The sequence below is a fragment of the Polaribacter sargassicola genome (assembly GCF_021991835.1).
GTDB lineage: Bacteria > Bacteroidota > Bacteroidia > Flavobacteriales > Flavobacteriaceae > Polaribacter > Polaribacter sargassicola.
In genome coordinates this window covers 461370-576712 of record NZ_JAHDAU010000001.1, presented here as the reverse complement: position 1 = coordinate 576712, position 115343 = coordinate 461370, and the positions used below count along the sequence as shown (strand labels likewise).

Below are 115343 nucleotides of genomic sequence, written 5' to 3'. Positions count from 1 at the left end.
CTAAATATACAATGAAACGTGTGGTAATTTCTACTTACCAATCTGTGTCTGGTACTGGTGTAAAAGCAGTACAACAATTAGATAACGAAGAAGCCGGTATTGATGGTGAAATGGCATATCCTCACAAAATTGGTAGAAATGCTTTACCTCATTGTGATATTTTTTTAGACAATGGTTACACAAAAGAAGAAATGAAATTAGTAAAAGAGCCTAAGAAAATTTTACGTGATGATTCTTTTTCTGTAACTGCAACTGCAGTTCGTATACCTACTGCTGGTGGGCATTCTGAAGCGGTTAACGTACAATTCGAAAATGATTTTGATTTAGCAGAAGTTCGTCAAATATTAAGCGAAACTCCTGGAGTTATTGTAGAAGATGATCTAGCAAACAACGTTTACCCGATGCCAATTAACGCTCATAATAAAGATGAGGTATTTGTTGGACGTATTAGAAGAGATGAATCTCAAGAAAATACCTTAAATTTGTGGATTGTTGCAGATAACCTACGTAAAGGAGCAGCTACAAACACAATTCAAATTGCCGAATATTTAATAGCAAATAATTTGGTGTAAAATATATGTAATGTCAACATTTTACAAAGTAAACATACAAGAAGTACAACAAGAAACCGCTAATGCGGTTTCTGTTTTGTTTAAGATACCCGAAAATTTAAAATCAGATTTTAACTTTATACCTGGTCAATATATTACTTTACAAAAAGTAATTAATGGAGAAGAAGTTAGAAGGGCTTATTCTATTTGCTCAACTCCTAAAAGTGGAGAAATTAGAGTTGCTATAAAAGCAGTTGAAAATGGTGTATTTTCTACATATGCTACTTCAAAACTAAAAGCGGGTGATGAAATTGAAATTTCAGCTCCAGAAGGCCGTTTTATTTTAAATGCAGAAGATAACAAAAACTATATTGGTTTTGCTGCTGGCTCTGGTATTACACCAATTTTATCGATGATAAAAACTGTTTTAGAAACAGAAACCTCATCAACTTTTACGTTGGTTTACGGTAACAAATCTGTTGTTGATACAATTTTCTACGAACAATTAAATACTTTAAAAGAAACTTTTTTAGATAGATTTAAACTACACTATATTTTTAGTAGAGAAGACGTTAAAAATCAATTAAAAGGTAGAATTAGCAGTAATGTTACCAATTACTTTGTAAAAAACATGTACAAAGAAACTTCTTTTGATGCAGCCTTTTTATGTGGCCCAGAAGAAATGATTGAAGAAGTTTCTAAAACTTTAGAAAGCAACAAAATAAGTAAAGAAAATATTCATTTTGAATTATTTACAACATCTGTTGATGAAGATGCTGCTGCAGAAGTTAAAGAAGGAATAACAGAAGTTACTGTTTTGTTAGATGATGAAGAAACTACTTTTACCATGCAACAAACAGACGATCTTTTAGCTGCAAGTTTGCGCAATAATTTAGATGCACCTTATTCTTGCCAAGGTGGAGTTTGTAGTTCTTGTATGTGTAAAGTTACAGAAGGAAAAGCTGTAATGGTTAAAAACTCTATTTTAACAGATAGTGAAATAGAAGAAGGTCTTGTATTAGCATGCCAAGCTTACCCAACAACATCAAAAATTGTTATTGATTTTGATGATGTATAACATATAGAGAAAATTGAATAATTTAATATTTTTAAGCAGAAAAGGATGGGTACTCCATCCTTTCTTTTTTCTAAAAAAATAGTATTTTAAAGTAATGGATATTTATAATTTTAAAAATGCTTTCTTAATTGGCTTTTTTATGGCTTTTATGATTGGACCTGTTTTTTTTATGCTAATACAAACTAGCATTTTAAAAGGAGCAAGAGCTGCCATTGCTTTTGATATTGGTGTTCTTTTAGGAGATATTTCTTTTATTTTAATTGCGTATTACGGAAGTAGATCTTTATTAGAAAAAATAAAGGATGATCCTAGATTGTTTTTTATTGGTGGTTTAGTGTTAATAATATATGGCCTGATAACTTATTTTGATAAACAAAACAAAAAAGAAGCTATAGAAACTACTAAGACAATAGAAATACCTGTGGTTAAAAGCAGTTATATAAAACTACTTATTAAAGGGTATTTTCTAAATTTTATAAACATTGGTGTTTTGGCATTTTGGTTGGGTACTGTTTTGGTTATTGGACCAACTTTAAACATGAATCCTACAAGTATTTTTTGGTACTTTGCAACAATTATTCTTGGCTATGCCGTTACAGATTTAGGCAAAATATTATTAGCTAAACAATTAAAAAGTAAAATGACTCCGTTAGTAATTTACAGAGTAAAACGTGTTATGGGCATTATTTTAATAATCTGTGGAGTTTTTTTAATATTAAAAGGATTTATACCTAATGATAAAATTGACGAATTAATTCTTTAATACAAAAAAAGCGAGGTAAAAACCTCGCTTTTTTTATGTTGTAATTATTCTTAAAGCTTATTTTACTTCAAAAACATTATTTTTTAAGTTAACATCTGCCATTAATCCGCTTTTATCAATAGTAATCGATTTTACAGATTTAGAAACATCAAAAGAGTATGTTGGGTAAGCCCAACCCCAATCTTTTAAAACAGTAGCTTTAGTTGGTTTACTTCCTCTCATCATTTCTAAAGGAATATTAAATTCTTCTTTAGATCCATCAACATAAGTTACCTCAACATCCATTGGCATTGGCATTTTACCAATTCTTTCTAAAGTAATTGTTTTATTATCTACAGATTTTACACCATAATCTATTGTGTGTGTAGTTTGTGTCCATTCGTTTAAATACCAACCTAAATCTAAATCAGATACTTTTTCCATAGTACGCTTAATATCATTTGGCGTTGGATGTTTAAAACTAAAATCTGTAAAATATTTCTTTAATCCTTTAGCAACATTATCTGCCCCAATAACATATTCTAATTGAGATAAAAATAAATTACCTTTAGAATAACTTGCTGTACTATATGCTCTGTTTGTGTTAAATCTATCTGCATGAGTACTTAAAGATTCTTCCATATTTTTATCAACAATACTTCTATAACTTCTATAAGAACCCGCATGAGGATTTGCTTTTGGTTTTTTAGATATTTCACTTACTGCTTTATTAGAAATATAAGATGTAAACCCTTCATCCATCCATGGATGTAAACTTTCATTAGAAGCTAACAAAAATTGAAACCAAGTATGTGCCATTTCATGAGCTGTTACACCAAATAAACTACCATAACTTCTTTTACCAGTTACTAATGTAGACATTGCATACTCCATACCACCATCTCCTCCTTGTATTACAGAGTATTGCTTATAAGGATATTGCCCAACATTTTCGCTGTAATATTTCATCAACTCTGCTGTTTGTGGCTGAAGTTCTTTCCAACTTTTTAAATATTTTTCTTCTAAATTTTTCTTATATAAAAAGTGTAAATCAATACCATTGTCCATCTTAAAAGTATCGTGAATATATTCTGGGTCTGCTGCCCACATAAAATCATGAACTTCTGGTGCTTTAAAATGCCAAGTTAATTTATCGCCTTCTGGCAAATTTAATTCTTTAGTAGCATCTTCATAACCATGACCTACTTCTTGTGGATTTTGAATATAACCAGAACCACCAATTGTGTAATTTTTGTCGATATGGATAGTTACATCAAAATCTCCCCATACTCCTTGAAATTCTCTTGCAATATAAGGTGGTGTATGCCAACCTTGAAAATCATATTCTGCTAATTTAGGATACCATTGTGCCATTGACAAAGCAATACCCTCTTTACTGTTTCTACCAGAACGACGAATTTGAACAGGCACTTGCGCATCAAAATCCATTTCTAAAGTAACAGATTCTCCAGATTTTATAGGCTCATTTAACTTTACCTCTAAAATAGTACCAACTGTTTCATGAGAAACTGCAACTCCGTTTTGTTTTAAAGTATTTACTTTTATATATCCTATTTCATCTGGACTTAATTTACTTATTCTATCTCTAACTCTTCTATCTGGATCTTGAATATTTAAAGACCTAACATCCATTTGAGATCCTGGTTGAAAAGCATTAAAATATAAATGATAAAAAACCTTGTTTAAATTATCTGGTGAGTTATTTGTATAAACTAAAGTTTGTTTTCCTTTATATTGATATTTGTTTACATCAACATCTATATCCATTGTATAGTCTACATGTTGTTGCCAATACGTTTCTTTTGTAACTACATTATTAGCTACATCTTTTGTACTATTACAAGCCGTTAGTGTAGCCAGCAATAATCCTAAAAAGTAAAATTTTTTCATATATATTGATTAAGGTTTATAAAAAAAGCAGCATCTTAAAGAATACTGCTTTTTTTGAGGTAATTATTTTTTTCCGTTTACAATTTCATCTGCCATTTTTAAGGCATTATACGCATTTACAATTCTACCAGAAACTGATAAATCTGCAAAAGGCACCATTTCTCCATTTGGGTTTATTCTAGATTGAGATCCTGGTTTAATAACATTAAAATTAATTTTTGTACCAGAATTCATTATAATATGCTTAACCTGACTTGCAGATAATTTTGGATAATAAGAACGTATTAATGCTGCAACACCAGCTGTAGATGGAGCTGCCATAGAAGTTCCATTAAATTTTTGATATTCGTTTTCTGGTGTTGTAGAATAAATTTGAACTCCTGGCGCAAAAATATCTACATTTATTTTACCATAATTAGAAAATGTTGCTGGTAATTTCTCGTTATAATTTAAACTCATTGCACCTATTGTTATTACATTATCTGTAATTTCTGTTTTTAAATCTTTAGAATCATTAGGATACGTTTTTTCTACATCTATATTTTTACCATCGTTACCTGCTGCATTTACAATTAAAACATCTTTTTCTGCTGCATATTTAATAGCTTCGTAAACCCATTCTTTTTTAGGAGAATAACCTTTACCAAAACTTGTATTAATTATTTTAGCACCATTATCTACTGCATAACGAATCCCTAGAGCTATATCTTTATCGTATTCATCTCCTCCAGGAGGAACAACTCTAACTGCCATAATCTTTACATTATTTGCAACTCCATTCATTCCTAAACCATTATTTCTACTTGCAGCAATAATACCAGAAACATGTGTTCCATGAGATTCAGATTTTTCATATGGTCCTGTTTTATTATCACCATAAACTGTAATATCCATAGTGTATGCATCATCACCAAGAACAGATCTATAATCTGTCTTTAAAGCATCTCCGTTTAATAAATTAGTTGCATCTGTAACTAACTTTGTTAATTCTTTTTTAGCTTCACTTAAAGAAGGGATTCCAAAACTATACATCTGTTTAGCTATTGTAACACTTTGCAATAAAGTAGGATCTTCTGTTTTTATAGCTAAAACTTCTTCTTGCGTATAATCTTTTTTGTTTAATTCTTCTGAAATAGCGTCATCTGCATTTGTTATACCTTGTAACATTTGCTCGTACCTTAACTTAGTACTTTTTGAACTTTCTAATTTTTCTTCGTAAAATTCTTTTGCTGCTTTAGCTTCTTCTTCATTAGTTATAGAAGGATTTTTTATGATTCTTTCGTATTCTAAATTTTCATTATGAATACTTCCTAAAAAATTCCATCCGTTAATATCATCAATAAATCCATTTTTATCATCATCTATTCCGTTTCCAGAAATTTCTTTGGTATTAACCCAAGCAACATCTTTTAAATCTTCGTGCTCTAAATCTGTACCAGAATCGGTAACAGCAACAACAACTTGTTCTCCTTTTTTACCTTCTAAAAACAAATATGCTTTTTCTACACTCATTCCAGGAATAGTGTCTGTTGCCAAATCTGCATGCCCCCAACTATTTATCTCTTCTTCTGATAAAACTCCTTTTTTGGCTGGTAGATTTATTACAGTTTCTGATCCTTGTGGAACCGGAATGCTAGAAATTGATTTACAACTTGTAAAAACAAGTCCAGCGAAAGCTGTATATAAAACTGGTTTTAAAACTCTCATCTTCTCTTTTATATTAATTAAATATATCTATAAATTTATGTGTACTCTTTAATCTAACTCCTTTTTCTGTATGTTTTACTGTACAAACTTCATTATAAGCATCATGCTCTAAAAAAAGGAAATATTCTTTATCTGCAGCCTCTTTTAAAAAAGCTGCTTTTTCGTTTATTGTTAATAATGGTCTAGTATCATAACCCATTACATATGGCAGTGGAATATGCCCAATTGTTGGTAATAAATCTGCCATAAAAACAATTGTTTTATCTTGATATGTTAATTTTGGTAACATTTGTTTTTCTGTATGACCGTCCATAAATAAAACATCAAAACCTATTTGATCTTTGTAATTATCATTTATAAAATTTAATTGACCGCTTTCTTTTATTGGGTTAATATTTTCTTTTAAGAATGATGCTTTTTCTCTTGGATTAGGTTCTGTTGCCCATTGCCAATGCTCTTTGTTAGACCAAAATTTAGCATTTTTAAAAGCGGGTTGCAATATCGTTTTATCTGCATTCCATTCTATAGCTCCTCCACAATGATCAAAATGTAAATGGGTTAAAAAAACATCGGTAATATCATCTCTATGAAAACCATGTTTTTTTAATGAAAGATCTAAAGAAAAATCTCCAAAAAGATAATAATAACTAAAAAACTTATTTGATTGTTTTGCACCCAAACCGGTGTCTACAAGAATTAAACGATCTCCATCTTCTATAAGTATGCTTCGCATACTCATATCAATTAAATTATTAGAATCTGCAGGGTTGGTTTTTTGCCAAATAGTTTTGGGTACAACACCAAACATGGCTCCTCCATCTAATTTAAAATTACCTGTTTCTATTGAATATATTTTCATTCAGAATCAATTAAAATTATCTATAAAATAACAAATATAACTCAATACCTTAACAATACTTTTTATATAGGATACAGAAAACAAATATGAAAAAATTAAGATGATTTTTTGTTAAGAAAAAACTAAAGGTTTTAGTAAAACTATAAAAACATTTAATAAATAAGCACTAATTTTTTAAATTTTTACAAAAGTGAAAATTATCTTCTGCTATCATTTTTCATAGAATTTACTTGATTTTTCCATTACATATAAGTTTACAATTTTATTTATTTGTTCCGTTTTAATTTTTAATTAAACAGAATTAAAAACACTCTGTAAAATTTACTTACATGCTCTTTTAAAAAATATAAAGGTTTACTTTTATTGTAATTAAATTATAAGAAAACAAAAAACCTCAATCTTTTAAGATTGAGGTTTTTTATTGAGGTGTCTAGCGGATTCGAACCGCTGTACATGGTTTTGCAAACCATTGCCTAGCCACTCGGCCAAGACACCTTTTATTATTTCGGACTGCAAATTTACGTAAATTTATACTTTCTGCAAGTCTTTTTTTAATTTTTGATTTTCCAAGGTGGATTTACTCTGTTTTTGCCACCAAAAAAAAGAATTAATTGATTTCCGTCTATATCTTTTAACCTTGCTTCTCTCCACAACCAACTTTTATCAGAAGGCATTTCATCAAAATAAATTCCTTTTTGTTTTAACTCTTTTACCTTATTATCTAAATCTTCACATTCAAAATACACATAAACACCTTCTCCTTTTGGCAATTTTTCTACTTTATGAATAGAAAATGTTGAGTTACCATCTGGGCAAACAAATCTTGCATAATTAGGCAAAGCATTTACAATTAACTCTAATCCTAATTTTTGATAAAACAACACAGATTTACTTAAATCTAAAGAAGGAACCGTTATTTGATTCAGATTCATAAGAATAAAACTACCTTTTTTTTGTAAGAATTATTGCAACTTCTGCTACGTTACCACCAATTGGTGGATTTATTTTTGCAACAGAAACAGTAGCTCTTCTTATCATTCTTATTTCTCTAAAAAAACGATCTAAAATACGTTGTGCTACTTCTTCTAACAATTCTGATCTAATTGCCATTTCTTCTTTAACTATATGATTTAAATGCACATAATCTACCGTGTCTGCTAATTTATCTGTTCTAGAAGATCTTTTTAAGTCTGCCTTTACTTCTACATCTACTCTGTATTCAGATCCTATTTTTGCTTCTTCTTCTAAGCATCCATGGTTTGCAAAGAGTTTTATATTGTTTACTTGTATGATTCCCATTATTTCTTTTAAAAAAAACAAATATAGTTTTATTAACGGATTTTCTGTTTACTTTCTAAATGTTGTGTTAGTGATTGCAACGGCATCCTTTTTATGAGGTACGAAGAAAAAGATATAGTGTAAAGCACGACTTTAATCTAGAATGCCTTCTAGATAAAGTAACACCCAAAAAAATTAATTGGTAAAAAAGTCGAAAACGTTACTTATTGCACTTGTTTTGGTTTTGTAAAACTCTGTATAGGTACAACGATTGCAGGTTACACTTGTAAATTTTTTGTTTTGAATATCAAAAATCTTGGAAAAAGTTCCTCCTGTAGCTCTCATTTGATCTACTGTATAGCTTCTATTATTGCATTTAGGACATTTATAATTTTGTATTTGGCTGCTCATAGTTTATAGTATTTATAGATTAGAAGCTATTTTATCGATTTTGTTACAAAGATTTAAGTGCTATAAAGTATTTTATGTAATTTTGTTGCTTAAATTTTTCGTATAAACTTATGTCTGAAGAAAAGAAATCGCTCAATTTTTTAGAGCAAATTATTGAAGAAGATTTGGCTAATGGAATGCCAAAAGAAAATTTACGTTTTCGTTTTCCGCCAGAACCTAATGGTTATTTACACATTGGGCACACCAAAGCAATAGGTATTAGTTTTGGTTTAGGGTTACATTACAACGCGCCTGTTAATTTACGTTTTGATGATACAAACCCTGCTAAAGAAGAGCAGGAATATGTAGATGCAATTAAAGAAGATATTTCTTGGTTGGGTTACCAATGGGCAAACGAATGTTATTCTTCAGATTATTTTCAGCAATTATATGATTGGGCTGTTTTGTTGATAAAAGACGGAAAAGCATATGTAGATTCTCAAACATCTGAAGAAATGCGTGTACAAAAAGGTACACCAACAGAAGCTGGTACTAATAGCCCTTATAGGGATAGATCTGTAGAAGAAAACTTGGAGTTATTTCAAGGAATGAAAGACGGAAAATTTAAAGAAGGAGAACATACTTTACGTGCTAAAATAGACATGACATCTCCAAATATGTTAATGAGAGATCCTTTAATGTACAGAATTATGTACAAATCGCATCACAGAACTGGTACAGATTGGTGTATTTACCCAATGTATGATTGGACGCATGGTGAGAGTGATTATATTGAACAAATTTCGCATTCTTTATGTTCTTTAGAGTTTAAACCTCATAGAGAATTGTACAATTGGTTTCGTGATAATGTGTATGATTTTAGTAAATCTGATTATCCTCTTCCTCCTAAACAACGTGAGTTTTCTCGTTTAAACTTAAGTTATACCATAATGAGTAAACGTAAGTTGCTTAAATTGGTAGAAGAAAAAATTGTTGCTGGCTGGGATGATCCAAGAATGCCTACAATTTCTGGTTTAAGAAGACGTGGTTATACACCTGCTGCTATTAGAAGTTTTGTAGAAACTGTTGGAGTTTCTAAACGTGAAAATATTATTGATGTTGCTCTTTTAGAATTTAAAATTCGTGAAGATTTAAATAACACAGCTAAAAGAGTTATGGCTGTTTTAGATCCGGTAAAAGTAGTAATTACCAACTATCCAGAAGGAGAAGAAGAAATGTTAGACGCTAGTTATAACGATTATGAAGAAGGTTTTGGTAGCAGACAAGTTCCTTTTTCTAGAGAAATTTATATAGAAAGAGAAGACTTTAGAGAAGAAGCAAATAAGAAATTTTTCCGTTTAAAATTAGGTAAAGAAGTTCGTTTAAAAAACGCATATTTTATTACTGCAAATAGCTGTACAAAAGATGCAGATGGAAATATCACTGAAATTCAGTGTACTTACGATCCGTTAACAAAATCTGGTAGCGGAACAGAAGAAAGCAAACGTAAAGTAAAAGGTACTTTGCATTGGGTTTCTGTAAAACATGCTGTAAAAGCAGAGGTAAGAGCTTATGATAGATTGTTTTTAGATGAAGCGCCAGACGCACATAAAGACAAAGATTATATGGATTTTATAAACCCTAATTCTTTAGAAATTATAGAAGCTTATTTAGAGCCAAGTTTACAAACCGCAGAAATTGGAGAGCGTTTTCAGTTTCAACGTTTAGGGTATTTTAATGTTGATGATGATTCTACTGCAGAACATTTAGTTTTTAACAAAACTGTTGGATTAAGAGATTCTTGGTCTAACAAATAAAAATATTATTCTAAAAAAGAATGAGAAAATTAATTGTTTTAAGTTTATTAATATTTGCTTCTTGCAGCAACAAAAAAGAAATAAACCAAGTTACTGATATTTCTTGCGGTCAATGTCAGTTTGGTTTAGATTCTGAAAAAGGCTGTAGCTTGGCTATTCGTGTTGATGAAAAAGCTTATTTTGTAGACGGATTTGGCATAGATGATTTTGGAGATGCACACAACAAACACACAGGTTTTTGTGAGGTAGTTAGAAAAGCAGAAATTGCTGGTGCTATAGAAAATGGAAGATTTAAAGCGAATACAATTAAATTAATTGAATAAAACTTATTATTTCTACTCAATTATAAATCATAAAAAAAATCCGAAGTAAATTATTACTTCGGATTTTTTTTTATCTTTTTATTATCTATTATGATTATGGTGCAGGGTTTGGTATTGCTGCATGAATTGCTTCTATTTCTTGCAAAATTTCATCAGACAAATCAATATTAATAGAATTGATATTTTCTTTTAATTGATTCATTTTTGTTGCTCCAATAATATTACTAGTTACAAATGGCAATTGATTGATAAATGCTAAAGACATTTCTGCCAATGTTAATCCGTGCTTTTTTGCAATTTCATTATATTTTTTTACTGCTTTTACAGATCCATCACCAGTATAACGCGCTATAAAACGCGGAAACAAAGTTCCTCTAGCTCCTTCTGGTAAATTACCACCTAAATACTTACCAGACAAAACACCTTGTGCTAAAGGAGAATATGCTAACAAACCAATATCTTCTCTTAAAGAAACTTCACTCATTCCGTATTCATAAGATCTATGAATCATAGAAAATGAATTTTGAACAGTAACAGGTCTTGGTAAATTATTTTTTTCGGAAGTTTCTAAGTACTTCATCGTTCCCCACGGAGTTTCATTAGACAAACCTATTTGTCTAATTACACCTGACTTTACAAATTCATTTAAAGTTTCTAAAATTTCTAAATGATTCTCTGCTTCTTTTGTTGCTGTTTTAAAAGGATACTCTCTTGTACCAAAACAATTTACCCCACGAGATGGCCAATGTAATTGATACAAATCTATATAATCTGTTTGCAATCTGTTTAAACTACCTTCAATAGCTTCTTTAATAGCTCTTTTGCTAAAACCATCTTTTCTAATATGAGCAGTATAATCTCCGCCTCCTGCTATTTTTGATGCTAAAACAACCTTTTCTCTATTTCCTGTTTTTTTAAACCAATTACCTATTATTTTTTCTGTTGCACCATACGTTTCTGCATTTGCTGGTACAGGATATAATTCTGCCGCATCAAAAAAATTAACACCTTGTTCTAAAGCATAATCCATTTGTTCAAAAGCTTCCTCTTGAGTATTTTGGTTTCCCCATGTCATGGTTCCTAAACAAATTTTACTAACTTTTATATCTGTATTTGGTAATGTTGTGTATTTCATTTATTGTATTTGTTTGTACCTTTATTTAATCGTAAAACTTTAAAAAACTAACAACTAAAATATAGTTTATTATTCTAAAAGACAACAAGCGTGTAATTTTATAAAATTACACGCTTGTTAAAAAAATTATTAAGAATTTTATTTTAATATAGCATCAATACCTGGCAACGTTTTACCTTCTAACATTTCTAACATTGCTCCACCACCTGTAGAAACATAACTTACTTTGTCTGCAAAACCAAATTGTTTAACTGCAGCAACAGAATCTCCACCACCAACTAAAGAAAATGCTCCGTTTTTAGTTGCAGTATCAATAGAGTTTCCTAATGCAATTGTACCTTCTGCAAAAGTTTCCATTTCAAAAACACCTAAAGGTCCGTTCCATAAAATAGTTTTACATTTATTTACTACATCATCAAAAATCTCTCTAGATTTATGTCCAGCATCTAAACCTTGCCATCCATCAGGAATTTTAGTAATATCTAAAACCTGTGTGTTTGCTGTGTTAGAAAAATCATCCGCAGCAATTACATCAACTGGTATATGAACCTCTACACCTTTTTCTTTTGCTTGTTTTAAAATATCTAAAGCTAAATCCATTTTATCATCTTCGCAAATAGAATCACCAACATCTCCTCCTTTTGCTTTAACAAAAGTAAAACTCATTCCACCACCAATAATTAAATGATCTACTTTGTCTAAAATATTTTCTATAACTGTAATTTTAGAAGAAACTTTAGCACCTCCTAAAATTGCCAAAACTGGTTTTTCAGAATTATTTAAAACTTTATCTATGCTTTCTATTTCTCTTGCTAATAAGTTTCCAAAACATTTATTGTCTTCAAAAAACTGAGCAATAATTGTTGTTGATGCATGTGCTCTATGTGCTGTACCAAAAGCATCATTTACATAAACATCACCAAATTTTGATAATTTTTCTGCAAAAGCAACATCTCCTTTTTTCTCTTCTTCGTAAAAACGTAAGTTTTCTAATAATAAGATTTCTCCAGATTCTAAATTTGCAACAGCTTCCTCTACTTTATCACCAATACAATCTGCAACAAATTTTACTTTAACACCTAATATTTCTGTTGCTTTTTCTACAATATGACCTAAAGAAAACTCATCTTGAAACCCTTTTGGTCTACCTAAATGAGACATTAAAATACAGCTACCTTCTTGCTCTAAAATATCTATAATTGTAGATTTTGCCGCTTGAATTCTTGTAGCATCAGTTACTTCAAACTTATCATTTAAAGGCACATTAAAATCTACACGAATTAATGCTTTCTTATTCTTAAAGTTAAAATCTTTTAGTGTTTTCATCTTTTATTAAATCTATTTTTAACAAAAATACCGATTTATTTACTCTTTTTAAGCCTATAATTATTAAATCTAATACAACGTTTTCGAAGATAAAAACTACTATTTAAATGATTTACGTAACCTTAAAGATTGATTTGCTAAATTGATGCATTAATGACAAACAAATTTTATATTTGCCTATGCTTTTCAACCAAATTATCGGTCAAGAACATATTAAAAAACACCTAAAAATATCTGCGGAAAACGGCAGGATACCGCACGCACAATTATTTGTAGGTAAAGAAGGTAGCGGAACCTTACCAATGGCTATTGCTTATGCTCAATTTTTGTTGTGTAATTTTTCTGATAATGCAGATGTTTGTAACATAAAATGCGATAAACTTCAACATCCAGATTTACATTTTGCTTTTCCTGTTACTACTAATGATAACGTTAAAAAGCACCCTATTAGTAGTTTATTTTTAGAAGATTGGCGAAAATTTATTGCAACACAACCCTACGGAAGTCTGTTTAATTGGCTACAACACATTGGCGTAGAAAATAAACAGGGAATTATTGGTGTTGATGAAGCAGAAGATGTTGTAAAAAAGCTACAACTTAAAAGTTATGAAGGTGGTTTTAAAGTGATGATTATTTGGATGGCAGAAAAAATGAATATTTCTGCTGCCAATAAATTACTAAAACTGATTGAAGAACCACCGGAAAAAACAGTTTTTATTCTAGTTACAGAAAACGAAGAGCAAATTATTAACACAATAAAATCTCGTTGTCAGGCCTTACATTTTCCTAATTTAAGCGAACAAGATATTAGCAATACATTAATAGTAGACCATCAAGTTTCGGATAATGATGCAGCAAAAATTGCGCATCAAGCAGAAGGTAATTTTAATAAAGCCTTGCATTTATTGCATAATGATTCTTCTGATTTGGTTTTTGAAGAATGGTTTGTTGCTTGGGTAAGAACCGCTTTTAAAGCCAGAGGAAATGCAGCTGTTGTACAGCAATTGATAGAATGGTCTGATACGATTGCTAAAACAGGCCGAGAAACGCAAAAACGTTTTTTAGATTATTGTTTGCAATTTTTTAGACAAGCAATGTTGCTAAATTACAAATCTGAGAATTTGGTTTTTATGGAAACTAAAACCGGATTTCAACTTTCTAAATTTGCCCCTTTTGTACATGCTGGTAATATTTTAGAAATAGAAAAAGAGTTAAATGATGCCATATATCATATTGAAAGAAACGGAAACGCAAAAATTATTTTGTTAGATCTTTCTATGAAATTAACTCGTTTTTTACATAAAAAAGAAGATAAGGTTTAACCTCTGTAACTTATTCCTCTTAAAAAACACTTTTAGATATTAAACCAGTGTTTATTAATTTATTTTAAGACTTAGTACTTTTTGCAACTCTTTTAGCAACATATAAATCTGCAATTGTAGGATTTTCTGGACAAGATTTAATTTGTTCAAAAACATCACCGGCTTTTACCAATCCGGTTTTTATCACTTTAAAATAGACGCCACAAAAAGTAGTATTCCAAAATTGTTTTACAATTTTCATATCATTAAAACGAATTCCTAATTTCATACACGGATTTCTTTGCACTGTTGCTTCTATAATTGTTTCTCCTACTTTAAAAGTATCTCCTTGATGAATTTTAGTTTCGTCTAAATCATCAATAGTTAAATTTTCACCAAAAATTCCGTTTTCGAATTCTAAATCCGGATATAATTTTTGCCAATAATCATAATGTTTTAAAGAATATCCGTAAACTGCTTGTAAAATTCCTCCGTGATGTTTTCTATCACAAACAGCATCATCTTTTACATCTTCTTTATCTAAAAAAATAGGTTTATCTACAGAATATTTAAAAATACCTGTAGTTACTAGTTTTCCTTTCCAATTAATTTCTTGACGTTCTCCGATATTTGTAGAAACAATTTTCATTGATTTATTTTTTAAATTTTGATAAAGCTTTTTTTGTAAAATCAGACAACACCAACTCTCCAGAAATAGCAGCTCTTTCGGCTAATAAATCTTTCCAATTTTCGGTTCCTTTCCATAAAACTTTTTTCATTTCTGATAAAGCAGCTGGATTGTAACTTGCCAATTTTTCTGATAAGATTTCTACTTCTTTATCCAATTCATTTATGTTTTCAAAAACACGTGCATACAAACCTTTTTCTTTTGCCCAATAAGCATTTTTCCAACTTGTTGCATCTAAAGTTAATTCTGATGTTGCTGCAATTCCTATTTTACGAGTTACGGCAGGTTCTATAACAAAAGGACCAATACCAATGGTAAATTCAGATAATTTAATGGCTGCATTTTCTGTTGCCAAAACATAATCACAAGCAGCAGATAAACCAACGCCACCACCAACAGTTTTACCTTGTACTCTACCAATTATTAATTTTCCGCAAGTTCTCATTGCATTAATTACATTTGCAAAACCAGAAAAAAATTGTTTGCCATCTTCTAGATTTGTAATTGCAACTAATTCATCAAAAGAAGCACCTGCACAAAATGCTTTTTCTCCTTCAGATTTTAAAATAATTACAGAAACTTCATTGTTTTTACCAACAGAAATAAATTCTTTAGCCAATCTTTCTAACAATTGACCAGGAAAAGAATTACTTGCCAGATGACCGAACTCTATTGTTGCAATTTTGTTTTGAATTTTGGTATATAAACTTCCGTTTTGTCTATCTGTGGTCATAAAAAATGAATTTTTAGTAAAAATACGGTTTAATTATAATTTACAAGTGGCAAAAATTTCTTTCTAAACTTAATAATTAAAGGCAAACCTCTTGCAATCATCCAAAATGCAAAAGCAATCCAAATTGCTGTTAGTTTTAAATTATAATAATCAAATACTAATAAAGTTGGTATAAAAACCAAACCTGTAGAAAGAATTAAAAGGTTTCTTAAATATTTCATTTCTCCCATTCCTTTAAACATTCCATCAAAAATAAAGGTAATAGCATTTATAGGTTGCGTTATTAAAACAATCCAAAAAACATGATAAAATTGCTCTAAAACAGCTGTATCTTTTGTAAAAATCTGTCCTATAAAATTATAAAAAATTGCTCCAAAAATTGCAATAATTATTCCTGTTATTAATCCATATTTAAACAGTTTATTACTTAATTCTACTAGAGATTTATAGTCTTTTGCACCTAAAAATCTGCCGGATAAAATATTACCAGCGCTAGAGTAACCATCAATCATAAAAGCACCTAACAACCAAAGATTAATACCTATTGTATATGCGGCAATATATTCTTTTCCGTAATCTGTAGCATATGATGTTGCAAAGTACAAGGCTGTATTTAAAGCTATTGTTCTTAAAAAAAGATTACCAATCATACCTAATAAACGCGGAATTTCTTCATGAAAAGGAAATTTTACTTTTAAAGAAATCGTAGTTTTTTTCATTAATAGAATTACAGAAATAATAGCCATTGTAATTTGTGCAATTACACTTGCGTAAGCTGCCCCTTTTATATTCATTGCAGGTATAAAACCATCTACGCCGTAAACTAGAGCAAGGTCTAAAACAACATTTAACAAAGCACCAATTATAGCAATTACCATAGGATAATAAGTGTTTTGTAAGCCTCTAAAAGTACCAAAAATAGCAAATACAAAAAGTGAAAATGGAAAACCAAAAATTCTTATTTTAAAATAAGTAATACAATATTCTAAAACTACACCTGATGCATTATAAAACTGAAAAATCTGTTTAGAAAATGGATATGAAATTGTTAAGACTACCAAACTTGCTAAAACTACAATAGCAATAGATTGTGCTGGTAAAGATTTAACTTTATCTAATTTATCGGCTCCTACATATTGTGATATAATTGAAGAAATTGCGCTTCTAACTTGGCCAAACACCCAAATTAACATAGATATAAATGCACCAACAATACCAACAGCAGCTAAACTTTCTGTTGCATTTACATCAATATTACCAATAATTGCTGTGTCTGTTATAGACAATAATGGTTCTGCAATACCTGCAATTAAAGCCGGTATCGCCAGTTTATTTATCTTTTTAAAACTAATATCTTTACTCAAAAAAATGTTTTTTTACAAAGGTACTTTACTAAAATAATAAAACCTTTAATATTTTAAATCTGCAGGTTCTACAAAGTCTTCTTCTAGATTATAAATTTCTTTAATGTAAGTTTTAATTTCTGTTATAAATTCTTCTAACTTTTCTTCTGTAATCTCTACATCTGGTTTTCTATAATTTGATGAAAAATTGACTGATAAAAAACCACCATTTAAATTTTTAAAAGAATAGATTCCGCCTTGTAATGGTTTAGAAAAATTAAACTTTTTGCTTTTTGTATACAAATACGCATACAATAAAACCTGTATAGCTTTGTGATGTTTTTCTTCTCTTAAGCTTATAAAATCTGGTACTTTTAAATTAGCACTGCTAACCATTCCGGTTTTATAATCTATAATTCTTAAAACACCATTTAATTCATCAACTCTATCTACTTGTCCGTGAATTTTAATAGGAAAATCCATTCCTTCAATTTCTATCTGAGTTGCCAAATTTTCTTCTGTAGAAATTATTTTTAGTTGATTTTTTTTATCCTTTAGTAAGTCTTTTTCTTGACTCAAAAAATTATTTATAAATCTATTTGCTACTTCAAAAATTAAACGATTTCTACCACTAGAAATATCTCCGTTTTTAAACTCTTCTTTAAAATGATAAACAACCAAGTCTTTAGATAACTTTTGCATTGTTTCTACATTTTTTACAGTTAAAAACTTACCTTCAAAAGGTTTGTACAACTTATCTAAAGTTTCGTGCACAACAGTACCCAAAGTATTATAGGCAACTGTTTCTTCTACATCTTCAAACTCTTTTAATTTTAATATTTTTTGTTTGTAAAAAGCAATAGGGTTGTATAAATAATTTGTTAGAGCAGAAGGAGAAATCCCTTTTTGTGCCAATTCTTTTAATAAATTAAAAACAGAATCATTTTTCTTAATTTTTTTTAATTCATTGTTATGAGATACTATTTTTGGAGCCACAATTTTTTGAACAATATCGGTTCGCATCATTTCTAATTGTGTAACAAACCTACTTTTTTCTCCTCTACCAAATACATCATGCTCTGTATTGTAAATTATAAATACATTTTTAGCTCTTTGCATCAACCTAAAAAAGTGATACGAAAAAATAGCATCTTTTTCTCTATAAGTTGGTAATCCAAACTCTACCTTAACATCAAAAGGAATAAAGGAGTTTTGCTGACTACTTGCGGGTAAAATCCCTTCGTTTGTAGACACTAAAACTATGTTTTCAAAATCTAAAACACGTGTTTCTAACATACCCATTAACTGCAAACCTTTTAATGGTTCTCCTTGAAATGATAAATTTTCTGCAGCAACTAATTGTCTAAAAAAAAGTGATAATGTTTTTAAATCAGAAAAGTATTTAAACTCAATTTGTAATGTTTTAAGCTGTGTAAATGTAGTATAATAACGGAAAAGATATTCTTTTTCTAAATCTGCTACATCTTCTTTTAAAAGATCTATAAGATTTAAAATTCTATCTATAAACTGATCTATAGACACATAATTATCAAAAATTGAAATAACAATACTTTTTAACTCTGGTGCAATATTTTTTGAAAAAGCATCTATATAACTTTGACTGATAAATGTTAAGTTCTGCTTAGCTACCTCATCTGAAAAAGCATCTATTTCTGGTATTAATTTATAAATAGATTGATGTTTTAAAAACCGAATAACATCTTTATGATAAAATTCGTTTACTGTTGTTTTTTGTAATTTTTCTTGAGAAATAAACAATTGAAATATTGAAAACAATAAACTTGTGGTAGGTACATCTTTTAACGGATAACCCATTGTAATATTTATTGCATTAATATTAGATGGTAAAGAATTTAAAGTTATTGGCAATAAAGTTTCATCTGCCAACACCAATGCTGTATTTTTAAAATCTGTAAAATTCTCTAAAATTTCTCCCGCATATTTTATCTGTGTTGTATTTTTAGAGGCTCCGATTACTTCTATTTTTTTGGGCTGACTAAAAGAGTTTCCTATTATTTTTATGTCATTTTTCTCATAGTATTTCCATTCCGATTTATACTTTCTGATAAATTTACCTGCTTGATGATTGCCTTCAAAAAAAGCTTCATCAATATCCCAATATATTTCTGAATTGCCTGTTTCTAAAACTTTTTGAAACAAATACTCTTCTGCAGAATTTAAAGCGTTAAAACCGATAAAAAAGATTTTCTTATTAGAGTTTTCTTCTAAAAAAGCATCAATTTTCTTACAAGACTCTCTGTAAATTAAACCTTGATAACCAATATTCTTTTCTAATAAAAATTGATAAAAGGCATTGTAAAAAATGTTTAATTTTTCTAGAAATGAATGATGATCTTTCATTAATTCAGTTTCTTTGAACTCACCTTTTACAGACCATTTTTTTAATCGCTGAATATCTCTTAAATACACAAAAATTTGTTGCGTATCTATTAAGTGTTGATCTATTTCATTAAAATCTTGAATTACCGTAAACGCCCAAGAAGCAAAAACATCAAAAGTAACTGGGTCTTTTTCTAAATTTTTATAAATAGTATAAAAATGAAATAATAACTGAATACTATCTACTTTTTCTACTTTAGAAACTTGATTTATAAATTGTTCTACATTTAAAATTTCTGGTAAAAAACCTGCAGTAATTTTATCTTTAAAAGATTGTTTTACAAACACTTTAGATCTTTGAGAAGGTAAAATAAAAATTACATTTTCAAAAGTTTTGGTATTTTTTAAAATATCATCTAAAGTTTCTGAAATAAAAGATTGCATGGCATTTTTTTGGTTTTCTAAATTACAAAAACTTACTTTTATACGTCTTTTAATTTTAAAATTATTTTAATGTCTGATGCTTTGCAAGTTGTAGGAATTCAAGCAGATTTAATTTGGGAAAACCCAGATAAAAATCTTTCTTTTTTTGAAGAAAAAATCAAATCTATACCCAAAAAGACTAATTTGGTTGTATTACCAGAAATGTTTACAAGTGGTTTTTCTATGAATCCTAAAACAGTTGCTGAAAATATGGATGGGAAATCGGTTTCTTGGATGCGAAAAAAGGCAATAGAAAATGACTTTGCTATTTGTGGTAGTTTGGTTATTTCTGAAAATGAAAAATATTACAATCGTTTGGTTTTTGTACATCCAACTGGCAAGATTGAAACTTATAACAAAAAACATCCGTTTACCTTAGCAGGAGAAGATAAAGTATACACTTCTGGAAATGAAAAACTAATTGTAAATTACAAAGGATGGAAAATTTGCCCGTTAATTTGTTATGATTTACGTTTTCCTGTTTGGGCAAGAAATGCAGAAAATTATGATCTTTTAATTTTTGTTGCTAATTGGCCTTTAAAAAGGATTAAAGCTTGGGAAATACTTCTTAAATCGCGTGCAATAGAAAATATGAGTTACGTTATTGGCGTAAACAGAACTGGTAAAGATATAAACGATTATGAATATTCTGGAAACTCTTTAATTATAGATTATTTGGGTGATGAAATTTCTAAAATAGAAGATAATTCTGTTGGTACAATTACAAACATTTTGCAAAAACCCAAGCAAGAATTAGCGAGAAAAAAGTTAGGTTTTTTAAACGATAAAGATGCTTTTACTTTAGAATAACTGAAATTTTAAATACAAAAAAACCTTCAAAATATAAACTTTGAAGGTTTTTTACGTTTTCTAAAAGCTCGTAAATAAGTTTATTCTTATTTAACTCCGTTTTAATATTTTTGTTGAAATGCTGAATACGCTATACTTTAAATAAAATCCTTTTTTTTTACAAAAAGACATAGCAGAAAGTAAGAAACACCTTATAATACTAACTTGGTATCATCCATTTAAACTCAAACTTTGTATCTGGCACTACAATTCTTTCTGTAATTCTATACATTCTGTCTGGTAATTTCATTAGATAATCTCTAGCTTTTTCAGCTTCAGGAGTTAGATTTGTAATTTTATCAATTTCCCAAGCAGTATTTAATTTCTTTAAAATATCTACATAATCGAAACCTGTGTAAACACCTATTCTTTGGGCAACCGCAGAAAAATCGTCAAATAAGGTTCCTTTTTCATTAAAAGATTCTCTTAAATGCATTGCAGGCATTACAATTTTATATTTCATCATGTGTTGGAAAGCCAACATCATTTCACTAGGATCTATTTTAAATATTTCTCTTACAAATTCTGTATATGCTTGGTGATGACGCATTTCATCACCTGCAATAATTTTAGACATTTTAGCCAATGCTTTATGTCCTTTTTTACGTGCAATTTTTGCTACATTGTTATGAGAAATGTATGTTGCTAATTCTTGAAAACTTGTATAAACAAAGTTTTTATACGGATCTGTTGATGTACCAATATCAAACCCATCTGCAATTAAATGTTGTGTAGATATTTCTACTTCGCGCATGTTAACACGCCCAGATAAATATAAGTATTTGTTTAAAACATCACCATGTCTATTTTCTTCTGCTGTCCAAGTTCTTACCCATTTTGCCCAGCTATTATCTGGATCTTGAGAAACACCGTCTAAATCTAACAACCAAGATTCATAAGTTGGCAAAGCTTCTTCTGTAATGGTATCTCCTACTAAAACCACCCAAAAATCATCGTGTAATTCTTTAGATAACTCTCTTATTTCTTCTACTTCTGTAATAAAAGAATCTTTTTGCGAGTTTGGTAAAAAGTCTGTAGGCTGCCATATTTTTTCTGCTGGAATTAAGTACTTTTCCATAAAACGGTCCATACTTTTTTCTAGCGTTAACATTACTTCTTTTCTTACGTTATATATAGACATAATTATCCTATTTTATGTGTTCTTTAATTACTTTTTCTGTTTGCTCTAGCAATTCGTTAAAAGGTAAAGAGTTAATTTTTATTGGTTTATGAGTTTCAATTGTTATAGGACTACCTATACCTAATGGAAATTTACCATATTTAAAAACTTTCCACGAATTATTAATTGTTAAAGGTACAACATATCCTTCTTTATTAAACTTGGTCAAAACTTTTAACCCATTTATCGCAAAACTTTTAGGTTTACCTGTTTTGCTTCTTGTTCCTTCAGGAAAAATAGTTGCAGACCACTTGTTTTTATTTATATTTTTAGAAAAGTTCATCAATTCTGAAATTGCTTGTTTTGGGTCTTTTCTATCTATTAGTGCCGCACCACCGTGCCTTAAATTAAAAGATATACTTGGTATACCTTTACCTAACTCTTTTTTAGAAACAAATTTTGGTATGTGTTTTCTAAAATACCATATAATTGGTGGTATATCAAACATTGATTGATGGTTAGAAACAAATATTATTGATACATTTTTAGGGATATTTTGTTCATTTTTTACACGCACAGTAACTCCCAAAATCAATAAACTTTTAACCAAAAAAAAGTTCATAATATTCACTACTTTTTGATGACCTTTTACTCCTCCTAATTTTAATCCAATCCATTGTATGGGATGAAAAATAATTAAAAGCAAATAAAAAACTAATGCAAAAATTGGTGATAATATGTAGCTTAAAATTTTCATTATATAAACCAGTTACTCCAAGGAATCTTAGAAAGAATTAATAACAAAGCAATACCATAAAAGATTGCAAATGTTTTAAACTTATTAATAGCTTCTGTTTTCTTTTTATGTTTAGACCAACCTATTGTTATTAAAACAATGGCAATAAGCATCATTATTGGGTGTTCTACAGATAATAATCTTGCTGCTTTGTTTGCCATTACTTCTCCTGCATCACTTTTTAAAGCTTTAAACCAAGGCGACATAAAATACCAACCTAAACCTAACAATAGTTGAATATGTGATACAATTAAAGCAAATAAACCTATTCTTAAATCTTTATCTGTAAATGATTTTTTTTTAACAACTCCTGTAATAGCATTAAAAACTGCAAAGATTAAAATAGCTAATACTAAATACGCCCAATACGAATGTATATCTTTCATGATACTAATTTGATTTATAAAAACGTAAAGTTACTAATTTTATATAAAAAAAAACCACCTCTATCGAGGTGGTTTTATGAATTTTATAAATTAGAGAGTTTATTCGTTTCTTACGTAAACTCCTTCTTCTTTAATGTAATTAATAGTTATGTTATGAGAAGACCCATCGTAAACATAAATAGTAATTGCAAATTTTTGTCCTTCTTCTAAACCTGGGTAACGAGCCTCGATAACAGTATTTATTGCTGCATCAATTTGATCCTCATCCCAGTTAAAAGTACTAATGTTACCATAGTTTTCTAAGTTACCAACTGCACCAGAATAACCAGCTACATCTCTATAAGTATCTGCTATTAAAGTATAATCTGCACCTGTTAACTCATATTTAATAGTATTATCTGGCACCCAAGTTGTACCGTCATGTCCTAATTGTAAAGTAGTTTCTATAGTAGATTCATAACCTGTCCAAACACCAGAAGTAAAAGTATAAAGGTTTCCTCTTAATTGAGCTCCAGATGAACTAGAGTAATACTTGTAGATTACATCTAAAGCATCTCCTTCTTGTGCATAAGGATATTTTATACTTAAGAAAGTTGGTAAATAATCATCTGGTGAAATAGAACTACCAAAGTTATTGTATTCACCTGGTTGATCATCTCCTTCTCCCATAGAATCGAAATCTGCATCACTTAAATAGTATACATCTTCAGATAACTCCCAAGCAGAACCATCAAAAGTATAGAATTCTGCTACATCCATAGTTTCACCTTCAACACCAGAAGCTTTTAAAGAAACATCTACAATTTCATAAGTTCCTGCATCATCTACAGTAGAAATATATTTAAAGGCTATATTAATAGTTTCTCCATTATATGCTGCTAGGCTATACTCTTCAGATAAAAATTCATCCCAGCTAGTTCCATCAGGTACATTAGTTAACTCTATAACATCCCAAGTAGCTGTAGTAACATCGTCTGTATAGTCAGTTGAAATTAAAACACTAAAACCTGAAGGGTCTCCATAGTTAAAAATCTGTGTAGTTTGAAAAGTAGCGTTAGGAAAGCTAGATAAATCGATATCTGGTGATATTAACCAGTCTTCGTTTTCAAAGGTACCACCATCATAACCTGTTACTTTTGCACCATAGTTTGTACCGTACCATGTTTGGTCTCCACTAACACTAATAGCTTCATAATCTAATAAAGTACCTGCACCTGCAAAATCTGCTGAGTGAAACTCAGTAATTCCGTTTTCTGTTTCTCCAACATATTGGCTATATTTAGCTAAAACTACATCTCCTTCTTCAGCAGTTGTAAAGTTATCTTCTAAAGTAGCTGGTATATAATCTGCTGAATTTTCGTCTTGATAAAATGCTACTGCATTTTCTAAGCTTCCAGGGTAATCTGTAACTGCTAAAGAATATTCATCTGCATAAGTATAATCACTAATACCTGGTGCATTACCAATATATAATTTATATTCTATTAAAGCAGAAGAACCTTTACCCCATACAGGATATTTTTCTGTTAAAAAACCAGGAAATATTTCTTTTGCCTCATCTTCTGAGTTAAAGCTACCATATGTTAATCCAAACTCTTCATAATCTTCATCAGTAACCGTATAAGTTACGTCACCTACGATTGCTGAAGGATTTGCATCGATTTCTTCATAAATGTCTTCCATTGGGTTTTCACAAGCTGTGAATAACAATGAAAATATTGCTAATGAATAAAATATTTTTTTCATTTTGTTAATTTTTTAAAAATTAATTTTTAATCCTAAATTGTAAGTTCTTCCAAATCCAAAGTATACTAATGGATCATCAGCATCTGTAGCATCTGCAATATATTCTGTATCAAATATATTGTTAACACGAGCTGTAACAGTAGCGTCGAATTGACCTAAACTAAATCCGTGACGTAAACTTGCGTCAAAAGTACTATAGTTAGGTGCTTTCCAAGTATTATCAATCCTTTCGCTTTCTTCTTTATCCTCTCCTGTTTCAGTAAAGTTAGCACTTCCTAAGATGTTAAAGTCTGCATAAAGATTAGCAAAGTAGTTATAATCTACAGTAATACTTGTTTTATCCCAAAATTTGTATAATAAACCTAATGCAGCTGTTGTTTGTGCAGCATCGGCAACTTTTAAGTCTTTAATTAATAAATCTACTGTAGCTACTTGGTTTTGATCACCATCAAAGATTGGTGTATCTAAAATATCATTATCCCATTTCCAGTCTCCTAAAGATAACATACCTGTAACTGTTAATTTATCTGAAGGTTTGTAAGTAAAATCAAACTCTGCACCTTGATGTATTGCATCAACTCCTAAAATATTTGCTGTAAAATCATCTTGTCCTGCTACAAAACTAGGTAATGTTTCTGTAAATGTTCTATCGCTCCATTTAGTTCTGTATAAGTTTATGTTAGCTGCAAATTTTTCGCTTCTTAAACCATAACCTAATTCAATACTAAAAATCTTTTGATTTTCTGCATTCTCATTAATATCTACGTTGTTAAAGTTTGTAAAAACTGCATCAAAATCTGCTGGTCTTTCAAAGTAACCAATATTTGCGAAGATATTGTTATGGCTATCTAAATTATAGTTAGCCCCTCCTTTAATACTATATCCTTGAAAACTATATTTATCTGATGTTCTATTTTCATCTTCTGGAGTATATTGAAAATAATCTACTCTTTGGTAAGAAGTATTTTGGAAAGACGTAGAAACAAATGCATTAAAGCTATCTGCATCATATTCTAATTGACCGAAGAAACCTAACCAACCTACATTACCGTCATTATAGTAAGAATATTTATCACCTACTTGTAAAGCTGCATTTGGATTGTTAATATCAGAATCATCTAAGAAGAATTGACCTCCTAATAAATCTGTTACTTCTCTATAGTGTTTACCTGTATAAGATCTCCAGTCTACACCAGCAACTAAATTAAAGTTGTCTGAAATTTCAGTATTAAACGTAGATAAAACACCATACCATACGTGATCGTTAAAAGATGCTCTTAAAATTGCTTCAGAACCATCTGCACCGTTTGCTTGATTAATTTCAACAATATTATCTAAGTCTACTGGTTGATCATCTCCACCAATTCTAACATTAAATAAAGCTGTATTATCACCAGCGGTACCACCTCCACCACCAGAACCCCAAGAAACGTAGGCTGCAGTAGACAATGAAGATTTATCACTTATTGTCCAATAGTGGTTTAAAGAAGTTTGAGATTTGTGATAGAAGTTATCTTCTATATGAACAACTTGTCCGTTTTTATAACCCCAATCTGGGTTAAATTTATTTCCAGACTCTGCGTTTCTATAAGTTTCTATTGTACTTCTGTTTTGTCTTTGACCATGTCTTTGTGGTGCTCCAAAAGAAGTAAGAGATAATTTATGGCTTTCGTTTAATACTTTAGATAAATTTACAAAGTAATTGTAACCTTTAAATTCTGTACCATCTATATAACCTTCACCTTCAATCTTAGCAAAAGATACAGTAGCAGCAAAACCATTATCCATTAAACCTGTAGATAAAGTAAAACCAGCTTTTTGGTAACCATCGTTACCAGTAGAAGCAATAACGCTACCACCTTTTTCAATTTCAGAAGTTTTAGATAAAATATTAATTGTACCACCAATAGAAGGCACGGCAACTTTAGAAGCTCCTAAACCTCTTTGAACTTGCATTGCTGCTGTTACATCAGATAAACCAGCCCAGTTAGACCAATAAACTGCTCCGTTTTCCATATCGTTTACAGGTACACCATTAATCATTACCGCAACGTTTACAGAGTTAAACCCACGTAAGTTAATACGACCATCACCAAAACCACCACCAGATTTAGTAGCATATACCCCTGGAGTAGATTTTAAAACCTCTGGAAATTCTTGAGATCCTAATTTTCTTTCAATATCTGCAGCTTTAACAGTAGAAACTGCAACTGGAGTTTTTCTATCAATAGCAAATGATGTAGCAGTAACTACAATTTCATCTAAAGCTCCTGCATCTTCAATTAAAACAATTGTTCCTACATTAGATTTAGATGATGAAAAAGAAACTTCTTTAGCTTTAAACCCAACAAAAGAAACTACAAGGCTACCTGAGTCTGTTTTAGCATTTAAAGTGAATTTTCCATCAAAGTCTGTTGATGTTCCGTTTGTTGTACCTTTTACAACAACACTTGCGCCTGGTAATGGTTGGTTTGTATCATCTACAACCGTACCAGTAATTTTAGTTTGTCCTAAAACTGTAGCTGTTATAAAAAACAGTGCTACAAATAATAAGTTTTTAAAATTTTTCATTGTTTAATTTTATATTATTAAATGTTCTGCAAAATTGTCTCTTTTGCATTTTACGCGTGTTAACTTAATGTTAAGCTTTAACAAAAATTTAAGACGCTCAAAAATAATAAATATTTACCTAAACACTGAAAGTAAGCAATAAAAAAACCGATATAGTTATCAACAAAACACAACAAAATTAATAAAACAGTGATTTATTTTTACTAAAATAGATTTTTTACTGATTATTTAATAATTTCTTAGCTAATTCCTTTCCTAACTCAACTCCAAATTGATCGTAGCTATAAATATTCCATAAAACCCCTTGAGTAAAGATTTTATGCTCATATAAAGCAATTAACTTACCTAATGATTTTGGTGTTAATTTATCGAAAAGAATTGCATTACTTGGTCTATTCCCTTCAAAAACCTTAAAAGGTAATAGTGTATTTATTTTATCTTGATCACCAGAAAACTTTAATTCTAAATGAACTTCTTCTTTGGTTTTACCAAAAGCCAAAGCTTCCATTTGACCATAATAATTAGACATCAATTTTTTATGATGATCTGTTAAGCCATATAATGACTCTTTATAACCTATAAAATCTGTAGGTATCAATTTTGTACCTTGATGCACTAATTGCATAAATGCGTGTTGCATATTTGTACCCGTGCTTCCCCAAACAATAGTACCTGTTTGATAATCTATTTTATCTCCATTTCTATCTACTCCTTTACCATTACTTTCCATAATAGCTTGCTGTAAATAATCTGGTAATTTCTTTAAATACTGAGAGTAAGGTAAAACAGCTTCTGTTTCTGCTAAGTAAAAATTATTATACCAAACACTTATTAAGGCTAAAACAACTGGAATATTTTTATTAAATTCTGTATTTCTGTAATGAATATCCATTTCTTCTGCCCCATCTAAAAGCAACCTGTAATTATCATAACCTACAGATAAACTAATTGATAAACCAACTGCAGACCACAATGAAAAACGACCTCCAACCCAATTCCACATAGGGAAAACATTCTTTTTATCGATACCAAAACTATCTACAGCTTCTAAATTTGTAGAAACCGCCACAAAGTGTTTAGGAATATCAAAAATAGTTGCAGATTTTAAGAACCAATTTTTAAGTGTTTCTGCATTAGAAATAGTTTCTTGTGTTGTAAATGTTTTTGATACAATTACAAAAAGTGTTGTTTCTGGGTTTAATTTTTTTATTATTTCAGAAACGTGGTCTCCGTCTACATTAGACACAAAGTGTGTTGTTAATTGATTTTTATAAAATTGTAAAGATTCTACAACCATATCTGGTCCTAAATCAGAACCACCAATACCTACATTTACAATATCTGTAATAGACTTACCTGTATATCCTTTCCATTTACCAGAAATTACTTTATTAGAAAAACTTTTAATTTTTCTTAAAGCGGTTTGTATTTGTGGCTTAATATTTTTTCCATTTACTAAAACTGGCTCTTCAGATGTACTTCTTAAAGCTGTATGTAAAACAGCTCTTCCTTCTGTAGCATTAATTATTTCACCAGAAAACTGACTTTCAATAGCTTCTTTTAAACCGACTTCTTCTGCTAATTCTACCAACAAACTTAAAGTCTCTTGAGTAATTCTATTTTTAGAAAAATCCACAAGTAAATCATCTAACTCTATAGAAAAATCATCTTTTCTATTTTCATCTTTCATTAAATCTTTAATGTTGATGTTTTTATTCTCAGCAAAATGATTTGTTATTTTTTGCCATGCACTCGTAGTTGTTGGATTAATGTTTTTTAAAGCCATTTTTTTAGTTTTTTGCAATTATTTCTCTAACTTCTTCTGGTTCTTGAACAGGGATACTTTTTTTATCTAACTGATATTTTAGTGTTTTTATAAAATCAAAATACCTAGGTTTTACACTTTCTTCTAAAGGCTCTGCAGAAGGTAAATTTAATTTAGGATCTAAAGGATCTACTTGTTTTCCATTTTTCCAAAAACGATAACAAACGTGTGGTCCACCGGTATTACCTGTCATACCTACCCAACCTATAACGTCTCCTTGTTTTACATAATCTCCTTTTTTAACATTACGATTTTGCATATGTAAATATTGTGTAGAAAAAGTACTATTATGTTTTATTTTTACATACTTACCATTACCACCTCTTCTTGTAGATTCTGTTACCGTTCCGTTTGCTGTAGCAATAATGGGTGTACCAATTTTTGCTGCAAAATCGGTTCCTAAATGTGGTTTTACTTTATAGCCATAATAAGCAATTCTTCTGTTTAAATTATATCTAGAAGAAACCCTATACTGAAATTTAATAGGAGCTTTTAAAAAGAAACTACGTAACATATTTCCTTTTTCATCATAATATTCAGGAATTCCTTTTATAGTATCTGCTAAAAATTTAAAGGCATACAAATCTTCTCCTTTATGTGTAAATACTGCCGATTTAACCTCTCCATATCCTGCAAATAACGAATCGTTTATATATTTTTCTTCAAATATAATTTTAAAAGAATCTCCTTTTTGCAACTTGTAAAAATCTAAAGTCCACGCATAAATATCTGCAATTGTATTTGTTAAACTAGCAGATAAATGCAAACTATCCATTGTTACAGATAAATTAGAATCTATTACTCCTTCTACAGTTTTTACAACTTTTTTAACAGGAGTTTTATGAGTTTTTGCAATAATAACAGAGTCTTTAAAATCTATAATTGTAGAGTTTATTTTATCATGTTTATATATAAATACTTTAGCTTTTTCTGTAGAATCTTTACTCGCTAAAATAGTATAAGGTTTACCAGCTCTAACCCTTCTTACATCAAAAGTGTCTTTTATAACCTCTGCAATTTCATTAATTTTTGGATAAAAAACATGATGCCTGTCTAATATAATACCAAAACTTTCACCATTTTTAATGGTATCTTGTATAACATTAAATTCATCTAAATTATAACCAAATTTAAATACTGGCTCGGGCTTTACTATAACCGGAGGTAAAACTGTTTTTTTTACTTCTTTTTTACAAGATAAAAATGAGACAATTAAGACTAAAAGGAGAATTATTTTTTTCAAAAAATGGGCGATATTTTAATTTAGTTCTCAAAAGTACAAATAAAAATGATTTATAAGTAAGCTACAACTGTGAAGTTCCTAAAACGGTTTCGTTAAAAATTTCCTAATATTTAACAAGAGGCCCAACCAAACCTTTATAAGATTCTAATTCTGCTCTTAAAGAGCCTACTGCAAGATCTGCTTTTATTTTAACAGGCACTTTATTTTTATCATCAGTAATCCAAAGAGTAACACTTTCTTCTGCTTTAAAAACTCTACCAGATTGCACAAATGGCCTAAAAATTAGTGTTTTAATTTTTCCGAATTTTGTTCTTATAACTTCTCTACCCAAAAAACGTAATTTAAAAGGATAAATCTCAGAATCCATAAACATATCAATTGCTATTTCATCTCCTTTTTTCATATTTTCTACATCTTCGTTTCTAAGATAGTAAAAAGACGATAACATATCTTGCACATCTAAAAATGAAACAGTAGTATCTTTTTGATTGGTAAAATCTTGAATGTATGCATTATTAGATTGATAATTAAACGAAGTTATTCTATGTTTTTTATATCCACCTTCATCAATTTTTCTTTTAAAAAGGTAAGGCTTAATGGTGTCTTTATCAAAATAAGATTCGTACCTATCATCCACCTCAAAAAACCACTTTATCATACCAGATGTCCAACCAGTACCTATTGTATGAAAAACTTTTTTACCTTGATATTCTTTTTCTTCAATTTTTAAAACAGCTGTACCTGCTCTTAAAAAACCACTATAACTCATCTTATAACGCAACTCTTCTCCTCCTTTAAATGCAGATATTTTTTCTTGACAAAAAACTGTATTTAATAAAAATAAGGCAAAAAACAATAGAACACTTTTTCTCATAAAATCAAACATATAAAAAAGGATTGACAATTACTGTTCCAAAACATAAAAAAGCAAAACACTAACTATTTGTAAATGAATTTTTAACGATTTATTTAGATTTATACTCTTAAAATGTTCCCCAATTTTTTAATTCATCTTCGCTCCATAAATATGGATAAAATATTCTACGTTGATACTTTGGATGCATATATTTACGCCAACTACTTCCACCTGTAGCTTCTAAGTCTTTATCTTTTCCTCCCAAATACTTACCAGCTGCATTATAATGCGCCATTACCCATTTTACATTTACGGTATAATCATAATGCCTCATCGCTTTTATTAAATCTTCATTTTCCTGAACCTTCTTTGGCAACTGCTTAAACTTTTTAGAAAGATTTATATCATTATAATCTTCCATAAAATCTATAAAATCTCCCAAATATTTTTTCTCGAAAAGATTTAATAATGTAGATTTCTGCCCTGTAGTATAATTTTTACCTGCTGCTTGCCAATACAAATGGTTGTATGCATTTTTAAAAGAAGAATTTCTATCAATAGTATCTCTATAACGCACATCTATTAAATTAATTAGCTCTGTAGATGCAAATTCTATTTTACGATATTGTGCAGATTGAAAACCACTTGCCGGAGTTAAAGTATTTCTAAATTTTAAATATTGTTCTTTTTCCATTCCGTCTGCCATTACAGAAAAAGAACTGCATAACATATCAAAATAACGACTGATTCTATTTAAATGCATAGAAAACTTATCTGCAGAAATTTTTATTGATTTTGCTACCTGATCAATTTCCCATAAAACCATTTTAAACAACAATTCGTTTATTTGATGATACATAATAAAAACCATTTCATCTGGCTGTGTTGTTCTTGGTGTTTGTAAACCTAGCAAAGCATCTGTCTGTATATAATCCCAATAAGTTATTGGTGTACTCCACAGCAAACCCTCTAACATAGAATCTACAGGAACACCCAATTTATCATACTTTTCTTCTATTGCTTTTAAAATTTCTTCTCTATTCATAAATTGAAATTAACAAAAAAAGAACAAAGAGACACTATTATTCTCTTTGTTCTTTTCCGAAAAACTGGTTTATAAAGTTTAAAAAAACTATTTTTTTATAATTTTTATAACTTTTATTGATTCATTTACAGCAACTTTCATCACATAAATACCTTTTACGAATCACTATTCTCAATAAAAAAAGCCGAAACAATTACATTTCGGCTTTTAAATTTATCAAAGTGTTGGTTGGTTTAATCTTTCGGTAACCTTTCGTCAATCATTTTTAAAGGCATATCTCCCATCAAATCGAAAATATCTAAAATACTTCTAAATTTATCTTCTTCTTCAGATTGCTCTGTAATAAACCACTGTAAAAATATTTCCGTTGTAAAATCGTCTTCTTTTCTAGCTTGTTTAAAGATTTTAAAAATAGATTCTGTTACACTTATTTCTTGCTCTAATGAAGTTTCATAAATATCTCTTAGGCTTTCAAAATCATTATTTACATTCTGAATTTCTGGAGATATAGAAGCACCACCATTATCATTTATAAATGCAAAAATTTTCATTGCATGCTCTCTTTCTTCTTCTGCCTGCTTATAAAAAAATTCTTTACTATTTAAAAGTTCTCTTTGGTCGCACCAAGATGCCATAGCTAAATACGAAGCAGATGCATGCATTTCCATAGAGATTTGATTGTTTAGAGAATCCATCACTTCTGGATGAATAGTCATTTGTTTTCTTATAGCTGTCTTCATAATTTTCTATTTTAACTTCAAAAGTAATTGAAATTATAATCACTTCTAAATTTTAAATAAAATTTAAAGGCAATCTAAATAAGAATATGATATAAAAATGCTTAATAATTATAGAAACAGAAAGAAATTTCTTCTTTTAAATCTAATAATTTAGGGATTTCTAAAAAAAGTAAATGTTTTTTATCTGCAACAAAAAGCAAAACGTAATTTTCATTTTCAATAATTTTTTCTAAACTTTCTGGCTTAGTTAAAGAATTGATTTTATTTCTAAGTTGCAGTAATTGCGGAAAACTAAGAACCATTAACTTATCATCAACACATAATTGGTATTGACAAAAGGTAATTTTCTTTATTTGAATGTTAAATTTTACGTCGCTCAAAAAATTCATGCGGCTAAAGTAGTTATTATTTAGAATAAATAAAAATTACTTTAGAAAAAAGTATTAGTAATGTTTCATTTTAAAGAGAAACATTACTAATTAAATAAAAATTAGGTAACATTTATTACTTCATCAATTTGTGGCGCATATTTTTTTATTGTTGCCTCAACTCCATTTTTTAATGTCATTTGATTTACAGAACACCCCATACAAGCTCCTTCTAACTGAACTTTTACTACTGCATCTTCTATTGATATAAGTTTGATATTACCCCCATCACTCACCAAAAAAGGACGAATTTCTTCTAATGCTTTTTCTACATTAATAAGTGTTTCTTCTGCTGTCATAATTTAATTATTTTGTACTACATCCACTCATTGTTGTAATTCTAACAACTTCTGTTGGAGGTAAATTTTTATTTCTTTTTAATAATTGCGCAACCATTTCTTTAGTAATATTATTAAATGAACTTTCTAATAAAGTACCTTTTTGTAATGCTACCGGATGCCCAACGTCTCCTGACTCTCTTATACTTTGCACTAATGGAACTTCACCTAAAAATTTAGTATCAATATCTTCTGCTAAATTTTTTGCACCATCTTTACCAAAAATATAATACTTATTATCTGGTAATTCTTCTGGTGTAAAGTAAGCCATATTTTCTATAATCCCTAAAACTGGTACCTTAATACTATCTTGCTGAAACATTGCAACTCCTTTTTTAGCATCTGCTAAAGCTATATTTTGAGGTGTGCTAACTACAACCGCTCCATTAATAGGTAAAGCTTGCACTATAGATAAATGTACATCACCAGTTCCTGGAGGTAAATCAATCAATAAAAAGTCTAATTCTCCCCAATCAGCATCAAAAATTAATTGATTTAAAGCTTTAGAAGCCATTGGCCCTCTCCAAATTACTGCCTGATCTGGATTTGTAAAAAAACCTAAAGACAATAATTTTACTCCGTAATTTTCTATAGGTTTCATTTTAGAGCGCCCTTCTACATTTACAGAAAGCGGCTTTTGTTTTTCTACATCAAACATGATATGTTGTGATGGACCATAAACATCTGCATCTAAAACACCAACATTAAAACCCATTTTAGTTAGAGAAATTGCAGTATTAGCTGTAATTGTAGATTTACCAACACCTCCTTTACCAGAAGCTATTGCAATAATATTTTTAATATTTGGTATTTCTTTTCCTCTAATTAAGTTAGGGTTTGCCTTATTTGCTACAGGCTTTTCTACTTTAACATTGATTTTTACATCAATATTTGTATCAACTTTATTTTTTATAGCTTTAGTTATTTCTGTTTCTAACTTTTTTTTAGCTTGTAAAGTTGGGTTACTAATTGTTACATCAACTATTACTTCATCACCAAAAGCTACTACATTTGTAATATTTTTATTTTCTATTAAACTCTTACCCTCTCCTGGAGCTGTAATTGTTTCTAAAACATTATATATATCTTGTTTCTTAAAACTCATTTAAAGGTTCTAATTTTGGATTAATTCTAAGAAACAAATATACGTCTTACTTATAACATAATAAATACATTGTTACTATCTATTAAAAAACTATTTATAAAGAACAATGTAATCTTAATGTAAATTAAAAACGCAATAAATGTTAAAAACAAACTTTTTTTGATTTTTTCGACGAATGGTAGTGATTGGTTGTTAAAAAGTACTATCTTTACTATGAATTTATACATAAACATAAAACCCCCCACATTATGAAAAATTTTATTACACCTTTAGCTACGCTATTAATTACTTTAACTTTAACAATTAATTCTTACGCGCAAGACATAGCAATGGTTGAAATTGAAGAAACTGAAACTGAAATCTTTGATTCAGAATCTTCTTACACTGCACTTCAAAACGGTACTTATAGCTACAAACTAGGATCTGAAGAGATTAAAGTATCTATCGAAGGAGGTTATTACACTGAGCACCACCCAAACAATGAGTTTATAAAAGCTAAAATTAACTGGGTTGCTGCAGATGAGTATACACTTACAATTGTTGACTTGAAAAAAGACAATTTACCTTTTAAAGCTGGTACTAAATTAAGTACTAAAATTACTAAAGTAAAAGGAGATAAATATTATTATGAATCAGATTTACTTGGTTCTAATCAATCTACTTGGACTGGTAAATTTAAAAAATTAGACTAATTTTTTATCAGACTATAAAAAACTTTAATAAAAAAACACCATCAATATAATATTGATGGTGTTTTTTTATTAATACATTAAAAAAGCATAAAGCTTTAAGATAATTCTTCTATAGGATTCCACAAAACCTTTTCTAAATTTTGTATTTGATTATCGACAATAACTATCCCTTCATTTTCAAGTAATTGTTGCATTAAATTTACACCATCAAAATGATGCTTACCTGTAAGTAAACCTTTTTTATTTACAACTCTATGAGCCGGTACATCTTCTAAATCGCCAACATTATTCATGGCCCAACCAACTACTCTTGCAGATTTAGCAGCACCTAAATAAGTGGCAATTAAACCATAACTTGTAACTTTACCCGAAGGCACCAACCTTACAACCTCGTAAACCTTATCAAAAAAACTATCTGATTTTTTCATTAAACACACATTTAATCTATTATTTCAAAAAAATCAGCAGCAAATTAATACGTTTTAAAAAACTTTTAGAACTAGTAATTTAATTTAAATTTAATGTAAGTTATTGGCTTACCTATTTCTAAGTATTGATTTTCATAGAAAGTTTGTGTTTCTGTTACTTCTTTAGGTGCACCTTCATTTTTATACACTGTATGGTTTGCATATAAAATTTCATGTCCTTCTCCGTGTAACAATCCCAAAGTATAGCCATGCATAAATTCTGAATCAGTTTTTAAATTTATAACACCGTTTTCATTTAAAACACGATGATATTTCTTTAAAAAACTAGAATTTGTCATTCTGTGTTTTGTTCTTTGATATTTTATTTGTGGATCTGGAAAAGTAATCCATATCTCAGAAACCTCATTATTTGCAAAAATGAAGTCTACCAATTCTATTTGAGTTCTTACAAACGCAACGTTTGGTAAGTTTTCTTCAATTGCTGTTTTAGCTCCTCTCCAAAAACGGGCTCCTTTAATATCAATTCCTATAAAGTTTTTATCAGGGTTTTTTCTAGCAAGAGCAATCGTATACTCACCCTTACCACAACCTAACTCAACAACTATAGGATTATTATTATCAAAAAAAGAATGCCATTTACCTTTATAAGAAAAACCTGTTACAACTTCTTCTCTAGTTGGCTGAATGACATTTTTAAACGTTTCATTTTCTTTGAAACGTTTTAGTTTATTTTTGCTTCCCAATTATTTTTAAGCTTTATCTTCTGTTCCTTCTCTTTTAAAAGTAAGAGATTCTTTCATCCAATATCCTAATAAGCATAATAAAACTAGTAGAAAAAACCAGTTTACTGCATTAGAAACCCACCAACCTAAATCACCTAAGGCAACATCTAAACGTAACCACTTAAAAGGGACAAATAAAAAATCAGTAAATAAACTACCAATCCATCTAAAAATATTGCTTGCTGTCATAACTTAATTATCTTTACACTGCAAAAATAACAAAAGAAACAATGCTAGCCAATTTTTTAGAGAAATCTAAACCAATCAATTTTACTGTTTATTTATTAAGTTTTTATTGCGTCTTTTTTACATATTTTTTTAGCAACAATTTTACTTGGGCTACTGCATTAGAAAATGCATTGTGCTTTTTTCTTTTTCTATTTATTTTTTTCTTCTATAATTTTATTGTCACTAAAAATAAATTAACATTTGACCATTCTTATGCTTTTTTTCTTTTTACATTAACGTCAATATCTTTTTTACCTAAAATACTAGAAGTAAAAACCTTAGTATTACTATTAATTTACTTACTTTTTTTAAGAAAAATATATAGTTTACGTACAGATAAAAAAGTAATTCAAAAATTATTTGATAGCGGTTTTTGGCTAGGAATTTTATTTATTATTCAGCCTTATTCAATTTTATTTGTAACATTAATTTACAGTTCTAACTTGTTACAAAAAAAGGTTACAATAAACACTTTTTTAACACCAATTATTGGATTCGTTTCTCCTCTAATTATCTATTTTGCATATTTATTATGGAGTGATTCTTCACAAAGTTTTGTTCAATTGTTTTATTTCGATAACATTAACAACATCTCTTTTTATACAGAAGACAAAATTATTTGGCTTTTATCAGGAATAATATCTCTTACAATAATTGCTGTTTTCTTAAAATCTCCTAAAGCTTTATCTGTAAACAACTCTTTTAGAAAAAGTTGGATCCTTTTGATTATAAATACAATAATTGCTGTTTTTTTTGCTTTAATTATTGATGAAAAGAAAGGCTCTGATATTATTTTTTTACTAATTCCGTCATCTATAATAATTGCAAATGGTTTTGAAGTTATAGAAAAGAATATGATAAAAAATATTTTATCGGGCACGTTAATAATAGCAACTATAATTGTTTTTATACTACAATTTAGCACCGTAAGCTAAATCACCAGCATCTCCTAAACCAGGTACAATATAGCCTTTATTATTTAGCTCGTTATCTAGTGCTGCTATCCATAAATGTGTGTTTTTTGGAAAATTATTCTTAACATACTCTATTCCATCTGTAGAACCAATTACAGAAATAACATGAATCTCTTTAGGAGAACCATACTTTTTTATAGCCTCTAACACAGCAACTAAAGATTGACCAGTGGCTAACATAGGATCTGCTAACAACAAAATTTTATCATCTATAGAAGGGGAAGCAAAATACTCTACAACAATTTTAAAATCTGCATCATTATTAGGGTGATGTCTGTAAGCTGAAATAAAGGCATTTTCTGCATCATCAAAATAATTTAATAAACCTTGGTGTAATGGCAAACCTGCTCTTAAAATAGAACACAATACAATATTATTATCTGGTAATTGTTCTTCTTTGTTACCTAAAGGAGTTTCAATTTCTTTACTATAATACGTAAGTTTTTTACTTAATTCGTAGCCAAGAATTTCACCAATTCTTTCTATATTTCTCCTAAATCTAAGTGAATCTTTTTGAATATTTACATCTCTAATTTCTGAAATAAATTTATTTAGAATAGAATTCTTTTCTTGTAAGTGATGAATAGTCATATTTTATATTTTGTAATAACAAATGTAAAGTAATTGAATTAAAGTTAAATTATATCTAAAAAATTAAACTAATAAATCTTAGTTATTTCGTCTAATTAAAATTTATCCTCAAATTTGCAATAACATTTCGTAAAAATATTTTGAAAATCAATCAAAGAACATTAGCTCTTATTGCAGTTTCTATTGCTACTTTAATTTACGGTATAACTTTTACAGTTGCCAAAGACATAATGCCAAATTATGTAAAACCTTTTGGCTTAATTCTCTTAAGAGTTAGTGGTGCTGTTTTTGTATTTTGGTCTGCAGGATTTTTTGTAAAAGCAAAAAAAATAGAAAAAAAAGACTATAAAAGCTTAGCCATTGCTTCTTTCTTTGGGGTAGCTTTAAACATGCTTTGTTATTTTAAAGGATTAAATTTAACAACCCCAATTAGTGCTTCTGTAATGATGGTAACAACACCAATTATTGTACTAATTGTATCTAGTTTTTTGTATAAAGAAAAAATTATACCAAGAAAAATATTGGGTATTATTATCGGTTTAATAGGTACAGTTATTTTAATTGTTTACGGTAATAAAGACAACGGAAATGCTAATAATAGAGTTTTAGGTAATTTTTTAGTCTTTATAAATGCTGCTTCTTATGGTATTTACCTAATTTTAGCAAAAAAATTAATACATAAATACCATCCTATTGTTTTTGTAAAATGGTTTTATTTATTTGGTTTAGCATATGTTTTACCTTTTGGTTTTTTAGACTTAATGGAAGTAAGTTGGCAAGAAATGCCTACAGATATTATACTAAAAGTAGGTTTTATAATTTTATTTACAACATGTATAACTTATCTTTTTAATCTTTTTGGTTTAAAAAAATTAAAACCTACAACTGTTAGTGTTTTTATATACCTACAACCTGTAGTTGCAACAATTTATGCTTTAATAGTTGGTAGTGATGAGCTAAACCCTATAAAAATTGGTTCTACAATACTCATCTTTGCTGGTGTCTATTTAGTAACTAAACAAGTAGAAAATTCTACTAAATAAAACTATATTTGCTCTTCATCTAAAATTTTTATTTTATGATTCAATCCATGACTGGTTATGGTAAATCTGTATTACAATTACCTACTAAAAAAATTACTATAGAAATTAAATCTTTAAATAGTAAAAATCTCGATCTAAACGTTAGAATTCCTACTTATTATAAAGAAAAAGAATTAGCTGTACGTAAAAAATTGGCAAGCTCTTTAGTAAGAGGTAAAGTAGATTTTTCTATTTATATAGAAATGACTGCAGATGAAACTTCTACAACCGTAAACCATGGCGTAGTAAAAGATTACATGCAACAACTTAGAAACATCGTTCAAACCGGTACTTCTAATGATGTAGAGTTGTTAAAAATGGCAATAAAAATGCCAGACGCATTAAAAACTGAACGCGAAGAATTAGATGAAAATGAGTGGAATCTTATCAACAAAAATATTGATATTGCAATTAAAGAGATTGTAAAATATAGAATTGATGAAGCTGCTAGTTTAGAAATAGATTTTAGACAAAGAATAACTAATATTAAAAAATATTTAGAAGAAGTAAAAGCTTTAGATGCAGATAGAGTAAAAAATGTAAAAATACGTTTAAAAAAAGCTATTGATGATTTAAAGGTTGATACTGATGAAAATCGTTTTGAACAAGAACTGATTTATTATTTAGAAAAATTAGATATTAATGAAGAAAAAGTTCGATTAGCAAATCATTTAGATTACTTTTTAGAAACTCTTGACACACCGGATTCTAACGGAAAAAAATTAGGATTTGTTATTCAAGAAATGGGTAGAGAAATAAACACTACCGGTTCTAAAGCTAATTTTGCACCAATGCAAAAAGCAGTTATTCAAATGAAAAATGAATTAGAACAAATTAAAGAACAAATTTTAAATATACTTTAAGTTATACTTAAAGTAGCTAAATAATTTTAGCTTCTTATTAATTATATAAAATATTCTGAAACGAATTCAGAATGACAAAAATTAAAAATTTATGTCAGATTTTAAAGGAAAATTATTCGTCTTTTCTGCACCTTCTGGGTCAGGTAAAACCACAATTGTTCGTCATTTACTAAAACAAGAAAAATTTAATTTAGAATTTTCTATTTCTGCAACTTCTAGAAAACCTAGAGGTGAAGAAAAAGACGGAGAAGATTATTATTTTATATCTCTTAAAGAGTTTAAAAATAAAATTAAAACTGACGAGTTTTTAGAATGGGAAGAAGTTTATAGAGACAACTTTTACGGAACACTAAAAAGTGAAATTGAACGTATTTGGGCTCTAAAAAAACACGTTATTTTTGATATTGATGTTGTTGGTGGATTAAGAATTAAAAAGAAATTTCCTAAAGAAACCTTATCTGTTTTTGTAAAACCACCAAGTGTAGATGAGTTAAAAATTCGTTTAAAAAAACGTTCTACAGAAAGTGAAGATAAAATAAATATGCGCATTGCAAAAGCATCTGTAGAGTTGGCAACAGCACCACAATTTGATAAAATTATAAAAAATTACGAACTAGAAGTTGCTTTAAAAGAAGCAGAAGAATTGGTTAGTAAATTTTTAGAGAAATAAAATGAAAATAGGTTTATATTTTGGCACTTTTAACCCAATACATGTTGGGCATTTAATAATTGCCAACCATATGGTAGAATATTCAGATTTAGATGAAATATGGATGGTAGTAACACCTCATAGTCCATTTAAAAAGAAAAATTCTCTGCTTGATAATCATCATCGTTTTGAGATGGTTTATAAAGCTACAGAGAAATATTTTAAAATTAAACCATCTAATATAGAGTTTAATTTACCTCAACCAAACTACACAGCACACACATTAGCACATATCTCTGAAAAATATCCTAATAAAGAGTTTTGTTTAATTATGGGAGAGGATAATCTTAAAACTTTACATAAATGGAAAAATTATGAAACTATTTTAAAACACCATCATATTTATGTATATCCAAGAATTACAGAAGGCAATATAGACCATCAATTTAAAGATAATTCAAAAATCCATAAAATAGACGCGCCAATTATTCAGGTTTCTTCAACAATGATTAGAAAAGGAATAAAAGAACAAAAAAACATTAAACCTCTTTTAACCGAAGAAGTATGGACTTACATAGATGAAATGAATTTTTATAGAAAATAATTTCAGATAAATTTCGTTGTATATTTGTTAAACATCAAATAAAATTTTGTGGCTCAGAACATTAAAAAAAAGGGAAAACTTAAACATAAACTAACTAATAAATTTAGATTAGTTGTTTTAAATGAAGACACTTTTCAAGAACGTTTTTCTTTAAAATTATCTAGATTAAATGTATTTGTTTTAAGCGGTTTTTTCTCTATTTTGCTTATTTCTGGTACAATTTTATTAATTGCCTTTACTCCTTTAAAAGAATATATACCTGGTTATTCTTCTACCGAATTAAAAAGAAAAGCTGCAGATTTAACTTTCGAAGCAGATTCTTTAAAGCTTAAATTAGCTATTTTAGAAAACTACACAAAAGCATTAAAACCCGTTTTAACTGGAGATATAGAGCCAGAAAGTATTGATTCTATTCAAAATGAAGCTATGGCAAATCAACTTATTGATGAAAGCCAGTTAAATGCAACAAAAGAAGACTCTATTTTTAGAGAAAAAATAGAAAGTGAAACTCGTTTCTCTTTACTTAACAGCTCAAAAAGCAATGTTAAAATTGTTTTCTTCGCGCCTTTAAACGGAGAAATTTCTCAAAGTTTTGAGTCTACATCAAAACATTTTGCAGTAGATATTACAGCAAAAACTGGCGAACCTATTAAAGCCACAGCAGACGGAACTGTTATTTTTTCTGGTTGGACTACAGAAACAGGTTACGTTATAATTTTAAGACACGCAAATGAATATATTTCTGTTTACAAACACAATGGTAACTTACTAAAACAACAAGGAGATTTTGTAAAATCTGGTGAAGTTATTGCCACAGTAGGATCTACTGGAGAATTAACAACAGGACCTCATTTGCATTTTGAACTTTGGAACGGCGGATATGCTGTTAACCCAACAAACTTTATAGATTTTAAATAATGAGTATTAAATCACTTTTTGCAATTCCTTTTGCTAATGTAGCAACCAAAAAAGTTTTTAAGTGGGCTAATAAACCTTTTAAAACCCAAGAAAAAGTTTTTAAAAACTTAATATTAGAAGGCGGTAAAACTGCATTTGGTAAAGACCATAATTTTTCTGCAATTACTAATTATGATGATTTTAAAAAACAAGTAAAAGTTACAGATTACGAAGGATTAAGAAAATACATAGACAGAGTTGTTGCAGGAGAACCAGACATTCTTTGGCCAGGAAAACCCTTGTATTTTGCAAAAACTTCTGGCACAACTTCTGGTGCTAAATACATACCAATTACAAAAGATTCTATGCCAACACACATTAAAGCAGCTAGAAATGCTTTATTGTTTTATATTAAAGAAAAAAAAGACGCCAGTTTTGTTGATGGTAAAATGATTTTTTTACAAGGAAGTCCTGTTCTAAGTGATAAAAATGGTGTAAAACTGGGCAGATTAAGCGGTATTGTAGCACATTATGTACCTAAATACTTATTAAAAAACAGATTACCAAGTTGGGAAACAAATTGTATAGAAGATTGGGATACTAAAGTAAATGCCATTGTTGAAGAAACAGTTAATAAAGACATGTCCGTTATTAGCGGAATACCTTCTTGGGTACAAATGTATTTTGAAAAACTAATTGAAAAAACCGGAAAATCTGTATCAGAATTATTCCCGAAATTTAATTTCTTTATTTATGGAGGTGTAAATTTTGAACCTTATAAAAATAAATTCGAAAGTTTAATTGGTAAAAAAATAGATTATATAGAATTATACCCAGCATCAGAAGGATTTATTGCATACCAAGATTCTCAAACAGAAAAAGGAATGCTATTGCAATTAGATTCTGGTATTTTTTATGAATTTATCCCTGCGGATGAATTCTTTGATGAAAACCCTACAAGAATTTCTCTAAAAGATGTAAAAATTGGTGTTAATTACGCTATCATTTTAAATACTACAGCTGGTCTTTGGGGTTATAACATTGGAGATACTGTAGAATTTACATCAACAAAACCCTACAGAATTAAGGTTACAGGTAGAATAAAACACTTTATATCTGCATTTGGTGAACATGTTATTGGTAAAGAAGTAGAAAAAGCTTTAAACGATGCTATTGTTGGTACAAATATAAATATTAGCGAGTTTACAGTAGCACCACAAGTAAACCCAACAAGTGGTTTACCTTATCACGAATGGTTTATAGAGTTTGAAAATGAACCAGAAAACTTAGAAGAATTTGCTTTAAAAGTAGACGCTTCTATGCAACAACAAAACATCTATTATTTCGATTTAATTGAAGGAAAAGTTTTACGTCCTCTAATAATTAGAAAAGTTAAAAAAGGTGGTTTTCATGAATATATGAAATCTATTGGTAAATTTGGAGGACAAAATAAAATTCCACAATTATCTGATAACAGAAAAATTGCAGATGTTTTAAGTAAATTTATAATTAAAAATTAAACAATATAAAATGGGAGGAGATTTTTTATTTTTAGGATTAACAATAGCAGTAGTTATTGTTTACTTTTACAATAAATTTAGAAACAGACGTTAAATAACTTGTTTGAGTAAATTTTTTAAAAAATACATACAATTTTAATATAATATTAAATGAGCACAATAAGAATTACCAAACAGTTTAGTTTTGAAACAGGACATGCATTATATGGTTATGATGGAAAATGTAAAAATGTACACGGACATTCTTATAAACTTTCTGTAACGGTTTCTGGACAACCAATAACAGATTCATCTAATGTAAAATTTGGAATGGTTATAGATTTTGGAGATTTAAAAAAAATTGTAAACGAAGAAATAGTTGATGTTTTTGACCACGCCACAGTTTTTAACAAAAATACACCTCATGTAGAGTTAGCAAAAGAGTTAATGAACCGAGGACATCATGTTTTATTAGTAGATTACCAACCTACAAGCGAAATGATGGTTATAGATTTTGCTCAAAAAATTAAAAATAGACTACCAAACAATATTAAACTTCATTCTATAAAACTACAAGAAACAGATTCTAGTTTTGCAGAATGGTTTGCTAGCGAAAACTAAAACACAATGAAAGTCTTAAAATACATATTAGTTATATTTATTTCATTATCAATTACAAGTTGTAGTGATAATGAAGAAAATAATACACCGTTAAGTTTAACAAACGAAAACATTGCTGGTAATTATAATATTAGTAGTTTATTTTTAAAAACAGAAATAATATCTGAAACAGAAGTTTCTGGTGTTAATTTACCGGTTACATTAGCTACTTCTAGTAGTGTAGGAGATACTTTTCAGATAGATTTTATTTTTAATTTAGATGGTACTTTTGAAGCAAAAGGCCTTTATAGACTTGTATCTACTATAACACCTATAACTGGCGGAACGATAGAAAATATTGAAATTATTGAATTAAATGATTCTGGTACTTACAATATTAACACAATAGATAATACCATTTCTTTTAGCTCTATAAATACAGATGGTTTAATAAATGGCGATGTACAAGTAGATATTTTTAACGAAACTACTTTAAGTTTTGCTAAATATGCCGAAGAAGAAGACGGAGCAAATACAGTTATTTTAGAATACAATATTACTCTTATTAAAGAGTAACTTTACTTAGCTTAAGTATTTTTACAAGTTACATTGTACTTGCTAAAAAGTAAAAGTGCTAATCTTAGTAAAATTAGTTATATCATTATAATCTAATTCGTATTGATCTATAGAGTAATCAGAAATTATAAAAGCATGATTATCTCTTATAATAATATCTATAGCATTCTCAGTATTAATTTCATCAATATATACAGAATCTTCTGGCTTAGTAATATCAAATATCTTTACAGTATTATCACACACTAAAAGATAATTATCACCATATAAACTTAATCCTTTAGGCTCTGTTAAACCTCTAGAATTTAATAAAATTGGGTTTTCTATATCTTCTATATTATAAGTCTTTAATTCGTTTACTGTCCCACCACAACTAGCGTTAGAGTGTAAAGTAACAAAAGCATTTACATCATTAGCAACAACAGGATCACAAGCTCTAAAATGATTAGATTGAGATAATTTACTTGGCAGCTCTGCATTAGAAACATCATAAATATACATAGCATCTTGAGAACCTATAAACAAATAATCTTTAAAACTGAATAAGGTTTCTATATTAAAACCAACATTTACAGTATTTACTTTTATTGGATTTGTTTTATCTTGAATATTAAATACTGATAAATTATAAAAATCTACTGTATATAAATAATCTCCTTTTAAAGCAAAAGTTGCTAAAGAACCTCCTTGCCCATCTGCAGAAAAATCTGAACTTGAAGTATCATTAGAATCTTGACTACAAGAAAATATAAATAAAACTGAAAATAAAATGATAAATAATTTCTTTTTCATAGCTTTTATTTTAAAATCCAATTAACAACAACCTCATCCTCATAATAATACCATTCTCCTTCTGGCGAAGTTAATGCAGGAAAAACATCTTTAAGTCTTTTATTTAAACTTATCTCTAACGTAGTAAAATCTATTGTTAAAACAACCAAGTCTGTTGCTTGGTTAATGTATAAAACATCATTTCTGATAGCAATATCTGTTGCTCCAGGAATTTTTAAGAATTTCTTTTTAATAGGGTTTGAGGGGTCTGTATTATCAAAAATATGAAAACCTGTTCTTTTATCATTAATAAATATATAATCGTTAATAATATATATTTTAGATGATTCTGCAACGGGGATTGGTTCTAAAATTTCGATTGAATTTTCGAACTCATTTCTATCTAAAACTACAGGAGTATAATTAGAAAAAAAAGGATCTCCACCACCATTTTCAGATTCTTCATAAAAGTAAAAACAACTAGAAAATGTTGTGCAAATAATTATTAATAGTATCAATTTTTTCATTAAAACACTTTTTTTAAAAGTATTAAAATAAATTGATTCTAATGTTTATTTACCGTTAAATGTATTCATTGTATTAGCCAAACCCGCTGTACCAAAAGAGATTATAGCTTTAGCTGAAGTTGGTAAACGTTCTATTAAAAGGCTCGTTTCATCTTTATTCCATTCTCCAAGAACAAAATCTACTTGATTACCTCTGCTAAAATTTCCTCCAACTCCAAAACGAAATCTTGGATATTTATTACCACCCAGTTTCTCCTGAATGTCTTTTAAGCCATTATGGCCACCATCACTTCCTTTAGCTTTAATTCTTATGGTTCCAAAATCTATATTTAAATCATCTGTAACAACCAATAAGTTATCTATAGCTATTTTTTCTTTTTCTAACCAATACTTTACAGCCTTACCACTTAAATTCATAAAAGTATTTGGTTTTAATAAAATAAATGTTCTTCCTTTAAACCTAAAAGTAGCAATGTCACCTAATTTTTCTGTTTCAAAAGTTACATTGTATTCTTCTGCAAGCTCATCTAGTATTTTAAAACCAATATTATGGCGTGTGTTGGTATATTTATCACCAATATTACCTAAACCAACAATTAAAAATTTTTTCATTAATTCTTCTTTACTTTCAACTCTTATACCTATTTTATTTAGAAAAAAGCTTTTTAAATTCATTCTTCAAAAATAAGAAGAAATACATAATTCAAAACTCTAAAACAATTCTAAAAACCTATTAAGTTTATAGAAATAAAAAAAGCGTTACATAATGTAACGCTTTTTTTATTTTAGATAAACAACAAATTTATTCTGCTGCTTCTGCTGCTGCTTTAGTTGCATTACGAGACATTCTTACTTGTGCAACCACAGTGTTATCTGGGTGCATAATAGAATAATCATCATTTCTTAAAGAACTAATGTATAATTTATTACCAATTTGTAATTCAGTAATATCAGCTTCAATAAAATCTGGTAAATTTGCTGGTATAGCTTTTACTTTTATTTTACGTAAGTTTTGACGTAAAGCACCACCAACTGCAACACCTTTAGATTTACCTACCAAACGAAGAGGAATATTCATTGTTACTTCTTTATCATCAAATAACTGATAAAAATCTACGTGTAAGATTTTATCTGTTACTGGGTGAAATTGAATGTCTTGTAAAATTGCAGATATTTTTTTTCCATCAACCTCAATAGTTGCAGTATATACATTTGGAGTATACACTAAACTTTTGAACGATTTTTCTTCTGATGAAAAATGAACTGGTTTATCTCCTCCGTATATAACGCAAGGAACCATACCAGCATTACGTAAGGCCTTAGTAGCTACTTTACCTACGCTTTCTCTTTTTGATCCTTTAATTGTAATTGATTTCATTACTTTTTTTATTATTTATTTACATTAAAAATTTATCACTAATTGAAGTGTTATCTTGCACTTTATGCATAACATCCGCAAATAATGGCGCGCAAGATACAACTTTTATTTTAGATACATTCTTTTTTAACGGAATTGTGTCTGAAACTATTAATTCTGTTAAAGCAGAGTTTTCTATTTTTTCATATGCGCCACCAGATAATATAGGATGTGTACATATTGCACGTACACTTAATGCACCTCTTTCTTTCATTAAATTTGCTGCGTGTGCTAGAGTTCCTCCTGTATCAATCATGTCATCAATTAAAATAACATTTTTACCAACCACATCACCAATTAACTCCATATGGCCAATAACATTTGCTTTCTTTCTTTGTTTGTAACATATTACTACTTCAGATAATAAATGTTTAGAGTAAGCATATGCTCTTTTAGAACCTCCCATATCTGGCGATGCAATAGTTAGGTTTTCTAATTGCAAGCTTTCTATGTATGGTAAGAAAATAGAAGAAGCAAATAAATGATCTACTGGTTTTTCGAAAAAACCTTGAATTTGATCTGCATGTAAATCCATTGTCATAATTCTAGTAGCTCCTGCAGATTCTAAAAGTTTAGCTACTAATTTAGCACCAATTGCAACCCTAGGTTGATCTTTTCTATCTTGTCTTGCCCAACCAAAATATGGCATAACTGCTGTAATATGTCTTGCAGATGCTCTTTTTGCAGCATCTAACATCAACAACATTTCCATTAAATTGTCTGCGTTAGGAAAAGTAGAACCTATTATAAAAACTCTTCTACCACGAACAGATTCTTCAAAAGCTGGTTGAAATTCTCCATCACTAAAGTAAGTTGTTTTTACTTTTCCTAGTGTAGTATTATACTCTTTAGCAATTTTTTCTGCCAAAACTGTGCTTTGTCTACAAGCAAATAATTTTGGTGCAAGCTGATTTATAAGCATTTAGTTGTTTTTTTTATTGTGTTGTTGTGAGACGCAAAAGTAGAAATTATTTATTGAGTTTCACATTTATTTTTTCAGTTTAAAATAAAATATTTTAATACATTTGCAGTCCGAATAAATTTAATGCTCAAGTGGCGGAATTGGTAGACGCGCTGGATTCAAAATCCAGTTCTTTCGGGAGTGTGGGTTCGATTCCCACCTTGAGTACCATTTAAACAACTAAACCCTGTTAATCAATTGATTTTCAGGGTTTTTAAGTTTTATTACTCTTATTCTTGCCAACCATTTGCCAACGATTAACAAAATCATATAGTTTTTTATTATTTTCAAAACAATAATACACGCGCGAACAGATAGTAACGAACTTTTATAAATCTGGCTTTTTATAGTGTGAAAAACGATAAATAAAACTGTTAATTACTTCTTAGATTAACTGCTTGTATTTTTTATGGTTTCCCAAAACTATATTTATCTTTTAAACAAAAATAAGCGAGTGCGAACAGATAGTAATAACTATTTAAATTAAGTAACCAATACGCGCGCGCGTCAGATACTAAAGAACTTTTTGTATAACTCTTTTTTATAGTGTCCTATTTGAATAATTATTAATTGTTATTGCTATTAGATTAACTGATTATATTACAACAAAAATACACGCGTAAAAAAATAGTATAGAACTTTTTATTTATGAAGTATTTAAACAACTTACAAAAAGCAATTTTTAGACGTTTATTTTAGATAAAAAAAAGTATATTTACTTTATAATACTTAGTTGTATTATTGAACTTTGAACGGTTTATAAGGTTACTTTTTAGTAGCCTTTTTTTATGCTTTTTTTACAAAAATTAATTGTAATAAAATTTTGTATTAAATTTCTTCTGATACCTTTATACATAAGGCTTAACAGATTCTAACATCTTTTTTTATTCCTTATAATTACAAAGATGTTTTGTACCATTCTAACAAGTCTATTAAGTTGTAATAACTTGGCTTTTTACTATTACATCTTAATTTATTCCATTCTTTAAACAAGGTTCTTTTATTGATGTTTTTAAGTTTTACAGATTCTTTCAGAAAATTTAAAAGTTTGGTTTTATTTTTTTCATCTGTTTTTGTCTTCGGATTGTTTATTGTATCAATATTTTGAAACAGTTTAATTTTACGGTTTACATTTCTTAAATCTATAGGTTTTAATTTTATTGTATCAATTAAAATACTATCTACATTCTTAATATTAAAACGCTCTAAAAGTGTGCTGTTTCTTTGTAGGTCTTCAAAGGTTTTTAAATTGTCGCTCACTAAATTGTATATCTCATCTTTTGGCTGTAAACCTATGTAAGAAATTGATTTTTTTATTTCTGAATTATCAGTAATAACAAACAAAGCATTTAAAACCTCATCTTTATTATTTAGCCAGTTGTTTGCAACCAGTTGTTTATTTTGATTGTTTTGTTTTTTACTTTCGTTTGTGTCGAATTTAGTCTGAATATGTTTTTTGTCCTCTATGATATTAATATTATAATTGAGTTCTAAAAAATGTATAAATTCTTGTTTTGTCATCATACCAAAAAAGGTTTTTGATACATCATAAGCAAGTGCATAATCATTTACAAAACTATTATCGTAGTACAAATATTTGGTATTGATACTATCTTTTTTATCTGTATCATTTACATTTATGTTTTCAGATTCAGCAATAAGATTCTTTTTTGTTTCTATAAAATTATAGTGTGGATTCCAACTTTTTAAAGTTTGGTCTTTTGTTTCTTTATAGTAAAAATAGTTTTTGCGGTTTTTGTCTTCATTTCTAAAACGTGCAAAGAACTGCTTAACAGATTCGGGCATTGGTTTATAATCTGTTTCTATGAAAACAACATCTGTAAAACCTTTCTGTTTTATACTTAAACCCTCATCAATTAAAGCGGTTGTAATTACTAATTTTATAACATCATTAAATTTGCTTTGTTTAGTTAGCTGTTTAAAATCTTGACTTTTTTTAATATGATTATCTGAATTTAAAATAAGAATTTCGCTTTTTTTATATCTTTTAAGTTTTATTAATTCTATTTGTAAAGCGATTGCAACATTTCTACTATTTACCCTTAAAATACATTTACCTTTTACCGTTTGTAAGTGCTGTAAAGCTATTTTTAAAGGTTGTCTGTTATCTACTCTTAAATAAACATCAACTGGGTTTAAATCTTGCTTTTTAACGTTTACTAACTTATAACCAATAGCTTTAAAAAGTTGGTTTGTAGTACCTGTTAAACCTATAGTTTTATAATTACTCAATAGACTTGTTAAGTTTTTAATAGCATCACGTTTATAACTGTTTGTTACTATTAAATTATGCACCTCATCAATAACAACATAATCAAATGTATTTGGATCTTTTAAATGTTTATACCCTTGCTCATAAGTAGCCATAACAATAGAAACTCTTTTTGCTTTTATATGGTCTTCGGGTGTGCTATTTGCTGTAAGTGTAACTATGTTGCTAAATTCTGCTTTTGTTTGCTCTACAATAGCGGTTAAAGGTGCTAATATTAACAATCTCTTTTTAGGTCGATACTTAGTAAAATCCATTAAAAAAGAAGTTGTTTTTCCTGTTCCTGTTTCTGCGGTTAATATGGTTTTATTATTTACATCAGAATAGTTTAAAATTGTATTTAACTGCTCACTAACATAATTTTTTATTTTTAGCGTTTTATCATATTGAATTGATAAAGGTTTTATTTTCAAATAATCAAAAAACAATATTTTTTCAGCATCATTCTTTGCGTTTTTATTGATAAAATTAACCTTGTCTTTATAGTTTGCTTTTATTAAATCATAACACGCTGTAAAAATCTGTTTTTCGCGTTCGTGCTGAGGTTGTTTTAAAAGGTTTTCAGCCTTTTTAAAGTCTTTTTGCTGAGGTTGTTTCTCTTTATAGCCTTTCTTTTTTAAGGCGTCTAAAAACTGCTTATAATCGTTATTATAATGAAGTTTTAAATACAAATCAAAAGGCGTAAACTTATAATAGGTAGAAAAACTACTACTAAAATTTACAAAAGTTTCATTTTTAACAAAACCAGTATCTTTACTTGTAGTACTGGGGTGCTTATATCTATTAGAATTTACTTGACTAAAACCAGTATTTAAAAGCGCTGTTTCAATAGTTGTACTTTGGTTAAACTGTTCTTTAATTGAGCCAAAAACCGCTCTATTATCTGTAAAACGATATTGTTTAACGCCAGTATTTGAAACTTTTACAATTTCTTTTAATTCATAAGTAAATACATAAGGGTTTGTATTGATAAAGCGTTTTTCTGTTTGTAAAGCAAGGTATCTTACTTGCCTAAATTTGTTTTGTGCATTATCAAATTTTACATTTAAAAACTTTGTTAGATAATCTGTAATTGCATTACCTATCTTTAAATGTTTAGTTGCATCTGTATTTGTAACCTCTACTAATTGCGGAACGTACAAAACCCCTGCAATACCTTTACCACTATTTGAGCGCCAAACTATAACCGCTATTTTTTGCAACTGTAAAAATACATCTGCATTTTGTTTTGATTCATTTAAACGACTATTTTCGTTTTCTTTTACATCAATATCAAAAAATAAAAAAGGTGCTGATTTGTAACAATAAACCCCACTTGTACCACCTTTATACAAACCTTTTAAGATTGCAATACTATTGCCTTTTGTTGGTTTAACCTTAATACTATTTAATCGCTCTAATAAAGTATTTAAAGTATGATGTTTTTTTACTGGTTTACCCTCTTTTTTCTTTTCTGAATAGTAGTTGTAAATCTCACTAAATAACGGTGCATTTAGCACCATTTTAGAGTTATTAAAATGATGCTTTACACTTACTTTAAAATCAGTAATAGGAACGACTTTTTTTAAGTCGCTCATAAACTTACTTTATTTTATAATTATCTGAAAAGAGTTTTTTGTTAGTACTTAAAAAGTTTACATTATTAGACTTTGTTACTGGGCATCTATCAGAATATAAAACTTGTAACAAACCTTTTTTTTCATAATATGCCTTAGCTTGACAAAGAAATTTTTCGGGTATTTTGGTTTGTTTAGAAACCTCTGCAGTTGTAGTTGTATTAAAATACAAATATCTATAAAAACGCTTTCTGTATTCATTAGCGAAAACGCCTTTTAAATATGTTAAATTAAACTGTTTACATATTATAGGCTGTTCGCTTTTTTCTATGTATTCCGATTTTTCTACATAAGCTATTAATCGCGCTTTATTTGTTGTATTTTTGTTAAGTCCATTCTCAAAAGACTTACAAAGGCTGTTTGTTGTATTTTTCATCTTTCAGCCTTTTTTAAAGTTCTACAATAGCGTTATCAATATCACTTTGTCTGTATAAAACACGCCCACCAATACCAACGGCTTTTAAACGTCCGCTTTTATTCCATTTGTTAAGCGTAACAAAAGAAACATTTAGCATTTTAGAAACCTCAGCCCTACTTAAATAAGTTTGTGGTTTTTTCGGCTGAAAGTGTGTTTTAAGGTTTTCTAAATCTCTCTTAATATCATTAAGATCTGATTGTAATTGTGTAGGTAATTTAATTTGTAATTGTTGCATAACTTATGTTATTTAAATGTTATTCAACAAATACACGTTAGGGATTTTTTAGGGATTCCCTAAAAAGATAAACTACTTTATTTTTAAACCAATTTCAATAAGTTTAAGTTTTACCTTTTCAACTGTCTTTATAGTATTGTAAGGACTTTTTGACTGATCATTTTTTTTATTTATTATAGGGTTAATATAAGATTGAATTGAGACTGTTTTTTCTCCTAAACACAAACTTAAAAACTGAGCTAAAGAATTTGTAGAATGATTAAAAGGTTCTATATTTTTTAAAAAATCTAAAACACCACTTTCATTTAATGCTATTATTTTTTCTGTAAGTTTTGAATTGTCATAATCAATTAAACTTTCTTTTTTATTTTCAAGTTGAGGTTCTTCATTTTTTTTAGGCTTGAAATGTTTATTAAAAAGACTTTCAAAAAGTATTGGATTATGCAAAATAATAGACCAAGCTTTATAAAAAAAACCAGCTTCAATGCCTCTTTTATAAAACTCATCAAATTTTAAATAACTACAAAATTTTAAATCTTCTGTTTTGTATAATTCATTTAAATCTTCAATCTGAAAATGATTAATATAACTTAAAGCAAATAGACCAGGTTTTTTAAGTGAAGTATCTTGTATTGCCTTAGAAAAAATCTTATAAATAATCTGTTGATCATCATTTTTAAAAAGAGTATTCTCTGGCGCTAAATCTTTCTCAAACTGATAATATCCTTTCTTAAAACCTTTACCATATTCAATAAAATAATTATTTAAATCTTCTATTGTTAAAAATATATTTTCTTCACTCAATAATTTTTTATCTCTAATTAACTTTATTAATTCTTTTTTTTGACCATAATTATAAAAAAAATTAAGATTTTCAGATTTATTAAAATATTCTGTATTAAAAGGCTTACCGCCCCAGTATTCTTTATAATGACCAGTACTAAAAAACTTATCTAAAATACTTTTTGGTATAGTCTTTAAATTAAGATCATCATATAAATTTTTAATTTCTTTACTCATAACAACTTTATATTATATTACTTTACTTTGAACGGCATTAAATATTTGAACTATAAGTTTTATCTATTGATTTGAAGCATTTTTTATTATTTGTAGCTGAGGTTCTCTTTTCTCTTTTAATGCTTGTAAGGTATAAAAATCTGCAATTTGTTGAGCATAGTCTAAACTATCTTTACCAATATAATTAAGTAGCATTTTTTCTGAACTGTGTGCAGATATACTCATAATTAAGGGCGTTGGTAGTGTACCGTATAAATTACTACAAAAAGAACGTCTGCAAACGTGTGAAGCCATTAACTGCCATTTAGGGTACAAACCATTTACTTTTCTTTTCTCTTTGTTTCCTTTGCCTTTTTCAGTTACCACTATCTTACTACCATTTATTAGTTCGTTTATTTCTGAAAGTTTGCAAACCTCTTTTATATGCTTATTGAATTTTTGAGTCGATATTTTATAAGGAAATCCAGTTTTTAAAATTTCTTTGGTTTTTTCTAATACTGGAATAGTAACATTTTTACCTGTTTTTTGTTGCTTTAACTGTATTACCTCTAAATTGTTGAGTGTTTTAAAATTATTTTCAGTTAATTGTAAAAGGTCGCCACCTCTTTGCCCTATGTTACAACCTAATAAAAGCCATTTTCGGGCGTTTTTTAGTGATTCACTCAATAAAACAGTACTTTCTATTTGCTGTAATTCTTTATTGCTTAAATAAAGTATATTTTCATTGTTTGGCTTTGCACTTTGTATTTTTTTATACTGTGAATTTGTTTCTATTCCATAAAACTCAGCATCAGTACAAACCGTTTTTAAGTCTGCTAATTTTTTAAGTGAAGTACTTTTTTGATATTTCTTTTCGTTTAATAAGAAGTTTAAAAAATCTTTAGCAAATTTTATATCAACATCTTTTACTCTTAAATTTTGTTGCTTTTGATATTCTTTAATTACTCTTTTTAAGGCTTTGTAAGAATTAATTCGCCTTTCTGACAAACCTAAACCGCCTTTTGCGTTTTTTCTTGTTGGCGCTTCATTAATAATGCTTTGTATTGCATCTGTAATAAAGTCGCTTTTTTTAGTTATTGAGATACGTCCAAAATGCACATCAATATGATGTTTTAGCCAAGCTGTATTTATTGTTTCTCCTTTAGTGTTGGCATTGTTAACCTCATCTAAAATATATTTTTCTAAATCTTGTAAATCAGCTTTTAATTTCTTGTTGTTTGCAGTTGTAGTTTTTGGATAATTTGAAGTACTCCATTGTTTTGGGTTGATATGTAACCCTGTTTTTGTTCTCGGGGTTTGTCCTCTTTTTACTGAAAGTCTTAAATAAATAGGTGCATTTTCACTTTTACTTAAAAGTTGAAATTTAATAGTAGCCATAATGTATTGAATTTTGAACAGTACGAAAATACAACTATTTTTATTCCTTGCCAACGGTTTGCCAACCGTTTATTAACATTAGTTTATTTTTATTAATTATAGTTTATTCTTTAAAAACCTTTATTAACAAGGTTTTAATAAGCTATTAATCGTTTTTATAGGTTTTAAAGGCTTTTTAAAAAGTAAAAAAAACAACTGTTTCAATTCCCACCTTGAGTACCATTTAAAAGAGTTATCACATTTATAATAAATGCGTTAACTCTTTTTTGTTTTTAAAAACTTACAAAAACACACCTACAACCCTTAACTCTCTTAATCTTGCATTTATATTTTCTAAAAAATAGATTTTTACCGTCCTTACTTTTATCATTTTATTATTGATTAGAGATAAAAAATGTTAACATAAAACAAGTAAACATCAACAGAATTAACCAAGATATTTATAGCATTAACATTGATATTTAAATTGATGTTAAAAAAAACCTAATTAACCTTAACTAATCTTTGGTCAAGTAAACTATTATTAAATTTAAGTCTCACTAAAACGTTGACTTATGAAAAAAATATATCCAGTATCAAGACGAGATTTTATTAAACTATCTAGCATGGCAACTGCCGGCGCAATGTTTTTACCTTTAGATATTAGCTTTGCTAACAATGCACCAAAACCAATGATGAGAAGTTTTGGTAGATTGAAAAACAAAGTAACTACCTTAGGATTAGGAGGACAAGCTTCTATACAATGGACACCAGATGATGTAGATCCTGTTGCTATTATTACAAAAGCTTTTGATTTAGGAGTGAATTATTTTGACACTTCAAATGTGTATGATTTAAGTCAATTGCACTACCATTCAGCTTTTGAAAAATTAAACTTAATTCCAGGGAAACCGAATTATAATAAAAAGCTAAGAGAATCCATTACCATTACAAGTAAAACACTTATGCGATGGGGAAAACCAGGTTGGGAAGAGCAAAAAAATGTAAGAAACAAATCTAATGGTGCAGATGTACAAACGGCCGCAGATGACATTAGAAGAACCATGACTCAACTTTTTGGAGATGGAAAAGGGAACTATCCAGAAGGTTCTTATGTAGATATTGTTATGGTGCATGCTTTACAATCTATTGAAGAGAATGATGTCTTATATAAAGGACTTGAAACACCAATTAAACCCGATGAAAATTTTGGAGCTTTAGTAGTTTTAAAAGATTTTAGAGATGGTACTAATTTTACAGGAACCAATCCTAAAAACGAAAAACTATTGAAGCATATTGGTTTTTCAGGCCACACTAGTGCTGAAGCTATGATTGATTTTATGCAACGAGATAAATATGGATTAATAGATGCTTTATTAGTATCTGTTAACTCTAATGATCATTTGTATTTTAACATGAAACATAATGTTATTCCATTAGCTAAAGCCAAAGGAATTGGTGTTGTTGGAATGAAAGTTTTTGGAGCTGGAACCATGTACAAAGAAGTACCTGGATTCTCAAGAAAACCAGACCAAATTTATCGTAAAGTAGGTTCTCCAGATTTACCAAGTCATGAACTTATAGAATATGTACTTACCACACCGGGTGTAGATACCTTAATTATAGGAATTGGTCATATAGATAAAGACCCTCTTAAATGTCAGTTAACTCAAAATTTTTATGCCTCTCAAGTGAAACCTGACTCGATGTCCGATGAGAAGAGACTAGAAATAGAAGCTAAAACTGCAAAAGCAGCAGGAGTTCGAACAAATTTCTTTCAGCTTGATAAAATAGACATGACACCGCCTAGAGATTTAAAACAAGAAACCATAAATGGTAAAACTAAAATAACTTGGCAAACCGCTTATGCTGCAGAAAACCCTATATCTCATTACGAAATTTTTTCTAATGGTAAAATGTTAGGTACGGTTAAACATCAACCTCAAGTTTTAAAAGAAAAACCATTTGTTTTTGAAATAGACCAAAATATTACTGATATAACAGTTAAAACTGTAGATACAAAAGGAAATATAGCCTAGTATTTTATTTAACTATTCAAAAAAAATTATATATGTCAAAATTAGCATTGCTAAAACAATGGTTTAAAAATCATAAAGGTACAGTTACTGCTTTTTCTGGAGGTGTAGATTCTTCATTGGTTTTGTATGTTTCTAAATTAGTACTTGGCGATGCTGCTATTGGGTTAATTTCAAATTCCGAAAGTCTAAAATCAAAAGACTTTAAGGTAGCTACAGATTTTTGTAAAACACACAATATTAATCTTGAAGTTATTAAAACTTCAGAATTACAAGACCCAAATTATACAGCAAATCCAGCAAATCGTTGTTTTTTCTGTAAAACGCATCTTTATGAAGCTATGGTAGATATTATTGAAGAAAGATATCCTGAATACACCATATTAAACGGAACCAATTTAGATGATTTAGGCGATTATCGTCCTGGATTAGAGGCTGCTAAAAATCATCAAATAAAATCACCTTTAGCAGAGCTAAAAATCAACAAAAAAGAAGTTATAGAAATGGCAAATGAGCTAGGTTTAGAAACAGCTTTTAAACCACCAAGCCCGTGTTTAAGTTCTAGAATTCCTTACGGAACAGAAGTTAATAACGAAAGATTAAAACAAATTGAACATGCAGAATATGTTTTAAATCGATTTGGTTTTATAAACGTAAGAGTAAGACACCAAGGAGAAGAAGCTAAAATAGAAGTGCCTGTAAATGAAATGGAAACATTAAAAAATCAATTCAACCAAATTACTAAAGAAATTAAAACTTTAGGTTTTTCTAGAGTAACTATGGATGAAGAAGGTTTTGTTTCTGGTAAATTAAATCGTGTATTAAATGGATAAAGCCTTTATCATTGATGAAGACAGAAAACGCAGATTAGGTTTTGAAGAAGTTATTTTCGGAGCGTCAAAGAGCGTAGCATTACTTTCAGATTTACTGAAAGATTATGTTAAAAAAGATAAAAATGTATTAATAACTAAACTCCAAAACAATAAAGCAACAGAGCTGTTAAAAACATATAAAGCAGCATTTTATGATGATGAATCTGAAATTTTTATGCTTTCTAAGGTTGAAATTTCAGATGAAAACCCTGCAAAAATAGGAATTATTTCTGCCGGAAGTTCAGATATTGGTGTAGCCAATGAAGCTTTCTATACGTTAGAATATATGGGCGTAAAATCTCGTATTATTCATGATATTGGTGTTGCTGGTTTACAAAGATTATTAAACAGACTAGAGTTATTAAAAACGTTTGATATTTTAATTGTTGTTGCTGGTTTTGAAGGAGCTTTGCCAACGGTTGTTGGTGGATTGTTACCACAACCAATTATAGGAGTACCAACATCTGTAGGTTACGGATCTGCAAAAAATGGAGAAACCGCTTTACATGCAATGCTTACAAGTTGTGCAAACGGAATTACAGTAGTTAATATAGATAATGGTTACGGAGCAGCCATGAGTGCTTTTAGAATGTTGAAACTAATAGAAAAATGAAAACAATATATATAGAAGCTTTTTCGGGTTTATCGGGCAATATGTTCTTGAGTGCTTTTAGCGAATTGCTTGGCGATTATGACATTTTATTAGATTTACCCAAAAAATTACATCTGCCAGATGGTAAAATAGAAATTGAACAAGTTGATAAAAATGGTATCAATTGCAAATATGTAGAGGTTGTTGATTTAAATATTAAAAAAGAATCGAAAACAGATCACAATCACGATGATCACCATCATCATAATCATGACCACTCGCATAGCCATTCTCACGCTCACGGTCATGATCATTCTCACACACACAATCATTCCCACAGCCATCATCACGGAGCGCATCGTCATTTAAGTGATATTCAAAAAATTATAGATCACGCACATATCAGTGATAATGCAAAAAAAATAGCACATGAGATTTTTTTAATGATTGGTCAGGCTGAATCTAAAATTCATGATATGCCTTTAGAAACCATCCATTTTCATGAAATAAGTGGTGTAGATTCTATTATAGATATTGTTGGTAATGCAGTATTAATAGATAAACTAAATATTTCTAAAACATATTGTACACCTATTTGTACTGGTTTTGGTATTGTAAAAACCCAGCACGGAATGTTACCTGTACCCGCACCTGCAACTGCAGAATTATTACAAGGAATGCCAATTTACCCTGGTACAGAAGAAGGTGAAAAAATTACACCAACAGGAGCTGCTATTTTACGATTTTTAAATCCTGATTTTAAAAATGCGACTTATACACCTATAAAAACAGCTTACGGACCCGGTAAAAAAAATTTCCATAATGCAAATGTTGTACGTGTTTCTTTAATTGAAAATGAAAACAAAAAAGACAAATATTTACAGCTAGAAGCTTCTATTGATGATATGTCTCCAGAATATTTAGGAAACGATTTTCAAGACAACTTGTTAAAATCTGGAGCTATAGACTTTAGTATTACACAACAATTGATGAAAAAAGGCAGGTTTGCTTTCTTACTAAATATTATTCTTACAGAAGATAATTTAACAGAAGTATCTAATTATTTATTTGATAACACAAGTACTATTGGGGTACGTTATTATCCTATAGATCGCATAGAATTACCTAGGATTCAGAAAAAAAAGACAACAGAATTTGGAGAAGTACTTGTAAAAGAAGTTACAACACCCACAAAAAACATAAAAATTAAACCTGAATTTGATGATGTAAAAAGATTGTCTAAAGAGACCAATCAATCACCATTTCAAGTGATAAATAAACTAAATATAAACCCTTTAAAATCTTAAAAAATGAAAAAGTTATTATCTATTTTCTTTATAGCAATTAGTTCACAAATGATGAATGCACATGTACAAACTACTTCTCATACTCATGATTCTTTTATAAGTGAATGGGCTTGGCTATTAATTCCGGCTATTGCCTTAGTTGCTATCGTTTGGAAAATGACACAAACAAAATTAAAAAACAGCAAAAATTAATTAGATTAAAATCTAGAATAATAAAAAACAGATGCTACAAATAACATCTGTTTTTTTTATTTTATAATTATTAAAAATTTACTGTTCTAAATCAAATTTAAAATAATTTACAGCATTGTAATAACAGATATCTTGTATCATTTTTCCTAAAAACTCAATATCATTTGGTACCAGACCCTGCTTAACATCTTCTGCTATTAAATTACATAAAATACGTCTAAAATATTCATGTCTTGGAAAAGATAAAAAACTTCTACTATCGGTTAACATTCCAACAAAACGACTCAACAAACCCATATTAGAAAGTGTATTTAACTGTTTTTCCATACCGTCTTTCTGGTCTAAAAACCACCAACCAGAACCCCATTGCATTTTACCAGGAACTCCGCTTTCGCTATAATTACCCATCATAGTTGCAAAAACTTCATTTAAAGCTGGGTTTAAATTATAAGTAATTGTTTTACTTAAACTATTTTCTGCATCTAGCTTATTAAAAAGTGTAGACATAGGTTTTGCCTGAGTAAAATCGCCAATAGAATCTACACCCGCATCTAAACCAATTTGGTTTAACAATTTGCTATTATTATTTCTTAAAGCTCCTAAATGAAATTGTTGTATCCAGCCTTTTGCGTAATACATCTTACACAGTTTAAACAAAACACAAGATGCAAAAAGAATAGCTTCATCTTCTGAAATATCAATTTTTGATAAACGTTTTTTTAAAACCTCATCAGCTTCTTCATCTGTAAAATCACCTGCATAAATTTGTTCCAACCCATAATCGGATACTCTACAACCTAAAGTTTCAAAAAAATCTACTCTATTCTTAATAGCATTTAATAAATCTGATAAATTTGTAATTGAAAATCCAACTTTTGTTGCTAATTTTTGAAGATAATCAATATAATTATCCTCTTTAATTAAGAGTAATTTATCGGGCCTAAAAGTTGGTAATACTCTAGTAAAAAAACCTTTTTTAGCAATTATTTTATGATGTTCTAAACTATCTGTAGGATCATCTGTGGTACAAATAACCTCAACATTCATCTGTTCTAATAATTGTGCAGGAGTTTTGTCTTGCAAAACAAAATTTGCTTTCTCATAAACTTCTTCGGCTGTTGATGATTGCAAAATATCATCAATATTAAAATAACGTTTAAGCTCTAAATGCGTCCAATGAAACAAAGGATTTCTTAAAGTATACGGAACCGTTTCTGCCCATTTTAAAAATTTTTCTTTTTGTGATGTTTTGTCACCTGTTATAAAAATTTCGTCCACACCATTGGCACGCATAGCTCTCCATTTATAATGATCTCCATCTAACCAAGCTGCTGTAATATTTTTAATTGGTTGATCTTCTGAAATCATTTTAGGAGACAAATGATTATGATAATCTATAATTGGTAAATCTTTAGCAAACTGATGGTACAGCGTTTCTGCAACATTAGATTGTAGTAAAAAATTATCATTGATAAATGTAGTATTCTTCATCTCTAAAATTTATAAAGAACGTCTAATCCCTAATTCTAAACCACGTAATTCTGCCAAACCACGCAAACGACCAATACCAGAATACCCCGGATTTGTTTTTTTCTTTAAATCATCTAACATTTTATGACCATGATCGGGTCTAAAAGGCATTCTTACATCTTTTCTCCCTTCTAAAATACGTTTTTTTTGTTCTAAAATTAAAGCTTTCATCACAGCAAACATATCTACATCTCCATCTAAATGATCTGCTTCATGAAAATTACCATCAGCATCTCTTTTTGTAGCTCGTAAATGTATAAAATGAATTCTATCTCCTAATCGCTCTACCATTCCTGCTAAATCATTATCTGCTCTTACACCAAAAGAACCTGTACAAAATGTCAATCCATTATTGGGTGATTTTACAGCATTGTAAATATCTTCGATATCTTTTTCTGTTGATACAACTCTTGGTAATCCTAGAATAGGAAAAGGAGGATCGTCTGGATGAATGCACATTAAAATACCTGCTTGTTCTGCTGATGGAATAATTTCTGATAAAAAAGAAAAAAGATTTTCCTTTAATTCTTTGGAACCAATATTTTTATAAGTTGCCAAAATTGCATTAAATTCTTCTAAAGAATACCCTTCTTCTGCACCTGGTAAACCAGCGATAATATTTCTAATTAATTTTTTTTGATCTTCTTCTGATGTATTTTTAAGAAACTCAGCAGCTTTTTGTTTTTGATCTTCAGAATATTCATTTTCTGCGCCTGGTCTTTTTAATAAATACAATTCGAAAGCAGCAAAAGCAGCAGCTTCAAAACGCAAAGCTGTAGAATTATCTGCAACTTCATAATCTAAATTTGTACGTGTCCAATCTAAAACTGGCATAAAATTGTAGCAGACAATATCAATTCCACATTCACCTAAATTTAAAAGTGTTTGTTTATAATTATCAATATATAATTGATAATCTCCAGATTTTGTTTTAATATTTTCATGAATTGGCACAGATTCTACTACAGACCAAGTTAAACCTACACTTTCTATTATTTGTTTTCTTTTGATGATTTCATCAACCGTCCAAACCTCTCCATTTGGTATATGATGCAATGCAGAAACAATTCCTGTTGCACCCGATTGTTTTATATCTAACAAAGAAACAGGATCATTAGGACCGTACCAACGCCAAGTTTGTTCTAAATTTTGTATCATTTTTTATTTTTTTTAAACCCCACTAAAAGCACCAAAACCACCATCGATACTAATTACTGTTCCTGTTATAAATTTTGATGCTTCACTACATAATAAATGTACAGCTCCGTTTAATTCTTCTGCTTCACCAAAACGTTTCATTGGCGTGTTTTCTATAATTGTATTTCCTCTATCTGTTAAAGAACCATCCTCATTAGTTAACAATTTTCTATTTTGGTCTGCAATAAAAAAACCAGGAGCAATCGCATTTACTCTAATTTTATCGCCAAATTTTAATGCCATATCTACCGCCATCCAACGTGTAAAATTTTCCATAGCAGCTTTAGATGCCGAATAACCTACAACTCTTGTTAATGCCTGTGGCACAGCCATAGAGCTAACGTTAATTATAGAACCATTACCTTGATTTGACATGTGTTTACCAAAAACTATTGAAGGAATTACTGTACCCATTAAATTAAGATCTGTAACTTTTTGAAAATCTGGAATAGAAATATCAAACAGAGAATCTCCTGGAGAAATTGTTGCACCAGCCATGTTACCACCTGCCGCATTAATTAAAACATCTATTTTACCCCAAGTACTTATTATTTCTGTTTTTATATTTTCTAAAGCTTCTTTATTTAAAACATCTGCTTTAAAACCTAAAGCATGAGTCTTGGATAAAGTTGATGCAAATGCATCTGCTTTTTCTTTATCTCTACCTAAAATAGCCACTTTTGCACCAGAAGATACTAAGTGTTTTGCTATATTAGAACCTAAAACACCGTAACCTCCTGTAATTATTACAACTTTTTCTTCTACATTAAATATTGTATCCACTTGTATCTTTTTTTTAATTATTTTAAACTAAAACACACATAAAAATTTATGTTTTCTATAAAGAAAAACATTCTAATATTGTTTTTATGTACGTACACAAATATAGTAAATCTAAAATAGTGTACGCACACGATTAAATTAATTTTATTACATTGCGTTAAAAATTAGCTTTTTATCAAAAAAAAACATGATTACAATAAAAGATATTGCTAAAGAAGCCAATGTGTCTGAAGGTACTGTAGATAGAGTAATACACAATAGAGGTGGTGTTGCTAAAAAAACAGCTGCTAAAGTGCAACAAATACTTAAGCATTATAATTTTAAGGTAAACCCTGTAGCAAGTGCATTGGCTACAAAAAACAAATATTTTATTGTTGCATTAATGCCGGAACATAATGAACAAGATTTATTTTGGAAATCTCCTTTTTCTGGAATATTAAAAGCTGAAGAAGACGTAAAAAATTTAGGAATACATATTAAAATTTTCACCTTTAATCAACATGAATCTAATTCTTACTTAAACGCTTATAAAAAAGCGTTAGAAAGCCAACCTTCTGCTGTAATAATGGTGCCTAATTTCTTTAAGGAAACAACAGAAATCACTAATGATTTAGAAAAGTTAAAAATTCCATATCTTTTTTTAAATATTGATATCAGCGGATTTAAAAACATTTCTTTTGTAGGACAAGATTCTTACACAGCAGGTTATATTGCTGGCAAATTAATGCACTTTAACTCACCAAAATCATCAGAATTTTTAATAATTCAATTTAAAGAAAACATCATTAGAAATAATGCTGTTTCTAATAGAGTTAAAGGTTTTAATGATTATTTAATCAAAAACAAATTAGATTCGAAAACACATATTTTAGAAATAGAAAATATAAATAATGATAGTGCTCGTAAAGAAATCATCAATAGCTACTTAAAGAATAATCCAAAAATTACAGGGATTTTTGTTCCTTTTAGCAAAATTTATCTAATTGCAGATTGTTTAGAAAATCAATATTTAGATAAATTAGAGTTAATTGGTTTTGACAATACTCAACAAAATATAGATTGTTTATTAAACGATTCTGTTTCTTTTTTAATCTCTCAAAAACCTTTTGAGCAAGGTTATGAAGCTGTAAGGTTATTATCTGATTATTTAATAAAAAATAAAATATCTACTGATAAATTTTACTTACCTATTGATATTCTTATTAAAGAAAACGTAAAATATAATATTAGAAAAGATTTTATTACTTCTTAAATAGATTCTAGAATTTTTAACAAATCTAAAGGGTGATCTAGTACATCTGTTGCTCCAGCTTTTACTAATTCTTTTTTGTCTCTAAAGCCCCAAGAAACACCTATCGGTAACATATTGGCATTTTTAGCAACTAAAATATCAACATCTGTATCTCCAATAAAAATGGTTTCTTCTGGTTTTACATTGATGGTTTTACAAATCTGCAAAGCAACTGTAGGGTTAGGTTTTTTAAGAACTTCTTCTTTTAAACCTAAAACAGGATACAAATAATCTGGTAATAAAACGGAAGCAACTTTTTTAGTTAGTGTATCTTCTTTATTAGAAAGCACAGATAATTGAAAATCTTTAGATTTTAATTGACTCAATAAATCTAAAATACCGTTATATGGAGCTGTTTTGTTTGTACAACACTTACTGTAAACTTGTAGCATTTCTTTTAAACACAATTCTACTTCTTCTTTCTTCGGATTTTCTGCTGGAAGTGCTTTAACAACCAAACTTCTTACACCACTACCTACAAAAGTTTTATAGGTTTTATAATCATATGTAGGATAGTTTAATTCTGCTAAAACAGCATTCATTGCATCTGCAATATCTTTTATAGAGTTTACTAGTGTGCCATCTAAATCAAAAATAACAGCTTTATATTTCATATATTTTTTATTAAAACTAACAATAATATTCTCTCTTACAAAAATTCTTATTGATTTTTTTATCATCAAAAAAAGCAGACAAAAAAACCCTTCTAGAAGAAGGGTTTAAATATTGATAAAATCAATTCACTAACATTAAAAAAAATGAACGTTATCAATAAACTATTTATAAAATTATTTTTAGTTACCTAAAAATTTTGGTTTAATTACCAACATTGCCCAAGCCCAACTTTGAGAACCTGCTGCTGCATCTTCTGTAATTCCTTTTAATTCATACATTCCGTCAGAAGCAAACATTTGAGAATATCCAAGAACTAAAGCGTATCCTTCAAATTGTTTTTTGTATACTAAATCTAGTTCTGTTCCTAAAGATTTTTCTCCACTTGCTAACGCTTGCTCTCCACTAAAGTTTAATGCTTTTACTAATAAACTAGATGATTTACTTAAAGTAAAATTAGCACTTGCATGTACATCTACCAAACCAATAGAATTTGCATGGTTACCTACGTAGAAATAATCCATAAATCCATTAAATTTATGATTTGTACCATATAATGGAAAGAACGCTGCAGTATCATCTTTTGCACCACTAATGCTTTCTAAACCTAATCCTAAGCCTACTTTAGAAGATGCTTTATAACTAAAATCTAAACTGAATAAAGATGCTCCACTAACTTCTGTACCTCCCTGTCTTTCTCCTGTTTGTAAGTAGATGTTTGCAGCTGCACCAAATTTACCCTTCTTATAATTTAAATGTGTCCCTACCGTTAGTAAATTATTTACACCATCAGAATTACCTGCATCATCATAAGCCTGAAAACCATTATTTAATAATAACAAACTTCCTTTAAAGCTATCCCATCCCTGAGATAAATGCAACATTTGCATTGTTTTGTATGAGAAAAAACCTGTTGTAGCGTATTCTGTTCCAGTAGAAATAAAACCTGTTGGGTTAGAATAATCTTGATTAAATGCCAAAGCAAAATCTAAAGCAAACTTGTTCTTTTTATACTTTAATAATGCAGCATCGTGATTACGCCCTTGTTGCGCCCAATCTAAACCTCCTAAAATTCTTTGATCATCATAAGCAAATACTTGACGACCTAATTTAGTAGACCAACCGTTACCTAAACCTAGCTCTGCCCAAGCTTGATATACAGCAAATGTATTGTTTTGATCATAAGGCAACAATTGTCTGTTTTCTCCCCAAACCATTACATCCTGTAAACTAATAAATACCTTATATGCGTCTGTTTTAAAACCTGCATTTAATCTTGCTCTAGTAGAAATTCCAAAGCCTGCATCTGCATCTTCTGCAATTAAATTACCAAAACCACTTCTTAATTCTGTTCTTGGTCTAAACTCTGCGTCTAAAGTAAATTGTGCTTTTGCTATTTGAAAACTTACTAGTAATAATCCTAAAATTATATATTTTTTTTTCATTTTTTGTTGTTTTTTGTTAAATAAGTTGTGTTGTTTTGGTTGTTATATTAATGTTCTAAAAAGTCAATTAAATGCTTTCTATAAGTATAATAATCGTCGTGTTCTAAGACTGATTTTCTTGTTCTCGGTCTTTCAAAATTGATGTCTAAAACATCTCCTATTTTTGCTCTTGGCCCACTCGTCATCATTACTACTCTGTCTGCTAAAAAGATAGCTTCATCAACATCATGCGTAATCATAACTGCTGTAATTTTTTCTTTATTCCAGATTTCTATTAAGATATCTTGCAATTCTCCCCTTGTTAAAGAGTCTAACATTCCAAAAGGTTCATCTAGCAATAAAACTTTTGGCTTAATAGCAAAGGCTCTTGCAATACCAACTCTTTGCTGCATTCCTTGCGATAATTCGCTAGCTTTTTTATCAAAAGCATCTTCTAAACCTACTTTTTGTAAGTAATATTTAGCAATATCATTTCTTTGTGCTTTTGTTGCATGCGGAAAAACTTGGTTTACACCTAATAAAACGTTTTGTAAAGATGTCATCCAAGGCATTAAACTTGGTGCCTGAAAAATAACTCCTCGGTCTGGTCCTGGTCCTTTAATTGGCTTACCAAGTACAGAAATATTTCCTCCAGAAATTGGGTTTAAACCTGCAATCATAGAAAGCATTGTTGTTTTACCACAACCAGAATGCCCAATAATTGTTACAAATTCTTCTTTTTTAATTTGAAGATTTAAGTGCTCTAAAACCACATAATCTCCTTTTGGTGTTGGATATACTTTTTTAAGATCTTTTAAATCTAACATGACTTCATTAGAAGGAAAAGAAATATTTTTGATCACATTTTTTGTGATATCTTGTTCTGTTATAATGCTCATCTTTATCCTTATTTAATTATTTAACAAAGTCTTTTGGTGTTAATTCTGGCAATACAAATTCTTGTGTAGATTCAGATTTACGTTCTTCTCCAATATCCATTAAATACTCTATAATTGCATTTCTGGTTTTTTTAAAGTTTGGATTGTCATTCATTTCTGTTTTATCTCTAGGACGCTCTAAATCAATTTTAAACTCTGGACCTAAAGTTGCATTTGGTCCTGGGCGTAAAGGAATAATTCTGTCTGCCATATAAATTCCTTCATCAACATCGTTGGTAATTAACAAGGCCGTTCTTTTGTCTTTCCCCCAAATATTTAAAATTTGATCTTGTAAATTACCACGAGTTAATGCATCTAAAGCACCTAAAGGTTCATCCATAATAATCATATCTGGTTTCATTGCCAATGCTCTTGCAACTGCAACACGCTGTCTCATCCCACCAGATAATTCTTTAGGTAATTTATTTATTGCTGGTGTTAAACTCACCATATCTATATAATGAGCCGCTTTACGTTTCCAAACCGCCTTTTCTCTTTTAGGAAAAGCTTCTTTAACAGCCATTAACACATTTTGCTCTACCGTTAACCAAGGCAATAATGAGTAATTTTGAAAAATAACACCACGCTCATGACTAGTACCTACAACTGGTTCTCCTTTAAACAAAACCTCTCCACTTGTTGGTTTTATTAATCCGTTAATTAGGTTTACTAATGTTGTTTTTCCGCTTCCTGTAAAACCTACAATAGCAACAAACTCTCCTTCTTCTATTTTTAAGTTGATGTTAGATAACACTTCTGTTTCTCCATCTGCCTGATTGTAACTTTTGTAAATATTATTTAGTTCTAAATATGCCATTTCTAAAAGATTAAAGAATTAAAAGTTTATTTTAAATTGCATCTGTTTTATCAAAAGACACCCAATTTTGTATGGTTAACATTAATCTATCTAACAAGAAACCAATGATACCAATTACAAACATGGCAACTATAATTTTTGCATTAGAATCATTTGCTCCATTTTGGAATTCTTCCCAAACAAACAACCCTAAACCAGGACTCTGTGCCAAAAGTTCAATTGCAATTAAAACCATCCAAGCAACTGATAATGTTATTTTTAAACCTGTAAAAATTAATGGAAGTGATGATGGTAATACAACTTTAAATATTTTTTGAAAAGTTCCTAATTTTAAAACTTTTGCAACATTTATATAGTCTTTATCTACTGTAGAAACTCCCATTGCAGTGTTAACTAAAGTTGCCCACATAGAACACAAACCAACACTAATAAATGAAATGGTAAACGAACTATCTTCGCTAGAATCTATCAATAATGTTTTTACAATCATAAAAACTAATAAATACCAAACTACTGGAGATACTGGCTTAAATATTTGAATAAACCAATTAAAAGCACTTTTTAAAGTAGGACTTAATCCTATGAAAATACCTAAAGGAACTGCAATTAATAATGCCAATAGAAAACCTGCAAAAACAGTTTGTAAACTTCTAAATATTTGATCTACAAAAGAAGGTCTTCCTGTATACGTAATTGCGTCTTTACCTTCTGCAATTCTTTTTGCATTTAATGCTGCTGTTTTTTCTGCAAAAGCAGCTTTGTCTGCACTAATTATGTTATGATCTCTTAATAAAGATTGAAAAGAATCCCAAACTTGTGATGGTGATGGCAATGTATTTGGCTGACAACTAGAATCGCCAGAAGCAATACAAGCTTTTAACGCATCTGCTGCTGCTTGACCTTGATCTTCTAATGCTTTTTCTATTTTAAAATCTGCTTCTATATTATAAAGAGATTTTGCCCCTAAATGCCACAAACCAATAAATAATAAAATGGAAGCAAGCGGCACAATCGTCTTGCGTAAAAAGCTTTTAAGCTCTTCTTTTTCTAGTTTTCCAGTAAACAGGTCTTTTAATGTTGTAAAAAATCCTAATCCTATAAAATTAGTTACTTTTCCTAGTGTTAAACTTGCTTTCATAATATTAATTTATAGTATTCTTATTTTTTGTCTTTGTTTCCTATTTTAAAACTATTGATGTACCCGATAGGATCTTTTGCATCATATGTTGTACCGTCAATAAAATCTGCTGTTGCTGGTTTATACCCATCTGTTGTTGGAATATCTGATGCAGGAATATTACCTTCTTCTACCAATAAAGCTGCTGCTTTTTTCCAAATATCTGGTCTGTAAATATCTTTAATTGTAGATGCATACCAATCTGCTGGTTTTGCATCAGGAATTTGCCCCCATCTTCTCATTTGAGTTAAAAACCAAATTCCATCAGAGTAGAAAGGATAAGTTGCATTGTATTTATAGAATACATTAAAGTCTTCCATTTCTCTTTTATCTCCTTTTTCAAATTCAAAAGTACCTGTCATAGAGTTAGCTAAAACTTCTACCGGAGCACCAACATATTGAGACATTGATAAAATTTCTACAGCCTCTTGTCTGTTTTCTGGTTTATCTAACCATTTACCTGCTCTAATTAATGCTTTTGTAACTGCAACCGCTGTATTTGGGTTTTCTTCTACAAACTTCTCTGTCATTACAAATACTTTTTCTGGGTTATTTTTCCAGATATCATAGTTTGTTACTACAGGAACCCCAATTCCTTTAAAAACCGCTTGTTGATTCCAAGGTTCTCCAACACAATATCCATAGATTGTACCTGCTTCTAAAGTTGCTGGCATTTGTGGCGGTGGAGTTACAGATAATAAAACCTCAGCATCAATTTGCCCTTGTACATTTTCTTTTGTGTACATTCCTGGATGAATACCTGCTGCTGCTAACCAATATCTAATTTCATAGTTATGTGTAGAAACCGGAAAAACCATTCCCATTTTAAATGCTTTACCAGAATTTTTATATTCTGTAATTACTGGTTTTAAAGCATCTGCTTTAATAGGGTGTACTGGTTTTCCATCTTTATCTGTTGGCACGTTTGGTTTCATTTTAGACCAAACATCATTAGAAACTGTAATTCCGTTTCCGTTTAAATCCATAGAGAAAGCAGTTACTAATTTTGCTTGACGCCCAAAACCTGCTCCTGCAGCAATTGGCTGACCTGCTAACATGTGAGAACCATCTAATTGACCATCTATAACCCTGTCTAAAACATTTTTCCAGTTAGATTGTGCTTCTACAGAAACAAATAATCCTTCATCTTCGAAAAAACCTTTTTCTTTAGCTATTGCTAAAGGAGCCATATCTGTTAATTTAATAAAACCAAAAGTTAACTGTGGTTTTTCTATTTCTAATGTTTTTGTTGTTGATGTTTTTGCCTCAACAGTTGTTGCTTTTTTTGTTTCTTTACCTCCACAAGCAAATAATAACATTGCTACTGGTAAAATGTAGGTTGATTTTTTTAGTAGATATTTCATATTATAAATTTTATTAATCTAAGTATTAATACGTATTTTTTTGACAAATATATACCTAGATTAAATATCTACTTATGATATTACACATAAAAAAACATCTTTTTACAACATAAAAAAAACTATCAAAAAACATATTTTAATCATAAATAAATGATAATTAAATATTTAAAAAATTAAGTAACCACTAAGTAATAAATTTTTACACGTAGTTTTTATACGTAAAAAAACCTTTTAATTATAAAAACTAAAAGGTTAACTATCAAAAAACTAATAAAAAGGGAAATTCTATTAAGTGTCTAAATAAAAGTTATGTTCACTAATTTCATTTTTTAATTTTTGAAGATCTACAATTCCAATTTTTTTTCCTTTTGCAGAAATTAAACCTTCTTTTTTAAGTAGTGAAAAAATTCTAATCACCTGCTCTTCTGTTGTACCTGCATAATCTGCATATTCTTTTCTACTTAATGGCAAGTTTAAAAAACCTCGTAAATCACCAAACTTTCTATGAATGTAAAGTAGCGTATCTATTACACGCTCTCTAACTGTCATTTGAGAAATCGACTTAACCTTAGACTCACTTTTATTTAATTCGTTTGCATAAAAAAGCATCATATCATAACCAAATTTTGGGTTTTCTAATAGCGCTTTTTGTAAATCATCTTTAGAAAAATAACACAAAACTGTTTCTTGTAAAGCAATTGCACCAATAGAATAATACTCTTCTGTACCAAAGCCTCTATGACCAATTATTTCTCCTTCTTTTGCAAAACGGACAATCTGTTCTCGACCATTAATACCTGTTCTAAAAACTTTTACAACGCCCTTTAAAATAAAAAACAAGCCATTTACTGCAGCTCCTTCTATTATAAATTGCTGCCCTTTTTTACATTTTAAAGTTTTCTTTTTTTCAACAAAAACAGGATTAACAATATTTTTTAAGTTTTTTTTTACCAAACAAGAAGTATTACCACAAGAAATACAAGAAAAATCTGTAATTGTTTTTCTTGTATTATTTATTGATATTTTTGAGCTTAATGGCAATTTTAAAGATTGATTATTTTATTAAAACTACTTTTTTAAAATTAGTTTTTGGTGCTTCGCACAAAGAACATTGATACTCTTCTGGTAAATCTATAAAAAGCGTTTCTGATGGTATATCTTGAGTTACATCACCATAAGCTTCATCATAAATTGTTAAACAATCAGAACACTGATACACCTCTAATTCTGTTACTTCTTTTTTAACAACCAATACTTTTCCTTCTTCTACTTCACTACCCAATTGATCAAAATACAACTGACTTAACTCCATTAATAAACCAGGCAACTCAACTTTGTCTACATCTTGCACATGCATAATGTATTGCCTTGTATTAGGATCGAAGTTTTTAGCATATAACAAATTATACGTATCTCTTGTTTGAAAGTTACCAATCATTTCTGGTTGTTTATTCTTTTGAACCACAATTGATGTAAAATAATAAGCAGATTTACTATAATCTGCAATTCCAAAAGTTAAACCATACGTACTTATATCATTTTGGTCAAAATTAGAAACTAAGTATTTTTTTAAATTTACTGCATCTTTATTTGCTACCGGTATATGCCAATTTAACTCTAACATAGAATGCCTAACATTAATACCTCTTTTACCTAAAAATTTTTCCCAAATTAACTTAGATTCTCTCGGAATACCTTTTACAATAAAAGATTTCCATGGAGTAATAGATATTTTACCTATTTTATTTTCCAAACACAAATCACACATTTCTTTTAGAAAAGAAATATCATACTTGTTATTTCTCCAATACAAACCTAACCAGTATTTATCCATTCCTATTTTATTCATCCCTTCAAAATAAGGAAAAGGATAAAAGGGATTGTCTAAAACTTTATCTACAGTTCTATTGTCTGTGTCAATAGCATCACTTACCAACTCAAAAATAGTTTCTATAGTTTCTGGTTCTTCTTGCAAGATATCTTCTATTGCATTTTCTATCTTATCTAAATCCCATGTATAAATTAATGCCGGATACATTTGCACAGCTTCCCAACCAGGAAGTCTTATATACAAATACCAATAATCTTCGTGCTCTGATGCGATAAAATTAACATGCCCCGTAAACAAAGGCACTAAACGCTGTTTAGGATCTGTAATATTTATTTTTAATTTTGATTTAGAGCGAAATTGCTCTAAAATATACAAATATCTATCACCTGTTAACCAAGAGGTACTAGGAAAAATATCTGCACAAACATAAGAGGAAACAATATTTTCTACACCAACTTCTTCAGCATCTACAACAACAAGCTTTTCAAAAGAAGACAAACTATCTTTTGTAATATTCTTAGGCAAAATAATATCTTGCCTAGAACCAAAAGAAATGGTTTTTAAGCCTAAACTTTCTACAGATTCACAAATATATTTCAGTTCTCCAGGAGATAAAACTCCTCCTTTTACAATAATTCTATTTAACTGCTTGCTCATGCTCCTACTTTTGCGTTATTCAAAATTTCTCTTACTTCTGTTTTACAACTTCCACAACCCAATCCAGCACCTGTTTTATTACATAACTCTGTAAAATCTGTACATCCACCAGCAATAGCTTCTTCTATATTACCTGCACCAACTTGACTACAAGAACAAACTAACTCACCCAACATTGGCACATCATTAGAAGATCCTCTTAATAAAGTGTCTCGCTTATCAGACATTTCAATCTTACTTTCTATTAAAGTTTTAAATTCTGCAAACTCATTTTTATCACCAACTAAAACTGCACCAATCAACAAATCGTCTTTTACAATACATTTTTTATAATATCCTTTAGAAATATCTGTAAATATAATTTCCTCGTAAGAAGCATCGTTTTCTGGTACTTTAATTTCACCAATACTACATAGATTTAAATCACTGAATTTTAAAATATTCATTAAGACAGAACCTTTATAAGCTTCACTAATATCTCCTGCAATAAAGTTTGCCAAAATACCTGCTTGTTCTTCTGCAGCAGATGTAATACCAAATAACTTATTATTAAATTCTGCAATTTCTCCTATTGCAAAAATATCTGGATGAGATGATTGTAAATGCTGATTTACCTTTACACCTCTTCCACAAACAATTCCGTTATTTTTAGCTATTTCTATATTTGGTCTTGTACCAATTGCATACACAATTGCATTTGCAGTTATGTATTTTCCAGATTTTAAATTGATGGTTAATTCGCCCGTATCTTCATCATCAAAAACAGTACTTACCTCATTATCAAAATAAATTTGAATGCCTCTTTCTTGTACATTTGAAGATAATAATTTACTCGATATTTTATCTAACTGTCGCTCCATTAAACGAGAAGCTCTTTGGATAATAGTAATTTTTACATTTTTATGCTTCATTGCTGCAGCCAACTCTAACCCTAACAAACCTCCACCAACAATTACAACATGTTGTTCTTCTGGTGGCAAACCTGTATTATCTAAATAGGTTTTAAAACGATCGGCATCACTTTTATTACGCATTGTAAAACGCCCAGGCAAATCTATTTGAACGTCTTTTGGCACAAAAGCTCTACTACCTGTTGCTAAAATTAATTTATCAAACGTATGCATTTCTCCATTAGAATCTGTAACCGTTTTATTTTCTTTATCAATTTTATCTATAATCGTTTCTGGATGAATGTTAATTTTTAAATTACTTAACTCTACATTTTTAATCTTTAATAATTGTTGCCAAGAAAGTTCTTCTGTAATATACTCTGGCAATAAAACCCTATTGTAAAATAAATTAGTTTCTTTAGAAAAAACATGAATTTCATCTACTTGATTATAGTCTCTATAATTTTGTAAAAAACGAAAAGCTGCAGCACCCGCACCTGCAATAATTATCTTTTCTTTTGGTTTTTTATATTTAGATACAGAAACGGTTGTAAACTTAAAATCTGGTTCTTTAGAAACCGGATCTAAATGTGTATTTGTTAAGTTATTAGCTCTATTTAAATTACTTTTTAAAACTTTACCCCAGTGCATTGGCAAGAAAACAACACCTTCTTTTATAGCATCTGTAACCTTTGCACGTACCCTTACAACACCATTTACACTTTTTATTTCTGTAATATCTCCATCTTTAATCCCTTTTAAATATGCATCTACAGGATTAATTTCTAATACTGGTTTTGGATAATGTGTTTTTAAACGAGATACTTTACCCGTTTTTGTCATTGTGTGCCATTGATCTCTTACACGACCCGTGGTTAGTATTAACGGAAATTCATCGTTAGTTTTTACTGCTGTATTTTCTATAGTAGACGGAACATTAAAAATTGCTTTTTGTGATGGCGTATAAAACTTTTTATCTTCAAAAAGACGAGGAGTTCCTTTATGTCTGTACTTATTAACAGGCCATTGAAAAGTACCTTCTGTTTTTAACCTTTCGTAATTTAAAAAAGAAACATCAATATTTGTACCTCTTGTCATTGATGCATATTCATCATAAATTTCTTCTGCACTATTATAATCAAAACCTCTAAAACCCATTCTTTGTGCAAAATCACAAAAAATCTCTACATCTGGTCTTGCTTCTCCTGGTGCTTCTATTTCTTTTGGCAGGTAAGAAATTCTACGTTCAGAATTTGTCATTGTACCTTCTTTTTCTAACCATGCGGCTGCTGGCAAAACCAAATCTGCATATTTTACAGTGTCTGATTTATGAGAAATTTCTTGCACAACCACAAACTTAGAATTTGCCATTGCTTTTTCTATTTGATGAGAATTTGGTAAACTTACCAACGGATTTGTACAAGCAATCCAAACTGCTTTTAACTTTCCGCTTTCTAAAGCATCAAACATTTCTGTTGCCGTTAAACCTGGTTTTGGATTTATTTTATCAACTCCCCAAAACTGAGCAACCTCTCTTCTATGCTCTTCATTCATTAAATCTTTATGAACAGCTAATAAGTTTGCCATTCCGCCAACTTCCCTTCCGCCCATTGCATTTGGCTGACCTGTTAATGAAAAAGGACCTGAACCTGGCTTACCAACTTGCCCAGTAATTAAAGATAAATTTAAAAGTGAAACATTTTTATCTGTACCAACTACACTTTGGTTTAACCCCATTGCCCACATACTAATAAATCCTTTAGAAAGACCTATTATTTCTGCTGCTTTTTCTATATCATCTGCCGGAACTCCACAAATTTTAGAAGCTTGTTTTAAAGTTGTATCAAAAATAATCTTCTTATAATCGTCAAATCCCTGAGTATATTTATTAATAAAGTCCTCATCAATTAAACCTTTCTTATACAACCTTCTACCAATTGCATTATATAAAACAACATCTGTACCAGGAATAAGCTGTAAATGTAAATCTGCAAAGCTTGCAGAATCTGTTTTACGAGGGTCTATTACAATTATTTTTACATTAGGATTTTCTTCTTTTCGTTTTTCTATCCTTCTAAATAAAATAGGATGACACCAAGCAGGGTTTGCCCCAGTAATTAAAAAACAATCTGCTAACTCTATATCTTCATAAGAGATTGGCACACTGTCTTCTCCGAATGTTTTTTTATAACCAACAACAGCAGAACTCATGCATAAACGCGAGTTAGTGTCTATATTATTGGTTCCTAAAAAACCTTTTGTAAGCTTATTTGCTATATAATATTCTTCTGTTAAACTTTGCCCAGAAACGTAAAATGCTACAGAATCTGGCCCATGTTTTTTTATGATTGATTTAAAAACATTTGCCGCTCTATCTAAAGCCGCATTCCAAGAAACTCTTTCTCTAGGATGAGAACGAGACCAACGCATTTCTGGATATAAAATTCTGTCTGATGTGTCATTTGCCACATAATGCAAATTCATTCCTTTAGAACACAACATCCCTTTATTTACAGGATGCTCTTTATCTCCTTCAACAAAAACCTTATTGTTAATGTCTTTTTTTACGATAATTCCACAACCTACACCACAGTAAGAACACGTTGTTTTTATTTCATTTTTAATCATTTAGACAAGGTTTAATACTAAATTCGACATTATTTTTAACTAAACAAAATTTGTTTTTATTTCCTTTTTAAGACTTTAATCTAACTGGCACTAATTGTGGCTCTAAACCATCTGTTTCTTGTTTTAAAGTATCTTCACTTTCTTCTTCTTTAGAAAACCTTATTGCCAAAGACACAATAGCAGTTACCAAAACTATAAAACCAATTAATAAATATCCACTAGAAACTGCTTTTGATGACGCTACAGATTGGGCTGCTTTTACAACCTCATCTCCCAAGCCTTCATTTGCAACAATTGCAGCTTTTTCTGCAACGGCAGATTTAGATTTTAATAACATAGCCGCTAAAAATGCACCAACATTACCTCCCGCACCAACAATACCAGAAACAGAACCAATTGCTTTCTTATTTATAAAAGGTACTACAGAAAACGTTGCTCCTTCCGCCATTTGCACACTTAAACTAAAACAGATTAGCAACACAATTCCTAAAACTAAACTTGTTGCTCCTGAAAAAGAAATAAGCATAATACCTTGCAATGTTAAAATAAATGACAAAAACAAAACACGACCTCTTAAACCTTTTAATTTACCAAATTTATCTCCAAAAAAACCACCTAATGTTCTTGCAAAAATATTCATCAACGCAAAAGACAATACAATATTTCCTGCTGTTACCCTTTCTAATTGAAATGTATTTTGCAAATAGTCATCCATAGTTCCGTAAACAGTTAATTCAATTCCGAAACTTGATGCATACACAACAAATAAAATCCAAACTCTATAATCTTTTAAAACTTCTAAAAAACCAACTTGATCTTTTTTAGTAACAACCATTTCTCCAGCTGCTTTTAATTCGCTAAAATTTCCTTTAGGAGTATCTTTTGTAAATAAGAAATAAACAATACCCATTAAAAAACATACAACACCCGCAATTACCATAGAATACCTCCAAGCATCTGCATCCGCAACTCCAAAAGCAATAACAGCACCTGCAATTAACGGCATGCCAAGTCTATTGGCTCCACCACCTAAATTACCCCAACCTGCAGAAGTTGCATTTGCTGTACCTACAATATTTGGTGCAAACATTAAAGAAGTGTGTACTTGTGTAATTACAAATGATGCACCTATAAAACCTATAAATAATCTACAAACTAAAAATTGAGTTGGAGTTTGAACTAAACCACACAATACAACAGGTATAGCACCCAACATTAATAAATAAGTATAACATAATCTAGGACCGTATTTATCACATAATTTACCTATAAGCAAACGAGCAAAAACAGTACCTGAAACTGCCAAAATAATAGAATTCCATTTTTGATCTGGTGTTAAACCTAAATCTTTAACCACATCTGGCATGAAAGGAACAATACCAAACCATGAAAAGAAACATAGAAAAAACGATATTGAAGTAATCCAAAACGTACGTGTTGACACGTGTTTAAAGTTAAATAAACTTAATTTTGTTGATTTTTCTTGAGCTAATGTTGCCATAATACATATTTTATACTTACAAAACTAAGTATAAATACTTAATTTTAAGTAAAAAAATACGTATTTTTATAATTATTAGTAGATTAATAATTACGTAACAATCAATTTAAAGATTTGATAAAATTGTAGTTAAAAAAAGTAGAATAAAAAAACAAAACCCAAGAAAACATTAAACTAGTTGATACTCATTAGCTTTAATTGTTAATTCTTGCAAGTTTGTAGCTTCTAATTTCTTCATTAAATTAAAACGGTGCACCTCTGCAGTACGTTTACTTATCTTAAGCTCCTCTGCAATATCTTTATTATTTTTTAACTCTAACACCAAACTTAAAACTTGCCTTTCTCTCTTTGTTAACTTTACAGAAAGCTCTTTAACCGCAGGTTTAGAATCTTCAAAACTTACAGTATTTCCACTTACAAAGTTGTTCATTATAATAGAAGAAACATCTCCTGTAAAATACTTACCACCAGAAGCTACTTTATTAACAGCCTTTAAAAACTCTTCTTTACTTGCCCCTTTTAACAAATAACCATCCGCACCTGCTTTTATAGATTTTACAACATATTCTTCTGAATCATGCATAGAAAGCATTAGAGTTCTTACATCTTTATGGCGTTTATTAATTTCTGCTACCGCCTCGATACCATTCATTTCTGGCATTCTGATATCTATAATTAAAACATCTGGTTTGTTTTTAGCCACAATCTCTAAAGCTTCTTTTCCGTTAGAAGCCTCATCAACAACCATTAAACCAGATTGATCTTCTAACAATGCTTTTATTCCATCTCTAACCAAAACATGATCATCTGCCAAAACTATATTTATCATAATAATAAAAATTTATACTTTCAAAAATAAATAATTTTTAAGTAATAATACTTATTCTTAAATAGGGATATTTAATGTTACCCTTGTTCCTTTTCCTGGTTCTGAACTCAAAAACAAACGTCCATCAATATAAGTTATTCGTTCATTCATAAATGTCATTCCCATTCCACCATCACCTTTTTTTATTTTTTCTACTTTAGATGGCACAAAACCTTTTCCATCATCATCTATAACAATACTTAAAATATTTTTACTGTGAGATAAAGACACCAAAATATTTGAGGATTCTGCATATTTAATTGCATTATTTATCGCTTCTTGCGTAATCCTATAAATATTAATTTCTACCAAAGAATCTAAACGTTTATTAAAACCAGTTTTATTAAACAATACAATTTCTTTACCTGTAAGTCTACTTAATTCTTGTGTTAATTTTGTAATTGCTGGTACAACTCCATGATCTGCCAATTCTGGTGGAGCCAAATTAAAAGTTGCCGTTCTTACCCCTTTTATAATATTAGTAGTAAGCTCTTTAAGATGTTTAATTTTAGACGCAGTTTTCTCAACATCATCAACATTAATACTCTCTAAATTATACTTTAATCCTGTTAACATTTGGCCAATTCCATCATGCACATCTTTAGCAATTCTGTTTTGTTCTTTTTCTTGATTTTCTATAATTTGACTAGAAATTACCTTTTGCTGGCTCATTTTCTCTTCAAAACTTGCTTTTGTTAGCCTTTCAATTTCTAACTGCGCCTCTTTTCTATCTGTAATTTCCGATCCAATTATTAACAACTCAGATTTATCTTCCGTAGGCCTGTAAGGAATAATAGACATTTCTAACCACGCATCTGTACCATCTTTCATTGTTGCTTTTACCTCTCCTTGCCAACCTGTTTTTTTATGCTTTTTTATCAGATTTTCTATAAAAACTCGCTCGCTTTCATTACTTGTTATAACATTCCAAAATATAACTTCTTTGTTAAATTTAGATATTTTAAAAAGCCTCGAAAACTTGTTTCCCATATGAATTAGATTTCCTTTCGGAGAAATTCTAGCAAACAACAATGTTTCATCCATTGCATGGCTTAAAGCCCTTAATTCTTTTATAGATCTTTCTTTAGCAATACTTAATTCATCTGCATCAAAAGCCATTTTTTTTGCTTTTTTTTCTGCGGATAACAATTCGGAAAGAGTTGCTTTAACCGATTTTGCAGTAGGCCAAAAAATAAAAATAAACTCACCAAAAAGAATCGTTAATGTTAAAGCCATTAAAAAATATTCTAATTTTTTTAACCAAACTACTTTTTCATCAGCCTCTAAATCATACTGATTTACAATTCCATCCATCAATAACAAAAAATGACTTTCATTATCAATTATTTTCTGTACATCTAAAACAAGATCATCATTAGAAACAACCGGATTTAAAGTTAGCTTTTTTATAATAGAATTTGATGCCTTTCTCATTACATCAAAAACAGGATTAATAACTTTAAATTTATTTTTTATTTTATCACTATTTTCTTTCGGAAGTCCTAAACTATCATTTCCTTTTTGAAGTGCATAGTGAGATAATTCCCACAAATTGAGTGTAGCTGCTATTTTATTTTTTAAAAGAGTTCTATTGTTTTTATCAGAATAATCGGAGAGAGAAACAATTTCTTTTGTTAATTTCTGACTTAACATTCTTTGTCTACCTGCAACATTAATTACCGTAGAATCACTTTGTTGAGTAGCTAAATGTTTATGTACTAAAATTTGACTGACAACAACCGAAAATGCAATAGTACTTAATGCTATTACATACAAACGACTTAATTTATCAAACGTTTTTTGGTCTAATGAATTGCCGTTTTTTGTCATATAATTATTTGTTGTTATTAAGAAATAGCTTGTTTTACCAAAGCTAAACTTTTTTCTGAAAAAGGAATTTTTAAAGCAGCTTCATGCCCTTTATCTGACATTTTTACCCATGTTTTCTTTAAAATATCGATAATTTTTTCTTCTGAATGTTTTTCTGCAAATTCATCAAAATAATAATCTAAAAATACCAAGCAAATTGTATCTTCTAATGCTTGCGATTCTTCATTTTTTTTGATGAGTTTTTTTAGAATAATTTTCTGAACTCTTTCTACAAACTGAGCATCAAAACCTACTTGCTCTAATATTTCTCCTGTAATATTTGCGTGCATTTTTTTTAACTCTTCACGCCATTTTAAATACCCAACTCTATCCATAGGATACTCGCTTCTTGCAATTTGCCAACGACAAATATGTTGAGCTCTTGCTGCTATTTGAAGTGCTTTAGATGCATTAGGATCAAACTGTAAAAGTGTTCTTGTCATCCTTTGAGAATACAACAACTCTTTAGCATAATCTATACCAGCAACCTTATAAGTATTTGGGTCTTCGGCGTTTTTTTTATCTATAATTGCAATAGCAGTTTCAAATCTAGTTGGTTTCATATTTTAGCTTTATTCTGAAAAGCCAATATACACATTTTCTTTTTCAATTTTAATAGGATATGTTGCAATTGGTTCTATATCTCCATTTAAATTTTCTCCTGTTTCTAATGAAAATGTTTTTTTATGCAAAGGACAAGCAACCATTGGTATTCCTTTATGATCACCAATCATACCTCTACTTAACACCATTTCACCTTTTTCTGGTGATAAGTTTTGACACGCAAACCATTTATTTAATCTTTTAAAATTAAACACCGCAATTTGCAAATCTTTATATTTAACACAAGCACCTCCGTCTTTTGGAAAATCGTTAACTGAAGCTGCTTTAAACCAAACTTTTACTTCATCTGGTTTTACCGTTTTATATTTACTAGAAACTACACTCATTACTTTAAATTATTAGATTTAATATTTAAATTTTAAGACCATTGTCTTGGCATTTTTTGATCTCTCATAGGCACAAAAACAATATTATCATCTTCTTCATCACTGTTTACAAAATGATTAAATCGCTTCATTACCTCTGGATCATTCACAGCTTGAGTCCACTCACACTCAAACTTATTAACTAAAGTTTCCATTTCTTTTTCTAAATCTTCAACAATTCCTAGTTTATCTTCTATTATAACTTCTTTAAGATAATCTAAACCTCCTTCTAATCTTTCTTGCCAAGCAGCTGTTCTTTGCAATGGTTTTGCAGTTCTCATATAAAACATTAAATACCTATCTAAGTATTTAATTACAGTTTCATTATCTATTTGTTCTGCAAATAATTCTGCGTGTCTTGGAGTTGCTCCTCCATTTCCACCAAGATATAAATTCCAACCACCTTCTACAGCAATTAAACCAAAGTCTTTTCCACGCGCTTCTGCACATTCTCTAATACAACCAGAAACACCACCTTTAATTTTGTGCGGAGCTCTAATACCTCTATATCTGTTTTCTAACTCAATACCAAAACTTACACTTTCTGCCATTCCGTATCTACACCAAGTAGAACCTACACAAGTTTTTACTGTTCTTAGAGATTTACCATAAGCATGCCCACTTTCAAATCCATGAGCAATAAGTTCTTTCCAAATTAATGGTAATTGATTTAAAGTTGCACCAAATAAATCTATTCTTACCCCTCCAGTAACTTTAGTATATAAATCGTATTTTTTTGCAATTTGACCTAAAGCAATTAATTTATCTGGAGTAATTTCTCCACCAGGAACTCTTGGCACAACAGAATATGTTCCGTTTCTTTGAATATTTGCCAAGAATCTATCATTAGAATCTTGAATTGCATATTCTTTATTTGCAGTATCTGCATGAATTGTTGCCATTAAAGAAGCTACTAAAGGTTTACATAATTCACAACCATGCCCACCATTTCCATGACTATCTAACACTTCATTAAATGTTGTATAACCTTTTACTTCTATAATTTTATATAAATCTTGTCTATTATAATCAAAATGCTCACAAATAGAATCTTTTACTTCTATACCTAAAGATTTTAACGTTGCTGTTGTTATATCTTTTACCATTGGTTTACAACCACCACAACCTGTACCTGCTTTAGTACAAGAAACTACATCTGCCAAATCTTTTGCTTCTCCACTTTCTATGGCTCCACAAATTTGACCTTTTGTAACGTTTTCACAAGAGCATACTTGCGCTTCGTCTGGCAAATCCATAACATCACCAAAAGAAGAACCACCTTCACTTGCTGGTAAAATTAATTGAGCCGGATCTTCCGGAATTGCCATTCCGTTTAAGTAAACTTGATGCAACATATTATAATCTGATGCATCTCCTACTAAAATTCCTCCTAGCAATTTTTTACCGTCATGACTTACGTTTATTCTCTTATATAAATATTGAGTTTTATTTTCAAAAATAATAGAATGTCCTTTTGATGCTGGCATAAAAGGCTCTCCAAAACTTGCTACATCTACACCAATTAACTTTAATTTGGTAGACATATCTATATCTGCAGGCATTAATTTTTCTGTATTTCCAATAATTTGATTTACAGCAACATCAGCCATATCGTAACCAGGAGCAACCAAACCGTATATCATTTGATTATACAAAGCAACTTCACCAATTGCATAAATATTTTCATCGGAAGTTTGCATTTTATTATTTACTACAATTCCGCCACGAACTCCCATTTCTAAACCAGAAGTTTTCCCTAATTCATCTCTAGGACGAATTCCGGCAGAAACTACTAACATTTCTACATCTAAAACATCATCTTCTCCAAACTCCATTCCGGTAATATATTCTTCTCCTAGAATTTGATTAGTAGCTTTGCTTAAATGGATATTTAAACCCATAGATTCTAATTTTAATTGCAAAACCTGACTACTTCTAGAATCTAATTGTCTTGGCATTAACTTAGGTGCAAACTCTACAATATGTGGCTCTAACCCCATATCCATAACAGCCTTACCAGCCTCTAAACCTAACAAACCTCCACCTAAAACTGCTGCTTTTGCATTTGGATTTGTTTCTTTTAACTTAGCAGCATACGCTAGCATACCCTCTAAATCTTCTATAGTTCTGTACACAAAAACACCTTCTTTTTCAACACCTTTAATTGGCGGCACAAAAGCAGAAGAACCTGTAGCCAATACTAAGTAATCATAATTAAAAACTTTATTTTTTGCAGTAACAATTGTCTTTGTCCCTCTTTGAATATCAGAAACTCTTTCATCAACAACTAAATCAATTCCGTTTTCTTTATACCATTCTGCAGGCGCCATTTCTAAAGCTTTTGCATCTTGGTTTTCAAAGAATTCACTTAAATGAACTCTGTCATAAGCGGGTCTTGGCTCTTCACCAAAAACAATAATTTTATACTCCTTGTTTTTTGAGGCTTCTACAAATTTTTCACAAAATTTATAACCAACCATTCCATTACCAACTACAATAACTGTTTGCATAACTAAGTATTTTAGATTACAAAACTAAGTATAAATACTTAACTTTTAATGTTTTTTATAAAATTTATTACGTAAAAAACAAATAATTACTGATTTTAAAATACCGGTACTTATATTTTTAATATTATTTAAAATAATACAAATAGAATTGTTAATTCTCTATTAAAAATTTAAAACAAGTACTCTTTTTAATATATTTGACACTAATTAAAGCTTTTTATGGAAGATTTTTTACTTTATTTTAAAATGGGGCTTAATCATGTCTTAGATTTTACAGCCTACGATCATATTTTATTTTTAATTGTTTTAGCAGTTATTTTCAACTTTAACCAATGGAAAAAAGTACTATGGCTAGTTACACTCTTTACAATTGGCCATTCTGTTACTTTGGCACTATCTGCTTATGGAGTTTTAAAAATGAAAATGGAATTAATAGAGTTTTTAATTCCTCTAACTATTTTTATTACTGGTGTAGTAAATATCTTTTCTACAAAAGAATCTTCATCAAATCAATCTAACACCAACTTAATATTTGCTTTATTTTTTGGCCTAATACACGGTTTAGGTTTTTCTAATTATTTTAGAATGATGATTGGCCAAGAAGAAGACAAATTATTTCCATTAATAGAATTTGCTTTAGGTATAGAAGGAGCTCAAATTATAATTGTTTTAGGTATTTTAATAATTGGCACCATTATTCAGTACTTTTTTAACGCTTCAAAAAGAGATTGGATTCTAGTTTGCTCTTCTATTGTTATTGGATTTGCAATTCAAATGATGGCAGAAAGAGTTTTTTGGTAAGCACATTAATCTTACAAAAATTAAAAACATCTTGTTATTTATTTTTTTTAGATTAGCGCATTGATGTATTAAAAACTTTGTCTTATTTAGACAAATCTTTTTACTTTCGTTAAAATGACAAATGAAAAACAACTAAAATACGATAGAGCTTATTTAAAAATGGCTTTTGAATGGGGTAAATTATCGCACTGTAAACGAAAACAAGTTGGTGCTTTAATTGTTAAAGACAGAATGATAATTTCTGATGGTTTTAACGGAACACCTAGTGGTTTTGATAATTGTTGCGAAGATGAAGAAGGAATTACAAAATGGGAAGTTTTACATGCAGAAGCAAACGCAATATTAAAAGTAGCATCTTCTACACAATCTGCAAAAGGCGCTACATTATATATTACACTATCTCCTTGCACACAATGCAGCAAATTAATTCATCAAGCAGGTATAAAACGCGTTGTTTATAGCGAAGCTTACAAAGATCCATCGGGTATAATTTTTCTAAAAAAAGCAGGTGTTACAGTAAATCATTTACCGAATGAAGAATAAAAAGAATTTACCTATTTACTTTTCTATAGCAGTAGTTTTAGGTGTTATAATAGGTATATCCTTAAAAGGAAACACCACTAATGTATTGTCTTTAACAAAAAAATCTTCACAAGAAATGAAGATTAAAAGACTCATCAACTTTATAGAAAAAGACTACGTAGACGAAATAGATACAGATAGCCTTTTAGACGGAGCTATAACCCAAATGTTAGGTAAATTAGACCCTCATTCGGTATACATTCCTAAAGAAAACCTACAAGCAGTAACAGAAAACATGCAAGGTAATTTTGTAGGTATTGGCGTTCAATTTAGAATGATTAACGACTCTATTACAGTTATACAACCAATAAAAGGCGGCCCAAGTATTAAAGCAGGTATTAAAGCGGGTGATAGAATTTTAATGGCAGATACAGATACTTTATTTGGTAAAAAACTTTACACAGACAAAGTACCAAGTTACTTAAAAGGTAAACCGAACACAAAGGTTGCACTAAAGATTTATAGAAAAAGTAACGATTCTACATTTACAATTAATGTTACTCGAGGTAAAGTTAATATAAAAAGTGTTGATTTATCATACATGATTAATGACACTATTGGTTACATTAAGTTAGATCGTTTTGCAAGAAACACCTACAAAGAATTTAAATCATCATTAAACACCTTAATAGATAAAGGAATGACCGATTTAGTTTTAGATTTACGTGGTAACGGTGGTGGTTTTGTAGATATTGCAAATAGTATTATTGATGAATTTTTAGAAGACGATAAACTAATTGTATTTACAAAGAACAATAAAAATAAAATTGAAGAATCTTACGCAACTTCTAAAGGAGATTTTGAAAACGGAGGTTTGTATGTTTTAATTGATGAAAATTCTGCATCAGCATCAGAAATTGTAGCCGGTGCCTTACAAGACAACGATAAAGGAACCATTATTGGAAGAAGGTCTTTTGGTAAAGGTTTAGTACAAATAGAAATGGATTTAGGTGATGGATCTGCAGTACGTTTAACAACAGCACGTTATTATACTCCTACCGGAAGATCTATACAAAAACCATACGACCACAACGGAAACAAGAATTATTATAATGATTACCAAAAAAGAATTACTAGTGGAGAGTTACTTAATAAAGACAGTATTAAAGTAGTAGATTCTTTAAAATTTACCACACCAAAAGGTAAAGTTGTTTACGGTGGTGGTGGTATTATTCCTGATGTTTTTGTAGCTATAGACACCACTTCTTACATGTCTACTTTTTACTTTAATTCTATAAATGATTTTGCTTTCGACTTTGTTGATAACAAAAGAAAAGAACTATCTAAATGGACTTTAAATGATTTTATTGCTGATTTTGACACAGACAATGCTGTTTTAAATAAATACTTATCATCAGTTAAAAACAGAAGAAAACCTTCTTTAAAAACAAAAGAAAGAATAAAAAAATACTTAAAAGCATCAATAGCAAATGTACTTTTTGGCGATGTTGGTTTTTACAGAATTATTCAACTAGACGATAAAATGCTGCAAAAAGTGTTAGAATTAGAAAGCAAAAAGAAATAACTTTTTTAATAATGATTTCAATAAATACATCAAACAACAAAAAAGTTTATTTTGCTTCAGACCAACATTTAGGCGCACCAACTGCAGAAGCTAGTTTTCCTAGAGAAAAAAAGTTTGTAGCTTGGTTAGATGAAGTTAAAAAAGATGCAGAAGCAATTTTTTTATTGGGCGATTTATTTGATTTTTGGTTCGAGTATAAAACCGTTGTACCAAAAGGATTTGTACGTGTTTTAGGAAAATTAGCAGAAATTAAAGATAGCGGAATCCCTATTTACTTTTTTGTTGGTAATCATGATCTATGGATGAATGATTATTTTAAAAAAGAACTAAACATACCTGTTTATCACAAACCACAAGAGTTTCTTATCAACAATAAAAAATTTCTAATCGGTCATGGAGATGGTTTAGGCCCAGGAGATAAAGGTTACAAAAGAATGAAAAAAGTATTTACTTTTCCTTTATTTAAATGGATGTTTAAATGGTTGCACCCAGATATTGGTGTAAGTTTAGGCCAATATATGTCTGTAAAAAACAAGATGATTTCTGGTGATGAAGATGCAAAATTTTTAGGAGAAGAAAATGAATGGCTAGTTTTGTATTGCAAGAAAAAGTTAACCGAAAAGCATTACGATTTTTTTGTATTTGGCCACAGACATTTACCAATGGTAATAGATTTACAAGAAAATTCTAAATACATTAACCTTGGTGATTGGATACAATATTACACATTTGGAGAATTTAATAAATTAGAATTTAATTTAACAGAGTTTAACTCAAAACCCCGTTAAATAAAGAAGTTACTTAAGAAGCTTTAACCTAGTTTTAACAAAATAATTTTGTTAAAATTGTAGCTTTGTTAGCGTTTAAAATTTAAAACTTAATACAATATTACAATGGATGTAGATGTAAGAGCTATTAATGAAAAAATAGAAAGAGAAAGTGCCTTTATAGACATTCTTACTTTAGAAATGAATAAAGTAATTGTTGGCCAAAAACAAATGATAGAAAATTTGTTAATTGGTTTGCTTGGTAACGGACATATTCTATTAGAAGGTGTACCAGGTTTGGCAAAAACTTTAGCAATTAATACATTATCTAAAGCTGTACAAGGTAGCTTTAGTAGAGTACAATTTACACCAGATTTATTACCTGCAGATGTTGTTGGAACCATGATTTATAACATGAAAGAAAACAACTTTGAAATTAAAAAAGGTCCAATTTTTGCAAATTTTGTATTAGCAGATGAGATAAACAGAGCACCTGCAAAAGTGCAATCTGCATTACTAGAAGCAATGCAAGAAAAACAAATTACTATTGGTGATGAGTCTTTTAAATTAGATGAACCTTTTTTAGTAATGGCTACACAAAACCCTGTAGAGCAAGAAGGTACATACCCTTTACCAGAGGCACAAATGGACCGTTTTATGCTAAAAGTTGTAATCGATTATCCTAAATTACAAGACGAACAAATAATTATGCGTCAGAATCTTACTGGAGGTTTTGCAAAAGTAAACCCAGTTATTTCTGTTGATCAAATTATAAGAGCTCGTGAAGTTGCTGCTGAGGTATATATGGATGAAAAAATTGAAAAATATATTCTAGATATCATCTTTGCTACTCGTTATCCAGAGAAATATAATCTAGCAAATTTAAAAGACTTAATAAGTTTTGGAGCATCTCCTCGTGGTAGCATTAACTTAGCAAAAGCTGCTAAATGTTATGCATTTATTAAAAGAAGAGGTTATGTAATACCAGAAGATGTTAGAGCTGTTGTTGTAGATGTTTTACGTCACAGAATAGGTATTACGTATGAAGCAGAAGCAGAAAACGTAACTTCTGTAGATATTATTAACTCTATTATCAACGAAGTTGAAGTACCTTAAAATAGTGTAATTAAACACCTGTTAAATTGTTATTTAAAAACAATATTACACGTAAAAGTACTAATAATTACACATTTTAATAATTAAAGGATTACACGTTGCAAACAAAAGAAATACTAAAGAAAGTTCGTAAAATAGAGATTAAGACACGTCGTTTGTCTGATCATATTTTTGGAGGTGAATATCACTCATCATTCAAAGGACGTGGTATGACTTTTTCTGAAGTACGCCAATACCAATTTGGAGACGATGTAAGAGCTATTGACTGGAATGTAACTGCACGCTATAACGAACCTTATATTAAAGTTTTTGAAGAAGAGCGTGAGTTAACCATGATGTTAATGGTAGATGTTTCTGGATCAGAATTATTTGGTACATCAACTCAATTTAAAAAAGAAACCGTTACAGAAATTGCTGCAACATTGGCTTTTTCTGCAACCCAAAACAACGATAAAGTTGGTTTAATTCTTTTTTCTGATGACATAGAACTTTTTATTCCGCCAAAAAAAGGAAAAAGCCATGTTTTAAGAATTATTAGAGAATTAATAGAGTTTAAACCTAAAAGCAAAAAAACAAATATAGATGTTGCTCTAAAATTTTTATCGAGCGTCTTAAAGAAAAAAGCAATTGTTTTTATGTTATCAGATTTTATGGATGATGATTACGAAAAAACACTAAAAATTGCCGCTTCTAAACATGATTTAACAGGTATTAGAGTGTATGACAAACATGATGAAGAAATTCCAAATTTAGGAATGGTACCAATGTTAGATTCAGAAACAGGAGATATCCAACTAATAAATACCTCATCAAAAACTGTAAGAACAAATTATAAAACAAGTGCATTACATTTGTCTAATTATTATTTAAATACTTTTAAAAGAAGTGGTGCAGGTACTGTTACCACAAGGGTTGATGAAAATTACGTAAAAAAATTATTGGGCTATTTTAAACATAAAGGAAGGTAGTAACTAAGTTACTTTTTTAAAATGAAAAAACAAATATTCTACATATTACTATTTATTTCTACCATTAGTTTTGCACAAGAACCAATGGTAAAAGCAGAAATAGATACCACAAACATTAGAATTGGAGAGCAATTCAATTTAAAAATTTCTGTAGATGAAACTAAGAATGTAATTCTACCAAAATTACAATTACAAGGTTTAGAAATAATAGATTCTACTAAAGTTGATACCGTTAAAAACTCGTTAATTAGAAAATATATTTTAACAGGGTTTGATAGTGGCGCATTTTATATTCCGCAACAACAAATCTTTATAAAAAACCAAGCATATTTAACAGATTCTCTTTTAGTAAATGTAGCCACAGTTGCTGTTGATACTACAAAAGTTAAAAAATTCCCTATAAAATCTATAAAGGCAGAACCTTATACTTTTGATGATTTTAAAATATACATTTACATACTTTTAGCTGCTTTAGCAATTATTGGTTTCTGGATTTATTGGTTTGTTATTAGAAAAAGAAAAGAAGTTGAAGATGAACCAACTTATAGAGCACTACCACCTTACGAAGAAGCTATCTTTAGACTAAATGAGTTAGATGAAAAACTATTGTGGCAAAACAATAAAGTAAAAGAATATTATTCTGAGTTAACAGAAATTGTTCGTGGATATATAGAACGTGAATTAAAAATACCTGCATTAGAAAAAACAACAGATGAAGTTTTAGACATGATAAAAGACTTTAAAAATGCAGAAACAATTTTAACATCAGAAGACACTATTAAAAAGTTAAAAGATTTATTACGCGAAGCAGACTTAGTAAAATTTGCAAAATCTAAACCATTAGCTATAGAAATAGAAGAAGATAGAAAAGACGCGCAAGACATTGTGAGTAGTTTAAAACCTAAACCAATTATTGAAGAAAATGATGAATTGGAGTAATTTTGAATTTCAAAATATAGAGTTTTTATGGTTGCTAATTTTAATTCCACTTTTAGCAATTTGGTATTTTTTTATGCGTAAAAAAGATACTGCTGTTTTGTCTATACCTAGTATAAAAGGTTTTAAAGCAAACAGTATTACATCTAAACTAAAACCACTTTTATATCTTTTAAGATTATTGGCTTTGGCAGCAATTATTATTGCTTTGGCAAGACCTAGAAATGTTGCTGTAAGTAAAAAAACAAAATCTAACAGAGGTATAGATATTGTTATGGCAATAGATGTTTCTGCAAGTATGTTGGCAAGAGATTTAAAACCAAACAGGTTAGAAGCCTTAAAAAAAGTTGCTATCGATTTTATAGACAGAAGACCTAATGATAGAATAGGTATTGTTGTTTATGCAGGAGAAAGTTTTACACAAACACCTATTACAAGTGATAAAGGAATTGTAAAACGTACAATTTCTGAACTAAAATGGGGGCAATTAGAAGGAGGAACTGCTATAGGAATGGGATTAGGTTCTGCCGTAAACAGACTTAAAGAAAGTACAGCAAAAAGTAAAGTTATTATTCTTTTAACCGATGGTGTAAATAACTCTGGTAATATAGACCCAAGAACAGCTACAGTTTTAGCTAAAGAGTTAGGCATAAAAACATACACAATTGGTATTGGTACTAACGGAATGGCAGATTTTCCTTGGAGTAGAGATCCAAGAACTGGTAAATTACAATTTAGAAAACAACAAGTAGAAATTGATGAAGCTCTACTAGAAGAAATTGCAGCAGAAACAGACGGAAAATACTTTAGAGCTACAGACAATACATCATTAAAAGAAATTTATGATGAAATAGATAAGTTAGAAAAAACAAAAATAGAAGAATTTAAATATTACAATTATCAAGAAAAATATAGAATTTTTGTCTTTTTAGCATTGGCATTTTTACTATTAGAATTTATTTTGAGAAATACAATTTTTAAAAGTTTTATATAATAAAAGAATGTACAAAATAGAAGAACCAATTTATTTTTCACTACTAATAATCATTCCGGCAATGATTGTTGTTTTCTTATTGGTTTTATGGTGGAAAAAAAGAACGCAGAAAAAATTTTCTGACTTAAATTTATTAAAAAAACTAGCACCAAATACATCAATTTTTAAATCTGTTTTAAAATTGATAACATTATTATTAGGTTTTACTTTTTTAATAATAGCGTTGGTAAACCCAAAAATGGGTACCAAACTACAAACAGTAAAAAGAGAAGGTGTAGATATTGTTTTTGCGTTAGATGTTTCTAAAAGTATGTTGGCAGAAGACATTGCGCCAAACAGATTAGAAAAAGCAAAACAAATTATCTCTAAAACAATAGATAAACTAGGGTCAGATAGAGTTGGTATTATTGTATATGCAGGTAATTCTTATCCGCTTTTACCAATAACAACAGACCACGGTGCAGCAAATATGTTTTTGCAAAATGCTAATCCAGATATGGTTTCTAGTCAAGGAACAGACATAAACGGAGCATTAGAATTGGCAAAAACGTATTATAATAATGATGAACAAACCAATCGTTTTTTAATTATTATTTCTGATGGAGAAGATCATCAAGAAGAAACAAAAGAAGTTGCACAAACATTAACAGAAGAAGGTGTAAAAATTTACACAATTGGTGTAGGTACAGAAAATGGAGGGCCAATACCAATGCGTGTTAACGGATCTATGATTGGCTATAAAAAAGACAATAAAGGAGAAACTGTTATTACGCAACGTAAACCAGACATTTTACAAGGTATAGCAGATGCTGCAGATGGTAAATATATAGATGGTAATGTTACAGACAAACCCGTAAATGTAATTGCAGAAATTATTGCAAATGCAGAAAAAAATGAATTTGAAACAAAACAATTTTCAGATTATAAAGACCAATTTCAATGGTTTTTAGCTATTGGATTGTTTTTCTTAATTATAGATATTTTCTTATTCGAAAAGAAAACAAAATGGTTAAGAAAAGTAGACTTGTTTAATGAAGAAACTACCGAAAAATAACTTTTCTCATCATAAAAAAAACTTTTTTAAAAGAGCCAATTAAAATTTTAGTTGGCTCTTTTAATTTTATTAGAAAAAATTAAACAATATTTTACATCTAATTACCCCTCTATAAATTGGGTAAATTACCCACAATTTGGGTAAAATTTACACACTACAAACACACTCAAATATCATAACACGCTAGTAATAGGGCGTTAACAAAAATGGCATATCAATTGTTTTTGGATTGTAGAAAGATTTAAAAAAATTCTCCAAAAAAATATGAAAACTGCTGCTTATAATTTAAAATTACACAATAACAAATTTTCTATAGAACCTAAGAAAAAAAAGAAATCAATTAATTTTAGATCTCTAATTGTACTTTTAAGTTCTTTTATAGTAATGTTAGGTGCTGCATATACTGTTTATTTATTACAAGATGATTTTTCTAAATTTAATTACAACAGATTAAATAATAGCTTTGGTTATATATTTTTTATGGTTGCTGCCGTACTATTTGTTTTTGGATCGCTAACCTTTATTTATGATGTGTACTTATATTTTAAATATAAACCTATAAAATCTGTAAGTGACAAAGAATTACCAACAATTACTGTTATAGTACCTGCTTATAACGAAGGGAAACAAGTTTGGGCAACTTTAAAAAGTTTAGCTAAAAGTGATTATCCTAAAGAAAAATTACAATTACTATCTATTGATGATGGTAGTAAAGATGATACTTGGTATTGGATGAAAGAAGCTAAAAGAATTTTAGGTAAGCAAGTAACCATAATGCAACAACCAAAAAACATGGGTAAACGCCATGCTTTATATCGTGGTTTTCATATTGGAACAGGAGAAGTTTTTGTTACAGTAGATAGTGATTCTATTGTAAATGAAGATACGCTTCGTAATTTAGTAAGTCCGTTAGTAACAGATAAAAAATGTGGCGCTGTGGCTGGTAACATTCAGGTTTTAAATAATAAAAAAGCTTTATTACCAAAAATGCTAAATGTAAGTTTTGTTATGAGTTTTGAATTTAAACGTTCTGCAGAAAGCACTTTAAATTCTGTTTTATGTACTCCTGGCGCATTAGCAGCATACAAAGCAACTGCCGTTTTTGCGTGTTTACCAGAATGGATAGATCAAAAATTTATGGGAAAAGCATCTGATATTGGAGAAGACAGAGCGCTAACAAATATGATTTTAAAACAAGGTTATAGCGTCTTATTTCAAAGAAACGCATTTGCTTACACAAATGTACCAGAAGACTACAAAGGTCTTTATAAAATGTTTATTAGATGGGGTAGAAGTAATGTTAGAGAAAACATTGCAATGTCTAAATTTGTTTTTACTAACTTTAGAGAAGGCAACAAATTCGGATCAAGATTATTGTTTTTAACACAATCTATAAAAATGATTATGGCCTATCCTTTTCTTTTATTTATGTTGTATTTTATAATTACTCATCCTGCATTATTTATAAGTTCTACTTTATTAAGTATTTTAATAATTTCATCATTTCCAGTTTTCTTCTATGCAAAAAGGTACAACATTAAAGAAGCATTTTGGGCTTACTCATATAGTATTTTATACACATTTGGTTTATTTTGGATTACACCTTACGCAATAGCAACCGCAGGAAAAAGTGGTTGGTTAACTAGAGAAATAGCCGCATAAAAATTTATATAATTATTGTAAATAATACAGTAATAACAAATATAAAACACCCAATAAGTTCTATAACAAAGAATTTATTGGGTGTTTTGCTTTAAAAATTTTAAAACCTTACATCTGTACTTTTGCAACTAGCTTATAAATTGTATATATTGCCCAAAAAAATAGTCTTTTACTAACTAAAACCACAACTATAAAAATTATTTTTTAAATGAAATCCATATGATATTTCTAGGTTTAAGGCTTTTTAAAAATAACAACTTATTAACAAAATTCTTTTTTCTAATAACTTACTTTTGTAAATATTGATTTCTCTGAAAAAAGATACAGAATTATGAAAGATGTTAAAAATAACATGAAGATTTTACAATACATTACTATCATTTTCTTAGTGCTATTTTCATCTAAAGAAATTTTAGCACAAAAAGATTCTATTACCTTACAAAGAAAAACAAGAAGCTTAGTGCGTTCTGGTAATGAGCTATATGCAAAAAAGCAATATACAGATGCTTCTGTTGCCTACCAAAAAGCATTAGGAAACAATAATAGATATGATAAAGCTTCTTACAATTTAGGTAATGCTTTATATCAAAGTAAAAACTACAAAGAAGCTGTACCACAATACGAATTAACTGCAGAAACTGCTACAGATAAATTTACAAAAGCAGAAGCCTATCATAATATTGGTAATGCTATGATGGAACAAAAACAGTATCAAGCTGCAGTAGATGCTTACAAAAACTCTCTTCGTAATAATCCTACTGATGATGAAACTCGTTATAATTTAGCAGTTGCACAAAAACTGTTAGAAAAAGAGAATCAAGAAAATAAAGACGACCAAAATAAGGATAATAAAGACAAGGATAACAAAGATAAAGACGATCAAAATAAAGATCAAAAAAAGGACGACAAAGACAATAAAGACGGAGACGATAAAGATAAAGATGGTGATGGCGATAAAGATAAAGATGGTGATGGCGATAAAGACAAGGATAAAAATAAGGATCCTAAAAAAGACGATAAAAAAGATCCAAATCAGAAACCAAAACCTCAACAAGGTAAAATGTCTCCAGAACAAATTAAGCAGTTACTAGAAAGCTTAAATAACGAAGAAAAGAAAACCCAAAAGAAAATGAATGCTCAAAAAGCTAAGGGTGAAAAAGTAAAACAAGAAAAAGATTGGTAAACTAGACATTTACAGAAAAAGAAGATGAAGTTGAAATTTTACATAACTATATTTTTAAGTTTACTTACTCTAGCAATAAGTGCACAAGAAGCAACTTTAAAAGCAAAAGTGAGTAAAAATAAATTAGGGGTAAACCAACGTTTACGTGTTGAGTTTTCTATTAATAAACAAGGTGGTGATGATTTTACTCCTCCTAAATTTACCAACTTTAAAGTAGTTGGCGGACCTAGCCAATCTGTTAGCCAATCTTGGATTAACGGAAAAGCAAGTTTTTCTCAATCTTATACATATTTTATACAACCTAAAAGAAAAGGAGAACTAATAATAGAAAACGCTAGTATTAAAATTGGTGGTAAAACTATAAAATCTGATCCTATTAAAATTATAGTTGTAGATGCGGTAGAAATACCTAAAGATCCAAACGACCCTAATTATGTTGCACAACAAAATATACATTTAGTTGCAGAAATATCTAACTCTAAACCTTACGTTGGAGAAGGTGTTTATTTAGAATACAGATTATATGTTAGCGAAAATGTAAATGTGTATGATACTGGTGTAACAGAAGCTCCGCAATACAACGGTTTTTGGAGCCAAAATATAGAACTTAATAGTTTTCCTGTAAAAATGGGAAAATATAATGGAGAAAATTATAGATATATAGTTTTACAAAAAGCTCTATTAATACCTACTAGAACTGGTAATTTAACAATAGATCCTATGAAAATGGATATTGTTATTGGAGTACCTACTGGTAGAGCCGATTTCTTTGGAAATGCAATTACTAGAAATATAAAGAAAGAATTTGCTTCTGCTAAAAAAATTATCAAACCAAAAGATCTTCCACTAGAAGGTAAACCAGAAAACTTTAATGGTGCTGTTGGTAATTTTGATTTTGATGTAGCTCTAAGTAAAACGCAACTAAAAGCTAACGAAAGTTCTCAAATTAAAATAACTGTTTCTGGTAAAGGAAATTTAAAATTATTTGAATTACCAGAAGTAACAACTCCTGTAGAGTTAGAAAAATATCAACCAGAAAGAAAAGAAAATGTACGTATAAACTCTGGCGGAATTTCTGGTTCTGTTTCAGATTTATATACAGTTGTGCCACAATATAAAGGTAAATACAAAATACCAAACGTTTCTTTTTCTTATTTTAATCCTAAAGAAAAAAAATATCATACTGTAAATACAGAAGATTTATTTGTTGATGTTTTAGAAGGAAAAGAATTAAAACCAACTGTAGATAATAGTAATTCTGTAAAAAAACAAGCCGTAGTTTCTACAGGAAATAACTTTAGATACATTGCAACAAAAAGCGAATTTAATCCTATTAAAAAAGATAATTTCTTTAAATCTAATTTGTTTTATATCCTTTTATTACTTCCACTAATTGCAATACCAATTGGTATTATAATTGATAAAAAGAACAAAGAAAGAAATAACGATATTATAGGGAATAAACTTAGAAAAGCAGAAAGACTTGCTAAAAAGTATTTATCTGAAGCAAAAAAACAATTAGGTAAAAAAGAAGCTTTTTACGAAGCTTTAGAACGTGCTTTACATAATTATTTAAAAGCAAAATTAGGTATTGAAACTACTGATATTAGTAAAGAAAGAATTACTGAAATTTTAGAAAACAAAAAAGTAGACTCTGCCATAGTTACTCAATTTATAGATGTATTAAAAAGCTCTGATTTTGCAAGATATACACCTATAACAGACACAGAAATGGAAGCAGAATTTGAAAGAGCAAAACAAGTGATAATACAGTTAGATAAACAATTATAGAAATGAAAAAATTATTGTTTTTATTATTTATAATAGCCAACACTGTTACTGCACAAAATGCAGATAGCTTATTTGATAATGCAAATACTTTATACAAGAATGAAAAGTTTGAAGAAGCTATAGAAGAGTATAAAAAAATAGAAGCTTTAGATATAGTATCATCAGAATTATATTATAATTTAGGTAACGCATACTACAAACTAAATAACGTTGGGCCATCTATATATTATTATGAAAAAGCGTTAAAATTAAACCCTTTAAATGATGATGTAAAGAATAATTTGGTTTTTGCTAAACGCTTGGCTTTAGATAATATTGAAGAGTTACCAAAAACTGTTTTGCAAAAATTTAATGCAAATTATCTACAAAAATTATCTTACAACCAATGGGCAAAAGTTGTAATTGGTTTTTCTGTTTTAGGTAGTTTATTATTTTTATTATTCTACTTTGCAGAAGGATCTTTAAAAAAACGATTTTATTTTACAACAAGTATTATTAGTTTTATACTTTTAGTAACTTCTCTATTTATAACTTATCAACAATATAATTACTTTATAAATAATAAAGAAGCCATTATTTTTGCCGAAGAAACAGATGTTAAAAATGCGCCTACTTTTAATTCTGAAAAAGTATTTACTTTACATGAAGGTACAAAAGTTGTAGTTTTAGACGCTGTTGATGATTGGAAAAAAATTAAGTTGATAGACGGAAAAACAGGTTGGATAATTGGAAATGAATTAAAATTATTGAATGATTTTTAATACTTTGTAAAAAAATTGTTAACTATTTTTGTAATTTAGCAAAAAACTAATAATTCTTTTGAAAATAAAAACAGCTATTTTTTTTTCTTTTCTCTTTGTTTGTGTTGTTACAACACCTACAATTATAAGTTTATTAGATAAAAATCAAAATGTATCTTTTTTTTTAAATTTAAACGAAGAAGATAATAATGAAAATGAAATTTTAAAAAATATTAAAGTTTATCAAAACTCATATTCTAAAATATTTTTTAGCCATTTTACAGAAGTAGTAAGTATACACTTTACTTCTACAAAATACAGCTCTTTATTTCCAAAAATTTACACTCCTCCACCAGAAATTCTACGCTAGAATTAATCACATTATCACTAGTACAAAAAATTATAATTTTTATTAAAACAAACTCTATTCTAAAAAAATAGAGTAAAATATATTTACTTATGTTTAAATACATTAAAAACGATTTACCTGCAAGTATTGTAGTATTTTTCGTAGCATTACCTTTATGTTTAGGTATTGCATTAGCAAGTGGTGCACCTTTATTTGCTGGGGTTATTTCTGGAATTATTGGTGGAGTTGTTGTTGGAGGCTTAAGTGGCTCTAAAATAGGTGTTAGTGGTCCTGCTGCCGGTTTAGCAGCAATTGTATTAACTGCAATTGGCTCTTTAGGTGGTTACCAAAACTTTTTAGTTGCCGTGGTTTTAGGAGGTGTTATACAATTAATTTTTGGCTTTTTAAAAGCCGGAGTTATTGGGTACTATTTTCCTTCATCTGTAATTAAAGGTATGTTAACAGGTATTGGTATTATTATTATTTTAAAACAAATTCCTCATTTCTTTGGTTATGATGCAGAGCCAGAGGGAGCAGATAGTTTTATAGAAGCTTCTGGAGAAAATACATTTTCTTCTATATTTAACATATTCGATCATCTTATTTTAGGATCTTTAGTAATTGGTATTATAGGTTTAGCTGTTATTTTATTTTGGGACAATGTTTTAGCAAAAAAAGCTAAATTTTTTACAATAATACAAGGCCCGCTTGTTGCCGTAGTTTTAGGTATTGTTTTTTTTATGTTAACACAATCTAATGCTACACTTTCTATTTCACAATCGCATTTAGTAAGCGTACCTGTACCAGAAGATGCAACTTCATTTTTTAATCAATTTAAGTTTCCTAATTTTTCTGCAATTACTAATCCAGAAGTATGGATAACTGCTTTTACAATTGCTTTAGTTGCAAGTTTAGAAACGCTTTTATGTGTAGAAGCTTCAGACAAATTAGATCCTGCAAAAAATGTAACACCTACAAATAGAGAATTATTAGCCCAAGGTACCGGTAATATTATTTCTGGTTTAATTGGTGGTTTGCCAATTACACAAGTAATTGTAAGAAGTTCTGCCAATATTCAATCTGGTGGAAAAACAAAATTATCAACTATTTTACATGGTTTATTTTTACTAATCTCTGTTATTTTAATACCTAGTTTATTAAATAAAATACCTTTATCTGTATTAGCTGCAATCTTATTAATTGTAGGTTATAAATTAGCAAAACCATCGCTTTTTAAACAAATTTATAAGTTAGGATGGAAACAATTTGTCCCTTTTATTGTTACTGTAGTTGGTATTGTTTTTACAGATTTATTAGTTGGTATTGGTTTAGGTTTGTTTGTTGGTATTGTAGTTATTTTATTAAAAAGTTACCAAAACTCTCACTTTTTACATATAGAAGATAAAAGTAACGGTAAACATAAAATAAAAATGACTTTAGCAGAAGAGGTTACTTTCTTTAACAAAGGTGCAATTTTAAAAGAATTAGATAGTTTACCAAAAGATACTTCTTTAGAAATAAATTTGATTAATACTAGATATTTAGATAATGATATTATTGAAATTTTAGAAGACTTTTTGCATAAAGCAAAAGAAAAAAACATAGATATTAAGTTAATTTCTAAAAGAGGTATTGTAGAAAACCCTGCTAGTTTTATTCACTTCTTTAATGAAAGACCAAAATCTGATATTAGTTTAAGCTAAGTTACAATAGCTTAAAACTACATTAATAAAACAATTACTTTTATTAGTTTTAAAAAACTAGTAATTTTATAAAAATATAAAATATGAAAGCACATACTAAAGAAACACAAGCAACAATGACTCCAGAAAAGTCATTACAGTTCTTAAAAGAAGGAAATAAAAGATTTCAAGATAATTTAAAAGCTAACAGAAACTTATTAGAACAAGTTAACGATACTAGTACAGGTCAATTTCCTTTTGCAACAATTTTAAGCTGTATAGATTCTAGAGTTTCTGCAGAATTAGTTTTCGATCAAGGTTTAGGAGATATTTTTAGTATTCGTATTGCTGGTAACTTTGTAAATGAAGACATTTTAGGTTCTATGGAGTTTGCTTGCAAACTTGCAGGAACCAAGTTAATTGTGGTTTTAGGACACACTAGTTGTGGTGCTATAAAAGGTGCTTGTGACAACGCTGAACTAGGTAACTTAACAGCAATGTTAAGTAAAATTAAACCAGCAGTTGATGCTGTAGAAGAACCTAAAGATGCTACAATAAGAAACTCATCTAACCTAGATTTTGTAGACAACGTGTCTGCTAAAAATGTTTTAATGACAATAGAAAGAATTAAAAACGAAAGTGAAGTTCTATTAGAAATGGAACAAAATGGTGAAATTATGATTATAGGTGCTATGTATGATATTAAAGATGGTTCTGTTTCATTTTTTAACTAAAAAAGATATTTTATAATACTAAAAAAGAGGCCTGTTTATGGCCTCTTTTTATTTGTAATTAATTTTAGATAAATATTTAATACTAAACCGTCTCTTCTACAGGTAACTCTCCTTCTACAGGTACTTCTTCTTCTTTTAATAATGAAGGAAATAAAGAAGGTGCTACTTCTTTAATAGGATTATATAAAAGAGATTTTTCTAAAGTTTCTGCTTCTAAAAATGGTATTTTATCATTCATCTTACCAAAAAAAGTAAAAATTACACTTAAAATAAGTCCTATTTTTAAAAAACCAAAAACACCTCCTGCTATTTTATTTACAATTCCTAATGAAACAAAATCTGCCGCTTTTGTTAATCCTTTACCAATAAGAGTAATAATTAAAATAATAATTACAAAAGTAATCGCAAATTCTGCTACATGAATATACTCGGGTTTCCAAGTTAATCTATTTAAAAAATAAGATGCAAAATGAGAAAAATGGATAGCTCCATAAACACCTGCTACTAATGCAACTATAGAAGCTACCTCTATAAATAAACCTTTCATTAACCCTCTTGTAAAACCAAAAAGCAACGAAGCCGCAATTATTATATCAAAAACATTCATTAGTTAATTTTTTTTTTCAAACCTACACTTTTTTTTTCAAATTTTAATAAAGTCAATTGTATCTTTACCACTTCTAAATGATTTTTATGTCAAAAACAGTCTCTTTAAAAGAAAAATGGAATTTATTAGTACAAAAACTAACAAATCAATTTGCAGATGGCGATGAATTAAATATAGATGGAATTATTTATTTAGTTGGTGTACAAGAGTTAGGGCAAGGTCATAGAAGCTTTAAAAAAGACGAAAAAATGAACTTAATGCATATTGCTATATGTAAATTATTAGAACCTTACGGTTATTATGAGTTTGATTTTTTTGATGATGATGGATGGCCACATTATAAAACTATTACAGAATTACCTAGCTTAAAACCTGGTGAACAAACTGTTCTAATGAAAGAAGCAATTATTAATTATTTTGATTCTATAAACTACTTAGATTAAATTTAATCTAAAAAATGCTTTTTTGGTATATTTCTTGAAAATACAGAACAAAACACTATCAACTTAATAAAATGAAAAAAATTCTCGCTCTTATATTCTTCATTTCTTCATTTGCTAACGCACAATACACCATTAACGGTACAATGTCTAATGCAATAGAAAGTGATTGGGTAATTTTATACAAAATAGAAGGATCTTCGCAAAAATATATTCAAGACTCTAAAATAAAAACGAGTATTGTAGATGTTCAAGGCAAAAAACAAGAAATTGGTACTTTTAATTTTACTTTACCTAAAGATACAGAACCAGGTGCTTATAGAATAACATATAAATTAGAAAATGCTGGTTTTGTAGACTTTATATTTAATAAAGAAAATCTTAATTTTAGTTTTCACCCAGATTATCCATATCAAACAGTTACCTTTTCTACATCAAAAGAAAACATACTTTATAAAAAGTATTTAGAAAAAATATCTAATGCACAAGAAAAATTAGATTCTATACAAATTACAGCATTACAAAACCCAAATTTAGACTTAAAAAAAGATTATAAAGTTGCTTATAATAATGTAAATACTATTCAAAATGAGTATTTATTAAGTTCTAAAGGCATGTATATTGCTCCGTTTATTAAAGCTTCTTTAAGAAATAATCCTGAAGAAATTTTAGACAACCCGCAAACATATATGTCTAATATAATTAATACTTTTTTCGATAAAATAGACTTTAATAACAAAACACTTTTAAACTCTTATTTCTTAGTTGATAAAATAACAGATTATGTATTTTATATTAATTATTCTGATGATCCAAATACACAACAAATACTATATAAAAAATCTGTAGACAAAGTAATTTCTAAGTTTGAAAACCCTATTTACAAAAAAAATACAATCGAGTTTTTAATCAATCAGTTCGAAACGATAATGAATTTAGAATTAATAGACTACTTATTCGAAAACCATTACAGTAAACTACCTAAAACAATTCAAAATCAAAAATTTATAACAAGTAAACAATCTTTATTTGCTACAGAAGTTGGTAGAATTGCACCTGATTTTTCTTGGAAAGAAAATGATAAAAACTTTAAATTATCTACTTTAAACGATTCAGAAAAATACGTATTAGTTTTTTGGAGTACAACATGCTCTCATTGTTTAAATGAAATACCTAAATTATATAATTTTTTAAAAGAAAATAAAGCCGTAAAAGTAATTGCTTTTGCATTAGAAGATGATAAGTTTGGTTGGGAAAATTATAAAACAAGTTTACCAAATTGGCACAATGTTTTAGGACTTAATAAATGGGAAAATAAAATTGCCAGAACTTACAATATTATATCTACACCAACTTATTTTATTTTAGATAAAAACAAAAAAATTATAGCTAAACCAGAAAGTCTAGAAGATGTTAAAAGCTTTTTAAACAAATAATATAAATTATTTTCAACCTAATTATACAAGCATTTAAAAGTGTAAAAAAGCATCTTTTAAATGCTTTATTTTTGTTTCTTTTTTCTGATGAATAATGGCAATAATATCAAACCGAACCTCTACATCTAAATCATTTTCTATCACATAATAATCAATAGCAGAAAGTAATAATTTTATTTTCTTCGGATTTACAAAATCTTCTGGATTACCAAAATAATCGGTAGAACGGGTTTTAACCTCAACAACTGCCAAAACCTCTTCTTTTTGGGCAATAATATCTACTTCGGCTTTTAAATAACAATAGTTTTTCTCAAGGATTTTATAATCGTTTTTAATTAAGAAATCAATGGCTAATTGCTCTCCTTTTTCACCAAGTTTATTATGTTCTGCCATATAGTTAAATTACAAATTATTAATTACTTTTATAATCTTATGACTAAAAAAATAATAATTAAATATTTAAAATTTTTACAAAACGAATGTTTAAGACATCAAAACGATAAGATTATTTCTGATGATGAAATTAATCAGCTAAATATAGAAATAGCTAAAATTGATTTTAATTTAAACGAAGAAAACCACAATTACCCTAAATTTAAAAGGTTAGGATTTCTTGGAGGTACTAGTGGTAAAGAATTTAAAGAACAAGAAAATCGTAAACATCGTTTTTTAAAACTTTATAATGATTTAGATGCTTCTCTATTCAGAATAAAATCAATGTAAATACTTATTAACTTAGTCAAAAACTACTGTAGAGTTTTGATTATCAATTTTTAAAGTAACATTTCTTCCTAAAATTAAAGCTCTATTATCAGATTCGTGCCCCGCAGGAAAGTTAAACATTACAGGAAACTTATATTCTTTAACAACATCTAAAACCAATTCTTCTATAGTACGCCCCCATTTAGTAGTGTTTGTTTTAATTTTAGAAATATCACCAATTATTAAACCTGTACAATTATTAAAATAACCAGCTCTTTTTAAACTTTGCAACATTCTATCAATAGAATATTTATACTCACCTATTTCTTCAATAAAAAGAATTTTACCAGCCGTATTAGTTTCACTTTCAGACCCCAACATAGATGCTAACAAAGCTAAGTTACCTCCTACTAATTGCCCAAAAGCTTCTCCTTTTCTATTATAATTAGATGAAGGAATTGTATAAGCTAATTTTTTACCAAAAATTGCTTTTTTAAAACTAGCAATTGTTTCTACAATTAGTTCTGGCTTATCTTCTACACTTGTACCCATCATTGCGTGCATTGTTTCTACACCTAGGTTATGAACATGACTATGAAAGGCTGTAATATCAGAATAACCAATTATCCATTTAGGGTGTTTTAAAAAAGTTGTATAAGCTAATTTATCTAAAACTCTTACAGAACCATAACCGCCACGACCAGACCAAATTGCTTTAATATTTGGGTTGTCTAATGCCTTTTGAAAATCTGCTGTTCTTTCTGCATCGGTTCCTGCAAAATGACTATTTTGATTAAAAATATGTTTCCCTAAAACTACTTTTAATCCCCAACTTTCTGCTAATTCTTTTGCTTTAAAAATAGTTTCTTGTCTATTTTTTAAAATACCAGCAGGTGCAAGTATTGCAATACTATCACCTGTTTTTAAATACGGTGGGGTAATTAGTTTATCATTAATTCCTTGTGCTTTTGTAAGTGTAAAACTCATTAACAATAAAACAAATCCTATCTTTTTTTTCATTTTTAATATTTTTTATGCCAACCAATTCCAAAATTCAATCCAATGCCAATATATGTTTTTTCAGCAACATTTGCATACAACTTTACCCCAAAAGATCTACCAAAACTAGTTGGTTTACCTACAGGAATTAAGCCATATAAAACTCTAAATTTTTCTTTTTTAGGTTTAAACCAACTAAAACCAATCTCTAAAGGAAAACCTACAAAATAATCTATAGTTTCTTCACTATCTATTTTAAGTTTATAAGTATTATGAGAAATTCCTACAGAAAAATGATATGAAAAATCATCATTTACAAACCTTCTACCGTATAAAAAAGAAAACTCATCAATAGATTTTATTGTACCAAAAACTGGAAAAAACAAAAAGAATTTTACTTTTCTTAAATCTATAACAGACGTAATTCTAAAAGTAAATAAGTTTTTATTTTTCTCATAATTTATGCTTGCGCCAGTCATAACACCCTTTAATGCACCATTTGCATAACCTAAACTAATATCAGCAAATAAAATTGGATTCGTTTTATTAATTATAGAATCTTTTTCTGTTTGCGCTAAAGCGGATGAAAAAAGCAAGAATAATAAAGTAAAAATTAAAATATTCCTTTTCATCACACTCTTTTTATTTGTGCTATAAAACTAAAAAACTTTTACTTTAAACGTATCTTATTTTCAATGAATTTTAAAAGCCTCTTTTTTGTACTTTTGTCACGCAAAAAATAGACCACAAATTAAATTCAAGGAAAATTCGATGAATACTCCAAAAAGATATACAATTACAGCAGCTTTACCTTATACAAACGGACCAATACATATTGGCCATTTAGCAGGTGTATACGTACCCGCAGATATTTACGCTCGTTATTTACGTTTAACCGGTAAAGATGTTGCGTACATCTGTGGTTCTGATGAGCATGGTGCTGCTATACCAATGAGAGCTAAAAAAGAAGGAATTTCTCCGCAAGATATTATTGATAAATACCACGGAATTATTAAAAAATCTTTTAAAGATTTTGGAATTTCTTTTGACAATTACTCTAGAACTTCTGCAGAAATTCATCATAAAACAGCATCAGAATTTTTTACAAAAATGTATAATGATGGTGAGTTTATAGAAGAAGTTTCTGAACAATTGTACGATGCAGAAGCTAATCAGTTTTTAGCAGACAGATTTGTGGTTGGTACTTGCCCTAAATGTGGTTTTGAAGAAAGTTATGGAGATCAATGTGAAAGTTGTGGAACTTCTCATAACGCAACAGATTTAATTAATCCAAAATCTTCAATTACTGGTAATACACCAACTCTAAAAGAAACAAAACACTGGTTTTTACCGTTAGATAAACACGAAGCCTTTTTACGAGAATGGGTTTTAGAAGGACATAAAAAAGACTGGAAACCTAATGTTTACGGACAAGTAAAAAGTTGGGTAGAAGATGGTTTAAGACCAAGAGCAGTAACTAGAGATTTAGATTGGGGTATTCCGGTTCCTGTAGAAGGCGGAGAAGGAAAGGTATTATATGTTTGGTTTGATGCACCAATTGGTTACATTTCATCAACCAAAGAATGGGCAGAAAGAGAAGGCAAAAATTGGGAAGATTATTGGAAAAAAGACGATACCAAATTGGTACACTTTATTGGTAAAGACAATATTGTTTTTCACTGTATTATTTTTCCGAGTATGTTAAAAGCACATGGAGATTATATTTTACCAGACAATGTACCTGCTAATGAGTTTTTAAACTTAGAAGGCAACAAATTATCTACTTCTAAAAACTGGGCTGTTTGGTTACACGAGTATTTAGAAGAGTTCCCAAATCAGCAAGATGTTTTACGTTATACATTAACGGCAAATGCGCCAGAAAGTAAAGACAACGATTTTACTTGGAAAGATTTTCAGGCAAAAAACAATAACGAATTGGTGGCAATTTTTGGTAATTTTATCAACAGAGTTGTTGTTTTAACAAACAAATATTACAACGGAATTATTCCTGCTCCAAATAATTTTACAGAAGTAGACGAAGATGTTTTGGCTGCTATAAAAGAGTTTCCTAATGTAATTGGTAAATCTATAGAACGTTATAGATTTAGAGAAGCTAGCCAAGAATTAATGAATTTAGCTAGATTGGGTAACAAGTATTTAGCTGATGAAGAACCTTGGAAAGTGATTAAAGTAGATGCAGAACGTGTGCAAACAATTATGTATGTTGCCTTGCAAATTGCAACTGCTTTAGCTGTAGTTTCAGAACCATTTATCCCTTTTACATCAACAAAATTAAAAGCAATTTTAAATCTTGATAACACACTTTCTTGGGAAGATATTACTGAAAAGAATGTTTTAGTTGCAGAAAATCATCAAATAAATAAAGCAGAATTATTATTCTCTAAAATTGAAGACAAAACAATTGATATTCAATTACAAAAATTAGAAGCTACAAAAATTGCTAACGAGCAAGAAAACAAAGTTGTAGAACCACAAAAAGAAACCATAGAATTTGACGATTTTACCAAATTAGATATTAGAATTGGTACTATTTTAGAAGCAGAAAAGGTAGCAAAAACTAAAAAACTTTTAAAATTAAAGGTTGATGTTGGTATAGATACAAGAACAATTGTTTCTGGTATTGCAGAAAGCTTTTCTCCAGAAGATATTATTGGTCAGCAAGTATCTGTTTTGGTAAATTTAGCACCAAGAAAAATTAGAGGAGTAGAAAGCCAAGGAATGATTTTAATGACTGATACACCAGATGGAAAATTAGCCTTTGTAGAGCCTGAAAAAGCAGTTAAAAACGGACAACAGGTTAGTTAAAACATCAGCATCAAACATTAAAAACATAATATTAACTGTAAAAAAAAAGTGCAATAGCTTTTTTTTACAGATATATAAAACACTTTTCGGTTATAAAATTGATTCTGATTTTAATATATCAGAATCAATTACTTCCGAAGAAAAAAAAGAAAATATAAAGTTTTAATAAGCTCTAGCATTTCTGATAATAATTCTTATCGAATTTTTCTAACAAATAAAAATCAGACTAAATTTTCTTCTATTCTATTTTCTTTTAAAAACAAAACAACAACTTCTAAAGAGTTTTCTGATTCTTTTACACTAAAAAACAACACTAAAATTGTTTTAATACTTATCTATTTTTTGTGAAATATAAAGAAAAAGCTTCAGGTTATTTTATAGACAAAATTTAAAACCGCTATAACACGCTCTATATTAAATACATAAAAAAAGACTTATTTGGACCGTTCAAAAAATATACTTTAACGGACGATTCTACCCTTTTTAAAGGGTAAACACTTCATTTCAACGAAAAAAAAACTGAAATCACTTTGTAAGAATATATTTTTGTCCTCTAACAATATATAAAAAATACTCCCCCAGAGTATTTTAAGCACGAATTGTCAAAGTTATATTATTTTGGCAATTCTTTTTTTTTGCAACAACTATTCATGTAAAACTAAAAAAGGTACTTCTTTGTAATAATTATTTTTTTCTACTCTATTATGAAATAGCATTTGTTGAAAATAATTAAGACTTTTTGCAGGCATAGCAATAAGATCTATATGATTAGTATCTACAAAACATTGTACAGCATCTTGTATCTTACTATTTGTTAATAAATGAAAACTACAATTGTAATTTAAAAAGTAGTCTTGTAGTAATTCTTTACTGTTTTTTTGACTTTTATTTAGTTCAGTTGTTCTTTTGCTAATATTTACAATCCTTATGTAAGATCTTTTTTCATCTAGAATTTCTGTAATTGGCTGTAATAATTGCAAATTGTTATACAGAGAAAAATCTGTTGGAAATGCAATTTCTTTTATTCTATTAAACTTTGCATTTTCTGGCACTACTAATGTTGTACATTTTACTTTTGTTATAGCATCTGTAGTATTGCTACCAATAATATATTTATTTAAACCAGCAGTGGCTCCTTTTGTTCCCATAACAAGAACATCAATTTTTTTTTCTACAATATACTTTCTTAAAGACTCTATAAAAAAATCTGCATCTATTAATGTAAAAAAGTTATGGTATTTATTATTCGAAAATTTTTTGTTGATTTTTTCTAGAACTAATTTTAGTTCTATTTTAGCTTGATCTATAGTAATATTATCTACCTTTTCTTGTATTGAAACGATGGTAGAGTTATCTTCTATTACATCATTAAATTTATTAACATGCAATAAGTAAAAGTTACACTTAGTATTTTTATAAAAATTTAAAGCATAATTAATTGCATTCCAAGAATTATCAGAAAAATCTGTTGGTAGTAATATGTTTTTCATTTAAATCCGTCTTGATATTAGACAAAATTATAATGAAAGTGCTATTTAAAAAATGATATTGGTCATATCGATTTTTAATCTACTGAATATCAACAAATATCATGTAATTTTTTAAGATCTAATATTCTAATTGTTCTTCCAGAAATTTCTATAAGACCTTGTTTTTTAAAACTAGACATGGTTCTTATTAAAGTTTCTGTAGCTATGCCCGCAACACTTGCTAAATCGTTTCTAGAAATTTTTATTTGTTCTTGAGGGCTTCTATTTATTTTTTCTGCAAACATTAAAATTGTTTGTGCCGTTTTTTTAGTTACAGAACTGTATGCCATTTGTAAAAGTTGATCTTTTACAACCGCTAAATCTTCAGTTAATAACTCTATTAGTTCTAAAGTTACTTTGTGGTTTTTATTTAAAACACCTGTTAAAGCTTCTTTAGAAAGCCCAACCAACTCTGTATCTTGTATTGCAGTTGCAGATTCTTGATAGGCTAAATTTTGAGTAAAAGAAGTATATCCAAACAAATCATCTTCTTTATAAAGAGCTGTGGTAAGTTCTTTACCTTGTTCATCTAACTTATGGCACTTAATAAGCCCGCTTATTATTAAATAAATATAATTAGAGTTATTACCCTCTTCGTATATAATTGTGTCTTTTAAAAAGTGAAAAGTCTCCCCATTATCATCAAAATAATTTTTTAAATCATTAAGATTTCTTATTTGCTCTGTATCTTCTTTTTCTGCTTCCTGTTTTTCTCTTCTTTCTTTTAAAATAGATGCTTTGGCCAATCTACTTTCTATAGCGCTAATTAATTCTTCTTCATTAAAAGGTTTTGTAATATAATCATCAGCACCTAAATCCATACCTTTTCTAACATCCTTTCTTTCTGTTTTTGCAGATAAAAAGATAAACGGTATATACTGTGTACTTTCGTTATTAGATAACGCTTCTAAAACGCCATAGCCATCTAACTCTGGCATCATAATATCACAAACAATAATATCTGGCAAAATTTCTTTAGCCATTTCTACTCCTTTTTTACCATTAGGAGCATTAAAAACTTGGTAATTTGATAACTCTAAAAGTTCTGATGTATTCTCTCTTAAAACTACATCATCTTCTATTAATAATATTCTTTTCATTTTGCTTTGTTAATTACCTTCATTATAAAAGTAGAGCCTACATTTTCTTTACTTTCAAAAGTAATGGTTCCTCCTAAATTTTCTAAATGACTTTTAATAATATTTAAACCAATACCTGTTCCTTGAGTTAAAAGTGCATTTTCTGCTCTAAAATATCTATTAAATATATTTTTTTGATCTACTTCTGGAATCCCAATACCGTTATCTTTAATTATAAAAGTAGTATGGTTTTTATCTTGAAAAATAGTAATATCTATTTCTGTATTTTCTGGTGAATATTTGATGGCATTATTAACCAAATTAGACAGAGAAAGTTCAATTATTTTCTCATCTTGTGTTAAAGAAATATCATCTATATCTTCTGGATATTTGATTCTCTGTCCACTTTTTAAAATCATATTTGCATTATAAATAACCTCATCTACAACTTTACTTAGTTTAAATGGCTGATAATTATAATTTATTTTCCCTGTTTCTAACTTTTCTACAGATAAAAAATCATTTAAAATATTGTTTAAATAATGTACTTTGTTAGTTATTGTTTGTAAATGTTTATCTCTTTTTTCTTGTTGTTCGGTTAATTTATATTTACCCAATAACATCGTAGAAGTTAAAATACCACTTAAAGGTGTTTTAAATTCATGAGAAACTAATGATAAAAATTTTGTTTTTAATTCATTTAATTCCTTTTCTTTCTTTAAAGCATCTTTTATTTGATTTTCGGCTTCTATTCTTTTTTTATTTTCATCATCCAACTCAAGATTAACAGCTTTTAATTCTCTAACTGTATTACTTAATTCTTTGGTTCTTTCTAATACTTTTTTTTCTAATTCTGCATTTAGTTTTTTAATTTCTGCTTCTTGACGTTTTCTTACAGAAATATCTATAACCAAAGCCATTACATAATTTTTACCGTAAATATCAAAAGGATTTAAACCAGCTTCTAACGGAAAAATAGTTCCATCTTTCTTAGCACCATACAGATCTCTACCATTACCCATTTGCCTTTTTTCTCTGTTTTTCATAAAACCATCAAAATGGGCACCATGTCCTTTATGATAATTACTCGGGATTAAAACAGAAAGCTGTTGGTTTACTAATTCTCCTTTTTCATAACCAAACATTTTTTCTACAGATGTGTTTGCAGAAACTATTTTTTGCTTTTTATCCACAACAATAACTCCTTCAGAAACGGCTTCAAATAGTATGTTAAAAATGTCTTTTTCTTTATTTAGCATTTAGCTACAAATTTTTAATGTGTGCTAAAAATACTACTTTTAAAATACAAATAATAGTTACTTTGTTACAATACTAATTTTCAATATGTTTAAAATTTGTAAATTGCGTAAACCTCCTTATAAAACCTTAAACTTATGATTCTTTTTAAACCAAAGTACATTACGCTACTTTTATTTTCAATTTTTACTATTAGTGTACAAGCACAAACAAAACATCATTATCAAACAGATTTTTCTGTAGATAATTTTAAAGAAAGAAGAACTAAAATTTATAAAGAAATAGGTAATAATGCCGTAGCTATTATACAAGGATCTGCTGGTGTACCTGGTTTTAGTGTTTTTAGACAAACCAATACTTTTTATTATTTATGTGGTTTAGAAACTTCTCACTCTTATTTATTATTAAATGGTAAAACCAAAACAACATCACTTTATTTACCTCATAGAGATGAAGGGAGAGAAAAAGGAGAAGGAAAAGTTTTATCTGCAGAAGATGCAGAATTAATTAAAAAATTAACAGGTGTAGATAATGTTTATGGAATAGAATTTTTATCTAGAGATATTATAAAAACAGGATTGATAAAACCGCCAAGTGCCACAATTTATACACCATTAAGTCCTGCAGAAACGGGTAATGACAGTAGAGACGAATTACTTTACGCACAAGCAAGAACTGCTGCAGACCCTTGGGAAGATGCTACTTCTAGAGAGGCAAAATTTGTAAAAAAAATAAAAAGTGCTTTTCCTAGTGTTGTTATAAAAGACCTTTCTCCTATTTTAGATCAAATGAGGTTGATTAAAAGTAAGGAAGAAATTAACTTGATTAGACAAGCAACACAAATTGCTGGACTTGGAATAATTGAAGCCATGAGATCTACAAAACCAGGTATTTATGAATATCAATTAGATGCAGCTGCAAAATATATTTATTATGTAAACGGATCTAGAGGAGATGGTTATGCTTCTATTATTGGTGGTGGGACCAATGCTTATTACGGTCATTATTTTCATAAAAAAGATGTTTTAAAAGATGGCGATTTAGTTTTGATGGATTATGCTCCAGATTATCGTTACTATACAAGTGATGTTACTAGAATTTGGCCTGTAAACGGAAAATTTGATAAGGCACAAACTGCATTATATAATTTTATAATTGCTTATAGAGATGCACTTTTTAAATATATTAAACCAGGTGTTACTTCTGGTGAAGTACTTGAAAAAGCAGCTGCAGATATGAAGAAATATATAGTTGGTAAAAAATTTGTAAAACCATCTCACTTAAAAGCAGTTCAAGAAGGTTTAGTTTTTAAAGGACATTTTCAACATCCTGTAGGAATGGCTGTACATGATGTAGCTAGAGTTAGAGGTGCTGTAAAATTAAAACCAGGCATGGTTTTTACTATAGACCCTATGATTTGGCTTAGAGATGAAAGACTTTATATTCGTATAGAAGATGTAATTCTTGTTACAGAAACTGGTGCAGAAAATATGAGTGCTTTTGTGCCAACTACTATTAAAGAAGTAGAAAATACCATAAAAGAAAAAGGATTAACAGAA

At 29.0% G+C, this 115343-nt stretch carries 108 protein-coding genes and 2 tRNA genes (2 of these 110 cut by a window edge); 45 read left to right on the top strand and 65 right to left on the bottom strand.

What is annotated here, in order from left to right; all coding sequences use genetic code 11:
• The 3 genes from KI686_RS02565 to KI686_RS02555 all read left to right on the top strand — a co-directional run.
• Positions 1-572: the 3' portion of an aspartate-semialdehyde dehydrogenase gene (locus KI686_RS02565; RefSeq protein ID WP_237587689.1), read on the top strand. 418 nt of this gene lie to the left of the window's left edge; only the last 572 of its 990 coding nucleotides appear in the window; the start codon falls outside the window, past its left edge; it ends in the stop codon at positions 570-572.
• Positions 573-582: 10 nt separating this feature from the next.
• Entirely contained in the window at positions 583-1629 is a 1047-nt protein-coding gene (locus KI686_RS02560) for a ferredoxin--NADP reductase (protein ID WP_237587688.1), read from the top strand.
• Between the two features lie 94 nt (positions 1630-1723).
• Positions 1724-2392 carry a LysE family translocator gene (locus KI686_RS02555; RefSeq protein ID WP_237587687.1) on the top strand — a complete coding sequence of 223 codons (669 nt, stop codon included), beginning with the start codon at positions 1724-1726 and terminating at the stop codon, positions 2390-2392.
• A gap of 57 nt (positions 2393-2449) precedes the next feature.
• Here the strand turns inward: KI686_RS02555 and KI686_RS02550 are convergent, their stop codons facing one another.
• The 7 genes from KI686_RS02550 to KI686_RS02520 form a co-directional block, all read right to left on the bottom strand.
• Positions 2450-4282 (bottom strand): M1 family metallopeptidase, encoded by a 1833-nt coding sequence (locus KI686_RS02550; RefSeq protein WP_237587686.1) that lies wholly within the window; start codon positions 4280-4282, stop codon positions 2450-2452.
• A 63-nt stretch (positions 4283-4345) separates the two neighbouring features.
• A complete protein-coding gene (locus KI686_RS02545; RefSeq protein ID WP_237587685.1) occupies positions 4346-5989 on the bottom strand; it encodes a S8 family peptidase in 1644 nt (547 codons plus the stop codon).
• A gap of 13 nt (positions 5990-6002) precedes the next feature.
• Positions 6003-6848, bottom strand: a complete 846-nt coding sequence (locus KI686_RS02540; RefSeq protein ID WP_237587684.1) for an MBL fold metallo-hydrolase — start codon at positions 6846-6848, stop codon at positions 6003-6005.
• Positions 6849-7272: 424 nt separating this feature from the next.
• Positions 7273-7343: transfer RNA gene (locus KI686_RS02535), tRNA-Cys, on the bottom strand.
• A 56-nt stretch (positions 7344-7399) separates the two neighbouring features.
• Complete coding sequence (locus KI686_RS02530; protein ID WP_237587683.1) at positions 7400-7780, bottom strand: VOC family protein; 381 nt, start codon at positions 7778-7780, stop codon at positions 7400-7402.
• 10 nt (positions 7781-7790) lie between these two features.
• Positions 7791-8147: a dihydroneopterin aldolase gene (gene folB / locus KI686_RS02525; RefSeq protein WP_237587682.1), complete on the bottom strand. Its 357-nt coding sequence runs from the start codon at positions 8145-8147 to the stop codon at positions 7791-7793.
• Between the two features lie 174 nt (positions 8148-8321).
• A complete protein-coding gene (locus KI686_RS02520) occupies positions 8322-8537 on the bottom strand; it encodes a zinc ribbon domain-containing protein (RefSeq protein ID WP_237587681.1) in 216 nt (71 codons plus the stop codon).
• Between the two features lie 110 nt (positions 8538-8647).
• Between KI686_RS02520 and KI686_RS02515 the strand changes: the two genes are divergently transcribed.
• Both KI686_RS02515 and KI686_RS02510 read left to right on the top strand, forming a co-directional pair.
• Complete coding sequence (locus KI686_RS02515) at positions 8648-10333, top strand: glutamine--tRNA ligase/YqeY domain fusion protein (protein ID WP_237587680.1); 1686 nt, start codon at positions 8648-8650, stop codon at positions 10331-10333.
• A gap of 20 nt (positions 10334-10353) precedes the next feature.
• Positions 10354-10656, top strand: a complete 303-nt coding sequence (locus KI686_RS02510) for a DUF6370 family protein (RefSeq protein ID WP_237587679.1) — start codon at positions 10354-10356, stop codon at positions 10654-10656.
• Between the two features lie 94 nt (positions 10657-10750).
• On the opposite strand, the gene KI686_RS02505 is transcribed toward KI686_RS02510, so the two are convergent.
• Both KI686_RS02505 and KI686_RS02500 read right to left on the bottom strand, forming a co-directional pair.
• Positions 10751-11791 carry an NADP(H)-dependent aldo-keto reductase gene (locus KI686_RS02505; protein ID WP_237587678.1) on the bottom strand — a complete coding sequence of 347 codons (1041 nt, stop codon included), beginning with the start codon at positions 11789-11791 and terminating at the stop codon, positions 10751-10753.
• A 138-nt stretch (positions 11792-11929) separates the two neighbouring features.
• Complete coding sequence (locus KI686_RS02500; protein ID WP_237587677.1) at positions 11930-13117, bottom strand: phosphoglycerate kinase; 1188 nt, start codon at positions 13115-13117, stop codon at positions 11930-11932.
• Between the two features lie 179 nt (positions 13118-13296).
• Here KI686_RS02500 and KI686_RS02495 point away from each other — a divergent pair, with 179 nt between their 5' ends.
• A complete protein-coding gene (locus tag KI686_RS02495; protein ID WP_237587676.1) occupies positions 13297-14439 on the top strand; it encodes a DNA polymerase III subunit in 1143 nt (380 codons plus the stop codon).
• Positions 14440-14503: 64 nt separating this feature from the next.
• Here the strand turns inward: KI686_RS02495 and KI686_RS02490 are convergent, their stop codons facing one another.
• From KI686_RS02490 to KI686_RS02475, 4 genes are read right to left on the bottom strand one after another with little or no spacing between them, the layout of a single operon-like run.
• A complete protein-coding gene (locus tag KI686_RS02490; protein WP_237587675.1) occupies positions 14504-15067 on the bottom strand; it encodes an MOSC domain-containing protein in 564 nt (187 codons plus the stop codon).
• Between the two features lie 4 nt (positions 15068-15071).
• Positions 15072-15839, bottom strand: coding sequence for an enoyl-CoA hydratase/isomerase family protein (locus KI686_RS02485; RefSeq protein WP_237587674.1), 768 nt, complete (start codon positions 15837-15839; stop codon positions 15072-15074).
• 29 nt (positions 15840-15868) lie between these two features.
• Positions 15869-17203 (bottom strand): MATE family efflux transporter, encoded by a 1335-nt coding sequence (locus tag KI686_RS02480; RefSeq protein ID WP_237587673.1) that lies wholly within the window; start codon positions 17201-17203, stop codon positions 15869-15871.
• Positions 17204-17248: 45 nt separating this feature from the next.
• Positions 17249-19987, bottom strand: a complete 2739-nt coding sequence (locus KI686_RS02475) for a PD-(D/E)XK nuclease family protein (protein WP_237587672.1) — start codon at positions 19985-19987, stop codon at positions 17249-17251.
• A gap of 69 nt (positions 19988-20056) precedes the next feature.
• Here KI686_RS02475 and KI686_RS02470 point away from each other — a divergent pair, with 69 nt between their 5' ends.
• Positions 20057-20836, top strand: a complete 780-nt coding sequence (locus KI686_RS02470; protein ID WP_237587671.1) for a nitrilase family protein — start codon at positions 20057-20059, stop codon at positions 20834-20836.
• Between the two features lie 199 nt (positions 20837-21035).
• Here KI686_RS02470 and KI686_RS02465 read toward each other — a convergent pair whose 3' ends face one another.
• From KI686_RS02465 to KI686_RS02405, 13 genes are all read right to left on the bottom strand, one after another.
• Complete coding sequence (locus tag KI686_RS02465) at positions 21036-22016, bottom strand: acyl-ACP desaturase (protein WP_237587670.1); 981 nt, start codon at positions 22014-22016, stop codon at positions 21036-21038.
• A gap of 7 nt (positions 22017-22023) precedes the next feature.
• Positions 22024-22752 carry a lysophospholipid acyltransferase family protein gene (locus KI686_RS02460; protein ID WP_237587669.1) on the bottom strand — a complete coding sequence of 243 codons (729 nt, stop codon included), beginning with the start codon at positions 22750-22752 and terminating at the stop codon, positions 22024-22026.
• Positions 22752-23177: a hypothetical protein gene (locus KI686_RS02455; RefSeq protein ID WP_237587668.1), complete on the bottom strand. Its 426-nt coding sequence runs from the start codon at positions 23175-23177 to the stop codon at positions 22752-22754. The genes KI686_RS02460 and KI686_RS02455 overlap by 1 nt, the downstream gene beginning before the upstream one ends.
• A gap of 99 nt (positions 23178-23276) precedes the next feature.
• Positions 23277-24923 carry a choice-of-anchor J domain-containing protein gene (locus KI686_RS02450; RefSeq protein WP_237587667.1) on the bottom strand — a complete coding sequence of 549 codons (1647 nt, stop codon included), beginning with the start codon at positions 24921-24923 and terminating at the stop codon, positions 23277-23279.
• A gap of 12 nt (positions 24924-24935) precedes the next feature.
• Positions 24936-27494: a TonB-dependent receptor gene (locus tag KI686_RS02445; protein WP_237587666.1), complete on the bottom strand. Its 2559-nt coding sequence runs from the start codon at positions 27492-27494 to the stop codon at positions 24936-24938.
• 217 nt (positions 27495-27711) lie between these two features.
• Positions 27712-29280 carry a glucose-6-phosphate isomerase gene (gene pgi / locus KI686_RS02440; RefSeq protein ID WP_237587665.1) on the bottom strand — a complete coding sequence of 523 codons (1569 nt, stop codon included), beginning with the start codon at positions 29278-29280 and terminating at the stop codon, positions 27712-27714.
• 4 nt (positions 29281-29284) lie between these two features.
• Positions 29285-30562, bottom strand: a complete 1278-nt coding sequence (locus KI686_RS02435) for a M23 family metallopeptidase (protein ID WP_237587664.1) — start codon at positions 30560-30562, stop codon at positions 29285-29287.
• A gap of 103 nt (positions 30563-30665) precedes the next feature.
• Positions 30666-31436 carry a DUF3108 domain-containing protein gene (locus KI686_RS02430; protein WP_237587663.1) on the bottom strand — a complete coding sequence of 257 codons (771 nt, stop codon included), beginning with the start codon at positions 31434-31436 and terminating at the stop codon, positions 30666-30668.
• 109 nt (positions 31437-31545) lie between these two features.
• Entirely contained in the window at positions 31546-32463 is a 918-nt protein-coding gene (locus KI686_RS02425) for a tryptophan 2,3-dioxygenase family protein (protein ID WP_237587662.1), read from the bottom strand.
• Positions 32464-32696: 233 nt separating this feature from the next.
• On the bottom strand, positions 32697-33203 hold the full coding sequence (locus tag KI686_RS02420) for a ferritin (RefSeq protein WP_237587661.1): 507 nt from the start codon (positions 33201-33203) through the stop codon (positions 32697-32699).
• Between the two features lie 101 nt (positions 33204-33304).
• Positions 33305-33592, bottom strand: coding sequence for a hypothetical protein (locus tag KI686_RS02415; protein ID WP_237587660.1), 288 nt, complete (start codon positions 33590-33592; stop codon positions 33305-33307).
• Positions 33593-33693: 101 nt separating this feature from the next.
• A complete protein-coding gene (locus KI686_RS02410) occupies positions 33694-33930 on the bottom strand; it encodes a NifU family protein (RefSeq protein WP_237587659.1) in 237 nt (78 codons plus the stop codon).
• Positions 33931-33937: 7 nt separating this feature from the next.
• The gene (locus KI686_RS02405; protein ID WP_237587658.1) at positions 33938-35074 is read right to left on the bottom strand and encodes an Mrp/NBP35 family ATP-binding protein; all 1137 of its coding nucleotides are present in this window, start codon (positions 35072-35074) and stop codon (positions 33938-33940) included.
• Between the two features lie 248 nt (positions 35075-35322).
• On the opposite strand from KI686_RS02405, the gene KI686_RS02400 reads away from it, so the two are divergent.
• Positions 35323-35766 carry a hypothetical protein gene (locus KI686_RS02400; protein WP_237587657.1) on the top strand — a complete coding sequence of 148 codons (444 nt, stop codon included), beginning with the start codon at positions 35323-35325 and terminating at the stop codon, positions 35764-35766.
• Between the two features lie 95 nt (positions 35767-35861).
• Here KI686_RS02400 and KI686_RS02395 read toward each other — a convergent pair whose 3' ends face one another.
• The 3 genes from KI686_RS02395 to KI686_RS02385 all read right to left on the bottom strand — a co-directional run bounded on the left by KI686_RS02395 (position 35862) and on the right by KI686_RS02385 (position 37165).
• Positions 35862-36194 carry an MGMT family protein gene (locus KI686_RS02395; protein ID WP_237587656.1) on the bottom strand — a complete coding sequence of 111 codons (333 nt, stop codon included), beginning with the start codon at positions 36192-36194 and terminating at the stop codon, positions 35862-35864.
• A gap of 71 nt (positions 36195-36265) precedes the next feature.
• On the bottom strand, positions 36266-36937 hold the full coding sequence (trmB, locus tag KI686_RS02390) for a tRNA (guanosine(46)-N7)-methyltransferase TrmB (RefSeq protein ID WP_237587655.1): 672 nt from the start codon (positions 36935-36937) through the stop codon (positions 36266-36268).
• A 6-nt stretch (positions 36938-36943) separates the two neighbouring features.
• A complete protein-coding gene (locus KI686_RS02385) occupies positions 36944-37165 on the bottom strand; it encodes a DUF6341 family protein (protein ID WP_237587654.1) in 222 nt (73 codons plus the stop codon).
• 41 nt (positions 37166-37206) lie between these two features.
• Here KI686_RS02385 and KI686_RS02380 point away from each other — a divergent pair, with 41 nt between their 5' ends.
• Positions 37207-38139, top strand: a complete 933-nt coding sequence (locus KI686_RS02380) for a DUF6427 family protein (RefSeq protein ID WP_237587653.1) — start codon at positions 37207-37209, stop codon at positions 38137-38139.
• Here the strand turns inward: KI686_RS02380 and upp are convergent.
• The gene (gene upp / locus KI686_RS02375; protein WP_237587652.1) at positions 38116-38769 is read right to left on the bottom strand and encodes a uracil phosphoribosyltransferase; all 654 of its coding nucleotides are present in this window, start codon (positions 38767-38769) and stop codon (positions 38116-38118) included. The two genes, KI686_RS02380 and upp, sit on opposite strands and share 24 nt — an antisense overlap.
• A 140-nt stretch (positions 38770-38909) precedes the next feature.
• Here upp and KI686_RS02370 point away from each other — a divergent pair, with 140 nt between their 5' ends.
• The 8 genes from KI686_RS02370 to KI686_RS02335 all read left to right on the top strand — a co-directional run bounded on the left by KI686_RS02370 (position 38910) and on the right by KI686_RS02335 (position 45539).
• The gene (locus KI686_RS02370) at positions 38910-39812 is read left to right on the top strand and encodes a DMT family transporter (RefSeq protein ID WP_262913956.1); all 903 of its coding nucleotides are present in this window, start codon (positions 38910-38912) and stop codon (positions 39810-39812) included.
• Between the two features lie 47 nt (positions 39813-39859).
• Entirely contained in the window at positions 39860-40714 is an 855-nt protein-coding gene (locus KI686_RS02365) for a YicC family protein (protein ID WP_237587843.1), read from the top strand.
• A 91-nt stretch (positions 40715-40805) separates the two neighbouring features.
• Entirely contained in the window at positions 40806-41384 is a 579-nt protein-coding gene (gene gmk, locus KI686_RS02360) for a guanylate kinase (RefSeq protein ID WP_237587651.1), read from the top strand.
• A gap of 1 nt (position 41385) precedes the next feature.
• A complete protein-coding gene (gene nadD, locus KI686_RS02355) occupies positions 41386-41967 on the top strand; it encodes a nicotinate (nicotinamide) nucleotide adenylyltransferase (RefSeq protein WP_237587646.1) in 582 nt (193 codons plus the stop codon).
• A gap of 48 nt (positions 41968-42015) precedes the next feature.
• Positions 42016-42885, top strand: a complete 870-nt coding sequence (locus KI686_RS02350; protein ID WP_237587645.1) for a M23 family metallopeptidase — start codon at positions 42016-42018, stop codon at positions 42883-42885.
• Complete coding sequence (locus KI686_RS02345) at positions 42885-44384, top strand: GH3 auxin-responsive promoter family protein (RefSeq protein WP_237587644.1); 1500 nt, start codon at positions 42885-42887, stop codon at positions 44382-44384. Before KI686_RS02350 ends, KI686_RS02345 begins: the two co-directional genes overlap by 1 nt.
• 150 nt (positions 44385-44534) lie before the next feature.
• Positions 44535-44984: a 6-pyruvoyl trahydropterin synthase family protein gene (locus KI686_RS02340; RefSeq protein WP_237587642.1), complete on the top strand. Its 450-nt coding sequence runs from the start codon at positions 44535-44537 to the stop codon at positions 44982-44984.
• Positions 44985-44990: 6 nt separating this feature from the next.
• The gene (locus tag KI686_RS02335) at positions 44991-45539 is read left to right on the top strand and encodes a hypothetical protein (RefSeq protein WP_237587640.1); all 549 of its coding nucleotides are present in this window, start codon (positions 44991-44993) and stop codon (positions 45537-45539) included.
• A 42-nt stretch (positions 45540-45581) separates the two neighbouring features.
• On the opposite strand, the gene KI686_RS02330 is transcribed toward KI686_RS02335, so the two are convergent.
• The 5 genes from KI686_RS02330 to KI686_RS02310 all read right to left on the bottom strand — a co-directional run bounded on the left by KI686_RS02330 (position 45582) and on the right by KI686_RS02310 (position 49176).
• Complete coding sequence (locus tag KI686_RS02330; RefSeq protein ID WP_237587639.1) at positions 45582-46331, bottom strand: LVIVD repeat-containing protein; 750 nt, start codon at positions 46329-46331, stop codon at positions 45582-45584.
• A 5-nt stretch (positions 46332-46336) separates the two neighbouring features.
• Positions 46337-46837 carry a hypothetical protein gene (locus KI686_RS02325; RefSeq protein WP_237587637.1) on the bottom strand — a complete coding sequence of 167 codons (501 nt, stop codon included), beginning with the start codon at positions 46835-46837 and terminating at the stop codon, positions 46337-46339.
• Between the two features lie 45 nt (positions 46838-46882).
• Positions 46883-47449, bottom strand: coding sequence for an aminoacyl-tRNA hydrolase (gene pth, locus KI686_RS02320; protein ID WP_237587636.1), 567 nt, complete (start codon positions 47447-47449; stop codon positions 46883-46885).
• Between the two features lie 190 nt (positions 47450-47639).
• Positions 47640-48215, bottom strand: a complete 576-nt coding sequence (locus tag KI686_RS02315; RefSeq protein WP_237587635.1) for a 50S ribosomal protein L25/general stress protein Ctc — start codon at positions 48213-48215, stop codon at positions 47640-47642.
• A 19-nt stretch (positions 48216-48234) separates the two neighbouring features.
• Entirely contained in the window at positions 48235-49176 is a 942-nt protein-coding gene (locus tag KI686_RS02310; RefSeq protein ID WP_237587634.1) for a ribose-phosphate pyrophosphokinase, read from the bottom strand.
• A 125-nt stretch (positions 49177-49301) separates the two neighbouring features.
• Between KI686_RS02310 and KI686_RS02305 the strand changes: the two genes are divergently transcribed.
• Positions 49302-49386, top strand: a tRNA-Leu gene (locus KI686_RS02305).
• 726 nt (positions 49387-50112) lie between these two features.
• Here KI686_RS02305 and KI686_RS02300 read toward each other — a convergent pair.
• From KI686_RS02300 to KI686_RS02280, 5 genes are all read right to left on the bottom strand, one after another.
• A complete protein-coding gene (locus tag KI686_RS02300) occupies positions 50113-53082 on the bottom strand; it encodes a DEAD/DEAH box helicase (protein ID WP_237587632.1) in 2970 nt (989 codons plus the stop codon).
• Between the two features lie 4 nt (positions 53083-53086).
• Entirely contained in the window at positions 53087-53497 is a 411-nt protein-coding gene (locus KI686_RS02295; protein ID WP_237587631.1) for a hypothetical protein, read from the bottom strand.
• A gap of 13 nt (positions 53498-53510) precedes the next feature.
• Positions 53511-53774 carry a helix-turn-helix domain-containing protein gene (locus tag KI686_RS02290; protein ID WP_237587630.1) on the bottom strand — a complete coding sequence of 88 codons (264 nt, stop codon included), beginning with the start codon at positions 53772-53774 and terminating at the stop codon, positions 53511-53513.
• A gap of 72 nt (positions 53775-53846) precedes the next feature.
• Positions 53847-54794, bottom strand: coding sequence for a hypothetical protein (locus KI686_RS02285; RefSeq protein ID WP_237587628.1), 948 nt, complete (start codon positions 54792-54794; stop codon positions 53847-53849).
• A 63-nt stretch (positions 54795-54857) separates the two neighbouring features.
• Positions 54858-56171: a tyrosine-type recombinase/integrase gene (locus tag KI686_RS02280; protein WP_237587626.1), complete on the bottom strand. Its 1314-nt coding sequence runs from the start codon at positions 56169-56171 to the stop codon at positions 54858-54860.
• Positions 56172-56725: 554 nt separating this feature from the next.
• Between KI686_RS02280 and KI686_RS02275 the strand changes: the two genes are divergently transcribed.
• The 5 genes from KI686_RS02275 to KI686_RS02255 are packed head-to-tail and all read left to right on the top strand — an operon-like array spanning position 56726 to position 61149.
• Positions 56726-58189 (top strand): aldo/keto reductase, encoded by a 1464-nt coding sequence (locus KI686_RS02275; RefSeq protein WP_237587625.1) that lies wholly within the window; start codon positions 56726-56728, stop codon positions 58187-58189.
• A gap of 32 nt (positions 58190-58221) precedes the next feature.
• Positions 58222-59019, top strand: a complete 798-nt coding sequence (larE, locus tag KI686_RS02270) for an ATP-dependent sacrificial sulfur transferase LarE (protein ID WP_237587624.1) — start codon at positions 58222-58224, stop codon at positions 59017-59019.
• Positions 59012-59671, top strand: a complete 660-nt coding sequence (larB, locus tag KI686_RS02265; protein WP_237587621.1) for a nickel pincer cofactor biosynthesis protein LarB — start codon at positions 59012-59014, stop codon at positions 59669-59671. Before larE ends, larB begins: the two co-directional genes overlap by 8 nt.
• Positions 59668-60957: a nickel pincer cofactor biosynthesis protein LarC gene (gene larC, locus KI686_RS02260; RefSeq protein WP_237587620.1), complete on the top strand. Its 1290-nt coding sequence runs from the start codon at positions 59668-59670 to the stop codon at positions 60955-60957. Before larB ends, larC begins: the two co-directional genes overlap by 4 nt.
• A gap of 3 nt (positions 60958-60960) precedes the next feature.
• Positions 60961-61149: a hypothetical protein gene (locus KI686_RS02255; protein WP_237587619.1), complete on the top strand. Its 189-nt coding sequence runs from the start codon at positions 60961-60963 to the stop codon at positions 61147-61149.
• Between the two features lie 78 nt (positions 61150-61227).
• On the opposite strand, the gene uxaC is transcribed toward KI686_RS02255, so the two are convergent.
• The 3 genes from uxaC to KI686_RS02240 are packed head-to-tail and all read right to left on the bottom strand — an operon-like array spanning position 61228 to position 64659.
• Positions 61228-62640, bottom strand: a complete 1413-nt coding sequence (gene uxaC / locus KI686_RS02250; RefSeq protein WP_237587618.1) for a glucuronate isomerase — start codon at positions 62638-62640, stop codon at positions 61228-61230.
• Positions 62641-62649: 9 nt separating this feature from the next.
• Complete coding sequence (gene uxuA / locus KI686_RS02245; protein ID WP_237587617.1) at positions 62650-63837, bottom strand: mannonate dehydratase; 1188 nt, start codon at positions 63835-63837, stop codon at positions 62650-62652.
• 12 nt (positions 63838-63849) lie between these two features.
• On the bottom strand, positions 63850-64659 hold the full coding sequence (locus tag KI686_RS02240; protein ID WP_237587616.1) for an SDR family oxidoreductase: 810 nt from the start codon (positions 64657-64659) through the stop codon (positions 63850-63852).
• Between the two features lie 187 nt (positions 64660-64846).
• On the opposite strand from KI686_RS02240, the gene KI686_RS02235 reads away from it, so the two are divergent.
• Complete coding sequence (locus KI686_RS02235; RefSeq protein WP_237587615.1) at positions 64847-65911, top strand: substrate-binding domain-containing protein; 1065 nt, start codon at positions 64847-64849, stop codon at positions 65909-65911.
• Here KI686_RS02235 and KI686_RS02230 read toward each other — a convergent pair.
• The 15 genes from KI686_RS02230 to nirB all read right to left on the bottom strand — a co-directional run bounded on the left by KI686_RS02230 (position 65908) and on the right by nirB (position 86025).
• Positions 65908-66564 (bottom strand): HAD family hydrolase, encoded by a 657-nt coding sequence (locus KI686_RS02230; protein ID WP_237587614.1) that lies wholly within the window; start codon positions 66562-66564, stop codon positions 65908-65910. The genes KI686_RS02235 and KI686_RS02230 overlap by 4 nt on opposite strands.
• A 180-nt stretch (positions 66565-66744) precedes the next feature.
• Complete coding sequence (locus KI686_RS02225; protein WP_237587613.1) at positions 66745-68007, bottom strand: alginate export family protein; 1263 nt, start codon at positions 68005-68007, stop codon at positions 66745-66747.
• 47 nt (positions 68008-68054) lie between these two features.
• On the bottom strand, positions 68055-68885 hold the full coding sequence (locus tag KI686_RS02220) for an ABC transporter ATP-binding protein (RefSeq protein WP_237587612.1): 831 nt from the start codon (positions 68883-68885) through the stop codon (positions 68055-68057).
• A gap of 16 nt (positions 68886-68901) precedes the next feature.
• Positions 68902-69741, bottom strand: a complete 840-nt coding sequence (locus KI686_RS02215; protein WP_237587611.1) for an ABC transporter ATP-binding protein — start codon at positions 69739-69741, stop codon at positions 68902-68904.
• Positions 69742-69772: 31 nt separating this feature from the next.
• Positions 69773-70879, bottom strand: a complete 1107-nt coding sequence (locus KI686_RS02210) for an ABC transporter permease (RefSeq protein WP_237587610.1) — start codon at positions 70877-70879, stop codon at positions 69773-69775.
• A 20-nt stretch (positions 70880-70899) separates the two neighbouring features.
• The gene (locus tag KI686_RS02205) at positions 70900-72282 is read right to left on the bottom strand and encodes a CmpA/NrtA family ABC transporter substrate-binding protein (RefSeq protein WP_237587609.1); all 1383 of its coding nucleotides are present in this window, start codon (positions 72280-72282) and stop codon (positions 70900-70902) included.
• Positions 72283-72570: 288 nt separating this feature from the next.
• Entirely contained in the window at positions 72571-73323 is a 753-nt protein-coding gene (locus tag KI686_RS02200; RefSeq protein WP_237587608.1) for a Crp/Fnr family transcriptional regulator, read from the bottom strand.
• A gap of 13 nt (positions 73324-73336) precedes the next feature.
• Positions 73337-74770 carry a rubredoxin gene (locus tag KI686_RS02195; RefSeq protein ID WP_237587607.1) on the bottom strand — a complete coding sequence of 478 codons (1434 nt, stop codon included), beginning with the start codon at positions 74768-74770 and terminating at the stop codon, positions 73337-73339.
• Entirely contained in the window at positions 74767-78288 is a 3522-nt protein-coding gene (locus KI686_RS02190; protein WP_237587606.1) for a nitrate reductase, read from the bottom strand. Before KI686_RS02190 ends, KI686_RS02195 begins: the two co-directional genes overlap by 4 nt.
• A gap of 67 nt (positions 78289-78355) precedes the next feature.
• On the bottom strand, positions 78356-79789 hold the full coding sequence (locus KI686_RS02185) for an MFS transporter (RefSeq protein ID WP_237587605.1): 1434 nt from the start codon (positions 79787-79789) through the stop codon (positions 78356-78358).
• A 169-nt stretch (positions 79790-79958) separates the two neighbouring features.
• Positions 79959-80618 (bottom strand): response regulator transcription factor, encoded by a 660-nt coding sequence (locus tag KI686_RS02180; RefSeq protein WP_237587604.1) that lies wholly within the window; start codon positions 80616-80618, stop codon positions 79959-79961.
• Between the two features lie 57 nt (positions 80619-80675).
• Positions 80676-82487: a sensor histidine kinase gene (locus KI686_RS02175; RefSeq protein ID WP_237587603.1), complete on the bottom strand. Its 1812-nt coding sequence runs from the start codon at positions 82485-82487 to the stop codon at positions 80676-80678.
• Between the two features lie 17 nt (positions 82488-82504).
• Positions 82505-83089, bottom strand: coding sequence for a DUF4202 domain-containing protein (locus tag KI686_RS02170; protein ID WP_237587602.1), 585 nt, complete (start codon positions 83087-83089; stop codon positions 82505-82507).
• Positions 83090-83098: 9 nt separating this feature from the next.
• Positions 83099-83476 carry a nitrite reductase small subunit NirD gene (nirD, locus tag KI686_RS02165; RefSeq protein ID WP_237587601.1) on the bottom strand — a complete coding sequence of 126 codons (378 nt, stop codon included), beginning with the start codon at positions 83474-83476 and terminating at the stop codon, positions 83099-83101.
• Positions 83477-83508: 32 nt separating this feature from the next.
• On the bottom strand, positions 83509-86025 hold the full coding sequence (gene nirB / locus KI686_RS02160) for a nitrite reductase large subunit NirB (RefSeq protein ID WP_237587600.1): 2517 nt from the start codon (positions 86023-86025) through the stop codon (positions 83509-83511).
• A gap of 219 nt (positions 86026-86244) precedes the next feature.
• On the opposite strand from nirB, the gene KI686_RS02155 reads away from it, so the two are divergent.
• From KI686_RS02155 to KI686_RS02080, 16 genes are all read left to right on the top strand, one after another.
• On the top strand, positions 86245-86826 hold the full coding sequence (locus tag KI686_RS02155; RefSeq protein ID WP_237587599.1) for a HupE/UreJ family protein: 582 nt from the start codon (positions 86245-86247) through the stop codon (positions 86824-86826).
• A gap of 114 nt (positions 86827-86940) precedes the next feature.
• A complete protein-coding gene (locus KI686_RS02150; protein WP_237587598.1) occupies positions 86941-87369 on the top strand; it encodes a deoxycytidylate deaminase in 429 nt (142 codons plus the stop codon).
• Positions 87359-88933 carry a S41 family peptidase gene (locus KI686_RS02145; RefSeq protein ID WP_237587597.1) on the top strand — a complete coding sequence of 525 codons (1575 nt, stop codon included), beginning with the start codon at positions 87359-87361 and terminating at the stop codon, positions 88931-88933. Before KI686_RS02150 ends, KI686_RS02145 begins: the two co-directional genes overlap by 11 nt.
• A gap of 11 nt (positions 88934-88944) precedes the next feature.
• A complete protein-coding gene (locus KI686_RS02140) occupies positions 88945-89721 on the top strand; it encodes a UDP-2,3-diacylglucosamine diphosphatase (RefSeq protein WP_237587596.1) in 777 nt (258 codons plus the stop codon).
• 105 nt (positions 89722-89826) lie between these two features.
• Entirely contained in the window at positions 89827-90816 is a 990-nt protein-coding gene (locus KI686_RS02135) for an AAA family ATPase (protein ID WP_237587595.1), read from the top strand.
• Between the two features lie 98 nt (positions 90817-90914).
• Complete coding sequence (locus KI686_RS02130; protein ID WP_237587594.1) at positions 90915-91784, top strand: DUF58 domain-containing protein; 870 nt, start codon at positions 90915-90917, stop codon at positions 91782-91784.
• Positions 91785-91805: 21 nt separating this feature from the next.
• Entirely contained in the window at positions 91806-92723 is a 918-nt protein-coding gene (locus KI686_RS02125) for a BatD family protein (protein WP_237587593.1), read from the top strand.
• Positions 92710-93714: a vWA domain-containing protein gene (locus tag KI686_RS02120; RefSeq protein WP_237587842.1), complete on the top strand. Its 1005-nt coding sequence runs from the start codon at positions 92710-92712 to the stop codon at positions 93712-93714. The genes KI686_RS02125 and KI686_RS02120 overlap by 14 nt, the downstream gene beginning before the upstream one ends.
• A gap of 7 nt (positions 93715-93721) precedes the next feature.
• Positions 93722-94768, top strand: coding sequence for a VWA domain-containing protein (locus KI686_RS02115; RefSeq protein WP_237587592.1), 1047 nt, complete (start codon positions 93722-93724; stop codon positions 94766-94768).
• 264 nt (positions 94769-95032) lie between these two features.
• Entirely contained in the window at positions 95033-96430 is a 1398-nt protein-coding gene (locus tag KI686_RS02110; protein WP_237587591.1) for a glycosyltransferase family 2 protein, read from the top strand.
• A gap of 331 nt (positions 96431-96761) precedes the next feature.
• A complete protein-coding gene (locus tag KI686_RS02105; RefSeq protein WP_237587590.1) occupies positions 96762-97613 on the top strand; it encodes a tetratricopeptide repeat protein in 852 nt (283 codons plus the stop codon).
• A 24-nt stretch (positions 97614-97637) separates the two neighbouring features.
• Positions 97638-99404, top strand: coding sequence for a BatD family protein (locus tag KI686_RS02100; RefSeq protein WP_237587589.1), 1767 nt, complete (start codon positions 97638-97640; stop codon positions 99402-99404).
• A 2-nt stretch (positions 99405-99406) separates the two neighbouring features.
• Positions 99407-100165, top strand: coding sequence for a tetratricopeptide repeat protein (locus KI686_RS02095; RefSeq protein WP_237587588.1), 759 nt, complete (start codon positions 99407-99409; stop codon positions 100163-100165).
• Positions 100166-100223: 58 nt separating this feature from the next.
• Positions 100224-100514, top strand: coding sequence for a hypothetical protein (locus tag KI686_RS02090; protein WP_237587587.1), 291 nt, complete (start codon positions 100224-100226; stop codon positions 100512-100514).
• An 89-nt stretch (positions 100515-100603) separates the two neighbouring features.
• Entirely contained in the window at positions 100604-102196 is a 1593-nt protein-coding gene (locus KI686_RS02085) for a SulP family inorganic anion transporter (protein ID WP_237587586.1), read from the top strand.
• An 83-nt stretch (positions 102197-102279) separates the two neighbouring features.
• Positions 102280-102909, top strand: coding sequence for a carbonic anhydrase family protein (locus tag KI686_RS02080; RefSeq protein ID WP_237587585.1), 630 nt, complete (start codon positions 102280-102282; stop codon positions 102907-102909).
• Positions 102910-102991: 82 nt separating this feature from the next.
• Here the strand turns inward: KI686_RS02080 and KI686_RS02075 are convergent, their stop codons facing one another.
• Entirely contained in the window at positions 102992-103516 is a 525-nt protein-coding gene (locus KI686_RS02075) for a CvpA family protein (RefSeq protein WP_237587584.1), read from the bottom strand.
• Positions 103517-103602: 86 nt separating this feature from the next.
• On the opposite strand from KI686_RS02075, the gene KI686_RS02070 reads away from it, so the two are divergent.
• Both KI686_RS02070 and KI686_RS02065 read left to right on the top strand, forming a co-directional pair.
• Complete coding sequence (locus KI686_RS02070; RefSeq protein WP_237587583.1) at positions 103603-103959, top strand: hypothetical protein; 357 nt, start codon at positions 103603-103605, stop codon at positions 103957-103959.
• Between the two features lie 71 nt (positions 103960-104030).
• Entirely contained in the window at positions 104031-105392 is a 1362-nt protein-coding gene (locus KI686_RS02065) for a TlpA family protein disulfide reductase (protein ID WP_237587582.1), read from the top strand.
• A gap of 33 nt (positions 105393-105425) precedes the next feature.
• On the opposite strand, the gene KI686_RS02060 is transcribed toward KI686_RS02065, so the two are convergent.
• Positions 105426-105785: a YraN family protein gene (locus KI686_RS02060; RefSeq protein ID WP_237587581.1), complete on the bottom strand. Its 360-nt coding sequence runs from the start codon at positions 105783-105785 to the stop codon at positions 105426-105428.
• Positions 105786-105824: 39 nt separating this feature from the next.
• Here KI686_RS02060 and KI686_RS02055 point away from each other — a divergent pair, with 39 nt between their 5' ends.
• Positions 105825-106115: a hypothetical protein gene (locus KI686_RS02055; RefSeq protein WP_237587580.1), complete on the top strand. Its 291-nt coding sequence runs from the start codon at positions 105825-105827 to the stop codon at positions 106113-106115.
• A gap of 12 nt (positions 106116-106127) precedes the next feature.
• Here the strand turns inward: KI686_RS02055 and KI686_RS02050 are convergent, their stop codons facing one another.
• Together KI686_RS02050 and KI686_RS02045 are read right to left on the bottom strand one after the other, a co-directional pair.
• Positions 106128-107114, bottom strand: a complete 987-nt coding sequence (locus KI686_RS02050) for a S66 peptidase family protein (RefSeq protein WP_237587579.1) — start codon at positions 107112-107114, stop codon at positions 106128-106130.
• A 2-nt stretch (positions 107115-107116) separates the two neighbouring features.
• The gene (locus tag KI686_RS02045; RefSeq protein ID WP_237587578.1) at positions 107117-107725 is read right to left on the bottom strand and encodes a hypothetical protein; all 609 of its coding nucleotides are present in this window, start codon (positions 107723-107725) and stop codon (positions 107117-107119) included.
• 139 nt (positions 107726-107864) lie between these two features.
• Here KI686_RS02045 and metG point away from each other — a divergent pair, with 139 nt between their 5' ends.
• Positions 107865-109919 carry a methionine--tRNA ligase gene (gene metG, locus KI686_RS02040; protein WP_237587577.1) on the top strand — a complete coding sequence of 685 codons (2055 nt, stop codon included), beginning with the start codon at positions 107865-107867 and terminating at the stop codon, positions 109917-109919.
• A 644-nt stretch (positions 109920-110563) separates the two neighbouring features.
• Here metG and KI686_RS02035 read toward each other — a convergent pair.
• The 3 genes from KI686_RS02035 to KI686_RS02025 form a co-directional block, all read right to left on the bottom strand.
• Positions 110564-111409, bottom strand: coding sequence for a universal stress protein (locus KI686_RS02035; protein ID WP_237587576.1), 846 nt, complete (start codon positions 111407-111409; stop codon positions 110564-110566).
• A gap of 89 nt (positions 111410-111498) precedes the next feature.
• Positions 111499-112548, bottom strand: coding sequence for a response regulator (locus KI686_RS02030; RefSeq protein ID WP_237587575.1), 1050 nt, complete (start codon positions 112546-112548; stop codon positions 111499-111501).
• Entirely contained in the window at positions 112545-113786 is a 1242-nt protein-coding gene (locus KI686_RS02025; RefSeq protein ID WP_237587574.1) for a PAS domain-containing sensor histidine kinase, read from the bottom strand. The genes KI686_RS02030 and KI686_RS02025 overlap by 4 nt, the downstream gene beginning before the upstream one ends.
• Before the next feature lie 135 nt (positions 113787-113921).
• Here KI686_RS02025 and KI686_RS02020 point away from each other — a divergent pair, with 135 nt between their 5' ends.
• Positions 113922-115343 carry the 5' portion of an aminopeptidase P N-terminal domain-containing protein gene (locus KI686_RS02020; protein WP_237587573.1) on the top strand. 39 nt of this gene lie beyond the right edge of the window, so the window shows 1422 of its 1461 coding nt (coding positions 1-1422); it begins with the start codon at positions 113922-113924; the stop codon falls past the right edge of the window.

Bases quoted from the DNA above. Each gene is read 5' to 3' on its own strand.
- KI686_RS02325 (WP_237587637.1), bottom strand. From the start codon at position 46,837: ATGAAAAAATTGATACTATTAATAATTATTTGCACAACATTTTCTAGT.
- KI686_RS02470 (WP_237587671.1), top strand. From the start codon at position 20,057: ATGTCTGATGCTTTGCAAGTTGTAGGAATTCAAGCAGATTTAATTTGG.
- nadD (WP_237587646.1), top strand. From the start codon at position 41,386: ATGAAAATAGGTTTATATTTTGGCACTTTTAACCCAATACATGTTGGG.
- KI686_RS02180 (WP_237587604.1), bottom strand. From the start codon at position 80,618: ATGATAAATATAGTTTTGGCAGATGATCATGTTTTGGTTAGAGATGGA.
- KI686_RS02195 (WP_237587607.1), bottom strand. From the start codon at position 74,770: ATGAGCAAGCAGTTAAATAGAATTATTGTAAAAGGAGGAGTTTTATCT.
- KI686_RS02030 (WP_237587575.1), bottom strand. From the start codon at position 112,548: ATGAAAAGAATATTATTAATAGAAGATGATGTAGTTTTAAGAGAGAAT.
- nirB (WP_237587600.1), bottom strand. From the start codon at position 86,025: ATGCAAACAGTTATTGTAGTTGGTAATGGAATGGTTGGTTATAAATTT.
- KI686_RS02070 (WP_237587583.1), top strand. From the start codon at position 103,603: ATGTCAAAAACAGTCTCTTTAAAAGAAAAATGGAATTTATTAGTACAA.
- KI686_RS02065 (WP_237587582.1), top strand. From the start codon at position 104,031: ATGAAAAAAATTCTCGCTCTTATATTCTTCATTTCTTCATTTGCTAAC.
- KI686_RS02145 (WP_237587597.1), top strand. From the start codon at position 87,359: ATGAAGAATAAAAAGAATTTACCTATTTACTTTTCTATAGCAGTAGTT.
- folB (WP_237587682.1), bottom strand. From the start codon at position 8,147: ATGGGAATCATACAAGTAAACAATATAAAACTCTTTGCAAACCATGGA.
- KI686_RS02205 (WP_237587609.1), bottom strand. From the start codon at position 72,282: ATGAAATATCTACTAAAAAAATCAACCTACATTTTACCAGTAGCAATG.
- KI686_RS02035 (WP_237587576.1), bottom strand. From the start codon at position 111,409: ATGAAAAACATATTACTACCAACAGATTTTTCTGATAATTCTTGGAAT.
- KI686_RS02510 (WP_237587679.1), top strand. From the start codon at position 10,354: ATGAGAAAATTAATTGTTTTAAGTTTATTAATATTTGCTTCTTGCAGC.
- KI686_RS02275 (WP_237587625.1), top strand. From the start codon at position 56,726: ATGAAAAAAATATATCCAGTATCAAGACGAGATTTTATTAAACTATCT.
- KI686_RS02500 (WP_237587677.1), bottom strand. From the start codon at position 13,117: ATGAAAACACTAAAAGATTTTAACTTTAAGAATAAGAAAGCATTAATT.
- gmk (WP_237587651.1), top strand. From the start codon at position 40,806: ATGTCAGATTTTAAAGGAAAATTATTCGTCTTTTCTGCACCTTCTGGG.
- KI686_RS02380 (WP_237587653.1), top strand. From the start codon at position 37,207: ATGCTAGCCAATTTTTTAGAGAAATCTAAACCAATCAATTTTACTGTT.
- KI686_RS02310 (WP_237587634.1), bottom strand. From the start codon at position 49,176: ATGCTTATAAATCAGCTTGCACCAAAATTATTTGCTTGTAGACAAAGC.
- KI686_RS02340 (WP_237587642.1), top strand. From the start codon at position 44,535: ATGAGCACAATAAGAATTACCAAACAGTTTAGTTTTGAAACAGGACAT.
- KI686_RS02540 (WP_237587684.1), bottom strand. From the start codon at position 6,848: ATGAAAATATATTCAATAGAAACAGGTAATTTTAAATTAGATGGAGGA.
- KI686_RS02150 (WP_237587598.1), top strand. From the start codon at position 86,941: ATGACAAATGAAAAACAACTAAAATACGATAGAGCTTATTTAAAAATG.
- KI686_RS02315 (WP_237587635.1), bottom strand. From the start codon at position 48,215: ATGAAATCAATTACAATTAAAGGATCAAAAAGAGAAAGCGTAGGTAAA.
- KI686_RS02485 (WP_237587674.1), bottom strand. From the start codon at position 15,839: ATGACCACAGATAGACAAAACGGAAGTTTATATACCAAAATTCAAAAC.
- larC (WP_237587620.1), top strand. From the start codon at position 59,668: ATGAAAACAATATATATAGAAGCTTTTTCGGGTTTATCGGGCAATATG.
- larB (WP_237587621.1), top strand. From the start codon at position 59,012: ATGGATAAAGCCTTTATCATTGATGAAGACAGAAAACGCAGATTAGGT.
- pgi (WP_237587665.1), bottom strand. From the start codon at position 29,280: ATGGCTTTAAAAAACATTAATCCAACAACTACGAGTGCATGGCAAAAA.
- KI686_RS02025 (WP_237587574.1), bottom strand. From the start codon at position 113,786: ATGCTAAATAAAGAAAAAGACATTTTTAACATACTATTTGAAGCCGTT.
- KI686_RS02495 (WP_237587676.1), top strand. From the start codon at position 13,297: ATGCTTTTCAACCAAATTATCGGTCAAGAACATATTAAAAAACACCTA.
- KI686_RS02295 (WP_237587631.1), bottom strand. From the start codon at position 53,497: ATGAAAAATACAACAAACAGCCTTTGTAAGTCTTTTGAGAATGGACTT.
- KI686_RS02215 (WP_237587611.1), bottom strand. From the start codon at position 69,741: ATGGCATATTTAGAACTAAATAATATTTACAAAAGTTACAATCAGGCA.
- KI686_RS02385 (WP_237587654.1), bottom strand. From the start codon at position 37,165: ATGACAGCAAGCAATATTTTTAGATGGATTGGTAGTTTATTTACTGAT.
- pth (WP_237587636.1), bottom strand. From the start codon at position 47,449: ATGAAAAAATTTTTAATTGTTGGTTTAGGTAATATTGGTGATAAATAT.
- KI686_RS02080 (WP_237587585.1), top strand. From the start codon at position 102,280: ATGAAAGCACATACTAAAGAAACACAAGCAACAATGACTCCAGAAAAG.
- KI686_RS02425 (WP_237587662.1), bottom strand. From the start codon at position 32,463: ATGAATAGAGAAGAAATTTTAAAAGCAATAGAAGAAAAGTATGATAAA.
- KI686_RS02280 (WP_237587626.1), bottom strand. From the start codon at position 56,171: ATGGCTACTATTAAATTTCAACTTTTAAGTAAAAGTGAAAATGCACCT.
- KI686_RS02400 (WP_237587657.1), top strand. From the start codon at position 35,323: ATGAAAAATTTTATTACACCTTTAGCTACGCTATTAATTACTTTAACT.
- KI686_RS02550 (WP_237587686.1), bottom strand. From the start codon at position 4,282: ATGAAAAAATTTTACTTTTTAGGATTATTGCTGGCTACACTAACGGCT.
- nirD (WP_237587601.1), bottom strand. From the start codon at position 83,476: ATGAGTGTAGTTTCTAGTAAATATAAAACGGTAAAACCAGATGAAGTA.
- KI686_RS02140 (WP_237587596.1), top strand. From the start codon at position 88,945: ATGATTTCAATAAATACATCAAACAACAAAAAAGTTTATTTTGCTTCA.
- KI686_RS02520 (WP_237587681.1), bottom strand. From the start codon at position 8,537: ATGAGCAGCCAAATACAAAATTATAAATGTCCTAAATGCAATAATAGA.
- KI686_RS02100 (WP_237587589.1), top strand. From the start codon at position 97,638: ATGAAGTTGAAATTTTACATAACTATATTTTTAAGTTTACTTACTCTA.
- KI686_RS02515 (WP_237587680.1), top strand. From the start codon at position 8,648: ATGTCTGAAGAAAAGAAATCGCTCAATTTTTTAGAGCAAATTATTGAA.
- KI686_RS02365 (WP_237587843.1), top strand. From the start codon at position 39,860: ATGACTGGTTATGGTAAATCTGTATTACAATTACCTACTAAAAAAATT.
- KI686_RS02115 (WP_237587592.1), top strand. From the start codon at position 93,722: ATGTACAAAATAGAAGAACCAATTTATTTTTCACTACTAATAATCATT.
- KI686_RS02120 (WP_237587842.1), top strand. From the start codon at position 92,710: ATGAATTGGAGTAATTTTGAATTTCAAAATATAGAGTTTTTATGGTTG.
- KI686_RS02555 (WP_237587687.1), top strand. From the start codon at position 1,724: ATGGATATTTATAATTTTAAAAATGCTTTCTTAATTGGCTTTTTTATG.
- KI686_RS02410 (WP_237587659.1), bottom strand. From the start codon at position 33,930: ATGACAGCAGAAGAAACACTTATTAATGTAGAAAAAGCATTAGAAGAA.
- KI686_RS02105 (WP_237587590.1), top strand. From the start codon at position 96,762: ATGAAAGATGTTAAAAATAACATGAAGATTTTACAATACATTACTATC.
- KI686_RS02055 (WP_237587580.1), top strand. From the start codon at position 105,825: ATGACTAAAAAAATAATAATTAAATATTTAAAATTTTTACAAAACGAA.
- KI686_RS02465 (WP_237587670.1), bottom strand. From the start codon at position 22,016: ATGTCTATATATAACGTAAGAAAAGAAGTAATGTTAACGCTAGAAAAA.
- KI686_RS02290 (WP_237587630.1), bottom strand. From the start codon at position 53,774: ATGCAACAATTACAAATTAAATTACCTACACAATTACAATCAGATCTT.
- KI686_RS02405 (WP_237587658.1), bottom strand. From the start codon at position 35,074: ATGAGTTTTAAGAAACAAGATATATATAATGTTTTAGAAACAATTACA.
- KI686_RS02450 (WP_237587667.1), bottom strand. From the start codon at position 24,923: ATGAAAAAAATATTTTATTCATTAGCAATATTTTCATTGTTATTCACA.
- KI686_RS02110 (WP_237587591.1), top strand. From the start codon at position 95,033: ATGAAAACTGCTGCTTATAATTTAAAATTACACAATAACAAATTTTCT.
- KI686_RS02445 (WP_237587666.1), bottom strand. From the start codon at position 27,494: ATGAAAAATTTTAAAAACTTATTATTTGTAGCACTGTTTTTTATAACA.
- KI686_RS02330 (WP_237587639.1), bottom strand. From the start codon at position 46,331: ATGAAAAAGAAATTATTTATCATTTTATTTTCAGTTTTATTTATATTT.
- uxuA (WP_237587617.1), bottom strand. From the start codon at position 63,837: ATGATACAAAATTTAGAACAAACTTGGCGTTGGTACGGTCCTAATGAT.
- KI686_RS02420 (WP_237587661.1), bottom strand. From the start codon at position 33,203: ATGAAGACAGCTATAAGAAAACAAATGACTATTCATCCAGAAGTGATG.
- KI686_RS02095 (WP_237587588.1), top strand. From the start codon at position 99,407: ATGAAAAAATTATTGTTTTTATTATTTATAATAGCCAACACTGTTACT.
- KI686_RS02345 (WP_237587644.1), top strand. From the start codon at position 42,885: ATGAGTATTAAATCACTTTTTGCAATTCCTTTTGCTAATGTAGCAACC.
- KI686_RS02430 (WP_237587663.1), bottom strand. From the start codon at position 31,436: ATGAGAAAAAGTGTTCTATTGTTTTTTGCCTTATTTTTATTAAATACA.
- KI686_RS02460 (WP_237587669.1), bottom strand. From the start codon at position 22,752: ATGAAAATTTTAAGCTACATATTATCACCAATTTTTGCATTAGTTTTT.
- larE (WP_237587624.1), top strand. From the start codon at position 58,222: ATGTCAAAATTAGCATTGCTAAAACAATGGTTTAAAAATCATAAAGGT.
- KI686_RS02210 (WP_237587610.1), bottom strand. From the start codon at position 70,879: ATGAAAGCAAGTTTAACACTAGGAAAAGTAACTAATTTTATAGGATTA.
- KI686_RS02155 (WP_237587599.1), top strand. From the start codon at position 86,245: ATGGAAGATTTTTTACTTTATTTTAAAATGGGGCTTAATCATGTCTTA.
- KI686_RS02545 (WP_237587685.1), bottom strand. From the start codon at position 5,989: ATGAGAGTTTTAAAACCAGTTTTATATACAGCTTTCGCTGGACTTGTT.
- KI686_RS02185 (WP_237587605.1), bottom strand. From the start codon at position 79,789: ATGGCAACATTAGCTCAAGAAAAATCAACAAAATTAAGTTTATTTAAC.
- KI686_RS02060 (WP_237587581.1), bottom strand. From the start codon at position 105,785: ATGGCAGAACATAATAAACTTGGTGAAAAAGGAGAGCAATTAGCCATT.
- KI686_RS02415 (WP_237587660.1), bottom strand. From the start codon at position 33,592: ATGAATTTTTTGAGCGACGTAAAATTTAACATTCAAATAAAGAAAATT.
- KI686_RS02255 (WP_237587619.1), top strand. From the start codon at position 60,961: ATGAAAAAGTTATTATCTATTTTCTTTATAGCAATTAGTTCACAAATG.
- KI686_RS02490 (WP_237587675.1), bottom strand. From the start codon at position 15,067: ATGAAAATTGTTTCTACAAATATCGGAGAACGTCAAGAAATTAATTGG.
- KI686_RS02285 (WP_237587628.1), bottom strand. From the start codon at position 54,794: ATGAGTAAAGAAATTAAAAATTTATATGATGATCTTAATTTAAAGACT.
- KI686_RS02050 (WP_237587579.1), bottom strand. From the start codon at position 107,114: ATGAAAAAAAAGATAGGATTTGTTTTATTGTTAATGAGTTTTACACTT.
- KI686_RS02135 (WP_237587595.1), top strand. From the start codon at position 89,827: ATGGATGTAGATGTAAGAGCTATTAATGAAAAAATAGAAAGAGAAAGT.
- KI686_RS02335 (WP_237587640.1), top strand. From the start codon at position 44,991: ATGAAAGTCTTAAAATACATATTAGTTATATTTATTTCATTATCAATT.
- uxaC (WP_237587618.1), bottom strand. From the start codon at position 62,640: ATGAAGAATACTACATTTATCAATGATAATTTTTTACTACAATCTAAT.
- metG (WP_237587577.1), top strand. From the start codon at position 107,865: ATGAATACTCCAAAAAGATATACAATTACAGCAGCTTTACCTTATACA.
- KI686_RS02475 (WP_237587672.1), bottom strand. From the start codon at position 19,987: ATGCAATCTTTTATTTCAGAAACTTTAGATGATATTTTAAAAAATACC.
- KI686_RS02230 (WP_237587614.1), bottom strand. From the start codon at position 66,564: ATGAAATATAAAGCTGTTATTTTTGATTTAGATGGCACACTAGTAAAC.
- KI686_RS02045 (WP_237587578.1), bottom strand. From the start codon at position 107,725: ATGAAAAGGAATATTTTAATTTTTACTTTATTATTCTTGCTTTTTTCA.
- KI686_RS02085 (WP_237587586.1), top strand. From the start codon at position 100,604: ATGTTTAAATACATTAAAAACGATTTACCTGCAAGTATTGTAGTATTT.
- KI686_RS02235 (WP_237587615.1), top strand. From the start codon at position 64,847: ATGATTACAATAAAAGATATTGCTAAAGAAGCCAATGTGTCTGAAGGT.
- KI686_RS02220 (WP_237587612.1), bottom strand. From the start codon at position 68,885: ATGAGCATTATAACAGAACAAGATATCACAAAAAATGTGATCAAAAAT.
- KI686_RS02225 (WP_237587613.1), bottom strand. From the start codon at position 68,007: ATGAAAAAAAAATATATAATTTTAGGATTATTACTAGTAAGTTTTCAA.
- KI686_RS02505 (WP_237587678.1), bottom strand. From the start codon at position 11,791: ATGAAATACACAACATTACCAAATACAGATATAAAAGTTAGTAAAATT.
- KI686_RS02175 (WP_237587603.1), bottom strand. From the start codon at position 82,487: ATGACAAAAAACGGCAATTCATTAGACCAAAAAACGTTTGATAAATTA.
- KI686_RS02530 (WP_237587683.1), bottom strand. From the start codon at position 7,780: ATGAATCTGAATCAAATAACGGTTCCTTCTTTAGATTTAAGTAAATCT.
- KI686_RS02300 (WP_237587632.1), bottom strand. From the start codon at position 53,082: ATGAGCGACTTAAAAAAAGTCGTTCCTATTACTGATTTTAAAGTAAGT.
- KI686_RS02395 (WP_237587656.1), bottom strand. From the start codon at position 36,194: ATGAAAAAATCAGATAGTTTTTTTGATAAGGTTTACGAGGTTGTAAGG.
- KI686_RS02075 (WP_237587584.1), bottom strand. From the start codon at position 103,516: ATGAATGTTTTTGATATAATAATTGCGGCTTCGTTGCTTTTTGGTTTT.
- KI686_RS02125 (WP_237587593.1), top strand. From the start codon at position 91,806: ATGAAAAAACAAATATTCTACATATTACTATTTATTTCTACCATTAGT.
- KI686_RS02455 (WP_237587668.1), bottom strand. From the start codon at position 23,177: ATGAAAGATATACATTCGTATTGGGCGTATTTAGTATTAGCTATTTTA.
- KI686_RS02190 (WP_237587606.1), bottom strand. From the start codon at position 78,288: ATGATTAAAAATGAAATAAAAACAACGTGTTCTTACTGTGGTGTAGGT.
- KI686_RS02170 (WP_237587602.1), bottom strand. From the start codon at position 83,089: ATGAAACCAACTAGATTTGAAACTGCTATTGCAATTATAGATAAAAAA.
- KI686_RS02560 (WP_237587688.1), top strand. From the start codon at position 583: ATGTCAACATTTTACAAAGTAAACATACAAGAAGTACAACAAGAAACC.
- upp (WP_237587652.1), bottom strand. From the start codon at position 38,769: ATGACTATTCATCACTTACAAGAAAAGAATTCTATTCTAAATAAATTT.